The sequence below is a fragment of the Gemmatimonadales bacterium genome (assembly GCA_019637315.1).
Lineage (GTDB): Bacteria > Gemmatimonadota > Gemmatimonadetes > Gemmatimonadales > GWC2-71-9 > SHZU01.
In genome coordinates, this window is record JAHBVU010000001.1 from 172,612 (window position 1) to 287,954 (window position 115,343).

The 115,343-nt window shown below is 65.6% G+C and carries 93 protein-coding genes and 1 riboswitch (2 of these 94 only partly in view); of the genes, 51 read left to right on the forward strand and 42 right to left on the reverse strand.

Annotated elements, in window-relative coordinates; all coding sequences use genetic code 11:
* Positions 1 to 2,018, forward strand: partial view of an ATP-dependent helicase HrpB gene (gene hrpB / locus KF785_00770; protein MBX3145272.1) — the 3' portion only. It extends 484 nt beyond the left edge of the window; 2,018 of the gene's 2,502 nt are visible here — the last part of the coding sequence; the start codon falls outside the window, past its left edge; it ends in the stop codon at positions 2,016 to 2,018.
* Positions 2,019 to 2,021: 3 nt separating this feature from the next.
* On the opposite strand, the gene KF785_00775 is transcribed toward hrpB, so the two are convergent.
* Both KF785_00775 and KF785_00780 read right to left on the reverse strand, forming a co-directional pair.
* Complete coding sequence (locus tag KF785_00775) at positions 2,022 to 4,151, reverse strand: enoyl-CoA hydratase/isomerase family protein (GenBank protein ID MBX3145273.1); 2,130 nt, start codon at positions 4,149 to 4,151, stop codon at positions 2,022 to 2,024.
* A gap of 3 nt (positions 4,152 to 4,154) precedes the next feature.
* A complete protein-coding gene (locus KF785_00780; protein ID MBX3145274.1) occupies positions 4,155 to 5,360 on the reverse strand; it encodes an acetyl-CoA C-acetyltransferase in 1,206 nt (401 codons plus the stop codon).
* A gap of 143 nt (positions 5,361 to 5,503) precedes the next feature.
* Between KF785_00780 and KF785_00785 the strand changes: the two genes are divergently transcribed.
* A complete protein-coding gene (locus KF785_00785) occupies positions 5,504 to 6,202 on the forward strand; it encodes a DJ-1/PfpI family protein (protein MBX3145275.1) in 699 nt (232 codons plus the stop codon).
* 8 nt (positions 6,203 to 6,210) lie between these two features.
* On the opposite strand, the gene KF785_00790 is transcribed toward KF785_00785, so the two are convergent.
* The 3 genes from KF785_00790 to KF785_00800 all read right to left on the reverse strand — a co-directional run bounded on the left by KF785_00790 (position 6,211) and on the right by KF785_00800 (position 8,200).
* Positions 6,211 to 6,549, reverse strand: a complete 339-nt coding sequence (locus KF785_00790) for a DUF393 domain-containing protein (GenBank protein MBX3145276.1) — start codon at positions 6,547 to 6,549, stop codon at positions 6,211 to 6,213.
* Between the two features lie 52 nt (positions 6,550 to 6,601).
* Entirely contained in the window at positions 6,602 to 7,018 is a 417-nt protein-coding gene (locus KF785_00795; protein ID MBX3145277.1) for a hypothetical protein, read from the reverse strand.
* 186 nt (positions 7,019 to 7,204) lie between these two features.
* A complete protein-coding gene (locus KF785_00800) occupies positions 7,205 to 8,200 on the reverse strand; it encodes an aldo/keto reductase (protein MBX3145278.1) in 996 nt (331 codons plus the stop codon).
* Positions 8,201 to 8,339: 139 nt separating this feature from the next.
* On the opposite strand from KF785_00800, the gene KF785_00805 reads away from it, so the two are divergent.
* The 5 genes from KF785_00805 to KF785_00825 all read left to right on the forward strand — a co-directional run bounded on the left by KF785_00805 (position 8,340) and on the right by KF785_00825 (position 14,873).
* On the forward strand, positions 8,340 to 9,119 hold the full coding sequence (locus tag KF785_00805) for a DUF481 domain-containing protein (protein MBX3145279.1): 780 nt from the start codon (positions 8,340 to 8,342) through the stop codon (positions 9,117 to 9,119).
* A gap of 62 nt (positions 9,120 to 9,181) precedes the next feature.
* Positions 9,182 to 9,628 (forward strand): nuclear transport factor 2 family protein, encoded by a 447-nt coding sequence (locus KF785_00810; protein ID MBX3145280.1) that lies wholly within the window; start codon positions 9,182 to 9,184, stop codon positions 9,626 to 9,628.
* Positions 9,629 to 9,677: 49 nt separating this feature from the next.
* Positions 9,678 to 10,154, forward strand: a complete 477-nt coding sequence (locus KF785_00815) for a hypothetical protein (protein ID MBX3145281.1) — start codon at positions 9,678 to 9,680, stop codon at positions 10,152 to 10,154.
* Between the two features lie 175 nt (positions 10,155 to 10,329).
* The gene (locus KF785_00820) at positions 10,330 to 13,365 is read left to right on the forward strand and encodes a hypothetical protein (GenBank protein MBX3145282.1); all 3,036 of its coding nucleotides are present in this window, start codon (positions 10,330 to 10,332) and stop codon (positions 13,363 to 13,365) included.
* Positions 13,362 to 14,873 (forward strand): hypothetical protein, encoded by a 1,512-nt coding sequence (locus KF785_00825; protein ID MBX3145283.1) that lies wholly within the window; start codon positions 13,362 to 13,364, stop codon positions 14,871 to 14,873. The genes KF785_00820 and KF785_00825 overlap by 4 nt, the downstream gene beginning before the upstream one ends.
* Before the next feature lie 63 nt (positions 14,874 to 14,936).
* Here the strand turns inward: KF785_00825 and KF785_00830 are convergent, their stop codons facing one another.
* Positions 14,937 to 16,442: a serine hydrolase gene (locus tag KF785_00830; GenBank protein ID MBX3145284.1), complete on the reverse strand. Its 1,506-nt coding sequence runs from the start codon at positions 16,440 to 16,442 to the stop codon at positions 14,937 to 14,939.
* A 159-nt stretch (positions 16,443 to 16,601) separates the two neighbouring features.
* Here KF785_00830 and KF785_00835 point away from each other — a divergent pair, with 159 nt between their 5' ends.
* Both KF785_00835 and KF785_00840 read left to right on the forward strand, forming a co-directional pair.
* Entirely contained in the window at positions 16,602 to 18,281 is a 1,680-nt protein-coding gene (locus KF785_00835) for a M1 family metallopeptidase (GenBank protein MBX3145285.1), read from the forward strand.
* A gap of 156 nt (positions 18,282 to 18,437) precedes the next feature.
* Complete coding sequence (locus KF785_00840) at positions 18,438 to 20,657, forward strand: TonB-dependent receptor (protein MBX3145286.1); 2,220 nt, start codon at positions 18,438 to 18,440, stop codon at positions 20,655 to 20,657.
* A gap of 1 nt (position 20,658) precedes the next feature.
* Here KF785_00840 and KF785_00845 read toward each other — a convergent pair whose 3' ends face one another.
* The gene (locus KF785_00845) at positions 20,659 to 22,650 is read right to left on the reverse strand and encodes a protein kinase (protein MBX3145287.1); all 1,992 of its coding nucleotides are present in this window, start codon (positions 22,648 to 22,650) and stop codon (positions 20,659 to 20,661) included.
* Between the two features lie 89 nt (positions 22,651 to 22,739).
* A complete protein-coding gene (locus KF785_00850; GenBank protein ID MBX3145288.1) occupies positions 22,740 to 24,764 on the reverse strand; it encodes an SEL1-like repeat protein in 2,025 nt (674 codons plus the stop codon).
* Between the two features lie 187 nt (positions 24,765 to 24,951).
* On the opposite strand from KF785_00850, the gene KF785_00855 reads away from it, so the two are divergent.
* The 5 genes from KF785_00855 (at position 24,952) to KF785_00875 (ending at position 31,613) form a co-directional block, all read left to right on the forward strand.
* Positions 24,952 to 26,910, forward strand: coding sequence for an ABC transporter permease (locus tag KF785_00855; GenBank protein ID MBX3145289.1), 1,959 nt, complete (start codon positions 24,952 to 24,954; stop codon positions 26,908 to 26,910).
* Entirely contained in the window at positions 26,819 to 27,568 is a 750-nt protein-coding gene (locus tag KF785_00860) for an FtsX-like permease family protein (protein ID MBX3145290.1), read from the forward strand. Before KF785_00855 ends, KF785_00860 begins: the two co-directional genes overlap by 92 nt.
* A 235-nt stretch (positions 27,569 to 27,803) precedes the next feature.
* Positions 27,804 to 28,370, forward strand: a complete 567-nt coding sequence (gene efp / locus KF785_00865) for an elongation factor P (GenBank protein ID MBX3145291.1) — start codon at positions 27,804 to 27,806, stop codon at positions 28,368 to 28,370.
* 205 nt (positions 28,371 to 28,575) lie between these two features.
* The gene (locus tag KF785_00870) at positions 28,576 to 28,920 is read left to right on the forward strand and encodes a PadR family transcriptional regulator (GenBank protein ID MBX3145292.1); all 345 of its coding nucleotides are present in this window, start codon (positions 28,576 to 28,578) and stop codon (positions 28,918 to 28,920) included.
* 8 nt (positions 28,921 to 28,928) lie between these two features.
* Positions 28,929 to 31,613, forward strand: a complete 2,685-nt coding sequence (locus KF785_00875) for an ABC transporter permease (GenBank protein MBX3145293.1) — start codon at positions 28,929 to 28,931, stop codon at positions 31,611 to 31,613.
* A 5-nt stretch (positions 31,614 to 31,618) separates the two neighbouring features.
* On the opposite strand, the gene KF785_00880 is transcribed toward KF785_00875, so the two are convergent.
* Positions 31,619 to 32,098 carry a hypothetical protein gene (locus KF785_00880; protein ID MBX3145294.1) on the reverse strand — a complete coding sequence of 160 codons (480 nt, stop codon included), beginning with the start codon at positions 32,096 to 32,098 and terminating at the stop codon, positions 31,619 to 31,621.
* Between the two features lie 127 nt (positions 32,099 to 32,225).
* On the opposite strand from KF785_00880, the gene KF785_00885 reads away from it, so the two are divergent.
* The gene (locus KF785_00885; protein ID MBX3145295.1) at positions 32,226 to 33,323 is read left to right on the forward strand and encodes a hypothetical protein; all 1,098 of its coding nucleotides are present in this window, start codon (positions 32,226 to 32,228) and stop codon (positions 33,321 to 33,323) included.
* A gap of 91 nt (positions 33,324 to 33,414) precedes the next feature.
* Here KF785_00885 and lepB read toward each other — a convergent pair whose 3' ends face one another.
* Together lepB and KF785_00895 are read right to left on the reverse strand one after the other, a co-directional pair.
* A complete protein-coding gene (gene lepB / locus KF785_00890) occupies positions 33,415 to 34,137 on the reverse strand; it encodes a signal peptidase I (GenBank protein MBX3145296.1) in 723 nt (240 codons plus the stop codon).
* A gap of 24 nt (positions 34,138 to 34,161) precedes the next feature.
* Entirely contained in the window at positions 34,162 to 35,310 is a 1,149-nt protein-coding gene (locus KF785_00895) for a DUF1624 domain-containing protein (protein MBX3145297.1), read from the reverse strand.
* 236 nt (positions 35,311 to 35,546) lie between these two features.
* Between KF785_00895 and KF785_00900 the strand changes: the two genes are divergently transcribed.
* Together KF785_00900 and KF785_00905 are read left to right on the forward strand one after the other, a co-directional pair.
* Positions 35,547 to 35,885 (forward strand): hypothetical protein, encoded by a 339-nt coding sequence (locus KF785_00900; protein ID MBX3145298.1) that lies wholly within the window; start codon positions 35,547 to 35,549, stop codon positions 35,883 to 35,885.
* A 463-nt stretch (positions 35,886 to 36,348) separates the two neighbouring features.
* A complete protein-coding gene (locus KF785_00905; protein MBX3145299.1) occupies positions 36,349 to 37,527 on the forward strand; it encodes a hypothetical protein in 1,179 nt (392 codons plus the stop codon).
* Positions 37,528 to 37,727: 200 nt separating this feature from the next.
* Here the strand turns inward: KF785_00905 and ahcY are convergent, their stop codons facing one another.
* The 5 genes from ahcY to KF785_00930 all read right to left on the reverse strand — a co-directional run bounded on the left by ahcY (position 37,728) and on the right by KF785_00930 (position 46,293).
* On the reverse strand, positions 37,728 to 39,218 hold the full coding sequence (gene ahcY, locus KF785_00910; GenBank protein ID MBX3145300.1) for an adenosylhomocysteinase: 1,491 nt from the start codon (positions 39,216 to 39,218) through the stop codon (positions 37,728 to 37,730).
* On the reverse strand, positions 39,215 to 40,165 hold the full coding sequence (locus tag KF785_00915; protein MBX3145301.1) for a metalloregulator ArsR/SmtB family transcription factor: 951 nt from the start codon (positions 40,163 to 40,165) through the stop codon (positions 39,215 to 39,217). The genes ahcY and KF785_00915 overlap by 4 nt, the downstream gene beginning before the upstream one ends.
* Before the next feature lie 111 nt (positions 40,166 to 40,276).
* Positions 40,277 to 41,533, reverse strand: coding sequence for a RagB/SusD family nutrient uptake outer membrane protein (locus KF785_00920; protein MBX3145302.1), 1,257 nt, complete (start codon positions 41,531 to 41,533; stop codon positions 40,277 to 40,279).
* Positions 41,534 to 41,551: 18 nt separating this feature from the next.
* On the reverse strand, positions 41,552 to 44,488 hold the full coding sequence (locus KF785_00925) for a SusC/RagA family TonB-linked outer membrane protein (GenBank protein MBX3145303.1): 2,937 nt from the start codon (positions 44,486 to 44,488) through the stop codon (positions 41,552 to 41,554).
* A gap of 404 nt (positions 44,489 to 44,892) precedes the next feature.
* Positions 44,893 to 46,293 carry an amidase gene (locus tag KF785_00930; GenBank protein ID MBX3145304.1) on the reverse strand — a complete coding sequence of 467 codons (1,401 nt, stop codon included), beginning with the start codon at positions 46,291 to 46,293 and terminating at the stop codon, positions 44,893 to 44,895.
* A gap of 132 nt (positions 46,294 to 46,425) precedes the next feature.
* Between KF785_00930 and KF785_00935 the strand changes: the two genes are divergently transcribed.
* Positions 46,426 to 46,959, forward strand: a complete 534-nt coding sequence (locus KF785_00935) for a hypothetical protein (protein ID MBX3145305.1) — start codon at positions 46,426 to 46,428, stop codon at positions 46,957 to 46,959.
* 3 nt (positions 46,960 to 46,962) lie between these two features.
* Here the strand turns inward: KF785_00935 and KF785_00940 are convergent, their stop codons facing one another.
* From KF785_00940 to KF785_00955, 4 genes are all read right to left on the reverse strand, one after another.
* Positions 46,963 to 48,030, reverse strand: coding sequence for an ABC transporter permease (locus KF785_00940; GenBank protein ID MBX3145306.1), 1,068 nt, complete (start codon positions 48,028 to 48,030; stop codon positions 46,963 to 46,965).
* Positions 48,023 to 48,967 (reverse strand): ABC transporter ATP-binding protein, encoded by a 945-nt coding sequence (locus KF785_00945; GenBank protein MBX3145307.1) that lies wholly within the window; start codon positions 48,965 to 48,967, stop codon positions 48,023 to 48,025. Before KF785_00945 ends, KF785_00940 begins: the two co-directional genes overlap by 8 nt.
* An 81-nt stretch (positions 48,968 to 49,048) precedes the next feature.
* Positions 49,049 to 49,354, reverse strand: a complete 306-nt coding sequence (locus KF785_00950) for a hypothetical protein (GenBank protein MBX3145308.1) — start codon at positions 49,352 to 49,354, stop codon at positions 49,049 to 49,051.
* Positions 49,351 to 49,947, reverse strand: a complete 597-nt coding sequence (locus KF785_00955) for a PadR family transcriptional regulator (GenBank protein ID MBX3145309.1) — start codon at positions 49,945 to 49,947, stop codon at positions 49,351 to 49,353. The genes KF785_00950 and KF785_00955 overlap by 4 nt, the downstream gene beginning before the upstream one ends.
* Before the next feature lie 207 nt (positions 49,948 to 50,154).
* Here KF785_00955 and KF785_00960 point away from each other — a divergent pair, with 207 nt between their 5' ends.
* The 5 genes from KF785_00960 (at position 50,155) to KF785_00980 (ending at position 56,993) form a co-directional block, all read left to right on the forward strand.
* Complete coding sequence (locus tag KF785_00960; protein MBX3145310.1) at positions 50,155 to 51,111, forward strand: ABC transporter ATP-binding protein; 957 nt, start codon at positions 50,155 to 50,157, stop codon at positions 51,109 to 51,111.
* Positions 51,111 to 51,896 (forward strand): ABC transporter permease subunit, encoded by a 786-nt coding sequence (locus KF785_00965; protein MBX3145311.1) that lies wholly within the window; start codon positions 51,111 to 51,113, stop codon positions 51,894 to 51,896. Before KF785_00960 ends, KF785_00965 begins: the two co-directional genes overlap by 1 nt.
* 85 nt (positions 51,897 to 51,981) lie before the next feature.
* Positions 51,982 to 52,812: an N-acyl homoserine lactonase family protein gene (locus KF785_00970; protein MBX3145312.1), complete on the forward strand. Its 831-nt coding sequence runs from the start codon at positions 51,982 to 51,984 to the stop codon at positions 52,810 to 52,812.
* Positions 52,813 to 53,037: 225 nt separating this feature from the next.
* Complete coding sequence (locus KF785_00975; protein ID MBX3145313.1) at positions 53,038 to 54,897, forward strand: CocE/NonD family hydrolase; 1,860 nt, start codon at positions 53,038 to 53,040, stop codon at positions 54,895 to 54,897.
* An 83-nt stretch (positions 54,898 to 54,980) separates the two neighbouring features.
* Positions 54,981 to 56,993 carry a S9 family peptidase gene (locus tag KF785_00980; GenBank protein MBX3145314.1) on the forward strand — a complete coding sequence of 671 codons (2,013 nt, stop codon included), beginning with the start codon at positions 54,981 to 54,983 and terminating at the stop codon, positions 56,991 to 56,993.
* Between the two features lie 168 nt (positions 56,994 to 57,161).
* Here the strand turns inward: KF785_00980 and KF785_00985 are convergent, their stop codons facing one another.
* From KF785_00985 to KF785_01000, 4 genes are all read right to left on the reverse strand, one after another.
* Complete coding sequence (locus KF785_00985; GenBank protein ID MBX3145315.1) at positions 57,162 to 60,185, reverse strand: transglycosylase domain-containing protein; 3,024 nt, start codon at positions 60,183 to 60,185, stop codon at positions 57,162 to 57,164.
* Positions 60,186 to 60,338: 153 nt separating this feature from the next.
* Positions 60,339 to 61,706: a hypothetical protein gene (locus KF785_00990; GenBank protein MBX3145316.1), complete on the reverse strand. Its 1,368-nt coding sequence runs from the start codon at positions 61,704 to 61,706 to the stop codon at positions 60,339 to 60,341.
* A gap of 29 nt (positions 61,707 to 61,735) precedes the next feature.
* Positions 61,736 to 63,370: a D-aminoacylase gene (locus KF785_00995; protein MBX3145317.1), complete on the reverse strand. Its 1,635-nt coding sequence runs from the start codon at positions 63,368 to 63,370 to the stop codon at positions 61,736 to 61,738.
* The gene (locus KF785_01000) at positions 63,361 to 64,341 is read right to left on the reverse strand and encodes a pyridoxal-phosphate dependent enzyme (protein MBX3145318.1); all 981 of its coding nucleotides are present in this window, start codon (positions 64,339 to 64,341) and stop codon (positions 63,361 to 63,363) included. Before KF785_01000 ends, KF785_00995 begins: the two co-directional genes overlap by 10 nt.
* A 375-nt stretch (positions 64,342 to 64,716) precedes the next feature.
* Between KF785_01000 and KF785_01005 the strand changes: the two genes are divergently transcribed.
* Together KF785_01005 and KF785_01010 are read left to right on the forward strand one after the other, a co-directional pair.
* Positions 64,717 to 65,694 (forward strand): NADPH:quinone reductase, encoded by a 978-nt coding sequence (locus tag KF785_01005; GenBank protein ID MBX3145319.1) that lies wholly within the window; start codon positions 64,717 to 64,719, stop codon positions 65,692 to 65,694.
* A 299-nt stretch (positions 65,695 to 65,993) separates the two neighbouring features.
* Positions 65,994 to 67,154, forward strand: a complete 1,161-nt coding sequence (locus tag KF785_01010; protein ID MBX3145320.1) for a P1 family peptidase — start codon at positions 65,994 to 65,996, stop codon at positions 67,152 to 67,154.
* Here the strand turns inward: KF785_01010 and crcB are convergent.
* The 12 genes from crcB to KF785_01070 form a co-directional block, all read right to left on the reverse strand.
* Positions 67,133 to 67,516 carry a fluoride efflux transporter CrcB gene (crcB, locus tag KF785_01015; GenBank protein MBX3145321.1) on the reverse strand — a complete coding sequence of 128 codons (384 nt, stop codon included), beginning with the start codon at positions 67,514 to 67,516 and terminating at the stop codon, positions 67,133 to 67,135. The two genes, KF785_01010 and crcB, sit on opposite strands and share 22 nt — an antisense overlap.
* A 40-nt stretch (positions 67,517 to 67,556) precedes the next feature.
* The gene (locus KF785_01020) at positions 67,557 to 68,033 is read right to left on the reverse strand and encodes a hypothetical protein (GenBank protein ID MBX3145322.1); all 477 of its coding nucleotides are present in this window, start codon (positions 68,031 to 68,033) and stop codon (positions 67,557 to 67,559) included.
* 75 nt (positions 68,034 to 68,108) lie between these two features.
* Positions 68,109 to 68,870: a gamma-glutamyl-gamma-aminobutyrate hydrolase family protein gene (locus KF785_01025; GenBank protein ID MBX3145323.1), complete on the reverse strand. Its 762-nt coding sequence runs from the start codon at positions 68,868 to 68,870 to the stop codon at positions 68,109 to 68,111.
* Between the two features lie 66 nt (positions 68,871 to 68,936).
* A complete protein-coding gene (locus KF785_01030; protein MBX3145324.1) occupies positions 68,937 to 70,046 on the reverse strand; it encodes a carboxylate-amine ligase in 1,110 nt (369 codons plus the stop codon).
* Between the two features lie 22 nt (positions 70,047 to 70,068).
* On the reverse strand, positions 70,069 to 71,418 hold the full coding sequence (locus KF785_01035; protein ID MBX3145325.1) for a hypothetical protein: 1,350 nt from the start codon (positions 71,416 to 71,418) through the stop codon (positions 70,069 to 70,071).
* On the reverse strand, positions 71,415 to 72,371 hold the full coding sequence (locus KF785_01040; protein MBX3145326.1) for a hypothetical protein: 957 nt from the start codon (positions 72,369 to 72,371) through the stop codon (positions 71,415 to 71,417). The genes KF785_01035 and KF785_01040 overlap by 4 nt, the downstream gene beginning before the upstream one ends.
* A gap of 110 nt (positions 72,372 to 72,481) precedes the next feature.
* Entirely contained in the window at positions 72,482 to 73,297 is an 816-nt protein-coding gene (locus tag KF785_01045; GenBank protein MBX3145327.1) for an alpha/beta hydrolase, read from the reverse strand.
* Positions 73,298 to 73,351: 54 nt separating this feature from the next.
* Positions 73,352 to 74,545 carry an exo-alpha-sialidase gene (locus KF785_01050; GenBank protein ID MBX3145328.1) on the reverse strand — a complete coding sequence of 398 codons (1,194 nt, stop codon included), beginning with the start codon at positions 74,543 to 74,545 and terminating at the stop codon, positions 73,352 to 73,354.
* Positions 74,546 to 74,784: 239 nt separating this feature from the next.
* Positions 74,785 to 75,141: a DMT family protein gene (locus KF785_01055; GenBank protein MBX3145329.1), complete on the reverse strand. Its 357-nt coding sequence runs from the start codon at positions 75,139 to 75,141 to the stop codon at positions 74,785 to 74,787.
* A 21-nt stretch (positions 75,142 to 75,162) separates the two neighbouring features.
* Entirely contained in the window at positions 75,163 to 76,158 is a 996-nt protein-coding gene (locus KF785_01060) for a nitronate monooxygenase (protein ID MBX3145330.1), read from the reverse strand.
* A gap of 66 nt (positions 76,159 to 76,224) precedes the next feature.
* A complete protein-coding gene (locus KF785_01065) occupies positions 76,225 to 78,540 on the reverse strand; it encodes a TonB-dependent receptor (protein ID MBX3145331.1) in 2,316 nt (771 codons plus the stop codon).
* On the reverse strand, positions 78,537 to 79,013 hold the full coding sequence (locus KF785_01070) for a DUF4442 domain-containing protein (protein ID MBX3145332.1): 477 nt from the start codon (positions 79,011 to 79,013) through the stop codon (positions 78,537 to 78,539). The genes KF785_01065 and KF785_01070 overlap by 4 nt, the downstream gene beginning before the upstream one ends.
* A 77-nt stretch (positions 79,014 to 79,090) precedes the next feature.
* Positions 79,091 to 79,188: riboswitch (TPP riboswitch) on the forward strand.
* 37 nt (positions 79,189 to 79,225) lie between these two features.
* Between KF785_01070 and thiC the strand changes: the two genes are divergently transcribed.
* The 4 genes from thiC to KF785_01090 are packed head-to-tail and all read left to right on the forward strand — an operon-like array spanning position 79,226 to position 85,494.
* Positions 79,226 to 80,902: a phosphomethylpyrimidine synthase ThiC gene (thiC, locus tag KF785_01075; GenBank protein ID MBX3145333.1), complete on the forward strand. Its 1,677-nt coding sequence runs from the start codon at positions 79,226 to 79,228 to the stop codon at positions 80,900 to 80,902.
* Positions 80,903 to 80,950: 48 nt separating this feature from the next.
* A complete protein-coding gene (locus KF785_01080) occupies positions 80,951 to 83,257 on the forward strand; it encodes a response regulator (protein MBX3145334.1) in 2,307 nt (768 codons plus the stop codon).
* A gap of 37 nt (positions 83,258 to 83,294) precedes the next feature.
* Positions 83,295 to 84,047: a sulfite exporter TauE/SafE family protein gene (locus KF785_01085; protein MBX3145335.1), complete on the forward strand. Its 753-nt coding sequence runs from the start codon at positions 83,295 to 83,297 to the stop codon at positions 84,045 to 84,047.
* A 7-nt stretch (positions 84,048 to 84,054) separates the two neighbouring features.
* The gene (locus KF785_01090; protein ID MBX3145336.1) at positions 84,055 to 85,494 is read left to right on the forward strand and encodes an MBL fold metallo-hydrolase; all 1,440 of its coding nucleotides are present in this window, start codon (positions 84,055 to 84,057) and stop codon (positions 85,492 to 85,494) included.
* 42 nt (positions 85,495 to 85,536) lie between these two features.
* Here the strand turns inward: KF785_01090 and folP are convergent, their stop codons facing one another.
* The 4 genes from folP to KF785_01110 all read right to left on the reverse strand — a co-directional run bounded on the left by folP (position 85,537) and on the right by KF785_01110 (position 88,778).
* Entirely contained in the window at positions 85,537 to 86,925 is a 1,389-nt protein-coding gene (gene folP, locus KF785_01095) for a dihydropteroate synthase (protein ID MBX3145337.1), read from the reverse strand.
* Positions 86,922 to 87,293: a dihydroneopterin aldolase gene (gene folB, locus KF785_01100; protein MBX3145338.1), complete on the reverse strand. Its 372-nt coding sequence runs from the start codon at positions 87,291 to 87,293 to the stop codon at positions 86,922 to 86,924. The genes folP and folB overlap by 4 nt, the downstream gene beginning before the upstream one ends.
* 66 nt (positions 87,294 to 87,359) lie before the next feature.
* Positions 87,360 to 88,175, reverse strand: a complete 816-nt coding sequence (locus KF785_01105; protein MBX3145339.1) for a cyclase family protein — start codon at positions 88,173 to 88,175, stop codon at positions 87,360 to 87,362.
* Between the two features lie 99 nt (positions 88,176 to 88,274).
* Positions 88,275 to 88,778, reverse strand: a complete 504-nt coding sequence (locus tag KF785_01110) for a PaaI family thioesterase (GenBank protein MBX3145340.1) — start codon at positions 88,776 to 88,778, stop codon at positions 88,275 to 88,277.
* Positions 88,779 to 88,945: 167 nt separating this feature from the next.
* Here KF785_01110 and KF785_01115 point away from each other — a divergent pair, with 167 nt between their 5' ends.
* From KF785_01115 to KF785_01140, 6 genes are all read left to right on the forward strand, one after another.
* Complete coding sequence (locus KF785_01115) at positions 88,946 to 89,380, forward strand: Hsp20/alpha crystallin family protein (protein MBX3145341.1); 435 nt, start codon at positions 88,946 to 88,948, stop codon at positions 89,378 to 89,380.
* Between the two features lie 157 nt (positions 89,381 to 89,537).
* Positions 89,538 to 90,686: an aminotransferase class I/II-fold pyridoxal phosphate-dependent enzyme gene (locus KF785_01120; GenBank protein ID MBX3145342.1), complete on the forward strand. Its 1,149-nt coding sequence runs from the start codon at positions 89,538 to 89,540 to the stop codon at positions 90,684 to 90,686.
* Between the two features lie 164 nt (positions 90,687 to 90,850).
* Complete coding sequence (locus KF785_01125) at positions 90,851 to 91,708, forward strand: S-methyl-5'-thioadenosine phosphorylase (protein ID MBX3145343.1); 858 nt, start codon at positions 90,851 to 90,853, stop codon at positions 91,706 to 91,708.
* Positions 91,705 to 92,235, forward strand: coding sequence for an adenine phosphoribosyltransferase (locus KF785_01130; GenBank protein ID MBX3145344.1), 531 nt, complete (start codon positions 91,705 to 91,707; stop codon positions 92,233 to 92,235). The genes KF785_01125 and KF785_01130 overlap by 4 nt, the downstream gene beginning before the upstream one ends.
* Positions 92,235 to 93,275 carry an S-methyl-5-thioribose-1-phosphate isomerase gene (mtnA, locus tag KF785_01135; GenBank protein MBX3145345.1) on the forward strand — a complete coding sequence of 347 codons (1,041 nt, stop codon included), beginning with the start codon at positions 92,235 to 92,237 and terminating at the stop codon, positions 93,273 to 93,275. Before KF785_01130 ends, mtnA begins: the two co-directional genes overlap by 1 nt.
* Complete coding sequence (locus KF785_01140; protein ID MBX3145346.1) at positions 93,272 to 93,931, forward strand: class II aldolase/adducin family protein; 660 nt, start codon at positions 93,272 to 93,274, stop codon at positions 93,929 to 93,931. The genes mtnA and KF785_01140 overlap by 4 nt, the downstream gene beginning before the upstream one ends.
* 3 nt (positions 93,932 to 93,934) lie before the next feature.
* Here KF785_01140 and KF785_01145 read toward each other — a convergent pair whose 3' ends face one another.
* Complete coding sequence (locus tag KF785_01145) at positions 93,935 to 94,822, reverse strand: M55 family metallopeptidase (GenBank protein ID MBX3145347.1); 888 nt, start codon at positions 94,820 to 94,822, stop codon at positions 93,935 to 93,937.
* A gap of 126 nt (positions 94,823 to 94,948) precedes the next feature.
* Between KF785_01145 and KF785_01150 the strand changes: the two genes are divergently transcribed.
* Together KF785_01150 and KF785_01155 are read left to right on the forward strand one after the other, a co-directional pair.
* Entirely contained in the window at positions 94,949 to 96,469 is a 1,521-nt protein-coding gene (locus KF785_01150) for an amidohydrolase family protein (GenBank protein MBX3145348.1), read from the forward strand.
* The gene (locus tag KF785_01155) at positions 96,466 to 97,443 is read left to right on the forward strand and encodes a threonine/serine dehydratase (protein MBX3145349.1); all 978 of its coding nucleotides are present in this window, start codon (positions 96,466 to 96,468) and stop codon (positions 97,441 to 97,443) included. Before KF785_01150 ends, KF785_01155 begins: the two co-directional genes overlap by 4 nt.
* 7 nt (positions 97,444 to 97,450) lie before the next feature.
* Here the strand turns inward: KF785_01155 and KF785_01160 are convergent, their stop codons facing one another.
* On the reverse strand, positions 97,451 to 97,804 hold the full coding sequence (locus KF785_01160; protein MBX3145350.1) for a hypothetical protein: 354 nt from the start codon (positions 97,802 to 97,804) through the stop codon (positions 97,451 to 97,453).
* A gap of 105 nt (positions 97,805 to 97,909) precedes the next feature.
* On the opposite strand from KF785_01160, the gene KF785_01165 reads away from it, so the two are divergent.
* The 14 genes from KF785_01165 to KF785_01230 all read left to right on the forward strand — a co-directional run.
* Entirely contained in the window at positions 97,910 to 98,902 is a 993-nt protein-coding gene (locus KF785_01165) for a pyridoxal-phosphate dependent enzyme (protein ID MBX3145351.1), read from the forward strand.
* 40 nt (positions 98,903 to 98,942) lie between these two features.
* The gene (locus tag KF785_01170) at positions 98,943 to 99,116 is read left to right on the forward strand and encodes a hypothetical protein (protein ID MBX3145352.1); all 174 of its coding nucleotides are present in this window, start codon (positions 98,943 to 98,945) and stop codon (positions 99,114 to 99,116) included.
* Complete coding sequence (locus KF785_01175) at positions 99,116 to 99,877, forward strand: methyltransferase domain-containing protein (GenBank protein MBX3145353.1); 762 nt, start codon at positions 99,116 to 99,118, stop codon at positions 99,875 to 99,877. The genes KF785_01170 and KF785_01175 overlap by 1 nt, the downstream gene beginning before the upstream one ends.
* A 74-nt stretch (positions 99,878 to 99,951) precedes the next feature.
* On the forward strand, positions 99,952 to 101,307 hold the full coding sequence (locus KF785_01180; protein ID MBX3145354.1) for an amidohydrolase family protein: 1,356 nt from the start codon (positions 99,952 to 99,954) through the stop codon (positions 101,305 to 101,307).
* A gap of 196 nt (positions 101,308 to 101,503) precedes the next feature.
* The gene (locus tag KF785_01185) at positions 101,504 to 101,989 is read left to right on the forward strand and encodes a DinB family protein (protein MBX3145355.1); all 486 of its coding nucleotides are present in this window, start codon (positions 101,504 to 101,506) and stop codon (positions 101,987 to 101,989) included.
* A gap of 30 nt (positions 101,990 to 102,019) precedes the next feature.
* Positions 102,020 to 103,411: a beta-lactamase family protein gene (locus KF785_01190; protein ID MBX3145356.1), complete on the forward strand. Its 1,392-nt coding sequence runs from the start codon at positions 102,020 to 102,022 to the stop codon at positions 103,409 to 103,411.
* Positions 103,412 to 103,598: 187 nt separating this feature from the next.
* Complete coding sequence (locus KF785_01195; GenBank protein MBX3145357.1) at positions 103,599 to 105,890, forward strand: hypothetical protein; 2,292 nt, start codon at positions 103,599 to 103,601, stop codon at positions 105,888 to 105,890.
* Entirely contained in the window at positions 105,887 to 106,849 is a 963-nt protein-coding gene (locus tag KF785_01200) for a hypothetical protein (protein MBX3145358.1), read from the forward strand. The genes KF785_01195 and KF785_01200 overlap by 4 nt, the downstream gene beginning before the upstream one ends.
* Positions 106,846 to 109,326, forward strand: a complete 2,481-nt coding sequence (locus KF785_01205; GenBank protein MBX3145359.1) for a tetratricopeptide repeat protein — start codon at positions 106,846 to 106,848, stop codon at positions 109,324 to 109,326. Before KF785_01200 ends, KF785_01205 begins: the two co-directional genes overlap by 4 nt.
* A complete protein-coding gene (locus KF785_01210) occupies positions 109,323 to 110,102 on the forward strand; it encodes a DUF4159 domain-containing protein (GenBank protein ID MBX3145360.1) in 780 nt (259 codons plus the stop codon). The genes KF785_01205 and KF785_01210 overlap by 4 nt, the downstream gene beginning before the upstream one ends.
* A gap of 33 nt (positions 110,103 to 110,135) precedes the next feature.
* Entirely contained in the window at positions 110,136 to 111,149 is a 1,014-nt protein-coding gene (locus tag KF785_01215; protein MBX3145361.1) for a MoxR family ATPase, read from the forward strand.
* On the forward strand, positions 111,149 to 112,045 hold the full coding sequence (locus tag KF785_01220) for a DUF58 domain-containing protein (GenBank protein ID MBX3145362.1): 897 nt from the start codon (positions 111,149 to 111,151) through the stop codon (positions 112,043 to 112,045). Before KF785_01215 ends, KF785_01220 begins: the two co-directional genes overlap by 1 nt.
* A gap of 2 nt (positions 112,046 to 112,047) precedes the next feature.
* Positions 112,048 to 114,090 (forward strand): BatA domain-containing protein, encoded by a 2,043-nt coding sequence (locus tag KF785_01225; GenBank protein MBX3145363.1) that lies wholly within the window; start codon positions 112,048 to 112,050, stop codon positions 114,088 to 114,090.
* Positions 114,087 to 115,343, forward strand: the beginning of a protein-coding gene (locus tag KF785_01230) for a hypothetical protein (GenBank protein MBX3145364.1). 2,136 nt of this gene lie beyond the right edge of the window; only the first 1,257 of its 3,393 coding nucleotides appear in the window; the start codon lies at positions 114,087 to 114,089; the stop codon falls past the right edge of the window. Before KF785_01225 ends, KF785_01230 begins: the two co-directional genes overlap by 4 nt.

Here is a 115,343-nt window from a genome sequence, read left to right on the forward strand (position 1 = left end):
ACTCGGCGGCCGTGTCACGTCTGCTGGGCAACGCGCCGGTGCTCGATGCGCCCGGACGTGTCTTCCCGGTCGAGACTCGCTACCGACCCGCGCGTCCCGACAGTCGATTCGAGGCGCACGTTGCCGGGGTCGTTCGGGAAGCACTGGCGGAGGAAACTGGGGACATCCTCGTCTTCCTGCCGGGCATCGGTGAGATCCGCCGCGTCGAGACCCTGCTCCAGTCCGACAGCTCCGTCCTTGCCGGGCGGGTTGCCCTGCTGCCGCTTCACGGCTCCTTGTCAGCTGCGGAACAGGATGCCGCCCTGCGCTCCGGTGCGACCCGTCGCGTCATCCTGGCGACCAGTATCGCGGAGACGAGCCTCACGGTGCCGGGTGTTCGGGTGGTGATCGATGGCGGTCGGATTCGGGTGCCGCGATTCTCCCCGCGCACTGGCATGAGCCGACTCGAGACCGTGCCGGTTACCCGCGACTCGGCGGATCAGCGACGCGGGCGCGCAGGGCGAACCGAGCCTGGCGTCTGCTATCGGCTCTGGTCGCCGGTCGAGGAACTGAGCTTTGCGGCGCATCGGACGCCGGAGATTCTCTCAGCGGACCTGGCGCCCCTCGCACTCGACCTGGCCGCCGCCGGCGTGATCGACGCAGCTGACCTGTCGTGGCTGGATGCTCCGCCGCCGGCTGCTCTGGCCCAGGCGCGCGCACTGCTCGTGCTGCTCGACGCGATCGACGCCGAGCACCGGATCACGCCGATGGGACGGGCCATGGCGTCGATGGCGGTACATCCGCGGCTCGGGCGAATGATCATCGCGGCACAGGACGCCGGGGCGTCGGAACACGCCCTGGCCATCGAGCTTGCTGCGCTGCTGTCGGACCGGGACCCGGTGCGTCGGACCGACCCGCGAGAGTTGCCAGACGTAGACCTGCGCCTGCGGGTCGATGCGGTGTCGTCGGGGAAGACCCCTGCCGGCATCGAGGTCGACCCTGGTGCGCGGTCCCGCTTGCAGAGCGATATCCGCGAGTGGCGGCGGCGTGCCGGCCTTGGGCGTGAGGTCCGGTCCGACTCGGAGGGGGTCGGTCGGCTCCTGGCAGCTGCGTATCCGGATCGCGTGGCGCAGCGACGGGCAGGCCAGGCAGGACGGTTCCTGCTCCGCAACGGCCGTGGCGCTGCCATACCGCCCGATCAGCCGCTGGCCCGGGCGGACTACATCGTCGCGGCGGATCTCGACGACACTGGTGCCGAGAGCCGGGTCCTGCTTGCCGCGCCTCTCGACCGAAGCCTGGTCGACGAGCTGGTCGACCCCCATGGGGGGCGCCAGACTGCCGTTCATTGGGATTCAACCCGGCGGACGATGCGGCTATTCGAGCGTCTGCGGCTGGGCGAAATCGTCGTGGCCGAGCGACAGCTGACCGACCCCGATCTGGAGCGGATTCGTGAAGGGGTGCTGTCTCTGGTCGGATCCGAAGGTCTCAGCGTGCTGCGCTGGTCAGACCCGGCCCTTCGCCTGCGGCAACGACTGGCGACCCTGCATCACGCCGATGCCGCCGGGTGGCCGGATGTGACCGACGCTGCGCTGCTCGGGTCGGTCGACCGGTGGCTGTCGCCAGCCATCGTTTCAGGCGCCATCGATACGATCGATCTGGTCACGGCCATGCGCAGCTTGCTGAGCCACGAGCAGCAACGCCAGCTCGACCGCCTCGCGCCAGAGTACTATGAGGTACCGACTGGCTCCCGGATTCGGATCGACTACAGCGACCCAGCAGCACCGGTGTTGCCCGTCCGACTGCAGGAGATGTTCGGCGAGCAGGTGACACCGCGGATCGCCAACGGCGCCATTGCGCTCACCGTCCACCTGCTTTCGCCTGCGGGGCGACCGATTCAGGTCACCCGCGATCTTGCCGGCTTCTGGCGTACCAGCTACTTCGATGTGCGAAAGGAGATGCGAGGTCGCTATCCCCGGCACGAGTGGCCCGAGAATCCGCTCGACGCGACGCCGACCCGCCGCGCCAAGCGAAAGTCCTGAGGCTCAGGCGGGGTAGAGCGAGCGACCGTCCCGCGCCAGGTCGCGGAGCAGCGTCGGCGGTCGGAAACGTTCGCCGTACTGATCGGCCAGTGCGTCGCATTCATCGGCCAGGCGTCGGGTGCCGATGAGGTCGATGTACGATGCGATGCCACCGTGAAAGGGGCAGAAGCCCCAACCGAGTATCGATCCGACGTCGGCGTCCTGCGGCCGCGTGACGATGCCTTCTTCCATACAGCGGAGCGTTTCGACAGCCTGGATGTGCAGCAAGCGCCGCCTGACGTGCTCGAGCGGTGGTTGGATTGCGGCCTTGGGGTAGTGGGTGTCGAGCAGCGGCCAGAGCGTGGCTTCACGCTCCCGGTAGTCGTAGAACCCTGCTTTGGATTTCTGCCCGTATCGTCCCTGCTGCACCATGAAGGCAATGATCCGGTCGGCCGGATGCTGTACGTAGCTTGCGCCGAGGTCGGCTTCAGTCTGCTGGCGGATCTTGTCGGATAGATCGAGGTTGACCATGTCGGCCACCGTCAGGGGCCCCATCGGCATGCCGGCCAGGCGTCCGGCGTGATCGATCAGTGCCGCGCCGACGCCCTCGCCCAGCATGGCCACACCTTCTGCTAGGTAGGTGCCGAAGACTCGGCTGGTGAAGAAACCACGCCCGTCACGCACCACGATCGGTGTTTTGCCGATGGCCTGGACGAAGTCGAGCGCCTTTGCCAGCGTGGCGTCGGACGTCTGCGCGCCGAGAATGACCTCGACCAGCGCCATCTTCTCGACCGGGCTGAAGAAGTGGAGGCCGATGAACTGCTCCGGTCGGACGCGGGCTGCGGCCAGACCTGACACCGGCAGCGTCGAGGTGTTGGTCGCCATGATCGTATCGGCGCCCACAACGGCTTCGGCGCGACGAGTCACGTCGGCCTTGAGGTCGCGCTGCTCGAAGACGGCTTCGATCACCAGCGACGACCCTGCCAGGTCGGCAAAGTCGGCGGTCGGGCGGATCCGGCCGAGTGCCGCAGCCGCCCCCGCATCGGTGAGCCGGCCCTTCTTGACGCCGTCGGCCAGAATGGCGCCGACGCGCTCCTTGCCCCGATCGGCGCCAGCGCGGTCGACATCGAGCAGAACGACGTCGATGCCGTTGACGGCGGCGGCGTGCGCGATGCCGTGCCCCATCAGCCCGGCGCCGAGAATGCCGACCTGGCGGTAGGTGGCCTTCGGGACGCCGCCGGGTCGATGCTCGAGACGTCGGGCGCTGCCCATGCTGAAGAACAGGGTGCGCACCATGTTGCGGGTCGACGGGTGAAACACCAGTTCCACGAACCCGCGAGCTTCGACCTTGAGACCCTGGTCGATCGGCAGCTGCAGGCCGTGGTAGACCGCGTAGGCCGCGAGGCGCGGGGCGGGGTAGTTACCCCAGGTTTCCCGTGTGATCATCGCGTTGGTGCCGACGAAGGTCTCGAGCCCGGCCGGGGAATGCACCTCACCGCCGGGAATCCGATAGCCCTTATTGTCCCACGGCTGGATCGGCTCGGTGCTCCGCACCAGCTCTCGGGCCCGCTCGAGCAAGCTGTCCCGTGGCACCACTTCACCAACCAGGCCAAGCTCCTGAGCCCGGTTGGGCGGTACTGTCTTACCTTGTGTGATCAGGCCGAGCGCCTCGCGGGCGCCGATCAGGCGGGGCAGTCGCTGCGTGCCGCCGCCACCCGGAAGCAAACCAAGCGACACTTCGGGCAGGCCGATCCGAATCGTCGGATCATCGGCCACGATGCGGGCGTGGCAGGCGAGCGCGAGTTCGAACCCGCCGCCTAACGCCGTTCCGTTGAGCGCAGCGACGACGGGCTTGCCCCCGGTTTCGAGGGTCCGGGTGAGCTGCTGCAGGCTCCGGACCCGTTCCAGAAACTCGGCGCGCGTCATGCCCGCTGCGGCCAGCAGCATCCGGAGGTCGGCACCCACCAGAAATTCCGGCTTGCCGGATGTCAGGATGATGCCGGTGACCGCAGCATCGCCCACCAGGCTGCCGATTGCGCTGCTCAGCTCGGCAAGTGACTCATCGGAGAGCACGTTAGGCGCCTTGCCCGGCGAGGCGAACGTCAGGGTGGCAATACCGTCGGCTTCGATCCTGGTCGTCAGGTGGGTCGTCATGGTTCAGATCCGCTCGATCACAGTGGCTACCGACATGCCGCCGGCGATGCAAAGGGTCGCGACGCCCAGGGTCCCGTCACGCCGCTCCAGTTCGTCGAGCAGTGTGCCGAGTATGATGGCTCCCGTGGCACCGAGTGGATGACCCATCGCGATGGCGCCGCCGTTGACGTTCACATTCTCGGGCGTCAGCTCCATCTCATCGAGGAAGTAGAGCACCACCGAGGCGAACGCCTCGTTGATTTCCCAGAGATCGATGTCTCCCGCCGTCAGCCCCGCCTTCTCGAGCGCGATGCGGCACCCGGCGGCGGGCGCGGTCAGCATGATGGTCGGGTCCGCAGCGACCGCCGCGGTCGAGCGGATCCGGGCCCGCGGGCGAATCCCGGCTCGGGATGCGCCTTCGCGGCTGCCGAGCAGCACCGCAGCGGCACCGTCGACGATTCCGCTCGAGTTGCCGGCATGGTGGAAGTACTGCAAACGTTCGATTTCCGGATAGCGATGCAGCACGACCCGGTCGAACCCAGCCATCGCGCCCAGCTTGGCGAAGGACGGCTGCAGCGCGGCGAGACTCTCCACCGTCGTGTCGGGGCGGAGGTGCTCGTCCCGATCCAGGATGACCAGCCCGTTCCGGTCGACCACGGGCACCACGCCCCGGTCAAAGCGCCCCTCGTCCCAGGCCTGCTTGGCGCGTCGCTGAGACAGCACGGCGTACTCGTCGAGTTGCGACCGGGTGTATCCCGCGCGGGTGGCAATCAGGTCGGCTGAGATACCCTGGGGAACGAAGTGAAAGTCGGCGGCAAGCAGCGGGTCTGTTCCGGGTGCAAACCCGGACGAGAGCATGGGAATCCGCGACATATGCTCGACCCCGCCACCGATCCCGAGATCGATCAGGCCCCCCATCAGCTTGGCGGCAATCAGATTCACAGCCTCGAGGCCGGAGCCGCAGTACCGGTTGATCACCGTTGCGGGCACCCGCTCGTCGTAACCGGCGGCCAGCACGGCCCAGCGCCCGACCCCGGCCTCGTCCTTGATCGCGTCGACGCAGCCGAGGATGACGTCTTCGACCTGCCCCGTATTGAGGCCGTGCCGGTCTTTGAGGGCGCGGAGCGGGGTTGCGGCCAGCTCGATCGGAGCCACCTCGTGCAGCGCTCCGTCCGGCTTGCCCCGCCCGCGAGGAGTGCGGAGGGCATCGAGAAGGTATGCGTCAGCCATGGACCTGCGCCTCTCAGGGTGCGACGGAAACGAAAGGACGAGCCAGCAATAATACAACGATCGTTGTGTTCGTGTGGGCGTTGTCCGGCCCCGGCGCGACCCGTACTTTCCACCCCACCTGTGTGATTCCTGATGAGGTAGTCATGTCGTCTTTGCAGTTTGGGATGGTGCTCTTTCCCGATCTTACTCACCTGGATCTGGCCGGGCCATTCGAGGTGTTCGGCCGGGTACCCGGCGCGACGGTGCGAGCCGTGGCAGCCTCGCGGGAGCCGGTAAGGAGTGATACCGGGCTGCTCTGGCTGCCGGATCTGACGTTCGACGAGGCACCGGCCTTCGATGTCATCTGCGTGCCTGGCGGGCCAGGGGTCAATCCGGCCATGGAAGATGCCGCGCTGCTCGAGTGGCTCGGCCGGCAGGCGGCGGGTGCGCGCTTCGTTACTTCGGTCTGCACCGGCGCGCTGGTACTCGGCGCGGCCGGTCTCCTGCGCGGCTATCGCGCGACCACGCATTGGATGTCGCATGGGTTGCTGCGGCATTTCGGCGCCGAGCCGGTTGCGGCACGGGTCGTGATCGATCGCAACCGGATCACGGGAGGCGGGGTCACGGCGGGCATCGACTTCGGTCTGACGGTGGCTGCGGAGCTTGTGGGTGAGGCGGCAGCCCGGCAGATCCAGCTGATGCTCGAGTATGATCCTGCGCCGCCGTTCGATGCGGGCTCCCCGGCGCGTGCGGATCAGACGACCGTGGCGGCGGTTCGTGCGGGTGCCGCGCCGTACCTCGATCGGCGGCTGGCCATCGTGACCCGCGCAGCTGCCCGGCTCGGCTTGCCCCCGGTTGCCTGAGCGGCCGGTTATAGAAAGCGGTGTCTGGCGTCGGCAGGCGGCAAAGGACAGCTCTCGTAGCGCCCGAAGATACGATAGCGCCAGTGAGCTACGACGTCGTAGAGGGAGTCACGAATTTCGCGTGGCACCAGATACCCGATCAGCAGCAGGGTCCAAACGCTGCCCAGATAGCGAAAGATCCGGAGCACTGCGGTTGACCGGGCGGTGATCCGGTCAGCCTCGACCAGGATGATCGAGGCAGGGGAGGCCAACTCGGGGCGGGCAGCAAGCAGGGCCTGCCCGTAGCTGCTGGTCAGGGCCGCGAAGCGGAGCGGCCCGTCGCGATCGACCCGGAGCAGGAACCGCACCCATCCATTGCAGAGGGCGCAGTGCCCGTCGTAGAGGAGGACCGGCCCCGGTTCAGACGAGGCCGGCTTCGCGGAGCTCCTCCTCGAAGTCGGGGGCCGGCACTTGGGGCCTGCGGAAGAACCACCACTGCTCCGAGGGCTCGTAGCCATTCTCCCTCGCGTGACGCTCGCCCCAGATCGGCGGACATTCCACCGTCAGGTCTTTGAACCGCTGGTCCAGCTTTGCGAGCTTGGGCTCGGCTGCGGCGCGATCGTCGTTGGCGGCGAACTCCAGTGCTCCCTGCAACACGTCGCGGAGTTCCATGTCGTTCTGGTAGTCGCCGAAGGTGAGGTCATAGCCCTCCTCCACCGCGTCGACGAGACTGGCCCAGTGGGAAAGCAGGCCGTCGAGGCCTCCTTTCACGACGCTGGCTGAGCAGCCTCGGCGTCGGAGATACTGGCGGATGCGATCAGGTTGTTGAGTCATCATTCCTACCCGCGTCGAACTTGGCGCCGGAAGTATGCCCCGCCGTCGATCGGCTGGAAAAAGGTCCGTATCAGGTCATCGGCCGCCGCTGGCCGCGGCGGCAGGCGCGGGGTTGGCCCGCACCCGACCGCGATAGAATGTCAGCATCGCGGTCAATGGTCAACCGTCAACCGCCCGGTTCGGCAAAAATCAGCGCCGCCGTCCCTCGTACCACCCTCGGATTGGCCGAGGGGTGTAGGGTGCTTCGAGGGCGGCAACCTCCTCGTCGGTCAGGCGGAGTGCCACCCCCCGCACCGCCGACTCCAGATGCTCCAGCTTGGTGGCGCCGATGATCGGCGCCGTCACCCCCGGGCGGGAGGCCAGCCACGCGAGCGCGGTCTCCGCCGGGCTCACCCCGCGCGCCGCGGCCACTCGCGCGTTGGCGTCGAGAATGGCGCCGTCATCGGGATGGTCGTAGAGCTGGCCGATCTGCCCCTTGTCCGTTGCGCCGCGGCTGGTCGTGCTCAGGTCGCGGGAACTCCGGGCCAGCAGGCCGCGCGCCAGGGGAGACCAGGGAATCACCCCAAGCCCCTGATCGAGACAGAGCGGAATCATTTCCCGCTCCTCCTCGCGATACAGCAGGTTGTAGTGATTCTGCATCGACACGAACCGGGCCATCCCAAGCCGGTCGGCAGTTCCGAGTGCCTTCATCAGCTTCCAGGCGTAGGTCGTGCTGGCCCCGACGTAGCGGACCTTACCCTGCTGAACCAGCAGGTCGAGCGCCGCGATCGTTTCCTCGATCGGTGTTTCGGGGTCGAAGCGGTGGACCTGGTAGAGGTCGATGGCTTCGACGCCGAGTCGCCTGAGGCTGGCCTCGCAGGCCTGCACGATATGCTTGCGCGAGAGCCCCACCATGTTGGGCCCGCCAGGACGCATCTCGAAGAACACCTTGGTCGCAATCACGACCTCATCGAGCCGGGCGTAATCACGGAGTAGGCGGCCAGTAACCTCCTCGCTCTGCCCGAGCGAGTACATGTCGGCCGTATCGAAGAAGTTGATGCCGAGTTCGATGGCGCGCCGAAAGAACGGACGGGCGGCCTCCTCGTCCAGGACCCAGGAGCGCCAGCGGGGGTCGCCGTAGCTCATGCAACCGAGACAGACGCGGGAAACTACGAGGCCACTGGTGCCGAGACGGGTGTATTCCATCCACAGGAAATAGCCTGGGGAGCCGCCCCCGACAAGGCAGTCTCGGGCGCAAGGGGGCGCCACGGCCGCGTTGCGCGGGAAGGGGAGCCGGGTTTTTTTCTGGCGTTGCAGTCTCCAACAACGAGGAAGGGCAGGATCGATGTCGCAAATCCGAACAGTCGCAGCCACCGTGTTGCTGGGCGTCGTGGCGGTGGCTCCGCTTCTCGCGCAGGAGCAGCCGGTCAAGACCCGTTCCTTCTCGGCCGACTTCGGGTTTGTCAGCGCGGCTGGCAATACCAACGTCAAGACGCTGAACTTCGGCGACCGTCTGGTGCTCAACACTGCAGACAAGAAGCTGATCTTCACCCAGACGTTCAACGCCGTGCGGAGCGAGGCTGATGGCAACCGCACCGCGGAAAACTATCGCACCCAGGTAAGGTTGGACCGGGGATTGGGACACCGCTTCTACCTGTTTCTGCTCGGCGGCTGGGAACGGAACGTACCGGCCGGCGTGGCGAGGCGGTTTGAAGAAACGCTCGGTCTCGCGTACCGAGCCATCGAGACCGAGCAGGATCAGCTGAACATCGAAATCGGTCTTTCCTTTTTTCAGCAACGCAACCTTGAGGCGACGCAGGGACAGAGTCTCGACGACACCTACACCGCGGGTCGGGCGGCCGCGTCCTACAAGCGCGTCATCAGGGCCCCGGCCTTCGTGTCGCAGCACGTCGAGTTCATTCCCAACTTCGACGATCACAACGACTTTCGGATCAACACCGAGACTGCCTTGGTCGCACCGCTATCTACGGCCATCGGCGTGAAGCTTGGTTACGTGATTCGCTACGACAACGTTCCGGGCTTGCTGCCGGATCCGAATCCGACCCTGGAGCGGCTGCGCAAGACCGACCGCTTCCTGACGGCGGGCCTCACCATCTCGTACTGATAGGTGCCGAGCATGCCCATCCCGCGTCCGAGGACCGCTCTCAGCGGTTGCCGAGGCCAGGCGTGATGATTGCAGCTGCCATCGTGTCTCTTGCCTTGTTTGGCGGAGCCGGGCCGGCGGAGGGTCGGCCGATGCCGCAGGACTCGGTCATCGCAGCCGTCTCGGCTGCTTTGCAGTCGCAGTGGCGGGCGCAGGTCACGCGGGATACGGCGACCCTTCGCAACCTTTTGGGCGAGGACCTCGTCTATATCCACTCGAACGCGCTGGTGGAGGACAAGGCCGGGTTTCTCCGCACGGTTGCGACCGGAACCATCGTCTATCATGACATCTCACCCCTCGAAATGACGCATAGGGTCATAGGGGCGGTCGTGGTTGGGAATGGCCGAGTTCGGGTTCGGGTCGGGCTGGGGGGGCAGGACCTCGTGCTGGAATTGCTGGTGACGACCGTTCATGCCCGTCGGGACGGTCGGTGGGTGCTGGTGGCCTGGCAGTCGACCAGGGTCCAGTAGGCGGCATGCTGGTGTATCTTTAGCTTTCGTCCATCATTCAGGAGATCGTATGCGGAAACTGGTTGCGGCGGCTGGCGTGGTGATTGCGGCGTTTGCCTTTGCGCCGCGCGCGGAGGCTCAGGCCTTCGGCGCGAATCTGTCGTGGGGCGACGACAGCGACTTCGGCCTCGGTGCCCGTGTCGCGTTCCCGATCGGTGGGAGCGTTGGCCAGAAGGGGATCCGAGGTCTGGCCACGTTCGACTACTTCTTTCCCGAGGGCTATAATTTCTGGGAGATCACTGGCAACGGCGTCTATGACATCGCCAGTTCGGGATCAGCCAGCCCGTATGTTGGCGGGGGTCTGACGTTTGCCCGTTTCTCGCCTGAGACTGGGCCCGGTGGTAGTTCCGAGATCGGGCTGAATCTTTTAGGCGGTGCACGCTTTGCCCCCATGGGCAACGTCCAGCCGTTCGTCGAGGCGCGGTTCCAGATCCGCGACGGCAGCCAGTTCGTGCTCTCCGGCGGCGTGTACTTCGGCAAGCTGTAATCGATCAGAGCGGATCGATCACGGGCGGGCGGCTTCTGTCGCCCGCTTTGTCGTTCCGGGGGCGATGGTTGCGCAGCTTCCGTTGCCCTGGTCGCCCCGGGCTGCTTGACGCCGTTTCGGCAGCCTCGTAGCTTGGCCAATCCGCGACGTCTCTTCCCCAGCGATGGATGGCAGGGTGACCGCTGACCCCGCACCGACGTGGTACGTCATCAGCGGCGACTGGCAGGCGCTGACCGGCGATCGGCTGGAGCGCTGCAAGGCGGCAATTCGGAACCGACTGCCCAGTCTCTCGGTCCAGATCGACGCTGAAGCCGTTGTCGCGCACGCCCTCGAGCTCCCGTTCTACGATCGGATCGTCGACGGTGTGGTTCAACGCATCGAACTCTGCCAGATCGATCTTCCCCTGTTCGAGCGGGAGGGCCGCTGGCTCCGTCGCTGGCTGCTCGTTCTGTGGGATGGCGCTGACGATGCGCTCGCGATCGATGGCTCTTCCAGGGTGATCCACGATCTCAATGAGCGAATCGGCCTCGACTTCGGTGCGGAGGGGACCGACGAACACGCTGCCGCATTGCAGTTCTACGTCCGGTTTTTCTGCGCTGTGATTGCGGGCGATGAGGGCACCTTTCCGATCATCGAACACCCTGAGGATCTGGGCTGGGATCGGGCCAATCGGGACGTCCCGATGGTCGGTGAGGCCACCCACGATGCCAGTGCGCCGGGCCTGAGTGGTACGCTGGCGCGCCTGACGCTGGAGGCCGATTCCGCTGTCGACGAGCCGGGTCAGATCTATCGAAGCCCGCCGGTACAATCGATCGACTCGATAGTGATGTGCTACGGTGACGCCATCTTCAGGGTCCAGGTCGCACTTCGGCTCGACGACCGCAGGGAAGGCGCCCGCTGGTACAGCGGACGGGTTGAAATGACGGGCGATAGCGGTCCGATCGCGCTGAGTCGATCTCCCCGGCCGCTGCTGATTCGGACGTGGTCCGCCGGCTTCGCAAGTCTGGCTGCATGGGACGGCCGCCACGAATCGGTCTCGCTTGCGTCGGACGATTTTGCCGCGCTGCTTCGTCACCCCCGGCTCGGTGCGGCGCAGCGGGGCAGACGCGATGCGACGCCAGCCGCTCCCGGATTGCCGCCCGAGCCTGGAACGGAAGCAGCGCTCTGGTCGCTCATCTTGCGGTACTGGGGTGTTCCCGATGAACCACCGATCCAGGTCAACGGCGACGTCATTCTCGGCGACGCGGTGCCCGGTTCCAGTGATCGGCTCGAGCTGGACGTCCCGGTCGTCGTCAACGGGGACGTTGTCTTCCCGGCAGGTGTCGAGTTCTCGCATCCGATCCGCTTTGCCCAGTGGCAGGTCGACGGTCGACTGCGCGCCAGGGGCGCCAGGTTTGCTGCGCAGGTCGAGCTGGCCGACTTTACCATCCACAATCGCCTGCCCAAAGCCGCCGGGACCGACGGCGCCCCGCGCGATCCGTTTGCGCAGGCCCCGATCCAGTACCACGAAACGGCTGTCGATCTGGACGAGGTTCGGGTTGCCGGTGCGCTGGACCTGCGTCGACTGACCGCGGTAGGTGAGCTGTCGATCCGCGGGGGTCGGCTCGACGGGGACATGCTGTTCGACGAGCTGCTGCTGAAGCCGCGAGTCGTCCCGCACGATCGGCCGATTCTGAACGCCGAACGCCTCAATGTCGCGGGCTCGGCGCGATGCCGACGCCTTTGTGCCACCGGTCTCGTGGTGTTCGACAATATTCGGGTCGAAGGCACGCTCGACCTGAGTGGAACCGTGATCCACGGGATTGGGCACCCTGGGTCCGGGCTCCGGATCGATCGTGCCAGGATTGCTGGCGACCTCCTGATCAACGAACGGGGCTGGAGCCGCGATCTCGATGGCACCATGGCGACGCTCGTCTCGGGCGACATCAGCATCGGATCGACCGAGATCGGCGGCAACATCGACCTGACCGCCACCTGCGTGCTGGGTTCGCTCAACCTGCCATCGAGCCAGATCGGCGGTCGGATTGCCATCGGCATGGCTGGCCTGGCGTCTCAGAGCAACGAGGCACCCGTCCATCTGCTGGCCAGCTACGTCGCGGAGTCGGTCGATCTCGATCACGTGCAGGTCGGCGAGATGATCTACTTCGACGGCGTCGTGGTCGATGGCTTCCTCGGCATGTCAGGGCTGCGCACCAGCGGGATCAGGGTTGCCAGCGGTGCCGGCCCGGGATTGGTCGTGCGGGGGCAGGACAGTCATGGCCGCAGCATCCGCCTGTTCGGAGCCTCGGTTGGGGCGTTCGAGGTCGAAGCGCTCCAGCTGGGTGGGTCCTGCTGGATGGTGGGCCTGACGGCAGGGCCGCGGTTTCGGCTGTTGCCGGCGACACGGCCTGCCGGCGGCTACGATACGGAGCAGGCCATTCGCGAGCAGGCGATCCGGGTCCGCAGCTACGACGCTGGAACCCCCTGGCGGGCGGTTCACGATCGCTATATCGCGGACGCCGTGGCCATTGCCGCCGCGGCCGACCGGGAATCGCACCCAAGCGTCATAGCGGCCAGTATGTCGAGTCTGATGGTCTATGAATCCCGTTGCGGCGGAAACTTCGAGCTCTGGGGCCTCACCCTCGATACCCCGGCTGCGACCGGTCCCGGCCGTCGGGCGCTCCACATCCGCAACACCACGATCGACGGAACCCTGTCGCTCCACGATCCTAACGGAACCTCACTCGCTCCAGACGATGATGGCGACACCTCGCCGATCGGACTCATCGCAGGCGGCGTCCTGGTCGAGGGCGGTCGAGTCGGCGGCACTACCGATTTTTCCACTGCTCGCGTCGTCGGGGACATCGAGCTGCGCAACATCGAGCTGCACGGTGGCCTGCAGGCGGTCGACGCCATTCTGGTGCCAAACGATGAGACCAGCGGCGGGTGCTTGTCGGTCGTCAACATCCGGAGCGCAGCCGACATCCTGTTGAGCGGTACCATGGCTCGCCAGTGTCTGGTGCGCAACTCCCGGATCGAGGGCGACCTCGAAATCTCGCACCGCACCGTGCTTGCCACCCCCCCGCCCCGAGCACAGTTCGCTTCATTGGAAGCGACCGGCAACATGATCGAAGGCCGTATTCTGCTTCAGCACCTCGAGGTGGCAGGTCCGATCGACCTGTCGGATACCCGCGCGGTACGCGGGCTCACCATCGGAGCGGAGTCCTCATGACTCGCGACGATCGGAGCGTCTCGGCGGAGCACCTCAATCTGACCCGCTTCCGGACCGATTCGGACGTGCATCTGGGCGGACTGACCCTCGGACCGGAGCGGGACAACACGACAGACTCCAGCGGTACCGACGCCGTCGCCGCTCGACCGTCGCTCCTGGCGCGGATCGCAACCCGACTGGGCGCCAGTTGGCAACGGTTCCGGCGCGACGTCTTCCGGCCGGCCGCAGCGTCAGACCGCGTGGCTCCAGGATCGCTGGTGGCCCGGCACGCCGAGATCGGCGGCGAGCTCCGCTTGCCGCGCGAGGCCATCGGTTCCGCCGACCTGGCCTTCCTGACTGCCGACAAGCTCGATATCTGCGGCAGCGCGTTCCCGCCGCCCTCCGGGTCCGACGCGGATGACGGGGTTGCGCTCCGGCTCAGCAGCAGTCGGCTCGATTCGGTCGAGCTGCGCGCCCCCCTGCCTCATCGGGTCGACCTGCAGAACTCAGCCGCCCGGCATTGGGAAATCCTGGCTGAGGTCCAGAGCGGTGAAAGTACGGTTGCTGCGGACGCTCACGGTCGCTACCTCGAGCTGCTCGATCGATCGTCGCCCTTTGCGCGCGATGCGTATGCTCGACTCGAGCAGGACTTCCGCGCAGTCGGTCAGCATCACATCGCAGACAAGATTCTGACCCGGATGGGGTGGCGCTCCTGGCGGCTCGCCAACCTGCGCGGCGCCTGGGAAACGCCCTCCGCCCGACTGCTCACGACCGGATTGGGCGTCGGCGTCGTGGTCGGGTTGCTGAGCTGGGTAGCCGGGCCGGTCACCGGTGTCTGGCTTCCCGGCTGGCTGCGGATGGCGGCGCTGCTGGTCGTGATCGCGATCGGGATTGCCGGGCTCTTTCTCTATGCGCCTCGACGGGCCGTGCAGTTCTGGTTCGGGATCGTGGTGTTGTGGCCGTTTCAGGTTCTCTACGGCTTCGGGGTCCGCTGGTGGCTTCCGCTGGCGCTGTCGGCGCTGACACTCGCTACCATCACGATGCCGATGATGAGTGATTGCCGCAACCTGATCGTGCCCGGCGCAGATCGTTCCTGGGTTGCTGAGCAGTCGGAGGCGCGGTCGATCGGTGATTGGCTGGGGCGAACAGCAGGGCTTGGTCCGGTTTGGCACAACCGCTGCGTCCTGTCCTACCAGCGCGACGACCAGACCGGCGCTGTGCCCTGGTCGTTGGCGGATGCGTTCTGGCTCGGTATCCGGTACCACATCCCCATCGTGCCGCTGGATGCCTTCTTCGACGGTGAACGACAGGAGGAGGCCAGACCCTCGCCAGATCGGTTGCTGTTGTGGGATCGCTCGACCAACCTCGTTGGCGAGGGCCAAAGCAGCCATGCGGACGGCGTGGTACTGCGCCTCTTCGGCAGCGCAGGGACCTACGCCAGAACCATCTACCTGCTCAGCTGGATGGTGGTACCCTTCTCGTTGATCTTTGCGGCGGGACGGATCCAGCGGAAGTATCGACTCCAGTAGGTTGAATGGTTCCGCGTCAGGGTCGGTGCGCAGACCGGGCGCACCGACCCTGGTGCGTTGGAGCTAGCGGGCCCGGCCGAACCGGCGGCCGCCCAACTGTACGGCGTCGACCCGACCCGAAGCACCGATGGCAAAGTTCACCGTCTGCTCGCCCCGCCACTCGAGATCCGGCTTGGCGCGGAACGTGTCGAGGTGCCAGTGGGAGAGCACGGACCGAAGCTGCGTACCTTGCCTCAACACCAGCGCGCCGTTCTCCAGCGTGATGTCGAGCTGCCCCGCCAGCGAATCGCGATAGACCCCAGTATAGGCGTCGAGGACGAGCGAGGGCTTGGTGCCCTGGAGCCGCTGCCGCTCGAACCGTGCCCGGGCACTGTCACCCTGGGCGCTGATGCCGTTGTAGAGCGTCAGCATCTCGGTGCTCCAGTCACGGAGCGGGTTGCCGACCCAGGTGTCGACCGCCCGATAGAGCAGCGGGTGCCGCACTTCGACATGATCGAGGTTGCCAAGAACGAAGACGCCCATGTTGGCCTCGCGAACCAGGCCGACGATCGCAATCATCCCATCGATGCTCCCGGTGTGGAGCTGGAGCGGACGGCCCTGGTAGTCGGTCTGGAACCAGCCAAGCCCGTAGGTAATCCAATTCGGCTTGGTCAGCGCGGCAGTCGGGTAGAAGCTGTTCGGACGGATGATGGTCTGCGGCGCAAAAAGCTCGGCCCAGGTTGCCGGTTTGAGCAGTCGCTTGCCGTCCACCTTGGCGCTATCGAGCACGAAGGTCATCCACTTCGTCATATCATCGATGCTGCCCCAGACCGATCCCGCGGCCGCAACAGCGTCGACGGCGGCATTGTCGATGACTCGAACGGTGCCGTTGACCCGATCGTGCGGGCTCGCCACGTTGGGGCGTCCCTTCGTGCCCGCGAGGGTTGCGACCGTGTTGGTCATGCCGAGCGGCTGGAAGATCCTGGTTTCGACGAATCGCTCCCAGGACATGCCGCTCGCGGCCGCAACCACGGCGCCTGCCGCACCATAGGCCACGTTCTGGTAGATGTACCCCGAGCGCATCGAGTAGGCGATCGGAATGAAGCGGGCCCGGTGCAGGATATCCTGCAGGGTCGCATCGGTCCGGTACCAGGTCACATCGCCGTTGCCGAGACCGGCGCGATGCGTCAGCAGATCGCGCACGGTGATTTCCCTCGTGATGTAAGGATCACTCAGCTCGAAGCCGGGAAGATGTTTGATGACCGGATCGTCCCAGGCGACCTTGCCCTCGTCGACCAGCATGCCTAACGCCAGGGCCGTCATGGCCTTGGTGGTCGAGCCGATGGCAAACATGGTGTTGGCGTCGACCGGCTCCGGCTTGCCGAGTTCGCGAACACCAAAGCCTTTGGCGTAGACGGTTCGGCCATCCTTGACGACGGCAACGGCCAGGCCGACAGCATTCCAGTCCTTGACGGCCTTGGCAACGTAGGCGTCGAAGCCGACAACCCGCGGATCGGGTCGTTGAGCCAGCAGCGTGGACGGCAGCGCCGCGATGAACGCGAGTGTGAGCAGGCGAGCGATCAGAGTCATGGGCCCAGGGGGTGATTGAGAGGAAGCCTGAAATCTATACCGGGTGGGCGGGAGCGATGCGATCGTGAACCCGGCCGGCTACCTTAACCGGATGGTCAGCCTGTTGGAGAAGACCTGACGATGCATTGGGAATCCAGTCCGGCCGCGGGTTGTCGGCGAATGCCGTTTCTCACCGTTCTGCTGCTGTCCTCTCTCGCCTGGACCGGACGCCTCGATGCGCAACTTGCGCCGAGGCCGGACCCGAAGCGCTGGTCGTCCGGTGGGGCGCTGACGGCGGAGCAGGCAGCCTACGATGTCCAGTTCTATCAGCTGCACTTTGCGGTCGACCCCGCCGACTCGTCGGTTGCCGGCGATGCGACCGTCCACGCCCGCGTGCTCGCGCCCCTCGACTGGATTGTTCTGGATCTCGATTCCGCCTGGAGGGTGCGCGCTGTCAGCGATCGCGATGGCAGCCCGCTCCTCTTCGAACACCGTGAGCTGACCCTCTGGATCCGCCCCGCCGCCCCGCTGACCTCCGGAAACCAGTTTGCCCTGCGGATCCGCTACGACGGTCGGCCCCGGATCGCGCCGCGCCCACCCTGGATCGGCGGGTTCCAATGGGCCCGTACGCCGAGCGGCGCGCCGTGGATTGCAACGACTGCAGTCAACGAAGGCGCCGATCTCTTCTGGCCGGTCAAAGATCATCCGTCCGACAAGGCGGATTCCATCGCCATCAGCATCACGGTGCCCGACGGCCTGGTGGCCGCATCGAACGGTCGATCCCGGGGCTCTCGGAACAACGGCGACGGCACCGTGACCTGGCAGTGGTTCGTCTCGACCCCGATCAGCAACTACAATGTCGCCCTCAACATCGCCCCGTATCGAACCCTCGAACGGCGCTATCCGAGCATCGCCGGCGATACCATTCCAGTGACCTATTGGGTTCTGCCCGAGAACCTCGCCAAAGGCGACGTTCTGATCGATGAGATGCTCGAGCACCTTCGTTTCTATGAGTCACTGCTTGGTCCGTATCCGTTCCGGGCCGACAAGTATGGCGTGGTGGAGACGCCCCACTTGGGCATGGAGCATCAGACCATCATCGCCTACGGCAACGAGTACCGAACCAATGCCTACGGCTACGACGAGCTGCACCAGCACGAACTGGCCCACGAATGGTTCGGCAACCTGACGACCGCAAGTGACTGGAGCGACTACTGGTTGCACGAGAGCTTCGGTACCTACATGCAGCCGCTCTACACCGAACGGCTGCGGGGTCCCGCAGCCTATCGCGAGGTAATCCTGGGTCAGTGGCGTGCGGCAAAGAACCAGCGTGCCATTGCCGAGCCCGGGCCACTTACCGCGGCGGAGGTGTATTTCAACCCGCCCGACTACCTGAGCGGCGATGGCGACATCTACGGCAAGGGCTCGGTGGTGCTGCACAGCCTGCGCTACCTGCTGGGCGATGCGACCTTTTTTCCGATGCTCCGGCGATGGGTCTACCCTACCGATTCCCTCGAACGCATCACCGATGGCCGCCAGGTCCGGTTCGTCACCACCGATCAGCTGGTAGCCTTCGTCTCGACCACCGCTGGCAGGGACCTGAGCTGGTTTTTCGATGTCTATGTTCGAGGGCCGGCCTTGCCACGTCTCGTCGAGACCCGTACCGACAGCACCCTGACACTTCGCTGGGTCACCGCGTCGGAACGGGTCTTCCCGATGCCGGTCGATATCGAAGTCGACGGGGTGCGGCGCCGGTATCCCTTCGAGGGTGGCGTCGAAGTGCTGCGAGTACGCCGGAGTGCCCAGGTGCGGATCGACCCCGACTACTGGGTCTTTCGGCAGCTGCCCGACGCCCCCTGAGGACACCAGGCCCGACAACTTTCGGCACCGAAGGCCGATAATGGGTCAGCTCGGACGCAGTCGCCTGGCTCGCACGACGATTGCAGACACGGCGGGGCATCCACGCCCGGCCGTCGGGGTTCGGGGCAATACCATGGTCCATTAGGTTTCCCGACAGTGCGTAACGACTCCCCGCGCAGGATCACTCACCGCTCGATCCGCGCCGCCGGTCCCCTCCTGGCGGCGCTCGTCGTGGCCGGTGGTATCGGTCAGGCCTCGCCGCTCGCGGCGCAGGATACCGGCACCCTCTACGTCACGGTCCGGCAGCCCGATTCCAGCGCGCTGGTGGGCGCCTTCGTACGATCGGATCGGATCGGCAGCGCAGCCAACGACTCGGGTATCGCTCGGCTCGAGCTGCCCGCCCGCCTGGTCTCGGTTACCGTTTCCCACCCTGGATTCGAGTCGCGGGCCTTCGAGATCACCATTATCAAAGACGTGGCTCAGCGCTACGAGCTGATCCTGGCGCGCCGCTCAGTCGCGCCCGGCACCGCAGTGGTTCAGACGCCGCGAACCAACCGCCGCCTCGCCGAGGAGCCGATGCCAGTCGTGGTCGTGGGCGAGGCAGAGATGGCCGTACGGCAACTGGCGCACCCGGTCGATCTGCGCGAACTCTTTGCAGGACAGGGGCCGATTCGCGCCGAAGGCATCGGAGGGGTGCTCGACGCGGTGCGGTTCCGCTCGGCCGGCCTGCGAGGACAATACACCGGCATCATGATCGACGGCATGCCCTTGCTCGGCAGCCACCCCGATGCCTTTGCCCTGGCGCAGCTTTCGCCGTTCGAGTTTGGCCAGGCCGAATGGATTCGGGGCTCGACCACCGCGCTCCACGGGCCGATCGGTTCCGGAGGTGTTGTTAACCTGATTTCCCGGGCGCCGGAACGGGACGGGGTCCGGGCTGCGGCGAGCCAGTCGTCTGAAAAGGGCGGCGGGCTGATGTTCTGGGGATCCCGCCGCTTCAGTGCCGACCTGGGCGGCACCCTGTTCAGCGAGTTCCACCAGCAACGTCTAGTGGATTCCGACGATGACGGCTGGGGGGAGTTTCCCCGTGCCATTCGCATCGCGATCCGCCCCAGGCTGCACTACGAAGCACCCAACGGCGACGGCTTTACCCTCGCCGCCGGTGCCATGTCCGAAGAACGGACCGGCGGATTCCTGCTCGGCGCCACCCCGCGCGACCCCTACCGCCAGGAGCGACGGACCCAGCGGTTCGACGCGGCCATGACCGGCCAGCGCCTGCTTGGCAATTCCGGGGTGCTTCGGCTCAAGCTGGCCGGCGCGTTCCGCGCGATCTCACACCGGTATGATGAGGTCCGCGAGCGAGACCGCCGCGCCACGGTATTCGGTGAGGTGCACTACCAGGGAACCTTCGGATCGACCGTGCTGCTCGCCGGCGTCGGGTACCAGCGCGACGGCCTGCGTCATCGCGACTTTCCTGCGTTCGACTACACCCATAGCCTGCCCAACGGGTTCGTGTCGGTTACCCACCACCTGGGCACGAGATTGACCGCCGCCGCCGCCGGTCGCTGTGATCAGCACAGCGTGCATGGCTTGCAGTGCATGCCGCGGGTCGATCTCCTGGGTCGGCCGGCAGACTCGATCGAGGTTCGCGCCTATACCGGTCTCGGCTACTCGGCGCCGAGCACCCTGGCCGACGAAGCCGAGTTGCTGGGCGCGCGAACCATGGTGCAGGTCAACGCACGCGCCGAGCGGTTGACGACTGCCGGGGGCGACCTCCGCTGGCACCGGAACGGTTTGGAGCTCACCGGCGCGATCGGATTCACCCGCGTATCCGATCCTGTCCGTGTGGTTCCCGCCGCGCCAACCGATCCGACGAGTCCCTTCCGATTGCTCAACGTGGACGAGCCGACTCGCATCACGGCTGTCGACCTGGCCGGGACCTATCGCCGCGGCGGCATGGTCTACGGTGCGTTCTACGGCCTTCGAAGTGGTAGCGAAGGTATCCCGGGCTCACCAGGCACGCGTCGGACGGCGAGCTACATGCCGCGGCACACTGCAGGTGCGCATATCGGCTGGCGGGCACCGGCAACCGTCGGTGTCGCGGTCGATGTTCATGCCCGCTATCTGGGCAGCCAGTTCCTTACTGACAATCCTTTCCGAACCGAGGCGCCCGGCTTCGGTCTCATCAGTGCATTGGTGTCGCAGCGATCGGGACGTGCCCGTCTGTTCCTGAGCGCCGAGAATCTGCTCGACGTCAAGCTTGCCAACTATGAGCCCGTCGTGATCCAACCACCCGAGCGGGGCGAACGCCTGAACAACGTGCCGTGGGTCCCCCTGCGCGGCCGGGTCCTGAACCTGGGGGCGATGGTCGAATGGTAACTCAGCTGCGGCGGTCGAGCTCACGCCGGGCTTCGGCGTGACCGGCCTCCGCCGCCAGGCGGAGCCAGCGTAGCCCTTCACTGTCCGATCGCGGCACTCCTCGGCCGCGGAAGTAGAACTGCGCCATCTGGTACTGGGCACCCGCGTGCCCGCGGTCTGCTGCACGGCGGTACCAGGTCGCGGCATCGGCTTCGCTGCGTGCGACGCCCTGGCCCTGCAGGTACATCTCGCCCAGTCGGATCAGGCTCGGCACGTCGCCAGCCTCACCGGCACGCCGGGACCAGCTGGCCGCTGCCTCGAAGCTTCGTGCAGTGCCGATCCCTTGGTAGAGTCGAGCGGCGATCAGGGGGAAAGCGGGCTCGTAGCCGCTGTTGGCGGCCGCAAGGTACATGGCAGTGGCGTGAGAAGGGTCAGTTCGCTCGCTGCGCCGAGCCACCAGGAACTGGGCCTGCGCATCGCCGCCGAGGGCGGCCTGCTCATAGAATGCCGCCGCGCGGCCCTCGTCTGCTGCAACCCCCCCGCGACCCTGCGCCAGTATCTCCGCTGCCAGCCGTGCTGCTCGTGCGTTGCCGCCCTCGGCCTCCTCGATGCATTGCGCCGCTGCCCGTTCCCAATCGCGGCGGTCGACCAGCGCAACACAACTGAGCACTGGCACGGGCGGCGGCGCCGGCGTAGCCGGCGCAGTATCGGCCCGGGTGGCTGGTGGGGTCACAGCGATCCGAGAGCCGGTGTCCGATCGCGCCGGGGCGACGGGCGGGGGCACCACCGGCTGCGCAGGGAGGTCGGTAGCCGCGCGCGGGTCTGCGGGAGGAGGCTCTGCTGCCGGCGCAGGGATGCGAACCGTGTCGACCGTGACCTGCGCCGGCAGCGGCAAGGCAGGCGGGCGCCGGATCTGCGCGGCAATCAGAACGGTCGCGGCCGCGACAGCGGCGGTCCCGATCCAGGGCGCCCACCGTCGAAAATCAGAGCGTGGCGGAGCCGCCCGCAACGACGCGGGGTTCCGATAGCTCGGGTCCTGCAGGGCTTGCGCAAACGCCTTGACGTTTTCGAACCGGTCGCGGGGATTCTTCTGCATCGCGCGATGCAGGGCATCGGCGATATGGACAGGCAGGTTGTCGACCAGGCCATCGAGCGCGGCCGGTTGATCCAGCAGCTGCTTGGTCATGATGGCCCGCGCCGTCTCGCCTTCGAACGGCGCTCGGCCGGAGAGCATCTGGTAGGCAACCACAGCCAGCGAGTACTGATCACTGCGCTGATCGATGGCCGGCTCACCAGTTGCCTGCTCCGGACTCATGTACTGCGGCGTTCCGACGATGACCCCGGTGCCGGTCAGCTCTTTGTCGCCGGAATCGACGGCCTTGGCAATGCCAAAATCCATCAGGCGGACGTGCCGGTCCGGTCCCTCCAGCATGATGTTTTCGGGCTTGATGTCGCGGTGGACGATGCCGGCATCATGCGCAGCCGCCAGCGCATTGGCCGCTTCGAGCACGATGCGCTGAACCTCGTCGAGCGAGAGGCGTCCCTGCCGAACCAGCAGGGCCTTCAGGCTCTCGCCCCGAACCAGGGGCATCAGGATGTAGCAGACGCCGTCGCTTTCGCCGACGTCGAAGACCGGCACGATGGCGGGATGCTGAAGCGCAGCGACCGCGAGCGCTTCCCGGCGGAACCGAGCCAGGAGCGAGGGCGTCACGATCAGATCGGGCCGCAGGACCTTGATGGCGAGTTCGCGCTGCAGCTTGCGGTCGTAGACCGAAAAGACCTCGGCGTAGCCGCCCCGCCCGATCAGCCGGCCGAGGTCGAACTGGGGGCCCAGGGCCTGCTGCAGCCGTTCGGGCGCGGATTCGTAGCTGGCGTCGGTTCGGGGCGGTCCGTCCTCGCCAATGATCTGGGTGTGAGTGGGCGACCCGCATTGCGCGCAATAGGCGGCATCGAGGGGCAGCCGGCTGTCACAGGTGGGACACGCGCGGGTGGCGACGGACGGATCTTGAGCCATGATGAGCCCGGGGAATCTCACGCCCCGGGTCGCGACGGGTCAAGGACAGCAGGCTCGGGGTAGTGGGTCACGTCGACCCACAACCAGGCTCAGGGGCGCTGGCGCTTTTCCAGCTCCTTGGTCGCTTCCGGATGCCCATGGCGGGCAGCCCGCTCGAGCCACTGGACGCCCACCGCCTCATCCCTGGCCAGGCCGCCCCGGCCGCGGATGTACATCATCCCCAGCTCGTACTCGGCGCCAGGGTGCTCCTGCTCGGCCGCGCGGCTGAACCAGACCGCGGCGTCCTGATCGCTGCGGGACACACCGCGGCCGCGCAGATACATCTGGCCGAGATTGAACTGGGCGGCGCGATTTCCGGCCTCGGCCGATCGCCGGTACCAGAACGACGCCTCTTGCTCGTTGCGCCGGGTGCCGAGACCCTGCTCGAAACGCTCGGCCAGGACAGGCCAGGCCTCGGCTACGTTGGCATCCGCGGCGCGGCGGAGCAAAGCGGTGGCCTCGAGGTCGTTTTGCGTCACGCCGACGCCGTTGGCGTACATCACCCCGAGCCGGAATGCCGACGATGCATCGCCGGCGGCCAGGGCCGCGCGGTACCAGACCGCAGCCAGCGAGTCCGACTGCGCCACCCCGACCCCGCGGGTGTACATCGACGCCAGCCGCCGGCTGGCCGCCGCGTTGCCGCCCTCCGCCTCGGCGGCGCAAGCCTTCGCTGCATCGGACCACCGCTCAGCGGTGTAGGCCGACTGGCAGGTCACCGGCGCCGGCGCTGCTGGCGCCGGGGCGGCGGTGGTTGCGGCAGGGCGGTCGGATGTTGTCGTGGTTCCGGGCCGCGGTCCCGCCGCCGCGTTCACCGTCTGCGGAGCAGTCGAGTCGACGGCAGCAGCGGTCGGCAGCGCGGCCGCTGAGTCGGCTGCGGCTGTGCTGTCCGCTGCCGCGAGAGTAGCGGCGCTTTGCGACTGCCAGTATGCCAGCCCACTCGCGACGATGGCCACGGCGGCGACGCCCGCAACCGGAATCCAACGCCGCCGCGTTGGAGCGGCTGGGGCAGCCGGCGTGATCCGGGACTGCTCGACCGAAGGCGCCGACGCAATCGAATCCAGCGTGCTGGCGCCGAGTGGCCAGGCATCCGGCCCGGCAATGGCCTCGGCAAAGGCGGCCATCGAAGGGAAGCGGTCCTTGGGTTCCTTGGACAGTGCCCGGTCGATCGCGAACGCCACTGCTGCGGGTACGTCGGGCACCATGTCCCGCAAACTCTTCGGGACGCCCACCATCTGCTGAAACAGAACCGCACGGGTCGAATCGCCGTCGAACGGCAGGGATCCCGTGATCATCTGATAGCCGACCACCGCGAGCGAGTACTGGTCGCTCCGATGATCCAGGTGCGGTTCGCCCGCCGCTTGCTCGGGGCTCATGTAGTGCGGCGTACCCACCAGCATGCCGGTGCTGGTGAGCCCTGGCGTGCCGTCGCTCGTATCGATGGCCTTGGCAATGCCGAAGTCCATCAGCTGGGCACGGCGGCCCTTGCCCTCGAGCATGATGTTCTCGGGCTTGATGTCGCGATGGACCACGCCGGCATCGTGGGCGGCATCGAGCGCATCGGCGGCTTCGAGCAGGATCCGGCAGGCCTCCCGAACCGGGCGAGGTCCTTCCCGCGCCAGCAGGCCCCGGAGGCTTTCGCCCTGGATGTATGGCATCATCAGGTACGCGATGCCGTCGGCTTCCCCGACGTCGTAGATCGGCACGATGTGCGGGTGCCGGAGGGCGGCCACCGTCTCGGCCTCGCGCCGGAACCGCTGCAGCAGCTGGTCCGAGATGACCAGGTCGGGGCGGAGGGCCTTGAGGGCCAGGTCTCGTTTGAGCCGACGGTCGTGGACGATGTAGACCTCGGCAAACCCGCCTCGACCAATCAGCCGGCCCAGGTCATAGTTGCTGCCGAGTGCCCGCTGCAGGCGCGACTTGTCCGGCGAGGTAATCCGATCGCCGGTGAGGGCTCGAATTTCCCCGGTGGCTTTGTCGATCGCTTGCGGGGTGGCAGCCCCGCACATCAGGCAGAAAGCAGCGTCGATCGGAAGCGGGTGCGCGCAGGAGGGGCACGCCTTGGTGACTGTCGACACCCCTCAAGTTTCCCCTCAAATCTCGAGATAGGCAAGGGACGGGACCGGATTTGCTGCTCCGGTCGGACCGACATATCGGGAAAAGACCTCGCTCCTATTGTCAATCTATAGGTCGACGGGGTATTCTCTCCCTATTGCGTGGCAATAGGTCGCCGGTTCGAACCGGTCGGACGAGAGGCGGTTGGGTGTGATGGGCCTTCTGAGGAAGCTGGGCGCCCTCATCGCGCGGCGTCGGTACGAGGCCGAGCTCGATGAGGAGTGGAGCTACCATGTCGAACGCGAGGCGGAACGGTACCGCGATGCTGGCCTGGATCCCGCAGCAGCGCACACGGCGGCCCGCCGTTCGCTTGGCAACCTGACGCTGGCCCGCGAGTCGATCCGTTCGACCTGGGGCTGGCCGCGGCTCGACGAACTCCGCCAGGACCTGCTTTTTGCCCTGCGAAGCTTCCGACGTGAGCCTGCGCTCGTGGCCACCGTCGTGCTGACCATCGGGCTCGGGGTCGGGCTCAACACCGCCTTTTTCACCATCTTCAACGCCTACGTGCTGCGGCCGTTTCCGGTCTCCGACCCCGCTTCGCTCTATCAGGTGCGCTGGCACACCCGGGATCAGGCAGGCTACAGCTTCAGCTGGCAACAATACCTCGATCTTGCGCAGCAGACCGTGGCGCGGGAGCAGTTGGGGTATCGCTATCTGGTCACGCGAGTCGACGGTCAGACCACGCGTGTCATGATGACGACGGGAAACTACTTCGGCATGCTGGGCGTCGGGGCTGCACTCGGTCGCGTGTTGAGCCCGGCCGACGCTGAAGCCGGCGGGACTTCGGTCGGGGTGCTGAGCCACGACACCTGGCGTCAGCGATTCGGAGCGGACCCCGGGATCATCGGTCGCACCGTTCTGGTGCGCGGCCAGCCGGTGGAGATCGTCGGCGTGGCTCGTGCCGGGTTCGACGGAATCGACGACAATTCGCCGGACCTGTGGATCCCGATCACGATGGTGGCGCGACTCGAACCGGGTCTGGCGCCGTTCGGTGTTGGCGACGCTGAACTGGTGCAGGTCATTCTGCGCTTCCGCCCCGGTATCGCGGCCGAAACGGGCCGCGCCGCGCTGAGCGACTGGCTCGCGCGCGACACCGAGTCGCGACCCGAGCCGCAACGGGTCATTGCCGCGGCAGTCGTGTCGAAGGAAACGGCGCAGCCGCTGACGCCATCGGTGCTGCTCGCGGTCGTGCCGGTGTTCCTGGCATTCGGGCTCGTCCTGCTGGCGGCTTGCGCCAATGTTGCCAGCGCGATGATTGCACGTGGCATTGCCCGCCGCGACGAGATCGGAGTCCGTCTCGCCCTTGGTGCAGGGAGGGCCCGGGTGGTGCGGCAACTGTTGACCGAGAGCCTGCTGCTGGCTCTGCCAGCTGCGCTCGCAGGAATCATGATTTCCCGCCTGGTGCTGGCCGGGGTGACCTGGTTCATTGCCGCGACGGTGCCCGACGCCTTCAAATCATTCATCGAACTCGCGCCCGTCGATCCCGATTACCGGGTTCTCCTCTTTGCCGCCGTCAGTGCGGTGCTCTGTGCACTCGGCTTCGGACTGATTCCCGCGCTGCAGGCTACCCGTCCCGGTGCGGTGCGCTCCCCGGTCGGGATGGTTTCGTCCTCGGGCGGACGACCCTCGCGCCTTCGCCAGGGATTGCTTGTTGCGCAGATTGCGATTGCGACCCTGCTGCTGGTCGTCACCGGGGTTCTGCTCGGCGCCACCCAGCGGATTCCGGCGCGCGACATCGGCATCGATCCGTCGGGGGTTGTCGTGATCGATCTCGATGATCGGTTCCGAGCGGCTGGACTGCTGCGGCTTCGCGACGACCCCGCCGTTCGCGCCATGGCAGCAACCGATCGGGTTCCGCTCGAATCGTCGTTCCTTCGCGTCGGGCTGACCGGATCCGATCAAGCGATCGTCGCGGCGGGTGCGGCCCGCGTGTCCGGCGGGTTCTTCGAGGTGCTGTCGCATCGGATCCTGGCGGGTCGCACGTTTCTCGACGACGAGTCCCGGAACGACGTTTCCGGTGGTGATCGTCAACGAGTCGGCTGCGCGCGCTCTCTGGGGTACCAGCAATGTGCTCGATCGAACGCTCCGGATCGTTGGCCGCGACGGTGATGGGGCTGGCGGTGCCGGGCAGCCGGAACTGCGGGTCATCGGCGTCGTGCGTGATGCCGTCACCGGTTGGATCGGGGACCCCCCCGGCCAGGCGGCAATCTACCGACCGCTCGATCTCGAACGCGCCGGGCGACTCCTGATCAAGGTCGATGGGCCGGCCGGTCCCGCCGCGACGGCCTGGGAGAGGACGCTTGCCGCCATCGACCAGGCGGCACCGGCGTGGGTCCACGGGCTGGAAGAGTCGGTTGCTGTGTCGCTTTGGCCGCTCCGTGCCGCCTACTGGGTCGGGGCGATGATCGGCCTGGTGGCGCTGGCGCTGACCCTGAGCGGAGTCTACGGGGTGCTGGCGTTTACCGTCGCGGTCCGGACCCGGGAGCTCGGCGTTCGCGCTGCCCTCGGTGCCAGCCGGCGAGACGTGGTAGGGTTGATCGTCGCTGAGAGCGTTACCCTCGGTGCGGTTGGTGTGACGCTCGGGGTGCTGGTTGCCGTGGCAATTGCCCGATTCACTGCCTCCCACGTGGAAGGCATCGAGGTGTTGGAGCCCCTGGCCTACCTGGGTGGGGCCGCCGCAGTGCTCCTAGCCTGCCTGGCCGGCGCCATCCTGCCCTCCCGGCGAGCAGCCGGGGTCGAGCCGCTCACCGCGCTCCGGGCCGAGTAGTGGCTGGTCTAATCTGTTGCATCGCAAAGAATTAGTGGTTCGCTCGTGCGGCCAGCTACGGCGGTGTCGACGAGATCCGAGGCTCCCGAAAAGCTGCCGGGTTGGGGTGGTACCGGTCTGTTAGACCCAGAGCCCCTGGTTGGTCAACCTCAATGGAAGGGATATATTTGAGGGCTGTACCATTTGGGACCCTGCGGATGCGGGGTATCGTTACGCTCATCAGGCGGTTCGGGTCATGGCAATTGTGGCAAGCAGCATGCGGCGCGGCATGGCAATCATGCACAACGGCGAGCCCTGTCGGGTTCTCGACTTTCACCACCACACGCCGGGCAACCTTCGCGCGTTGGTACAGGCCAAGTTGCGCCGTATCAAAACCGGAGTCCAGTTCGAGCATCGCTTCCGCGCCACTGACAGCCTCGAGCTGGCCCAGCTCTCGACCCAGGAACTCGATTTCCTCTACAAGAGCGGCTCGACCTATCACTTCATGAACGCCGAAACCTTCGACCAGCTGGAAGTCGAAGAAGACGATCTCGGCGACAGTGCCAAGTGGATGACCGACGGGATGCGGATCATCGCCGAGTTTTACGAAGGCCGCCCGATCGGGGTGCAGCTGCCGAACTCCCTCGTGTTCGAAGTCGTGGAAACGGCTCCGGTCATGAAGACGGCAACCAAGAACGCCTCGAGTAAGCCTGCCGTGCTCAACAACGGCACCACGGTCAACGTGCCCGAGTTCATTCAGATCGGCGAGCGGATCCGGGTCAATCCCGAGTCCGGCGAGTATCTGGACCGCGCCAAAGACTGATCGGTCGCTTCGATCGAGTCCGAGGGCCGGCATCGCAACGCGCGGTGCCGGCCTCGCTGCTTCTCGGGGTTCGGTGCCGCAGGATGCAGCTTCTGGGCGGCCGCTCGTGTCTAACACCCTAGACGACTCCGAGCGCCGGAGTCAGTCGCAATTGCGCGCCGCCGCTCAACGGGCATATACTATGTCCGTCTAGGTAACAGGTCGCATGCCCGCCGCTTCGCCCACCGAGTACCTGCAGGGAACCCTCGAGGTTCTCGTTCTCAAAACCCTGTCCTGGGGACCGCGTCACGGCTACGGCATTGCCCAGTGGCTCGAGGAGCGGACCGGTCAGGCGCTGGTGATCGAGGAGGGGTCGCTCTACCCCGCGCTCTATCGGATGGAGCGGAAGGGTTGGATCGAGGCGGAGTGGGGCACCTCGGAGCTCGGTCGGAAGGCCAAGTTCTACGCCCTGACTCCCGGTGGACGCGCCCGGCTCCGGGCCGATGCGGCGGCGTGGCGGGCCTTCAGCTCGGCGGTTGCCAAGGTGCTTGGCCCTCCGGAATCGGCCTGAGGCCGATCATGGCCCGGTTTCAGTTCGGGCGCCGGCTGCGGTCGCTCGGGTGGCGGCCTCCGGTGGAGGACGAGGTCGAAGACGAGATGGCCTTTCACCTCGCCATGCGCGTCCGCGACCTGATGGACCGCGGGATGTCGGAACCAGAAGCTCGACAGGAGGCGCTGCGCCGCCTCGGCGATCCGGCCGAGTTACGGCGGCGCCTGACTCGCCTGGGCAAGGCACGGGATGATTCGATGCAGCGTACCGAATGGTGGGACGGTCTCGTTCAGGATATCCGGCAGGCGATTCGATCGCTGCGCAAACAGCCTGGCTTCACCGCGGCGGCGGCCCTGACGCTGGCGGTGGGTGTCGGCGCCACCACAGCCATCTTCAGCGTGCTCTATTCCGTTGTGCTCCGGCCCCTCCCGATTCCGGAGCCTGATCGGGTGGTATGGATCTCCCGGACCTGGGAGGGGCGTCCCGGGGGCACGCTCTCGGTCGGCAACTATCACGACCTGCTGGCTGGGCAGAACACGCTCTCGTCCTATACCGCCGGCTACTCCAGCCCGTCCATTCTCGGATCCGGTGAGCAACCCGAGTCCTTGCGCGGCGCTCGGGTTACTTCATCGTTCTTTACCGTACTCGGGGTTGCGCCCGCACTGGGACGGGTCTTTACAGCCGCGGAGGACGAGCCCGGAGCAGGCTCGGTCGTGGTGCTTAGCCACCGACTCTGGACCCGGCGTTTTGGGGCGGACCCTGCCGTGGTCGGTCAGAGCGTGCTCCTCAATGCCGTGCCGCACACCGTGCTTGGCGTGATGCCAGCGCGCTTCGACTTCTTCGAGAACTGGGACGAACTCTGGACCCCGGCCGGATTCACCCAGCAGCAGGCGGCCGACTATGACGGCAGCTACCTGTTCCACGTCTACGGGCGGCTCAGACCGGGCGCCACCGCGGAGGGAACCCTCGCCGCCATGGCGCCGACAGTCGCGCGGCTTCGGGAACAGTACCCCGACTTCAACTCGTCCCTCGAGATTCACGTCGAGCCGCTGATGCGGGCCGTGCTGAACAACGCGGTGGCCGATCGAATCTGGGTGCTGTTCGGCGCCGTGGGCCTGGTGCTGCTGATCGGCTGCGTCAACGTGGCCAATCTGCTGCTGGCGCGCGGGGTTGGCCGAGCCCGGGAGCTGGCGGTTCGTGCCGCGCTCGGTGCCGGGCGCGGACGGATCGTCCGCCAACTCGTGACCGAGAATCTCGTGCTGGCGGCGCTTGCCGGGCTGCTCGGCCTTGGCGTGGCGCACCTCGGCATCAAGCTGATCCTGGCCGGCGCGCCTCCGAACCTGGCCCGGCTGAACCAGGCAGGCCTCGACCTTGCGACCGCCTCCTTCGCCATGGCGGTGGCATTCGGCAGCGTGCTCGTGTTTGGGGTACTGCCGGCTGCGCGGGTTGCGGCGCAGGGCATTGCAGCCGCGCTGCGCGACGGGTCCCGTGCGGTCGCCGCCGGCGGTGAATGGCTCCGACGCGGCCTGGTAGCTACCGAAGTCGGCCTGGCCCTGGTGCTCCTGGTCGGTGCGGGGCTTCTGATTCGCACGGCCATTCATCTCAGTCGGGTCGATCCGGGCTTCGACGCTGGGCCGGTACTGTCGGGGCGAATCAGTCTGCCGCGCGTCGGCTATGAGAGTTGGGAGCGTGTTACCCAGACCTACACCAGAATCGGGGAGGAACTGGCCCAGGCGCCGGGCATCGCAGCCGCCGCGCTGGTTTCGCAGGTACCGATGGGCCCGGGCGGCAACACCAACGGCCTGATACCCGAAGGGCGTCCGATCGAAGGGCGGAGCGCCATCATGGCGCGCCTCCGGCTGGTGACGCCAAGCTACTTCGATGTGATGCGGATCCCGCTCCGTTCCGGGCGCGCCTTTACCGACGACGACCGGACCGGGACCGCCCGGGTAATGATCGTGAGCGAAGGGTTCGCGCGGGAGGCGTGGCCCGATCAGGATCCGATCGGGAAGCGCGTGACCTGTTGTGAAGCCGGCCCCGACGGCGGGCCGATGTGGAAGGAGGTCATTGGTGTTGCCGGTGACGTTCGCACCAATGGTCCGGCCGAACGGGGCGAGCTGGAGTACTACCTGCCCATCACCCAAACCCCTGCCACGGCCTGGGAGTGGCTGGGGCGAACCATGACGTTCGTGGTGCGCGGCCAGCAGGCCCCCTCTGCCCTGGGCGCCTCGGTGCGCAGCGCCGTTGCGGCGGTCGACCCGGCACTCCCTGTCTTTCAGATTGCCACGATGAGCGAGCGACTGGCCCGTACCGGCGCCGAGGCCCGATTCAATACTCGGTTGCTCAGCATACTCGGCGTGCTCGGGCTGGGACTTGCGATCGGTGGGATCTACAGCGTAATCGCATTCTTCGTCAATCGTCGAACTCGGGAGCTGGGTGTCCGGATGGCGCTCGGCGCCTCCGCCACCGACATCAGGCGACTGGTGCTGCGCCAGGGACTCGGCCCCGTCGTCGTGGGGATCGGAGTGGGGATGATCGCGTCGATCGGGCTGACCCGGTTGCTCGCAGGGCAGCTTCGAGGGGTGAGCCCGACCGATCCGATCACGCTGGTCGGGGTCACCCTGCTGCTGCTGCTCGTGGCCGCTGCCGCAACATTGCTTCCGGCTCGGCGCGCAACCAGAATCGATGCCACCGTCGCGATGCGCGAGGAGTAGCGCCGCTACTTCCGACGGACCGACCAGGTGCCTGCCGCCCGCCGTCCCGAGTGGACCAGGTACGACGTAAAGGTCCCCCGCAGCTCGTTGCCCTGAATAATGCCGTCGAACGCCGTTCGGACCTCCTCACCAGTGTCCGGATCAGGATAAGGATCGATCCAGCCCGTAATCTCGTTGCCCTCACATCGTACGAAGCTGACGCGAAGCACTCGTGGGCCGGGTCGATCGATCCGAGTATTCGGAGTCAGTTGCGGACCCCGATCGTAATCCGCTGGCATCATGACCACGTCGCCCCAGGCGGTGTCGGCGCCGGCCGACAGGGTAAACATGATGGAGCCGTCGCGACCGGTGTCGGGGCTGCGATACTCACCGACCCAATGCCCAACCAGCGGCTCGACCGATCCCTGAACCGGGATCGGCATTCCGGGCCCCGCACATCCCGCCGCCAGCAGCGCTCCCAGGCCAAATACCCATGCTCGTGCCATCGTCACCTCGCTCCGGAGTCCGCGTCGATCTTAGGCCGGTCATCATGAAGAGGGTGTGAAATCCGGGCGAAAAAGCGGGTTCTCTCCTGACTCTGGTCGGAGCGGGGCCGCGAGGTTAGCATGAGGCATGCTGGTTTTGCTCCTGGCGCTGCAGATCGCAGCCCCGCGGCCCGCCGTACCTGCGCGTGACTCGATTCCGTTTGCCCGGACGATTGCGGAGATATCCGAGTCGGGTGGGTACTTCGATACCGACAACCTGATCTCGAACGAGTCTTCCTACCTGCACATCGCCGGTGTGCTGCGGAGCGAGGCGCCCAAGGGCGGCGCCTATATCGGCGTCGGTCCGGATCAGAACTACTCTTACATTGCCGCGGTGCGCCCGTCGATTGCGTTCATCGTCGATCTGCGGCGTGACAACCAGCTTCTCCATCTGCTGTACAAAGCGTTGTTCGAGACGTCGCGCAATCGGCTGGATTTTCTCTGTCTCCTGTTCGGGCGGACTCCGCCGCCCGATCTCAATGCCTGGAATGCGCGTTCGCTGACCGAGTTACTCGATGCCGTCGGCAAGCTGCCGGCCGACACGGCGCGGCATCGCCGGACCCACGCGGCGTTGCTCGAACGGATTCGTGGCTATGGTGTGCCGCTTGCTGCGGTCGACGTGACCACCCTGCGTCGCTTTCATGACGAATTCGTCCGCTCTGGGCTGGAGCTTCGGTTTGCGACCTATGGGCGTGGCCCTCGCTCGTACTACCCGACCATCCGTCAGCTCTACCTCGAGAAGGATCTGGCCGGACGGGAGGCGAGTTACCTCGCGCGTGAGGACGACTTCCGATTCGTACAGACCTTGCAGCGCCGCGGGCTGGTGCTGCCGATCGTCGGCGACTTCGGGGGTACCCATGCCTTCCGCGAGATCGGCAAGTTGCTCGACAGTCGCGGTCTGACGATGTCGCTGTTCTATACCTCGAATGTCGAGTACTACCTGTTCCGCCAGCAGACGTTCCGGCGGTACGTCGACAACGTTCGGGCCCTGCCGTGGGATCCCAAGGGCCTGATTGCGCGGAGCTACTTTGGCGGCGTGATGGGGCAGTCGCACCCGCAGGCCCGTCCCGGCTACGCCAGTGTGCAGTTGCTGCAGACCGCGGCGAGTTTTCGGGAGCGGACTATGCAGCCGGAACGGGTTTCGTACTGGCAGCTGGTCACTGAGGACGCGCTGCCCGTCAAATGAGCGCGTGCTGGCGGACCGCCCTGCTGCTTCGGGCGGCAGCTCGAGGATCGCCACGCCCGCCTAGCGCGGGGACTGGCCCATCGTCGTCGGCTCAGCGAGGGATCGTGAAGATCCGGCCCCACCGCACGTTGGAAATGATCGGTAGCGGCTTGTAGGTGTCGGGATTGTAGCTGTAATACACGATGATCGGTGAACCCTCGACGTTCGCTTGCGGCAGGAAACCCCAGTAGCGTCCATCGTACGACTCGCTCCGGTTGTCTCCCATCACGAAGTAGGTCTCCGCCGGCACCACGATCGGGCCCCAGTCGTTGGGTGTGGGGTTGTAGGCAGCCGTGTCTCCGCCGGCCAGATAGCGCACCTGCCAGCGCCGGATCTGCGCGTCTCCCGCCGGATCCGACGGCATCAGACGAGGGCCCGCGGGAACCCACGGCTCCTCGATGGTCGTGCCATTTCGGGTCAGGACTCCATTCTGCATGGCCAGCGTGTCGCCGGCCATGCCGACGACGCGTTTGACGACAGTGAGGTCCGGGGTTTCGACCGACTCGAAGACCACGATACTGCCCAGCTTGGGCTTCCGCATGGCGGGCAGCCGGGCACGGGTCAGCGGAATCCTGGGTCCGTAGAGCAGCTTGTTGACGAAGAGAACATCGCCAACGAGGAGCGTGTTCTCCATGCTCGACGAGGTGATCCGGAAGGCCTTGAACAGGAATGAACTGACCACGAACCAGACGGTCAGCGCAATCACGATGGTCTTGGCCCAGCTCAGGAGCCAGCCGCCAACGCCGGACGGCGCCGGCTTCGCGTCCTTGGTCATGTCAGGTTCCTTCCCTGCCGGCCGTCAGATCTTGAGAATCCAGCCTCGGCGCTCCATGCCGAGCAGGATCAGGTACCAGACCAGGACGAAGCTGAGCGCGTAGGCGAGTGACGCCGCATGGGGAGGAAGCCATGCCTCGAATGTAGTCTGGTAGATCGCTCGTTGAAGCGGGACCGACTCGCCGTGCAATGGGACACGAATCAGCCCGCCCATCAGCTTGGCCATCAGCCCGGATCCGGCAAACGCCACCATTGGATTGAGGCCGTAGGTCACCAGCGGCCGGGCCCAGCGCTGCTGGCCGCAGACATCGACGACCCAGCTGACGGTGGCGAGGGTCAGCGCTGCCAGCCCGGCCGACAGAAGGACGTAGGAACTGGTCCAGAGGCTCTTGTTGATCGGGAAGACCCAGCCCCAGACAGCCCCGCCGCCGGCCGCGATGGCCCCGCCCGCAAACAGCCCGTTGAGCCGCTCGGCCAGCGGCAGCTCGCGCTGCATCCAGCGGCCGGTCAGCACGCCGAGCAGGGTGGTACCGATGGCCGGGAAGGTCGAGAGGATGCCTTCCGGATCCCAGGTGCGGGACTGCGACCAGAGGTGCCCGTCGAGCAGGGCCCGGTCGAGCCAGGCGGCAAGGGTTGCCTCGGGCGGGTCGAGGGTTGGCGGTCCGACCCCGGGTACCGGCACCAGGGTCATGGCCGCCCAGTAGCCAAGCAGGAGGGCCACCGCCGTCAGGGCTACGCTGCGATCTGGGCGGCGCCATGCGAGCAGCGCAGCCGCTGCGTAGCAGATCCCGATGCGCTGCAGCACCCCGGGAACTCGCAGCGTCTCGAAGCGTTCCAGGGGAAAGAAGGGAAACGCCGCCAGGCCCAGACCGATCAGCACGATCAGAGCGCTGCGCCGCAGCACCTGTCGCCGGATGGCGCCGTCGGTCGCGCCGGTCGACGCGCGCCGACCGAGCGAGAGTTCGGTGGTAATGCCGACGATGAAGAGGAAGAAGGGAAAGACGAGGTCGGTCGGGGTCCAGCCGTGCCAGACCGCGTGGCGCAGCGGCGGGTAAATCGCCGCCCAGGTGCCGGGATTGTTGACCAGCAGCATGCCCGCGACGGTGGCGCCGCGCACGATGTCGAGCGAAAGCCACCGACCGTTTTCCGTCCGACGGCCTGCGATCAGGGTCATCGATCGGCTACCTCTGATGCAGCGAGACGCCCACCTGCAGGACTGGTAATGATAACGGGCACCCAGCCGGCCCTGGAGGCTGTGCCTCGGCCACTAACCTCGTCCTGGCCCTGCGTGGTCCGAAGGTTGCCAGACAGCGTGTTGCTGGTTCACGTAAGGGCATCCGCCGGACGTGATGTCGTCCCTGTACCGAGCGGCGCCAAAGTCACCAGAATCGCGCAGAGGGGGAGTGCTCGATGAACAGATCCGTGTCAGTGGGGGTCCTTGCCGTGCTGGCGCTGGCGGCGTGCGGCGATTCGGGGCCGAGTGCCCCGTCGGAGCCGAACACGGTGCTGGTCACCTCGAATCAGTTCACGCCCGCGCAGCTGACTACCACGCCGGGCAGTACCGTGACCTGGCTTTGGCAGAGCGGGGAGCATGACCTGACCTTCGAGGACGGGATCGGGAACGTCGGGGTCCGGAGCAGCGGCAGCAGTACTCGGAACTTCGGAGCTGCCGGGACGTTCCGGTATCGCTGTGTAATCCATTCGTCGAGCTACACGGTTGGCATGGTTGGGTCAGTCCAAGTCCAGTAGGTTAGCCCCCGTAACGGCGGGATGGGCGGGATGTCGACCGTGTCTGCTATGTCCGCTGCGGTGTCCTGACCGTCAATAGGCCCCTGCTCGCCGCCTCTTGCGCAAGCGCGCGCGGGGGGGCTAACATGGGTTAGCAAACTCAAGCAAGCCGATACCACCTGCGAATTCATGGAGCCATTCATCTACTAGCTTCGCAATCCAACCCTACGATCGGTGCGGAGGAGTCCATGTTGAGTCGTGTACTGGTTCTGGCCTCTGTTCTCCTGTTGGGTGGTTTCGTGTTCGACACGTCGAAGACGGCCTCAGCCTCCACCGGGAGATCCTGTGATGGATGCACGAACAGCAGCTGCAGCGGTCTCTGCAGTTGTGCCATGCATCACATGCTCACATGCACCAACTACATCGGTTTTGAGTATGAAGACAGAAACTGCTCGTCGTCCGGTTGATCGGCGTCGTGCTAAGCATGCCCTGGTGCCGAGTTGGGGTGATCTGGTGTGCCACCACTCTCGCGTCTGCTCCGCTCTGGGCACAGCAGCGGCCCCGCGAGGATTTTCGGTGGCCGGTCGTACCGGGTGGTGAATCCCTCCCTACTCTGGTCCTGACTGCGCCACCACGATTCAGCGTCGGGTCGGTTGCTGGGCCAGAGCACACGCTGTTCAACGGCGTTTCCGGCGCGGTAATGCAGGCAGGCGGTGGCATCGCGGTGGGCGATGCGGGCAACAACCGAATCGTATTCTTCGATTCGACGGGGCGGCTCCAGCAATCGGTCGGTCGGTTGGGTGACGGGCCGGGCGAGTTCAGGCAGCAGCGCTGGCTTGGCAGATGTGCCAATGGAAACCTCGCGGTCCACGACGGAGTGCACGCACGGCTGAGCTATTTCTCCCCTGAGGGAAGGCCTCTCCAATCGGATGCCCTTCCGGTCGGGGCGAATTTCGACCGGATGCTGTGGTGCGCAGGGAGCGGTGGTCGGATGGTGATGATCTTCGACCGTCTCCGGGATCCGGTCAAGCGCGGCGAGTACATTCGGGCGCCGGTGTCGGTGGTTCGAATCGACGGACCGGCCATCGATACATCCCTGGTCGGCGCACAGGAGCGTTACATCGGTAATCGGGTGCGCGCCGGCTCGACGGTTCCCCTTGGCGAAGATGCGGGTTCAGCAGCGGCTGCGGGTCGGCTCTATGTGTGCGAAACGCTGACCGCTCGCTGCTCCGTGTTCGATACCACAGCAGTACGCCTCAGAAACTTCGTAGTCCCGAACCAAGGCCTCACACGACGCGTCACAAACGCCGACTGGCAGCTCGCGCTCGAACGTCATCTCGATGGGGAGCCAACCGCCAGTTCTCGAAAGATTGCGCGGCAGGTCCTCAAGGAAGTCCGACCTCGAAGGCAGTTCCCCCGGATCGACCGGGTCGTCGGCGACGACGATGGCAACCTCTGGGTGCGCACGTTCGATAATTTCCGCAGCTCGATCGCGACCTGGGTTGTGGTCAATGAGCACGGAACCCCGATCGGCTTGGCCGCCACAGACCGTCGTCTCCACGTTCTGCGAGCGGGTCGCGACTACCTGATCGGCGTGCGATACGACCAGGACGGCGTCGAGCACATTGAGATGCATCGCTTCCGTCCTTTCCTTCGGCGGTAACACATTTGTGACTCAGACCCGCAGGCGGACGACACCCCTGCGCATGCTCGCTCCCTGGTGTGACGCGATGGATGGGATCGGTCGTCGTGGAACCGAGCAGCTCGGTCAGAGCCGTTCAGTGACTCCGACCGAGCTGATGCGGTTAATGAAATCATGCACGACGTGAGAGGCCAGCTACAGCTCCAGCATCCGCGGTGCGATCAGTAGCGATAGTGATCCGGCTTGTACGGCCCCGCCACATCGACGCCGATGTACTTGGCCTGCTCGGCAGAGAGCGTTGTCAGTCGGACACCCAGCTTGTCGAGATGCAGCCGCGCCACCTTCTCGTCGAGCTTCTTCGGCAGCACGTACACTTTCTTCTCATACTTGGCGGCGTGCTGGTGTAGCTCGATCTGCGCCATGACCTGATTGGTAAAGCTGGCCGACATCACGAAGCTCGGATGCCCGGTGGCGCAACCGAGGTTCATCAGGCGCCCTTCGGCCAGGATCATGACGCTGTGGCCGTCGGGGAAGACCCACTCGTCGTACTGCGGCTTGATGTTGATTCGCTTGATGCCCTTGATCCGCTTGAGCCCGGCCATATCGATTTCGTTGTCGAAGTGGCCGATGTTGCCGACGATGGCCTTGTCCTTCATGCCCGCCATGTGCTCGGCGGTGATGATGTTGAAGTTGCCCGTCGCGGTAATGAAGATGTCGGCTGTGCCGAGCACGTCCTCGAGCGTGACGATCTGATAACCCTCCATGGCCGCCTGTAGCGCACAGATGGGATCGATCTCCGTTATGACCACGCGGGCACCCTGGCCGCGGAGCGCCTGGGCGCATCCCTTGCCGACCTCGCCGTAGCCGCAGACCACCGCGAGCTTGCCCGAGAGCATCACGTCGGTGGCGCGGTTGAGGCCGTCGAGCACCGAGTGACGGCAACCGTAGATGTTGTCGAACTTGGACTTGGTGACCGAGTCGTTGACGTTGATGGCCGGGAAGAGCAGCGTGCCCGCCTTCATCATCTCATAGAGGCGATGCACCCCGGTCGTGGTCTCTTCCGAGACGCCGCGGATGTCCGCCGCAACTTTGCTCCAGCGCCCGGGATTCTTCACCGCCTCGGCGCGCAGGAGGTCGAGGATGACGCCCCACTCCTCCGGATCGGCGGCCTCGTCGAAGGCCGGGATAGTGCCAGCCTTCTCGAACTCGGCGCCCTTATGGATCAAGAGCGTGGCGTCACCGCCGTCGTCGAGCAGCAGGTTCGGGCCGGCACCGTCAGGCCACATCAAGGCCCGCTCGGTGCACCACCAGTACTCTTCCAGGGTCTCGCCCTTCCAGGCAAAGACCGGGGTACCGCGGGGGTTCTCGACCGTCCCGTCCTTCCCGACGACGACGCCAGCTGCGGCGTGATCCTGAGTCGAGAAGATGTTGCAGGAGACCCAGCGTACGTCCGCGCCGAGGTCGGTCAGGGTCTCGATCAGCACGGCCGTCTGGATCGTCATGTGGAGCGAACCCATGATCCGCGCGCCGGCCAGCGGCTTCTGGCCGCGATACTCCTCGCGAATCGCCATCAGGCCGGGCATTTCCTGCTCAGCCAGGCGAATTTCCTTGCGGCCGAACTCGGCCTGACTGAGGTCGGCCACCTTGAACGGTTCGCGGCCCGCTGCCTTGGCAGCGTCGAACGGATGCAGATCCAGCGATGCGGTCGTCACGATGTTCTCCCCTCGATGAGCTTCTCGGCCGTTGCCACGAAGAGCAGCGGGCCTTTGGTGGTTGCGTCTGGTGGTAGTGAACGGTAGGTCGTATGGCCGAACCCGGCTGCATGGAACCAGTTTCGGATCAGCTCGGCATCGAAGCCGAGCCATTGGTGACCCATGGTGTCGCGGTAAGCCGCCTGTTCGTGCGGCATCATGTCGACCACGACCAGTTTGCCGCAGCTGCGAAGGATGCGGTACGCTTCCCGGGTAGCGCGAGCCGGCTCGGGCAGATGGTGCAGCACCAGCGACATCACCGCGAGATCGGCCGATTCGGACTCGAGTGGCAGCGCTTCCAGGGTGCCGAGTCGGCAGTCGACGTTGGCGAGATCGCGACAGCGCTCGGCAGCCACCTGCAGCATCGCATCAGACTCGTCGATAGCGACGACCCGTTGCACCAGCGGCGCCAGCCCGGCGGTCAGCTGGCCGCTGCCGCACCCCAGGTCCGCAACAGTCCAGCCTGGATCGAGCAGGCCGCCGAGACAGAGCCACTCGGCGTTCGGGCCGTACAGCTCGGCCCGGAGCCGGTCCCAGTCGCCGGCGCTGCTCGAAAAGAAGGCTTGGCTTCGGACCCGCCGGTCGGCGAGGATCGTGGCCAGGCGGGCGGCGTCGCGGATGGCGGGTGGAGTGCCGGCCAGCTGGCCACGTACCACGGACCAGAGCTGGCGAGCTCCGTCGTCCAAGTTGGGCACGGCCAGGCGGTACCAATTGCTCGTTCCGTCGGCCCGACTGGTAATCCAGCCCTCGTCGGCCAGCAGCTTCAAATGCCGGCTGACGGTTGACTGCGGCAGCTGCAGTATCGTTCTAAGTTCATTGACGACAAGATCTTGCCGTTCCAGTGCCAGGAGAATACGGCACCGGATCGGGTCTGATAAGGCGGCGAGTCGATCAAAGACGGCTGTCATCCGTATATCCGGATGATACGTTATATGATCGTTGTCGCCATGTCAAGAAAAAAAGCGGGGGAGCCTTTCGACTCCCCCGCCTTTTTTGTCCCTGATCGAACTCGAACCCGTTCAGACCTGTCCGAGGTTCGGGTTATTGTCCCGCTCTGTCTGCGGAATCGGGAAGCAGGTCTGGTTGCCGACCGGTGCAAAGCCCGGCTTCCAGTAGGTTGCGCCCGGAACCGGGACGTTGCGGACGGCCGCCCCGTTCCGACGGAAGTCGCCGAGTCGCTTGCCTTCGAGGTAGAACTCGAGGGCGCGCTGGTCTTCGAACTCCGCCAGAACCGCCGCGTCGCCGGTATCACCGCTGTATGCCGGCTGGCCGTTGGCGGCGCGTCGGGCCTGGATCAGGGTGAGCATGGCCGACGTGCCCTGAGCCTCAGCCGCGATGTAATTGGCTTCGAGCTTGGAGGCCAACCGGAACGGCGATGCGAATCCCGTGTACTTGTTCTGAATCGCGTACGGGATGCCCCGCTGAGTTGCGTACGCTGCGTCCTGTGGAAGCAGGTTGGACGGCGCGATGCGCCAGGGCAGCCGCGGGTCATCAACCCGGTATGCCGGCGGCACCGCGTTCGACCCTCGATCGGCGATGAACTGCCAGATTCGATTGCCGAGGCGGTTGCGCTGTGCCAGATCGTCGAAGTTCGCAATGTTGAACACGAAATCCGCAGGCACGGCGTTGGCATCTGTGAGCGCCGCAGGCTTCTGGCCCGCTTGGAGGCGGGCACGTGCACGTCCCACCAGTGCGGCTCGGGCAATCGACAGGCCTTCCGCGTTGTTCAAAGCGGTGCCCTGCGTGTTTGCGGCCGTGAAGTGCACGACTGCCGAGTCGAGCAGCTGTGCAGTCGAGAGCTCGGACCCGCTAACGACAACGGCGCTGCAGAACTGTTCCGCCAAGTGGAGGAAGCTCCATCCCAGCGTATGGTGCGACCGAATGTACGCGATGTTCGACCCGGCGTTCGGCAAGGTGAGGCCGAGCACGAGGTAGGCCTGAGAGATTCCCTGATGGAGCGGGAACCAGACGTCATCGCGGTGGCTCGTGTTGTTCGGGTCGACGGCACGGCGTCCGAACTCATTCCGCGTCGGGAATGTCTCCGACACGTCGGATTCGCCAGTGAACCAGCCGGAATACATGACGAGCCAGCCGAAGGAAGAATTAAAGGACTGCTGGGCCGATCCGGCCAGGATCGGCGCATCTTCCACCGGGTCGGTCGACTTGACGTCGATGACCGTGGGGTTGAGCACCTGAAGCCACTCGTTGCACCCGCCCAAGCCGAAGCCAAGCGCGGCAAGGGCGAGCGTGCGGGAGATCGATTTAAAGCGAGTCATATCGAGATCATCTCCCCGTTAAAACTGCATGTTGACACGAACCACGACACGACGCGGCTGCGGCAGCGTCAGGAAGTCGGTTCGCGTGAAAGCGTTGAGGCCCGTCGCGATGATGTTGGAAATCACCTCGGGGTCGAATCCGCTGTAGTCGGTCCAGGTCTTCAGGTTCTGTCCAGCCACGGTGATGCTGGCACCCGATGCCCGCAGGGCTGACGCCAGGCTGGTCGGCAGGGTGTATGTCACCGACACTTCACGCAGCTTGACGAAATCGCCCTTCTCGACGAAGCCGTCACGCACTTCATTGACGGTGGCGGTTGCCGGGAACCCGGGCTTGACCCCTTCACGGACGAAGGCCGGCTGACCGGCGGCATCGTTGCCGTAGCGGCGGAGCCGCTCGAGCCGCGGCAGCTTGTTCGGGTCGAGCCGGTTGTCGCTGCGGATCAACTGCGTCTCGCGGAAGAAGTTGGTGTTGTTGTAGATGTAGAAATCGCCCTTGCCGTCGAGCGAGGCGTAGAACCGCAGGTTGCGGAACAGCGTCAGATTGGTCGAGAGGTTGCCCTCGTACGCCGGGTTCAGGTTCCCGATGACCTCCCAATCGTCCGAGACCGTGACCACACCGGTCTGCTCATTGATGTTGCGGATCCGGTGCCCGACGAATACACCGGGCTGCTCACCTTCCATGAACCGGTTGAGCGTCCCGAATGGCGCTACCCCGCCCATGTCGGTGATCTTGCTGTCGAGCGTCGAGAAGCCGAACCGGAAGTCCCAGCTCAGGTTGGATGTCGAGATCGGCTGAGCCGTGAACGCCACCTCGAGGCCCTTGTTCTGCAACGCACCGATGTTGACGAACGGGTTCTGGGTGAAGCCCAGCGATCCTGGCAACGGACGGGTCAGGAGCAGGTCGTTCGACGTCTTGACGTAGTACGTCATCTCGAGCCCGACCCGGTCGTTGAGGAACCCGGCGTCAAATCCGAACTCGTACTCCTCGACCCGCTCGGCCTTGAGGCTGTCGTTTCCGGGGTTCTGCAGCACGGCACCCGGCTGAACGGCAGTACCCAGGATGAACGGCGACGGAGCGAGCGTGGTCAGCGAGGCGCCCGGTGTCGGCGAGCGACCCGACACACCGTAGGCTGCGCGGAGCCGCAGGGTGTTGATCAACCCCATGTTCCACCAGGGCTCCTGCGAAATCACATACGACACGCCCGCCTTCGGCAGGAAGAACCACTCAGAGGTATTGCCGAATGAGGAGTTGGCGTCGGCCCGGCCGCCGACGCTGACGGTCAGGCGGTCGTTCAACGTGGTCTGCCACTGACCGAAGAAACCGATCGACTTGGTCCGAGTGTAGTTCTGACCGGCCGATCGACTCGAGGCGGAACCGACCGTATTGTTGCTGTTGATGGTGAGGCCCAGGCCGCTGCCGGTAATCTGGTCGAAACGCCGATCGGTCATCTGCATACCGACCGACAGGTTGTGGGCCAGGCTCGCGCCGGTGTTGAGGCGAATATCACTCAGGTAATCAACGGTGTACCGTTCTTCGCCGGTTCGACCCTCATCGATCGCTCCGGTGTTGGCCGTGCCCTGATACGAGCCAAGCGAATTCTTGGGGAAGAAGCTGCGGATATCGTCCTTGATCCAGTCCGCCCCGACCGTAAACCGGTTGCTCCACCAGGAGGTCGGTACGAAATTGGCCTGGAACGACGCGATCGATCGGTGGGTCTGCAGCTGGTTCTCGATCGCAGCAATCGCAGCTACCTGACGAGCAAAGCCGAACCATCCGTCTTCGCTGCCGTTGGGGCCGGCCACATCGTTGCGAGTCAGCGGCGTGCCCAGCAAGCTACCGCCCAGCCAGCCGTAGACGTTGTTGTCGTTCTGCGGCATGTCGATGTTGGCGCGGTTGAGACCAAAGCTGGCATTGAGGGTCAGCTTGGACGAGGGCGTCCAGTTGAGGTTCGCGCGCCCGCTCCGACGATCGAACTTGTTACTGAGCGTGGTGCCTCGCTCTGTCTCATAGCCAGCGTGCAGGAAGTACCCGAAATTGGTGCCGTTGCCGCCCGAGCCGCTCCACGAAACGCCCTTGGTGTCGCCGGTCCGGAGCGCACCGGTCCGCACCAGCGGATTGTCGCTGACGAGGGTACCGACCGCCTGACCTCGGCAGAGCGGATTGGCGCTCGTAGGTGCGGCGGTGGCCGTGGTGCAGAGAGCGTAATTGCTCGGCGGGGTAAAGTTGGCGTCGATCGAATGGTACTCGAAGCCCACATCCTGGGTGAACCGGTTGGTGCCGATCCGGCCCCGCCTGGTGATGATCTGAACGACCCCGGCAGCCGCGTCCGCGCCGTACAAAGCTGTTGCGGCGGGACCCTTCACGACTTCGATCGATTCGATCTCCTTCGGATCCATTGCGCTCAAGCGTGAACTCGCCTGTCCACCCGATCCGTACTGAGACGGGTTGGTGTTCGCAACCAGGATTCCGTCGATCACGATCAGCGGCTCGTTGGAAAGCGAAAGCGAGGCCGAGCCGCGGATCCGGATCTGGGAAGCCGCACCGGACGTACCCGAGCCCGAGCTGACCTGCACCCCTGGAACACGCGACTGCAGGATTTCAGCGAAGGTCCGGATCGGCGCCGTGCGGGCGATGTCTCCGACCGAGATCTCGGCCACCGATGCCGCCTGGGCGCTCCGCCGGGCGTCGCCGGCCGTGCCCGAGACGATCACTTCATCGAGCGTGACGACCGAGGCGCTCAGCGTGAAGTTTGCGGTGGCGGTGCCACCGGCCGTCAGGGTGACCGTCTGTTCGCCGCCCCGGTAGCCGATCCGGCGGACCGTCAGGGTGACCTGGCCGACGGGCACATTGACCAGGCGATAGTTGCCGCGCGGGTCCGAGGTGGTCTGAAGAACCGACCCGGCAACGCTAATCCGCGCGTCGGACAGTGGCTGCCCCGTCGCCTGGTCAGTCACAGTTCCGGTAACCGTCCCCGAATTCTGTTGACCGACGAGTGGCGGTGCGACCGCCGCCAGAGCGATCAACGCTCCGACCCAACGTAGTTTTCCCCTCATTTGTCCAATCCCTTGTGCTGAAGGTGACCCACCCCCCGCCGGTGACGACAAGCCGCCACACGAGGTCAGTACGCCTTGCGGCGCAAGCCTGTCCATGCGGGTTCTGGAATCCCGACTACCAGAGTCGCGATTCCTAACGGCTCCGCGTTTCGAAGCCGAAAACTCAATTGTCGGTTTTAGACGTGTGAGAGCCAACGTCCGCGGGCTGCTGGTCCCGTCGGACCACCCGCTTGACGACTTAAGCTAACACTCGAAGGCAAGGCCGGGAAGATCCCGGATGGGATAACTCATTGTATACAAATTGATTACCTGGCCTGGACGCCTGCCAGGGCCGGCCAGGCCGTGTGCCAATCTGTGACTCGCTGGTACGCCGCGCCGATGCCAAGCACCGTCGCATCTCGGCCCCAGCCGCCGATGAGCTGCAAGCCGATCGGCAACCCGGCTCGTGTCATGCCGCAGGGCAGCGCCAGAGCGGGAACCCCTGTCAGATTCTGTGGTGCGTTGTAGCGGCAGAAGCCTTCCGCCAACGGAACTCGTGAGCGTCCAAGCTTCAATGTTGCATTAGAAAGACGCGGTGCCTCGACCGGCAGCACGGCACCAATCATGGCATCGACCTCCTGAAACGCACTGTGGTACGCCGAGATCAGTTCGAGTCGGACAGCTTCGGCTTGAACGAGCTGGAGGCCGCTGATCCGATAACCACCTTTCAGGCGCGCGAGAAGGTTAGGTCCGTAGCCTTTGGGGTTCTTCCGGATCATCGCATCGTGATAGCTGATTGCCTCGGCAAGCACGATGACCCGAGAGGCTTCGAGCGCCGGTTCGAGCTCCGGAATGTCGACGGCGACGAGACGGGCGCCGAGCTTTTCGAGTTCCCGGAGCGAAGCCTCGATAGCCCGCGCGACTTCACCATCGAGATCCCGCAGCAGGAACTCCGAGACGCCGATGCGCGGCTTGCTGGGCGCTCGATCGACCGCCCGGAGAACCTCCGCGAGCCGCACTCGCCCGCCCGCCATCACACCGAACATCAGAGCGGCATCCTCGACCGACCGGGCAATCGGCCCGACGTGATCGAGAGAAGCCGCCAGCGGAAATACCCCGTCCGACGGCACCGCGCCATAGGTCGGCTTGAACCCGACCACGCCGCAGCACGCTGCCGGAATCCGAATCGAGCCACGGGTGTCGGTCCCGACCGAGCCCAGCCCCATCCCGACCGCGACGGCTACGGCCGACCCACCGCTCGACCCGCCCGCAATCCGGGCTGGGTTCCAGGGGTTCCGAGCCGGCCCGAAATGTTCGTTGACCGTGGTGACACCGAGTGCCACCTCATGCAGATTGGCCTTGCCGATGATCGCAGCCCCCGCTCGACGCAACCGCGCCACGACCGGAGCATCGACCGCCGCCGGCAGTCCGCCAGGCACGATTTGCGAGCCGAGCGTCGTGACGGCATCGCGGGTCAGGATCAGATCTTTGATCGAGAGCGGAATACCGGCCAGCGGACCCACGGTGCGCCGCGCCATGACGGCCCGCTCGACCCGCCGGGCTGAGGCAAGCGCCGAATCGACCGACAGACTGAGCAACGCGTTGAGCCTGGGGTTGGTTGCTCCGACCTGGGTCAGCGCGGCCTCGACCAGTTCGACTGGGGAAACCTGCCGGCGGGACACGGCTCGGGCGGCGGCCCGCAGCCCAAGCTGCATCAGATTGGTCATGGCGTGTGTATCATAGGTCAGGGAGGCGAATAGTAATCCTGCATGCCGGGCCGTAGGGGGAGGCGCGGCCCCTCCTGTCATATTTCCGGCAGGGCGCGGCGGCCCCCTGGTCTCATCTCGTGGAGTGAAACGATGCGGAAGGTCTGGACGATCAGTTTGGCGCTGGGACTGGCAGCCGGTATGGCGTCGCAGTTGGCCGGGCAGGATGGCCCGCGCGACCGACGGCGCGACGAACCGAAGCAAAGGGACGTCAAGCTCAAGGTGCGCCTCGACCAGAAGCTCAAGTTCATGGCCGGCTGTTGGGAAGGCACCATGGGGCGGGATCAGATTGTCGAGGAGATCTGGACCAACCCGTCCGAGAACCTGATGACGTCGACCACCCGATACATCACCAAGGGGCGGGCCGTTTCACACGAGTTCAGCCGGATCGTGTCGACCGACACCTCGGTGACCTTCTCGGCGTCGACCGAAGGCAAGCCGTTCGATTCCTACGAGATGGTCCAGCTGGTCGACGACTACGTCGTCTTCGAGAACAAGGCCAAGTCCTTTCCGCAGCGTATCATCTACCGCAAGGCAGCGGATGGCAGCCTGATTCCTCGCAACGAGGGCGAGGGCCAGACCAGCGTCGAGGTTCGCTTCACCAGGGTGAAGTGCCCCGGCACCTGAGCCCTACTGCCATCGAAAGATCTTGAGGGCCAGTGCCAGCGTAACAACCAGCCACGCCGCCAGCACCGTCAGTTCGCCACCCAGGGATGCCAGGCTGACGCCTTCGAGCATGGTGGCCCGTAAGGCGTTGTTCGCCGCAGTGAGCGGCAGCAGCTTGATGAACGGCTGCATCGCGTCGGGAAAGTTGGCCGACGAAAAGAAGACGCCCGATAGTACCCACATCGGCAGCATGGTCAGATTCATCAGCCCCGAGGCGGCCTCGATGGTTTTGGGGCGGGCGGCAACCAGCAGCCCCATTCCGCTGAAGGCCATCGAGCCCAGCAGGGCAACCGCAGCCAGCGTTACGACCGACCCCCGGAACGGTACGCCGAACACCAGCATGCCCATGCCGACCAGAAAGCCGACTTCGACCGCCAGCAGCGACAGCCGGCTCAACACGAAGGCGCCGAGATAGTGGAGTCGGCGCATGGGCGTGGCGACGAAGCGCTTGAGCAGCTTCTTGCGGCGCTGATCGACCACGGTAAATCCGATGCCCCACATGCTGCTGGCCATCAGGTTCATACCCAGCAAGCCAGGAATCAGGAAGTCGATGTACCGAGAGCCCGGTTCGCGCACCAGTGCGTCGGTCGTGACGACCGGATCGGCTCGACCGGCGGCCCGTTGCAGGGCGTCGTCGGCCAGCCGGCGGGCCGAGGCGCCTTCTGCCCGGGTATCGTCGAAGCGGTACTCGACCGTGCCGGACGCCTGGGGTACGACGACCAGGGCCACCTTGCCGGTTCGCAGTTCGCGGGCTGCGGCACTGTCGTCCGCGAAGGTGCGCAGGTCGATCAGCGGACTCTGCCTGAGCCCCTCGACGGTGGCGGCAGCTTCCGGCCGCGCGATCACGCCGATCTTGACGACCTCGGGCGGGCGGCTTCGGAACGCGATCCCCAGCGCCCCCGCCATGATGAGCGGGAAGATGAAGGTCCAGAAGACGGCTTCGGGTTCCCGGTAGAACTCGCGATAGCGCGCCAGCGTGAGTTGAACCAGCGCGCGGTCACGCCAGCGGCGGGGTGGGGAGCCGTCAGCCATCGCGCAGGTGCCTTCCAGTCAGGTGAACGAACACGTCCTCCAGCGTCGCACTGTGGGTGGCGAGGTCGGTCAAGGTGGCGCCACGCGCCTCGAGCAGAGCCAGCAGGGCGGGCACTGCCTCGTGAATCAGCGTGACATCGAGCTGGCGGCGCCCGTCCGTTGCCCGCACCGCGGTGACGCCGGGAAGGTCCGTCAGCTCAGCATCGGTGGGCATGGTGGCGGCGTCGGCCAGTCCGAACTCGACCACGTGCTCCGTGCCCAGCAATCCGATCAGTTCCCGCGGCGTGCCTAACGCAATGATTCGCCCGTGATCGACGATGCCGACCCTGTCGCAGAGCTGCTCGGCCTCGTCCATGTAGTGGGTCGTGATGATGATCGTCCGACCTTCGGCCTTGAATTGCTCGATCAGGCTCCAGAGCTGGCGACGGGACTGCGGGTCAAGGCCGGTGGTCGGCTCGTCGAGAAAGAAGAGTTCGGGGTCGCCGACCAGGGCGCAGGCGATGGCGAGGCGCTGTTTCTGACCGCCCGACAGACCGCCGACCCGCGCGTTTCGCTTCTCCCCAAGCTGGACGGCGGCAATGACGTCGTCGACCGGCCGCCGCTTGGGATAAAGACTGTGAAACAGCTCCAGCGTCTCTTCGACCGTCAGCTTCTCGGCCAGCTGGGTTTCCTGCAGCGAGATTCCGATTGCGGCGCGGATGGCGCGGGGCTGCTCGTGGTGGGTCATGCCCAGCACGCGCACTTCGCCCTCGTCAGGTTGAGTCAAACCTTCGCAGATCTCGATCGTGGTCGTCTTGCCCGCGCCGTTAGGCCCGAGCAGGCCGAAGCACTCGCCTCGGGGCACGACGAGATCGAGGCCTGCGACTGCAACGACGTCGCGATATCGTTTGACGAGGCCGCGAATCATCAACGCGGGCCCGGTATTCGAAGACACCATGCGCAACTGTGCCGGTCAAAACGGGGTTGAACGGTAATCGAGAGGCCGGGTGCGGGCCATCGCAGCTGCCCGGCCTCGTGACTATTGGAGTGGTAGAGCCTGGCGGTCTGGCGCAGCTGGCCGATGTTGGGCCAGCAGGCGTTCGGTGAAGTCGAGCCGATTCTCGAGCTCGGCCACCCGAGTGCTCAATAGATCGACATCGGCCAGACGCTCTTCGAGGTCCTGCCGAAGCGTCGCGATCTCACGACGCGACCGATCGAGCGCCGAGTTGGCGAGACCGAGTTCTCGCTTGGTGCCGCGCCCGCCGCCTCGGACGGCCGGGAGCACGACGAATGCGACAAAGACCATCAGCCAGAACCAAGGGATTCCCGAAAAGTCGATACTCATCGCCCGCCTCCGGTCGAGGTACGCTCCCATTCCGCTTCAATATCGTGTCCAGCCTGGTTCAGGATCTCGACGATCCGCTGGACCGACGGATGATCCGGGCCGAGTCGCCAGGCGCGCTTGTAGGTCAGGGTGGCGAGCTTCGCGAACGCCTGGTTGAGGTCGGCCATGTTTCCGCCGGCGAAATCGCGAACGGTATCACGGACCCGGTCGAAAATATCCTCGAGGACTCCGTGGTTGTCGTCCAGGAATCGCTCACCCTCGGGCGTGATATGGTAGACCTTCTTGCCATCCGCCTCGACTGCGCGAACATACCCCTGGTCTTCCAGGAGCTGGAGCGTGGGGTACACCGTGCCGGCGGATGGGGTGTAGCAGCCGGCCAGGCGCTCTTCCAGCGCCTTGATGATCTCGTAGCCATGTCGGGGTTTTTCCCGGATCAGCCGGAGGATCACGAATTTGACCTCGCCCGATTCGAAGATCTGGCGGCGTCGGCGTCCTTTGGATCCGCCAGTACCGAATCGGAACTCGAACTGACCCGGATCGAACGAGAACCCGAACAGGTTACCTAAACCCCAGTCATCATTGTGCTTGGACATAGCATGCCCCCCTTCGTAACACCGCGGCGTATCGAGAACCTGTCTATCGTACGACATATCGTACGATAGGGTTTCTTCGTTGTCAAGATATATCGTCCGACATGTCTGTGTTCCACGTCGAAACTTGGGCGCAGCCCCTGCGTACTAGAGCGAAACACGTCACCACACTGTTGCTGGTCGACTCTCCGACACACGAGGGAGGCGCGCGTGCGGCTGCGGGAAGATGATCTGGTCATCAAGACCAGTGGGCTCAAGAAGTCCTTCAAGAAGGTCAACGTGCTGCAGGGGCTCGATCTCGAGGTCCGGCGTAACTCGATCTTTGGCTTTCTGGGCCCGAATGGCGCCGGAAAGACGACCACGATCAAGCTGCTGCTCGGTCTTGCCCGTCCGACCGACGGCAGCGCAACCTTATTCGGCTTCGACAGTCAGCGCGATACCCTCGAGGTGCGTCGGCGGATCGGCTACCTGGCCCAGGACCCCCGCTTCTACGACTACATGACAGCGCGGGAGACACTTCGGTTTACGGCGCGCTTCTTCTTCCAGCCCGCCGGCCTGGAGCGACACATCGATGAGACGCTCGAACTGGTGGGTCTGGCCGACAAGGCGGATCGACCGATTCGGGGCTTTTCGGGCGGCGAGCGTCAGCGGCTCGGCATCGCGCAGGCGCAGATCAGCAAGCCGGAGCTGCTGATCCTCGATGAGCCAGCGGCGTCGCTCGATCCGATGGGTCGGCGCGACGTGCTCGAAGTGATGGGGCGCCTGCGCGAGCATACCACGATCTTTTACTCGACCCACATCCTCGAAGATGTCCAGCGCATCAGCGACACCGCAGCGATTCTCCACCACGGGCAGCTGCTGGCGCACGCCTCGATGGGCGAACTGCTGTCCGATCAAACGGGAGGCACCTATCTCATCGATTTGGTCGGCGACACCGCCGCCACCCGCAGAACAGTGGCCGGCCTGTCCTGGGTGACGAGCCTCGAGGAAACCACCGGACCTGACGGAACCCACTGGCAGGTGTCGACCGACGATACGTCTGCCGCCGAGCTGCTCTTGCTGCGCACCATCCTGGCCGATGACGCGATCCGGGTGCGCAGCTTTGGGCGCCGCCGTCACCGGCTGGAGGATGTCTTCGTGACGATGATCGAAGGAGGAGCGGTCTGATGAGTCTCGTGTCGACGGCGTCATCCGGATGGTCGACGGGTTTCGGCAACCTGCTCGGCAAGGAACTTGGCGGCTGGTGGGGCACCCGACGCTGGCTGATTCACCTGATTCTCTGGCTCGTTGCAGTTTCCGGGTTCGTCCTGGCGGGAACGCTGGCGCAGTATCGGACCTCGACCAATCCGGCCGGTGATGTCGAAGAACTGATCCAGATGTTCTTTCAGCTGGGCGGTTTCTTCGGGCTGATCGGCGCTGTGCTGGTGACTCAGAACGTGGTCGTTGGCGAGCGCGAATCCGGGACTGCGGCATGGGTGCTCACCAAGCCGACCACGCGCTCGGCCTTCATCCTGTCCAAGTTTGTCGCGCTGGCCCCCACCTTCCTGCTGCTGTCCCTGGTGATTCCCGCGGTCGCCTCTTTCATCATGCTGAAGGCGTTCTGGGGTGTCGCGCCGGCCCCGGCGCATTTCGCCGAAGCGGTTGGAATTCTGGCACTGCATCAGGCGTTCTACATTGCTCTGACGCTGCTGCTGGGCGTGCTGCTCCGGTCTCGTGCGGCGGTTGGTGGCGTTGCGCTTGGCTTCTGGATCTCAGGCGCCATTCTTCCCAACACCAAGTACTTCGCTCCGCTGACTCCGTTCCTCCCCTGGCCGCTCACCGACGCCGCCACCAGCATTGCGCTGTGGAAACCGTTGCCCTTTCAGCTGTGGGTACCGATGCTCTCCACGGCAATCCTGATCGTGCTGTTCCTAGGGGTGGCGCTCTGGGCCTTCGAGCGCGAGGAACTCTGAGGCGTATACCGTGGGGGCAGGCCGCTCGTTGATGGACGGCCTGTCCCTGCTGGTCCGAGTGACGATCCCGCCATATCCTTCCGCTGTGAAATCTCACCTCGCCCTACTCGGTATCGCCGCGGCCCTGGCAACCGGATGTGGTGCCGCCGCACCAACCCCCGTGTACGACGTCTACGCCGTCAAGTACGCCGAGCTTCACGGTTTTCCGCTGCGCGGGCTGGTGCTTGGTGCGGACAGCGCTGCCCGCGTCGACCTCGCCATGATGGTGTGGGTGCTTCGGGGGCAGGGTCGGGTCATCCTGGTGGATGCCGGGTTTCATCGCGACGAGTTCATCTCGAGCTGGTCGCCGGTTGCCTATAGCCGCCCTTCCGAGGCGCTCGCCCCGCTCGGCATTGCGCCGGAGGACGTCACCGATTTGATCGTGACACACCTGCACTGGGATCACGCCGATGGCATCGATCTCTTTCCGCGGGCGCGGGTCTGGGTGCAGCAAGACGAGTATGATCACTACCGTGATCCGGCGAACCTGCTCCGGACTGGCGTGTTCGCATCGACGATCGCGGTGCTCGAGGCGGTCGCTGCGGAGGGCCGGCTGCGTCTTGCGGCCGGCGATTCGGTCGAGCCAGCGCCGGGCGTACTGGTATACACCGGTGGTCGTCACACCCGGGAGTCGCAGTATGTCAGCGTTCAGACTGCTTCGGGTACCGCAGTGATTGCGTCCGACAATCTCTATCTGTATCACAACCTCGATCAGCGCCGTCCGATCGCCGCGACGTGGGATACCGTGTCCAACCTGGCGGCCCACGAGCGGATGCGGCGGCTCGCCGGAGCGCCTCGATTGATCGTGCCTGGCCATGACCCGGCCGTATTCGATCGCTTTACTCCGGTGGTTCCCGGCATCGTACGGATTGAGTAGCGGCAGGCGGATCCGGACTCCGTTACCTGACGGTGACTCGCCCGCCATTCGAATGTGATGCTTGGGGTCGATCTTCCTTTCAGCAGAGAGACATAACGACCCCCCGATCCGGAGCGCCTGGCCAGATCGGGGGCGTCGGCGTTTCGGGTCTTACTACTTGCCAAGACGAAGTCAGGGTCGGAGATTCGAGCGTTCCGCATTTTCCTGCCATCAAGTGAGACCCCTGTGAAGTCGGATTCTCGTGCTCGTTCAGCCCGCGTCCTGGTGGCGCTGGCCGTGGTTGTGCTCGTCGCGATCGGTTCTCTCCCGGCGCAGGTCCGATCTGATTACTCCAAGCGGACCCAAATGGTCCGAATGCGTGACGGAGTGTCGCTCTACACGGAAATCTGGACCCCCGTGTCGCGGTCCGGTCCGCTGCCGCTCCTCATAGAACGGACGCCCTACAACGCGGCGAACATCGGTCCCCGGATGTCGAACCGGTATCAGTTGCTGGCCGACGAGGGCTACATCTTCGTGTTCCAGGATGTTCGCGGGAAGTATCAGTCCGAGGGCACTTTCATGATCATCCGGCCGCCGCGGGATACCACTCGCGGCGAAATGGTCGATGAGACGACGGACGCCAACGACACGATCGACTGGCTGCTGGCCAATGTCGAAGGACATAACGGTCGGGTCGGCATGGTCGGGATTTCCTACGGTGGCTGGCTCACCATGATGGCCCTGATCGATCCCCATCCGGCTCTCAAAGCAACGTCGCCGCAGGCATCCCCGGACGACATGTTCCAGGGTGATGATTTCCGTCACAACGGGGCCTTTCGCTTGAGCTACGGATTTGAGTATGTGGCCAATCTCGAGGCCGGACGGGTCAGCGAGCCGTTCCGCTTCGACCGGGCCGATACGTTCGAGTGGTTTCTGCGCTTGGGCGGCCTCGCCAACGTCGACGCCAAACACTTCCACAAAAAGCGTCCGACCTGGACCGACTTTGCCTCCCACCCGAACTTCGACGAGTACTGGCAGCGTCGGAAGGTGAGCCCTGTGTTTGCCAACAAGCCGGTGACGGTGCCGACTCTCACGGTCGCCGGCTGGTGGGATCAGGAGGACTTCTACGGGCCGCTGACGATCTATGACGCCCTGGAAAAGAACGACTCCAAAGGCATCAATTATCTCGTGGTTGGCCCGTGGAATCATGGTGGCTGGGCACGAGGAGATGGCAACAGCCTGGGGCCGATCCAGTTCGGCTCGAACACGTCCGTGCTGTTCCGTGAGCGGATCGAGGCCCCGTGGTTTGCCTACTGGCTCAAGGACAAGGGCACGCTCGATCTGCCCGAGGCACTGACGTTCAGACCGGGGTCGAATACCTGGCAACGCCATGACGCCTGGCCACCAGTCAGCAACGTGACACCGAAGTCGCTCTACTTTCATGCCGACGGCCGGCTCAGCTTCGAGAAGCCAACCGCAGCTGCCGGTTTCGACAGCTACGTATCTGACCCGGCGCGGCCGGTTCCCTACCGCCAGCGGCCGATTCACCCACTCTACGGCGGCGCCGTGCCGTCGACCTGGTCGATCTGGCTGGTCGACGATCAGCGGCATGCCCATCTTCGCCCCGACGTGCTGAGCTACGAAACCGAGACTCTCACCGAGGATGTCACGGTCTCGGGTCGGGTGCTCGCGCGCCTCTTTGCCTCGACCACGGGCACCGACGCCGACTGGGTCGTGAAGCTGATCGATGTGTATCCGGAATCGTTTCCCGCCGATCCGAAGATGGCGGGCTATCAGCTGATGGTGGCAAACGATGTCTTCCGGGCCCGCTTCAGGAACAGTTTCGAGAAGCCGGTCCCCGTCGTTCCCAATCAGGTCACGCCCTACGCCATCAGTCTCCTGGCCGCTGACTACACCTTCAAAGCCGGTCACAAGATCATGGTGCAGGTCCAGAGCACCTGGTTTCCGCTGATCGATCGCAATCCGCAGAAGTTCGTGCCGAACATCTTTGAAGCGCGTGACGCAGACTATATCAAGGCAACCAAGCGCATCTACCGATCGGCAACCCAGCCGAGCCGGGTCGATGTCTCGGTGGTGACTCGCTAGCGTACCAAGCCGGGCGGAGAATCCACTCCGCTCGGCGTCCGAATCCGGCCCCTTCGCCTCGATCACATTGCAGGACAGTCACTATGCAATCCAGTCTCTGGCTCCTTCTGCTCGCCCCATCGTTGGTTCTGGCCCAGGCGCCGACCCAGGCCGGTCAGAGTTCCGGCCCCCGACGGCTGGTGCCGACCGACATCTACCGAATCAAAGATGTCGGTGCGCCGAAGCTCTCTCCGGACGGGCAGTGGGTAGCGTACACGCTGTCGACCCCGGACTCGGTCAAAGACCGCGCCAATACCGACATCCATATGGTGAGTTGGGATGGCAGCCGCCGAGTTCAACTGACGTCGTCTCCGGATGGGGAGTCGAGTCCCGAGTGGAGCCCGGACAACCGTTACCTGAGCTTTCTCAGTTCGCGCGGCGCCGAGAATCGCGGTGCACAGCTCTGGCTGATGGATCGGCTCGGCGGGGAGGGCGTCAAAGTCACCGACATTCGGGGCGGCATCGAGAGCTATGTCTGGGCCCCGGATGGCGGGCGGTTGGTCTTCGTGATCAAGGACCCCGACCCCGATTCCACGAAGGCGGATGAGCAGAAGCCGCCCAAGGCGATCGAGATCGATCGCTGGGACTTCAAACGGGACTACATCGGCTACCTCGATCGCCGGCGGACGCATCTGTATCTCTTCGATCTCGCGACTCGGCGGCTGACCCAGCTCACGTCGGGCGACTATGACGACGCCGGGCCCGCTTGGTCGCCTGACGGGCGGAACATCGCCTTCACCTCCAAGCGGGCACCAGGCAGCGAGCGGACCGACAACTGGGATCTGTACGTCATCGAGGCGCGTGAGGGGGCGGAGCCGCGCCAGCTGACCACGACGCCGACCAACGATGGCCGTGCCGCGAGCTACAGTCCCGACGGCAGGTGGATCGCCTTCCTGCAGCGGGGTGATCCAAAGTACTGGGCCTACAACAACCCGCGGGTGGCTGTGATTCCGTCGACTGGCGGTCCGATCCGGGTCCTGACCGAGGCGCTCGACCGGAACGCGTCAGAGCCGACCTGGTCGCACGACGGGAAGCACATCTATTTCCGGTTCGATGACGACCGCAAGACGGTCTTGGCCAGAGTCAGTCCGACGACGGGCGCAATCGAGCGGGTCAGCGACGCCGAACAGAGAGTATCCGCCCTCAGCGTCGCGGGCGACCGAGTGGCCCTGAGCGTCACGACAGACACCAGGCCCGCAGAAGTCGTGGCGCTGGAGCGGGGCGCCCTGCGCCGACTCACAGCGCACAATGATTCGCTCATGAATGTGATCGATCTCGGCCGCGCCGAGCGGTTCAGCTCGACCAGCAAGGATGGCACCGTTGTCGGGAGCATGCTGTATCTCCCGCCCGACTACCGGGCAGGACAACGGTACCCGCTTGCCCTGCACATCCACGGCGGACCGTTCGGGCAGGATGGCCACGGCTTCGATTTCACTCGCCGCGTCATGGCGGCTCGCGGGTATGCGGTCCTGGCCGTCAACTATCGAGGCAGTTCGGGACGCGGCGAGGGGTTCAGCACTGCCATTTTTGCCGACTGGGGCAACAAAGAGGTCGTCGACCTGCTTGGTGCGGTCGATCAGGCCGTTGCCAGCGGGATTGCCGATCCGGAACGCCTGGTGCTCGGCGGATGGAGTTACGGCGGCATTCTCACCAACTACACGATCGCGACCGATACGCGCTTCAAGGCGGGTGTGAGCGGCGCCGGCAGCTCATTGCAGCTGTCGATGTACGGCACCGACCAATACGTCTATCAGTATGAGCAGGAGTTGGGACAGCCCTGGAAAAATATCGAGCCGTGGCTCAAGGTGAGTTATCCGTTTCTCAAAGCCGATCGGATCGTGACGCCGACGATGTTCATGGGCGGCGAGCGCGACTTCAACGTCCCGATCATCGGATCAGAGCAGATGTATCAGGCGCTCATGAGCAACAACGTCGAGAGCCGCCTGATCGTCTGGCCCGGGATGTTCCACGGCCCCCGCACGCCCGGACAGCGGATCGACATCATCAATCGATATCTCGGATGGTGGGAACGGTACGTCAAGCCTGCTGTGCCCTAGGGCGGGGGAGGGGGAGGTGGTGGGTCGATCGGGGGGCGCGCTGCGCTGGGGTCGCGCGTGCCCGGGTACGATGGTCGCACGGCGGGGGCGCCGACCACGCGCGACGCGCGCCCCCCGATCGACCCACCACCTCCCCCTCCCAGCGACCAATCACGCTCCCAGAAACAATCACGGAGAAGCGGACTCTGGCGTGGCGGCGAGTTCTGTGAGGGCGGGCCCGAGCATCTGGAAGATCTGGGCCGGAAGCGAGCTGGTGAAGCTGAAATCATCGGCTTCCGCACCAAGCACGAAGGCCGTCAGCACGCCGTAGAAGCGATCGCCCACGAAGAAGACCAGGGTCGAGGTCCGGTTGAGGGCCCGGTCCTCGACGACGCGGCCCCCCTGTCCGAAGACCCGGAAGCGGTTGTTGCCTGTGCCGGTCTTGGCGCCGATCGGGAGCGGCTTGCCGTCGGGCCCCTTGACGGTTCCGTACGCTCGGCGGCCGGTACCGCGCTCCACCACATCGATCATGGTTCGCCGAACCACTGCAGCGAGGTCGGCAGACAGCAATCGCTCGCCCTGCGACGGCGGTCGTCGCAACACGGTCGCGAACGGCGTACTGTCAGCCAGGCGGAGCTCGCTGATCCGCGTCGATGCCTGGCCGACACCATCGTTCAGCACAATGCCGATCAGTTCCGCGAGCTGATCGGGTCGGTCTGCCGAGCTGCCGATGGCGGTCGCATAAGAGGGGACCAGGGAGGCAAACGGGTAACCCAGCCGTCTCCAGCGGGCGTGCACCTCGAAAAACGCCTCGATCTCCAGGATCGATCGGATCCGCTGATCCTGTGCCTGAGTCCTTCGGGTCGAGAAGAGCCACTGATACACATCCTGGCGCACCGTGCGGCTCGAGTCCATCATCTCAGCGCGAGTGGCGCCGGGGTGGGAGAGCTTGAACTCGACGAGCCAAAGCTCGAGCGGATGGATGCCGGCCAGGAAGCCACGATCCACCAATGAGAAGCTGGCGGGGTTGGCGCGATCGAAGATCTCGCGGATGTGCGCCGGGGATAGCCGCATCTGCTCGCCGAGTGTGGCTTGGAGGAACCGGGTAAAGGCCGAGGCATCCTCGTCGGGTGCAACGACCCGGAAGATCCACGCCAGGCGCTGAGCTGAAAGGGACCGATCGCGGACCAGCGTGGCGAGCGCCGAGTCGCGCGTGGTCCAGGCGTGCTTGCGCAGAAACTGATCGAGGAACTGTCGCCCTTCCCGGTCCGCAAAGCGCGCCAGGTACTCCTGGCGGCGCGGATCGGATCGATCACTCAGGACGCCGGGCGCAGGGTGCCCGGGCAGCCGGTGCATGTGATACTGGACGATGTCGCGCATCATCCGGATGAACGGCAGATTGATCGAGTGCCGGAAGGCCTCGCGGACGGTCACCGTCTGCTGGTCGAAGGTCGTCTCGAAGTTGCGAAAGGTGTGCACGCCGCCGCCGGTCATGAAACGCTCGCGCGGGCTGGCCGAGTAGCGCCGTTCCATGGCGGCTTCGAGCAACTCGGCCACCGTCAGCTTCGGTCTGGCGGCAAGGGTCTGGCGGACCCAGACGGTGAGCGGATCGTCCCGGCGAAGCGAGGCTGACTGCGCCGAGTCGGAGCTGTAGTCCGCGTGCAGCGACTCGATGGTTTCGAGATAGGTAATTAGCGTGCGCAGCTTGGCGGTCGAGCCCAGCTCGAGTTTGGCGCCTTCGATGGGGCTGAAGGGGCCGTCGACATTGTCGACCTGAATCCGCACTGCGTTGCCGTTGGGTGTTCGCTCGTAGAGCAGAAAGGCGTAGTGCACCTTGGCAGGGTCGCCTCGCTGCAGCAGACGGTATCCCGAGAGTCCTGCAGCCGCGATGTAGGCGCTGTCCTGGAGCTTGAGCAGCATGTCGGTGACAGCTGCCTGGGCCGGGCCGTCGAAGGTGGTTCGGGCGGTGGCATCGTACCGATCGAGCTGATAGAACGCCGGAATCCGACCTGTCGTCAGCAGCTCCGTGCGCACCGCGTTGACTGCCTTGCGCTCGATGAACGAGGCGGTCGGCCGTTCCGGCGCCCGGAGATTCGGGCGCGATGCGGCTTCGCGGGCGGCGTCGCGCAGCGCGGGGGAGATGACGCCTTCGCGGGCCAGCAGGTTGAGATATCGATCTGCGCGTCGCTCCAGCGCTTCGATGCCGCCGTTGTCGGTCAGGAAGTACGAGGGGCGCTGCACCGCCATGATCAGGTTCAGTACCTGACGGTAGGCGCGTCCGTGTCGAGCCGGGTGCGGTGACACGGTCGAATCGGCCGCTTCGCGCAGGTAGCGGTTGACGTCGTCGAAGTTTGCTCCGAACCAGGCCCAGAGTCCGTCGCCGAGACCGGTGACCTCACCGTAGCCGGCAATTCCGGCGAGCGGCATCGAATTGAGGTAGCTGGTGACGATTTCCTGGCGGGCACCCATGGTGTTGGTGCCGTCCAGGTAGGCCCGGTACGAGGCCGACTCCATCTGCCGCAGCTTGTCGGTCGGTGACAGGGTCCGACCTTCCGGAGCATGGCGGAACTTCTCGAGTTGCGTGGCAAGCGTGCTTGCGCCTGCCACCGAGCCGTCACGTCCGAATCGTCGACCGCCAAGCCCGGCTGCCGCGCGGATCAGTCGCTGCCAGTCGACGGCAGGATTGCGCAGCGGCGTGGTCGAATCGAGCAGAGTCCGATTTTCAACAAAGAGCAGTGTTTGCCAGACCAGGTCGGGAATCGAGTCGAAGGCCGGGTAGCCGCGATCCGGGTACCGGCCGTCGAACATGACCAGACCGCTTCGATCGAGTATCCGAAGCCCGGCCCGGTCCTTCGCATGGTAGATCGGTGAAAGGCCACGATCCATCAGGGAGGCAAACCGCTCCGAGACTCGTGCCTGACTGTCCACCGCAAAGCCGGAGGCCACAAAGGCATCGGTCAGCTCCGGAATTTTGCTGTAGCCGTAGCGCAAGTCGTAGGGACCTTGCCCGGGAAACCGGATCGACGGGCTCGGGCCCTGGTCCATCGCAAAGCCAAGGTCGCGGCTGCGTTCTGCGAAGAACCGGGACTGGAAGTAGGAGGTCCGAAACTCGAGAGCAGCCGCGATGCCGCCAAGCAGTACCACCACTGCTGCGATAGCAACGGTGTACCAGAGCCATCGCCGGCGGGCCGGCTTGGTGCGTGTGGCGTTCATGCGGCGACGGGTTCTCGAGTGCGCACGTGAGCGATTCGCGGAACCTAACAGCGAAGCGACAGAGCTAGAAGGGTGCCGGAATGAAAGAGCGGCTCCGCCAGGTATGCTGACGAAACCGCCGATTCGGTCGCCCCGTGTAACGATGAGTGGCTGCTACCCCGCGAAGGGTGTATCGGGTTGCGGGAATCGCCAGCGTTCGCCGCGCTCCAGGGCGTCGAGCGGGAGGAAGAAGGTGCCGACGCCCGCTGCGCCCTGCATGAATCCGGTTTGCGCGACCAGGTTGTCAGGTTGTGTTCGATTCTCGGCCTGAATCCAGTACAATCCGGCCTCCTCGGTTCTGCCGGCACGGCGCATCGTATCGTCGACCAGCCGCTTCATGAATGTGTTGGCCGTATCGGTGCGATGGTACCGGATCAGGTCGATGCAGTACTGCGCGACGCCGATGTGCCCGCAACATTGACTGATGTTGTTCCAGTATCCTGTCGTGAGGCCTTCCGGGATGCCGGAGATCATGACGCCCTTGGTCAGCGCATCGATCCAACCCGTCCATCGCCGGTCGGGAGCAATCTGATTGAGCTGATAGAAGAGCCGCGCCGTTCCTCCCGGGCCATGGCACCAACTCAGGTAATAGCGATCCTGTCCGCCGTCCTCGTTGTGAAAGATCAGAGCCGCGCCATCCCGGCGGGTGGCAATCGCATCGAGGTAACGAACGCCCTCGAGGGCCGCGTCCAGAAAGGCGCGCTCGCCGGTCTGACGGTAGAGGGTGGCAAGGAAGTAGGCCACGCCCGAGGTGCCGTGCGAGAAGTTGGGCATGTTGACGCGGCGCGAGTCGCTCATGTGCCACATCCGGCCCCCTGCCGCGGGGACGCCTGCTGCAATCAGGCGATGGCCGGCTTTGGCTGCGAGCGCCATCAGCGATGGATCGTTCCAGCTTCGGCCGGCCTCGATCAGAAACAGTCCGGTGCCCGCTCCGCCGCCGACGATATCGTGGACGTCAGACCACTCGACGCCGCCCTCCGCCTGACGGGCGGTCCGGGCCAGCAGGGATGCAGCTTGCCGCGCATGAGCGCCGTAGCGTTCACCTCCGCCTGCGCGGGCCACCGTATCGAAGGTGTAGCCCAACCCGGCCAGTCCAAGATACAGGCCGGCGCCAACGTCCTCTGGACTCGTACTCATACGCCGCGCCAGGTAATCGGCACCGCCGCGGGCGCGGTCGAGCCACCGGCTGTCGCCCGAGGCGGCATACAGCGCGGCGTAGAACGCCACCACACCGGGCATTCCGTTATAGAAGCCGAGACTGACCGACTCCGGTTTGAGCGGATCGGCCGGCCAGGCCAATCCATGCTCGGTGGTCTGGGTGCTGCGATCGATCCAGCGGGCGCACTGGACCGCGAGATCGAGATACGGGCGCGTCGAACCTCCGCGTCCGCGGCGTATCTCGGCCACCGCACGGGCAGGAAGACCGAGAGCCGCCGCGGCCAGCGCAGCATGGGAGAGAAACGCACGACGATCGAACAGCATCGGACTATCCTCGCTTCGTCGCAAGCTGGTCAGGGGCGATAACCGGGGCCACGCAGCACCCGACCCGGTGTGGCTCCAGTGAACTTGCCCTGCTCGAACACGACTTGGCCGTTGACGATGACCTGACCGATCCCTTCCGACGGCAGCATCGGCTCCGCAAAGGTGGCGCGATCCCGAATCGTGTCCGGGTTGAACACCACGATATCGGCGGCCAGGCCTGGCGCCAGCCGGCCGCGGTCGTAGGCCATCACCTGGTTCGCAGCAACCGCCGTCATCTTCTGGATGGCGCTTTCCAGAGACAGTGCACCGAGCTCACGGACGTAGCGCGCAATCACGCGGGGAAAGGCCCCATGGCCTCTCGGATGAGTCGAGTGCCCGGCGGCCGCCGGGCCGGCGTCGGTGTCGAACGAAGTAAACTCCTCCTGCATGGCCTTGATCTTATTGGCTTCCGACATGCTCTGCGGCATGGCGGCGGCGTTGCTCTTGGCCAGTTCGAAGAAGACGGTCCAGGGGTCCTTGTTGACAGCGCGGGCAATCGCAGCAAGCGACTGACCGTTGTAGGCCTCATAGGCGGGCAAGTTCATCCGCGACACGATGATCCGGTCCCAGTCTCTTCCGGCGTGGGCATACCAGTTCTCCCAGCCGCCGAGCGACTCCATCTCGCGACGGATTTCCGCCTGAACCGCGGGGTCGTCGAGCTTCTTGAGCAGTGCCGCCTGTCCTTCGGCCGCATGCCGCGGATGGATCAGCGCCCGGATGCCGAGGCCGTTGTTGATGTAGGGATAGACGTCGACCGCCACATGCTGCCCGCTGGCGCGCGCCGCTCGGATCCGCGCCAGGGCCAGGTCCATCTTGCCCCAGTTGGCCTGGCCGGCGGTTTTGAGGTGGTAGATATGGACCGGGGTCCCGGCGGCCTGGCCGATGCGCAGTGCCTCTTCGATCGCTTCGAGCAGCTGATCGCCCTCGTTCCGCATGTGGGTGAAGTAACGTCCGCCGTAGTCACCGGCAACCTTGGTCAGTTCGGCGATTTCCTGTTCCGACGCGTAGATCGCCGGCGGGTAGATCAGCGAAGTCGAAACGCCGATAGCGCCCGCCTCCATGGCTTCGCGCACCATGCCCCGCATCCGGTCGAGCTCGGGCTGGGTCGCCTGCCGGTCGACGTCGCCGATCACGATCCGACGGATCTGGGTGTGGCCGACCGTCTGGACCATGTTGATCGGCATGCCGGCCTGCTCGAGCCGGGTAAAGAACTGTCGCATAGTCTGCCAGCCGCGCGTCCTCGCCGCCTCATCGCTGAGCGGGGCATCGCTGGCGCCCTCACCAGCATTGATGGTGGTGATTCCCTGCGAGAGCAGATTGAAGGCCGAGCCGGCATCCTGGATGAACGGCGCGGCGGTCTGGCCCATCATATCGATGAAGCCTGGCGTGACCACCTGGCCCGTCGCGTCGATGGCCCGGCGCCCCTCGCTCGGTGCAATCCGGCCAATCGCGGCGATCTTGCCGTCCTTGACCGCCAGGTCGCCCCAGTACCAAGGTGCACCGGTGCCGTCGATAATCCGGCCCCCGTGGATCACGATGTCGTAGCGAGGATTTTGCGCAGCGAGCGAAGTTGCCACGACGGCTGCCAGCAGCGCGGTTGGCGCGAGACGTCGAATCAATTCCATTGCAGTCCCCGGATCTGGTCGAGATTGAGGTTTCCGCCGCTCAGCACACACGCCACGCGGGAGCCGGCTGGCAGCTTGACGAGTCCTTGCAGTACCGCACCAACCGAGGCTGCGGCAGCGGCTTCCGGCACCACCTTGCAGCGCTCCATCAGCCAAATCATCGCCTCGAAGATCTGACGGTCTGGCAGTGTGACGATCTCATCGACGAAGCGCTGACAGACGGAGAAGGTGTGAACGCCAACCCGCTTGACGCGCAGGCCGTCGATGACCGTGCGACAGTCGATGGTAACGAGTTCACCGGCTTCGAGGCTCTTCTGCATGGCTGGTCCGTCCGACGATTCGACGCCGATGACCCGGACGTTCGGATTGTGGCTCTTGACGGCCATGGCCACGCCCGAGATCAGTCCGCCGCCGCCGATCGGCACGACGATCGCATCGAGCTCGGGCCAGTCGGTCACGACCTCGAGGCCGAGTGTGCCCTGACCGGCGATCAGCTCAGGGTCGTCGAAGGGGCTGATGTACGTCAGGCCGTCCCGTTCCACCAGCTCGAGCGCCTTCTCGTTGGCTTCATCCCAGATCTTGCCGTGCAGCACCACCTCGGCGCCATACCCTTTGGTGGCCGCGATCTTGGCCGGCGTGGCATTCTCGGCCATGCAGACCACCGCCCGGATGCCGTGGACCTGCGCAGCAAGAGCAACACCCTGCGCGTGGTTGCCGGCCGACGAGCAGACCACGCCACGGCGCTTCTGCTCGTCGGTCAGAAACGTGAACTTGTTGAGCGGGCCCCGGATCTTGTACGCGCCGACCCGTTGAAACATCTCGGCCTTGAGTCGGATGTCGTAGCCCGACAGCTCGGAGAGCTGGCGCGAGCCGAGCAGGGGGGTGTGGTAGATGTGAGATGCGATCCGTGCCCGGGCCGCCTTGAAGTCGTCGAGGGTCAGGGTCAGGCGTGACTGGTCGGTGGAAGACATCGTCGGGACTGTGGCTCCGAATGGAATGGTGCAGGCGAGCGATTGAATCGCTGAGCCTATCAATCTGATGTGACAGGCAACAGGAGGCTACCCTTGGCGCGGCTGATCTGGACGGAATCAGGGCCTCTTGACGCGGCGTCAGCCGGTGACCCGCGCCCCGGGCCGCGAGGGTGGCGCGGTGACGAGTCCGGCCGCGCGCCGATCGCTCGTCGCGCGAACCGTCGGGCTGCCGAGACGTGTTGTGACCCGGGTTTGCGCCGCCTCGGTGCGTCCCCTACTATCCCGGGCGTCCCAATCAGCGAAGTGCCGACTGGTCGGGCCCGTGGGCCGATCGGATGGGTCAGTCGCCGATCTATCTCTGCCTGGAGGTTGCAAATGCGCGCGATTCAGGTCCACGAGTTCGGGGATCCGTCCGTGCTCAAGCTGGTCGATGTGCCGACGCCGGTGCCGGGTCCGGGGCAGGTCCTGGTCGCCGTCCAGGCGGTTGGCGTCAATCCCGCCGAGACCTACATGCGGAGCGGGCGGTATGCGCTGCTGCCGACGCTGCCCTATATCCCCGGGTCGGACGGCGCCGGCATCATCCGGCAGGTCGGCCCCGGAGTGACCGGCTGGCAGGAGAACGACCGGGTCTTCTTTCACGGCACCGCGGCAGGGCGATCCTTCGGCGCCTATGCGGAGCTTGCTGTCTGCGGTACGCACCAGGTCTTCCGTCTTCCGGCCAACGTCGGGTTCTCCGAGGGTGCGGCCGTTCCGATTCCGTACGCCACGGCATATCAGGCCCTCGTCCGCAAGGCCGCTGCGCAGCCTGGAGAGATTGTCCTGGTGCATGGCGCCAGCGGTGGAGTCGGCATTGCCGCGGTGCAGCTGGCCCGGTGGAAGCAGTTGCGGGTCATCGGTACGGCCGGCACGTCCGAAGGCCTCGAGCTGGTGCGCGCCAACGGTGCTCACCTGGCGGTGAGCCACAAGGGGGCGCTCTATCTCGACCAGGTGCGCGAAGCTGCCAATCAGGGCCGCGGCCCGGATGTCATTCTCGAGATGCTCGCCAATGTCAACCTGGATCAGGATCTCGACGTGCTCGCCCCCAAGGGGCGTATCGTCGTGATCGGCAGCCGCGGCCGGGTCGAGATCGATCCCCGCAAGATCATGTCCAAGGATGCGGCAGTGCTCGGCGTGCTGCTCTGGAATGACTCGCCGGAGGTGCTGGCGCCTGTTTTCGACGACCTGATTCGCGGACTCGAACAGGGGAGCCTGGTGCCCGTCGTCGGTCGGGAAATTCCCCTGGCGGAGGCCGCCCGTGCCCACGACGCCGTGATGGAGCCAGGGGCCTACGGCAAGATCGTACTGGTCCCGTAGCAAACGGCGACGCGCCGGACCGGGGGATCCGACGCGTCGCCAGGGGAAGAGGGCTCGGCCCTGGGGGGACAGGAGCGAACCCGGGAAGACGAGCGTCGGGTCAACGAACCGCCGCTCACCCCTCTCCAGGGCAAGCGATGTGCCGATTGCCACGGCTCAGTCTCCGTGGCCTCAAGTCTTTGTCTGTCAGTATTTTATGGTGCTGAGTCGTGCTGGTCCCCCAGTTGGGCCGGCCGGTACTGTCGCTGTGCTCCCGCGATGGTGTGGCTCAGATTCGACGCCGGATCGAAGGGAATGTCATGATCAAACGCTGGGTAATCGCGGCCCTGTTTGCCGGGGTCGCCGCGGGAGAACTGTCGGGACAGGCTGCGAGACCCCGGGCCCGCGAACTCGGGGTGGCGCCGGGCATCTTTGCCCCGGGCGCGCTCAATGCCATCACCGACGTGGGTGGCGTGCGGGTCGGCCAGGTCACCGTGCTCGAGGGCGACTCGGTGCGCACCGGTGTGACGGCGGTTCTGCCGCACCAAGGCAATGTTTTTCTCGATCGGGTGCCTGCCGCCATCGCGGTCGGCAACGGCTACGGCAAGCTGCTCGGCGTGACCCAGGTCGAGGAGCTGGGCGAGATCGAAACCCCGATTCTGCTCACCTGTACCCTCTGCGTCTGGAAAGCGGCCGACGCGATGGTCGCGTGGCTGCTCGAGCAGCCCGGCATGGAAGCGGTCGGGTCCATCAATGCCCTGGTGGGCGAAACCAACGATGGCGGCCTCAATGCGATCCGGCTTCGGCCGATCACTGCGGCGCAGGTACGGACGGCGATCACCTCTGCGCGGGGCGGGCCGGTCGAGGAAGGCGCCGTCGGAGCAGGCGCCGGAACGGTTGCCTTTGGATGGAAGGGCGGCATTGGAACCTCGTCCCGCCGTTTGCCGGCGTCACTCGGCGGTTGGACTGTGGGTGTGCTGGTGCAGAGCAACTATGGCGGCGTCTTCCAGGTCATGGGAGTGCCGGTGGGTCGTGAGCTCGGGCAGTACGCCTACCGGCGGAACGTCGAGGAGGGTTCGGGCGACGGATCGATCATGATCGTGGTGGCGACCGACGCGCCCGTCGACGATCGCAGCCTGCGACGTATCGCCAGCCGCGCATTGCTCGGATTGGGGAATACGGGCAGCTCGATGAGCAACGGCTCCGGCGACTACGTGATTGCCTTCTCCACCCATCCGTCGGTTCGCCGCGGCCATCCCGATCGGGCCTCGCGGCGTGATTCAGTCGAGACCGGACGGCGTCTCTTGACCAATCCTGAAATGTCGCCGATCTTCGCGGCAACCGTCGAGGCCACCGAGGAGGCGATCTACAACTCGCTCTTCAAGGCAACGACGGTCACGACCCGTCGCGGGACTGTCGAGGCGCTGCCGATCGATCGAGTACGCGAGCTCCTGACGCGCTACGGCGCCGCCAGGCGCTGAGAGCCTCCCAGCGCAAAGCCGGCCGCCGTGGCAGCTACGCAGAGAACGACGCTGGTTAGCGCATAGGCCACTGCAGTGCCCCACGAGCCAGTGCGCAGCAGTTCGAATGTCTCGGCGCTGAAAGCGGAAAAGGTGGTGAACCCGCCGCAGATGCCAACCACGAGAAAGGTGCGGAGTTCGGCGCTCATGGCCGGTGCCATCAAGGCGTGGCGCAGGAGGGCGCCGATCAGCAGGGACCCCGCCACATTGACGACCAACGTACCGTACGGCAACGACCCACCCCCCAATCGCTGCACCCCGGTCGCGACCAGGTAGCGGGCCAAGCCGCCCAGGCCGCTGCCGAGCAGGATGTAGATCCACATACCGGGAAGTGTAACCGCGGCCGAGCGCCGGGGTAGCGCCTCAGAGCCGGAAGGCTTGCGGTGGCGGTCCAGCCAGGATCTGGTGGATGGCGGCAATGACGGTGTCGTCGTCGCTCAACAGGACCAGTTCAGCGCCTCGCGGCGTCGACCGGACGGTGCACCGAAGAGCCCCACGATTGCCGGCGAGAATCTGGACTGCGGCCCCATCGTTCGGAATGAAGCGAACGTTGCGATAGTCGCCCCGCCGGATGGCTGCCGCGCTTTCGATCAGGTGGACCCGCAGTCCCTCGAGGCCGGCAGAGTCCGGCCGCTGCAGCGTCAGGGCGATCCGTCCGCCGCTCTCATTCTGGCTGTACTCGACGACGGGGACAAACCCCGAAGTCGATGCCGCGGCAACGGTTTGGGCCGAGGCCGGGCGCGCCGTCTGGAGCAAGAGCAGGGCGGCCACAATGCCAGACCAGCCGCTGATGCCGGAGCGGATTGGGGGTACGGGATGGGACTGCTGCTGCTTCGTCATCGGGGCAACACCTCTTGGCCGCAAGGCTGCAGCGCAAGAGGGGTGCCATTGGGGCCCTGGCGGGGGTGGGGTCTGTCAGCGACCGGCGAAGGCGCGGGAGGCGGCGATCAGTTCGTCGAACAGCCGGACCGTCCTGGGGTCCCGGGTCTCCAGGGTTTCGGGGTGCCACTGGACCCCGACCACGAATGCCGGGTCGTCGAGCTCGACGGCCTCCACCGTACCGTCCGGAGCCCGGGCCGTCACGACGAGCCCCTTGCCGAGCCGATCGACCCCCTGGTGGTGCATGCTGTTGACCGCAATCGAGGGCGCTTCGAAAATGCCCGCCAACCGCGTCCCGGGCGCCAGCGTCACGTCGTGGGCCAGATGGTCACGTGCGAACCCGGCGGTCGGGAAGTAGTCGTGCTTGATGGACTCGGGCACCAGCGCCTCGAGGTCCTGAAAGAGCGACCCTCCCTGCGCGACGTTGATGATCTGATGGCCCCGACAAAGTCCCAGAACCGGCTTGCCGTCGGCAATGGCCCAGCGGGTCAGGGTCAGCTCGACGGCGTCGCGGGCGGGGTCGATGTTGCCCAGCTTGGGATGCGGGGCTTCTCCATAGCTGGCCGGATCGATGTCGACGCCCCCGGCAATCAGCAGGCCGTCGAGTCGCTGGTAGATGCAGCGCAACGTATCCAAGTCGTCGTGCAGCAGCGGGACCATCCAGGGCACCGCGCCGGACTCGGTTGCTGCGTAGTAGTAGCGCTGGTTCATGACCCAGGAGGACGGCAAACCCTCGGGTATGCCGTCGATGGCGTGCAGCGTCTGGGTCGGGATGCCGATGGTCGGTCGGTAGCTCATGGCGACAAGATAATCCAATCGTGATGCCCGCCGGACGTGGTGCCGTCCAGCGGGTCTATCCCGAGCTTACGGGACCACGCCCTCGGCCGTTTCGCGAATCAGATGGTCCACGACGGCATTGATGCCGCCGCCGGCATCGAACACCGCCAGCTGCCGGTCGGCGCTGGTACCCTCGTCGAGAATCCGGTAGGCATACTCGACTTCCTTACGACTGCCCAGCTCGTCGATCACGTCTCCGATGAACCATTCGATCAGTTCACGAATCAGCTCACGGGCAGGCAGCTCCTTACCCTTGCCGAAGTCGATCATTTTGCCATCGAGACCGTAGCGGCAGGCCCGCCACTTGTTCTCCTCGATGAACGCTGCAGGATACTGACGCCAGCTGAGGTTGTCGCGGCGTAGCTTCCACACTTTGGCGACGATGGCCTGGAAAATGGCCGCGACGCAAACCGCCTCCTCGACTCGGGTGCAGACATCGCAGATCCGCATCTCGAGCGTGGGGTAGCTCCAGCTCGGCCGCACGTCCCACCAGAGCTTCGACGCGTTCGGAATGCTGCCGGTGCCGACCAGCGTGTTGACCACGGACTCGAACTCACCCCACGAGGTCAGACTGCGGGGAATCCCGGTCCTCGGAAAGCTGCGGAAGATGATGCTCCGGTATGATTTGAGGCCGGTGCGTCGGCCCAACCAAAAGGGTGAACTGGTCGAGAGACACAACAAGTGCGGCATCATGTAGCGCGCCGCATTCATGGCCTCGATCCGAAACTCGGGGTCCTCGATCCCGACGTGAACATGGGTTCCGAAGACCAGCAGGCGCTGCGCGAGCTCCTGGAGGTCCTGCTTGACACCCATGTACCGGTCCATTGGCGTGATTTCCTGGTCGAGCCAGTTCGAGAAGGGATGACTCCCGGCGGCAGCCACCTTGAGCCCCCGCCGAGCAGCAAGGTCGATCACCATCCGCCGCAGCCGGATCAGCTCCTGCTTGGCCTCGGCCGGAGTGTGGCAAACCTTGGTGCCGACCTCGACCATCGACTGGTGAAGTTCCGGCTTGATCTCACCGAGGATGACCGATTCTTCGGTCAGGATCTCGGTGATGTACGAGCGGAGCTCTCGCGTCTCGGGGTCGATGATCTGGTATTCCTCTTCGATGCCGACGGTCAGGCTGGGCGCTTTCATACGTCGATTGCTCGGCAGAGGTTCAGCTGCGTGGGTCGACGACGAAGGTGGGCACGGTCGAGCCGCCCCCTGCCGTGACGTTGACGAGGGATGCAGACGAAATGCGGGACAGGCAACCGTCGACCACGGCGCCATCGAAGCAATACGGAGCGGTGTCGGTGATCCGGTCGGCGTACACGACGCTGCCGTCGACGTAGGTCGGGTACGGCTCGGATGGCAGCTCGATGCGCTGCTGCACGATGTAGGGGTGCTCGAGCGCCCGCTGGATGGTGGCCTGCCACACCTCGGGCGTTGCCTCCCAGCCCAGCATCACGCCGGCCCCGCCATAGTCGTCGTTCGGCTTGAGCACCAACTCATCCTTGCGGGCGGCAATGTGCGGCACCAGGTCGACCGTCTTACCCTCATGTCGCGTGGTGCGTTCCTCGACCATCCGGGTCCACGGCACGTGCGTCGCGATCGCCTCTTGCTGAGCAGCTGTGAAGAGGTGCCCGTTGCGCTCGTCGGACAGCACCGCCAGGCTGGCCTTCTTGTGGAGGATCTTGCAGCGAAACGGGTTGACCATGCAGACCGCGCGGTCGCGCACCGCCCGGACGATCGGGTGCTCGAGGCCGCCTCGCTCGACCAGTTCGGTGATCAGGATCCGCTTGTAGATCAGGTCGATCGCGACGCCGTCGACATACAGCCGCCCGTCCCGATACTCGCAGTGTCGCGGATCGCCGATGATGCAGGTGTAGCCCAATGACGAGAAATAGTCCTGAAAGAGCAGAAACTCGCTCATCGTCGGAACCTCGCTCCAGTCGAGAATCCCGATGGTCGGCTTGGCCCAGTTGCCGGCGTACTGCTGGTAGGCGTCGAGCAGCGAGTGGAGCGTGTTGGGGCGGGCCGGCAACGGCGTCAGCGCAAACCGGTGTCGGAAGCTCCGCACGACGGGCAGCGCCAGGAACAGCTTCGTCAGCGCGTCGTTGTATGCCGGGCCGGCCGGGCATTCGCCGTTGTACTCGGTAACCCGGAGCACACCGTCCCCGGGTGAGAAGAAGGCATCGAGCCGGGTGAGCGGCGTGGCATTGATGCCTGGGTCCTCGAGCGCCAGGGTTCGCTCCCACGGCTCCAGGCGGAACTGATCGAGCACGCGGGGGTCGACGATGGCGGCATCGAGCGCGGTTTGCAGCGCGCCAAGCAGGATGGGAACTCGTGATGTTATCACGGCATGCTGGGCCCGGCTCAAGAAACGCGGCCGAATCACGCTGCAGAGTGCCCGGTCTCCGAAGAAGAGACCCCGCTTGCGCAGTTCCTCGCGCAGCCACTCCCCCGACTCGGCGGCGAGTCCTGGCGTCAGCGCGTCATGCCACGCCGCGATGGCCGCTCCGGTCATCGCGGGCCGGGACGGACCGGGCGTCCTTGCAGAAACTGCTCCCAGCTTGGCCGCCCTGGCGGGCTCGGCGTCTTGGCGAGCCGAATGGTCAGGTCCGCCATGGCGCTCACGACCCACTCGAAGTGCTTCGGCGTGAGGGAGTAGATGTCCATGTCCGGCGCCGGGTTCATGAAGTCGATGGCGTAGGGAATCCCATCCCGGAGGGCCCATTCCATCGAGTTCATGTCATAGCCGAGCGCGCGAACCAGCCGGAGTGAGTCGGCCACGACACGATCGTGCACCGGCTGCGTCAGGAAATCGAGCTCCTGGTGATACTTGCGCTCCTTGGGGTCGTACTTGATCGGGTAGATCACTTCCTGACCGATAGCCAGGCATCGCACGAACTCGTCCCATTCGATGAACTCCTGCACGATCATGGTCAACAGGCCCGAGCGATCGTAGTGGTACAGCAATTCTTCCAAGCTGCGACAGACGTAGACATCCCGCCACCCGCCGCCGTGGGCATCCTTGAGCACGCAGGGCAGCCCGACGTAATCGACGATGGCGTGCCAATCGAGAGGGAAGGCCAGGTTACGCAGGCTCTCGGTGTGCACGATCCCGGGCACATACTCCTTGTTCGGCAGCACGACCGTCTTCGGGCTGGCGAGGCCGAGCGATGTTGCCAGGCTGGCGCCGAAGAACTTGTCGTCGGCGGTCCACATGAACGGATTGTTGATGACGGTGACGCCTTGGAGCACAGCGTACTTGAGAAAGGTCCGGTAGAACGGCACTTCGTGTGAAATCCGGTCGATGATGACCTGGTAGGGCACCGGGCCGTCCATTCGAGGGGCATCGAGCGTGACGAACTCGGCCACCACGCCCTGGTCCCGATTGTTGACTTCCTCGATGAAGGCCGGTGGCCAGCTCCATTCACGACCGACGATCAGGCCGATTTTCTTGACGTCAGACGCCATAACGTAGTGTTTCCCGTTGAGCGAGAGCAGGTTGACGCGAATGTACGCTGTGTTCAGTCGGTCGGTAAGACAGGCGTTCTGCCGGACGCATAACCGGTTGCTACCGTAGGCTACTCGCTCTCGAGCAGGAACGACAGGGCTTGGCGCACCCGGATGCCCCAAGTGGCCTCGTTGTGCCGGCCGGCCGCGTCCTCGACGTAGGCAAACTCGGTCTCCGACATCGACCCGCGCTCTGAAATCAGATCCCGCAGCCGACGGACGTCGGCAATGGCCGACTCCGGCTCGTTGAGACCGATGTCGAGATACAGGCGACCGACGGCCAGGTTCGCATTCTCCTCGACATAGCGAAAAATCGCCCGGTTGGCAAACCAGAGCGACGGGCTCAGCACCGCACCACCCCCAAACACGTCGGCGTACCGGTAAAGCGCGTACAGGCTGATCAGGCCGCCCATCGATGACCCGGCAATGAAGGTCTCCGGGCGCGCCGGCCGGGTGCGGAAGCAGCGGTCGACCATCGGTTTGACCGTCTCGGCAATGAAGGCGAGGTACCGGTCGCCGGCGCCGCCGCCTCGGCCGGGGTGCTGAAACGGGCTGTACTCGTCGAGCCGATGCTTGCCCGTGTTGGCAATCCCGATCACGATGGCCTCGGTCCCTTCCCGGCTCAGCTCGGCAAGGGTCTGGCTGAGTCGCCAGTCGCCGGCGTAGCTGGTGGCCGGGTCGAACAGGTTCTGGCCGTCCTGCATGTAGACGACCGGGTACGACCGATCGGGCTCCTGGTGATAGGACAGCGGCAGCGCGGCAACCACGTCACGGTAGTTTCGCAGCCCGGGGCTCAGCACCTGACGGCGAATCACGAGGGGAACCCCCTCCGGCTCCTCGGTCGAATAGGGTTCCCAGGGCGTGCTGTCGATCGTGGACAGTGTCATGGCGGTATGCTGGCGGTCGCCTGATGCGGAGCAGTCGGCGGAGCCGGTCCTCGTCTACCGGGAAAGGGCGGCACGGACCACACGCACGCGACTTTCGGCCGGGGAGGGGCCGGGGTCGGCCCAGGTCAGATAGAGGTTGTCGCCCGCCAATGCCGTACGGGCAAATCCGGCGCGGCGACCGCGATCGGTCGTCGCTAGGCTGGACGAGGGCTCGACCCGGCCGCTGGCGTCGACGCGACGCAGGCGCCAGGTGGCAAGGCTGTCGCCGTCTTCGAGCCAGACGGCCACCGCGCGGGCCGGCGCGGTGAGCTGCAAGTAAACCCGGCCGAGTGGCTTGCCGTCGTCGAGGGTGAGGGGCGGGCCGAAGCTGGCCCCGCCATCGCCTGAAAAGGCAAGTCGGACCCGGGGCGTCTCGTTGGCACCGGTGTACCAGGCGACCGCCACGCCCTCACGGTCCGCAGCAATCGAGGGCCCGTTGACAGGACAGGCACGGATGACCCATCCATCGTCCGCGACGGAGATCGGTGCGGACCAGGCGCCGTTGACCTCGCGGACCACCGCGATGTCGCGAACCTCGGTCTCGGATCGATCGCGATACGCAACGACGAGACCACCGGCTGCCCGGGCCATCGTGACCTGACAGCATTCGCAGGTCCGCGGGTCGAGCACCTGCTCGTTGATGGGGAGTCCTGCTGCGGTGAAGGTCGCATGCCGAACCGTCATGGACCCGCCGGAATCGACCATCCTGCCGCCGTCGAGCCAGGCGACGGCCACTCCGCCGGCCGAGTCCGGGACCATGGCGACAAAGCCGTGCTCGGTCGGGCTGAGATCCTGGTGCGCGACTACCGGGGTCGACCAGGTCTGTCCGCGATTCTCCGATCGGGTCAGCATGACGTGATAGGCGTAGGCCGAATTGCCGGCCTTTTCGAGCCAGTGGACGACCCAGGCGCCGGTGCTGGTTTCGACCGCCGAGGGAAAGTCGGCCCAATTGACAAAGAATGGTCGATGCGAAGCAACCGTGAGTGGCTGCGACCAACTCTCCTGGTCGCGGCGGGCAATCTGCAGGGCAAAGGCGGTGTCGCCGCGGGGCTCGAACCAGGTCAGCAGCAGCCCGCCGTCAGCGGTCGGCGCCAGGAAGGGTGTTCGGCTGCCTGGCGGTCCGGTCCAATCGTCCACCGGTGTGAGGTTGGACGCCGCCGGAGCGCAGGCAGCAACGGCGGCGGCAAGCAGGACCGTGAGGGAACGCATCCTGGAAATATGGTCCGGGCCGCCTCGGGCCGCTACACGGTCGATGTCGGCCGGCCCGCTGATCATCCCAGGGCGATAACGGAAGGGGCCACCCCTGAGGTGACGAGGGACAACACCTCGCCACGTGCTGCATCGAACCCCGTCGCGCGCGGATCCCGAGTCGGATCGGCGCCATACTCGCCAGCGATGGGGGGGACACAGCACTGTACTGGCCGAAGACGGGCGGGGTCAGAGCTTGGTCAGCTGCCGCCGTTGCGGAAGACGAAGTACGCCGCTGCCACGAGGCAGAGCGCGGCCCACAAGTAATCGAGTTTGAGCGGCTCCCGCATGTAGAAGATCGCAAACGGCACGAACACGCCGAGGGTGATGACCTCCTGGAGGATCTTGAGCTGGCCAAGGTTCATCGCGGTGTAGCCGATCCGGTTGGCCGGCACCTGGAGCAGGTACTCGAGCAACGCGATGCCCCAACTCACGAGGGCGGCGATATACCAGGGCCGCTGGTTCATGTTCCGGAGATGTGCGTACCAGGCGAACGTCATGAAGACGTTCGAGAGGATCAGCAGGCCGGTGGCCCGTGCGATCACAGGGATATTCATAGATGGTTGAGATGGTTGGTGTCAGCCGTGTTCCGCGGAACGGGCAAAATCCGCAAAGATGTCGGCTACGGGCTGGATCCGGTCGATGGTGGCGACACTTTGGCCCGCCTGCCAGACGGCGCGGGCGGGATCGTCGGCGCGGGCCTCGCCGGCAATCGAGGTCTTCTTGAGCTGGTAGAACCCGCGCAGGCCGTACCAGGCGCGGATCCATTTTTTGGTCCGTCGACCCCGGAACAGTCGGCGCGCAATCGGGCCGATCCTGGTGCCGATCCGCTCGATATAGGGGGTGCGGATGACCGCGACCGGGACTCCGCTCAGTCGCTCGGTGTGAACGATGTCGTCTTCCCGGGCGGCGACGATCGCTGCCTTGTAGGCATCGCTTGCCGTGCACTCGGGCGTCGCAATCAGGCGCGTGCCGAGCTGGACGCCGGCGTATCCTATCCGGAGCGCGGCGGCGAACTCGGCCCCGGAACCGATGCCCCCGGCGCAGACCACCGGCAACCCGAGATCCTGCAACTCAGCCAGCAGTGCTTCGGGTGAGCGCTCGCCCGAGTGACCCCCGGCCCGCCGGTTGACGGCAATCAAACCGTGCACCCCGCCGTCACGCCCCTTGAGCGCCCACTTTCGCTCGGTCACATCGTGATAGACGACGCCGCCGAACGGGGTCACCGCATCGACCACCCAGCGCGGATTGCCGAGCGACGTGACGAAGAACCGGATGCCTTCTTCCAGGGCGACGTTGACCCAGGTCACCATCCGCTGATGATAGGCCCGGGACGACGCCTCGATCAGCGCGTTCAGACCAAACGGCTTCGTCGTGAGCTCACGAATGGTGCGGAGCCCCGCCCGATACTCATGTCGATGAACGTAGGTCAGGGAAATCGGTTGCACGATCCCGATGCCACCGGCCTCGGACACGGCAGCAACCAGTTCGACGTTGCTGCAGGGATACATGGCGCCGCCTATGATGGGCAGTGCAATCCCGGCATGCTGAGTCAGCGGTGTCTGGAGAGTCATGGACCGACGAAAGCTACCGGGGTCGGCCGCCGAAGGGATGGCCCCCCCGGGTCCGCTGCCGCGCGCTCAGTCGTGGTCGGCGGCCCGGCGGAGGGCAATCCGGACGCCGCCGTTGACCGTCCGACCTTCGAGCAGGCTCCAGACGTCGGTCGTCCATCGCCCGCCCTCGCCCCGGCTCGGAAGCACCAGCGGGTGCACCCGGGTTTGCCGTACATCGGCCAGGTTCTCGCCATCGACGAAGACGCGAACCGATCCGAACTGCCGCTCGGCGAGCAACCCGACCACGAGATAGGGACGACTCTCGCGGCGATACGGGTTCTGGTCGAGGGCCTGTCGCCCGGTATAGTACAGTTCCAGGCCAACCCGGCTTTTCCCTTCCTCCTCGACGCTGGTCACCAGCCCGACTGCGTGCCGTGGTGTGAGGGGGGTGGCTCGGCGGAGGCACCCGTTGCTGCCGGGGCCGCACTCGGTGCTCCGCAGATGGGTATAGGTGGCCGTGATGCGAAGGGCTCGGCCGCCATGGTGGTCCGGTGTCCCGCCAGCGTGCTCGTCCTCGTCCTCGTCCTCGCCGTCGAGCCGGTGAACCAGTCGGACCAGGACCTCGCTGCCCCACACCCGGGTTGGCTCACTCGCGTTGACGAGCTGCAGCCGCCGGGCGCCGCCGGGCGCGATACCGGGCGCCTCCTCGACCTGGACGGGGTGGCGCACCTGCGAGGCGAACAAGGTTCCGTTCAACTCGAACCTGCCCAGCGCGGTGGCGACCGGCCCTCCGATATCCAGAGAGAGATTGCGAGCGCGTTCGGCCACGAGACCGCTGGGCAGGAGCAGTGGCGTCAGACCGGTGACCTCGGTCGTCTCGGTGAAGGGTGTTGGAGCAAACGCGCCGGTTCCACCCGAGAGCCGAGCGGTCCAGCCGGCCCAGCCAGCATGGTCGGTCGGTCGGCGGAGCAGCAGCGAGATCCGCGGATTGAGGAAGGTTCCGTACACGCTGTGCTGATCGACCCGACCGCTCGCCGAGAGCGCCGTCCACGGTGCCGGATCCAGATCGACCTGGGCAAACAGCGCAGGGGCGCTATGGGTGTAATCGAACGTGGGAAGACTGCTGGCGCGGTAGGCGTCGCGTTGGAAGGCTGCTCCAGCGACATAGGTGACCGGCCCTCGCGGGACCGCGACCGCTGCCTCCGCAAAGACGGTGCGATGCCGGTCGTCTTCCCCGATCGTTCCGAAGCGATGGGCGTGTCGCTGCTCCATCGCCGATCCACGGACCGACACGATGGCGCCTTCCAGGATGCCGTCCGTCACGATCCATCGGGCCAGGCCGCCGAGATCAAACCGATAGGTCCGTAGCGACTCCAGAAAGGCTTGTCCGTCAGGGGCAGTGCGCCCCGGCAGGGTGCCGCCCTCTCGCTGCTCGGCAGTCAGTCCCGCCGTCACGAACGCCGTCCGCCCTCGGCCATCGGCGTAGTAGAAGCGAGGCCGGACTACGGCACGTCGGTAGCCGGGCATATCCGTCCAGCCGTCGCCGTCGAGGTCGTTGCGCACCTGTCCGTGCCCGCCCGCAAGCAGCGAGTAGCCCCATTGTGACGAGAGCGGCGCGGTCCCATAGAACACCGCGTCCGAGCCCTCGCGGGAGGTGCCGTTGAGGATCACGGTTGCCTCCGGGTCGGAACCGGGACGGCGCGACACCAGGTTCACCACGCCGCCCAGCGCTGCGCTGCCGTAGAGGGCGGAGGCCGAGCCTTTGATGATCTCGACGCGACCCAGGTCGACGGGCGGGATCTGCAGCAGACCGAGCCCGCCCGCCTGGCCGCCATACAGAGGCAGCCCGTCGGCCAGCAGCAGCGAGTAGCGTCCCGCCAACCCCTGAATCCGGACGTTGGCTCCGCCTAACGATGGTGAGGTGGTTTGCACCCGAAGCCCGGCGGTCTCATTCAGCATCATCGCGATATCGCCCGGCGTCATCGCGATCTTCTCGCCGATCTCTTCACCGTCGATAACCTCGACCCGAAGCGGGGTGTCCTCGACTCGCCGCTCGCTGCGCGTGGCGCTTACCACGATCTCCTCGAGCTGGGCCTCGAGTGCCTCGAGCCGGATGGTGAGCGTGGTGTCCTGACCGGGCCGCAATACGACGTGCGAGCTGTCCGCCCGGTAGCCGATTCGGGAGACGATCACCGTATGGCGCCCGGCCATCAGTCTGAGCAGCGCCAGACCGTCGTGATCGGTCTGGCGGACCAGGCGACCGCTCCTGACCAGGGCGGCCTCGACCGGGTTTCCATCGTGCTCGACCTGGATCCGCGCGGTTGCCAGTGAGTCACCAGCCTGTCCGGACAACAGCGCTGGCATCGCCGCAGCGAGCACCAGAGCGAGTCGGGCAGCGATCACGATCGTCGCTTCGACAAGCGCCAGACCGTGTGGACCCGGCAGACCTCTGTGCCACTGGCGTCGGTGATCGACGTTTCGACGCGGAAATCGACTGGCTCCGTACTAACCGCCGGGACAGTCACCCGCGCCTCGGCTACGAGCGCACCGCGGGCCTTCTTGAGATAGACCGCCCCGATCTCCGTGACGATTCCGCGGATCGAGTCCGGCAGCGCCATCGTCATCGCCAGCCCGCTCGTCATCTCGCCGAGGTTGACGAGTGCGACGGCGTGAATCGAATCGAGATGATTGCGGACGCGCCGCCGGTCCCGGAGCGTGACCCGGCAGTAGCCTGGTTCCAGGGTCCGGATCGTTGCGCCGACCGACCCCGAGTAGGGCACGAACCGCCCGAAGATGCGGCTGAACAGCCACGGTCCGCCGGGCAGCGGAGCAAGCCGCCGCCAGAGGTTGCCGAGAGTGCCTGAAATGGAGGACATGGCGAAAGATAGGCCGGTACCGCGGAGCCGCGTCACCCGTTGTCTGGGTTTTCACACGAGGCGACGCTATCCTTCAGGTGATCCGCCAGGGGTATCCCGCACGCCGCGGGATTGAGAGAGTCCCTTGGAACCTGACCCGGTTGAGACCGGCGTAGGGAGGCGGCGAGGGGGTGGTCCCGCGTCGTCCTGCCCGGTCCGATGAGGAGATCGCCATGGCCACGCCCACCGTTACCGAACCCCTGTCCACCGACTACGGCACTGCTTTTCCCAATTCCCGTCGCGTCTTCCTCGAAGGCACGCGCGGTATCCGGGTACCGGTACGCGAAATCGGCCTCTCCGGCGGTGAACCCCCGATCCGGGTGTACGATCCGAGCGGGCCGCACGGCCTGCCGGTCGAAACCGGGTTGCCGCCGATTCGTCAGCCGTGGATCCTCGATCGGGCGGTCGCCGAGGTCGCCGGACGCGATCAGGCGTTAGGCATCCCGATGCCGGCAGGGTTGACTCGCAGGATCCTGCGCGGCAACGGTCCGGTGACCCAGCTACACTATGCTCGCCGGAACGAGATCACGCCCGAAATGGAGTTCGTGGCACTCCGCGAGGGCATGACACCCGAGTTCGTCCGCAGCGAGGTGGCGCGGGGGCGGGCCATCATTCCCGCCAACATCAATCATCCCGAACTCGAGCCGATGGTGATCGGCCGGGCCTTCCACGTCAAGATCAACGCCAATATCGGCAACTCGGCGGTCAAGAGTTCCATCGCGGACGAGGTCGAGAAGCTCCGCTGGGCCACTCTGTGGGGTGCTGACACGGTCATGGATCTCTCGACCGGCAAGGACATTCACGAGACTCGGCAGTGGATCATCCGGAACTCGGCTGTGCCGATCGGTACCGTGCCCATCTATCAGGCGCTGGAAAAAGTCGGCGGCGTCCCCGAGGATCTGACTTGGGAGATCTATCGCGACACGCTGATCGAACAGGCGGAGCAGGGGGTCGACTACTTCACGGTCCATGCCGGCGTGCTGCTTCGCTATGTACCGCTCACGGCCAACCGGGTAACCGGGATCGTCAGTCGTGGCGGCTCGATCATGGCGAAGTGGTGCCTGGCACACCACAAAGAAAACTTTCTCTACACTCGTTTTGCCGAAATCTGCGAGATCATGGCGGCGTACGACGTCTCCTTCTCGTTGGGCGACGGGCTCCGGCCGGGCAGCATTGCCGACGCCAACGACGCGGCCCAGTTCGCCGAACTCGAGACGCAGGGGGAGCTGAACCGAATTGCCTGGCAGCACGACGTACAGGTCATGAACGAAGGCCCCGGACACGTACCCATGCATCTCATCAAGGAGAACATGGAGAAGCAGCTGGAATGGTGTCAGGAGGCCCCGTTCTACACCTTGGGACCGCTCACCACCGACATTGCGCCCGGCTACGACCATATCACGAGCGCCATCGGTGCTGCGATGATCGGATGGTTCGGTACGGCCATGCTCTGCTATGTCACACCGAAGGAGCACCTTGGCCTTCCCAATCGCGACGACGTCAAGGCTGGCGTGATTGCCTATAAGATTGCTGCGCATGCGGCGGATCTTGCCAAGGGACACCCCCGGGCCCGCGAATGGGATGATGCGCTGTCCAAGGCGCGCTTCGAGTTCCGCTGGGAGGATCAGTTCAACCTGGCCCTCGACCCTGTCACTGCCCGTGCTTTTCATGACGAAACGCTGCCAGCGCAGGGAGCGAAGGTGGCCCACTTCTGCTCCATGTGCGGACCGAAGTTCTGCTCCATGAAAATCACCCAGGATGTGCGCGCCGAGGCCAAGCGGCAGGCGGAACTCGATCGCAAGGCGGCGGAGTTCCGCGGGGCGGGTGGGGAGATCTACCTCCCGTCGTAACCGGCCGCCGCACTTGAGGCGCGGCCGAGGGGGACTAGTTTCCGGTCAATGGATGCTCTCCTCGCCCCCGCTGGCATCCGCCTCATCGGCGTGCTCGTTCAGACCGTCGCCGTCGTCCTCGTCGGCGTGCTGCTCATGGGGTTGCAGCGGAGAGTCGGGGGTCGGGCCTATCTGCTCTGGTGGCGCCGAGCGCTGGTTTCGTTGTGGATCGCCCTCGTGGCCATGGGCCTCCGGTACGGCTTGGAGTTTGGCGTGTCGGAGGGCCGTGATTCCCTGTTTGCCGCGGTCGGCTTCTTGCTGACGGCCGTTCATCACGTTGCCAAGTTGCTGTTCGTCGGGTGGGTCATGGTCGGTGTATTCGTCCTGGCCCGCGAAAGTTCCGCAACCCGGCTCGAACGGTTCGCGATTCCAACGGTTGCGGCCGCGGTCGGTGTTACCGTGGCCGCCCTCAGCAGTCACTTCCAGCCCTTTGTGGCGGCGCAGGCAATCGTGGCAGTTCCGCTGGCGGGACTTGCCATCTGGCGCTTGCTCGGTATCAAGGAGTCGCAGCGCGGGCTCGGGGCCAGCACGCTCTTGCTCGCACTTGCGTTCATGGCTTTCTCCTACAGCATCTACTGGGCTGGCGTTCTGGCGGCGGACAGTTCCGCAGTCGGGATGGGGGGGTGGCTCGGCGTGACCCTTTCCTACAGCGCTTTTGTCGATGCTGCGCAGGTGGCGACGCTTGGGGTCGGTATGTCATTGACTCTGGCTGAGGACGGCCATCGCCAAGAGAAAGCCCTGGAGCAGGAGCGTATTTCGGATGCCACGTCGGAGCAGGAACGGATCACCGAGGTTCTGCGGGCGGCGCATGATGGGATCGTCACCCTGAGGGCTGATCAAACGATCGACCTGATGAACCGTGCTGCCGAGTCGATTCTCGGGGTTGACGCAACCCGAGTTCGTGGCCAGCCGTTCGATCAGTTTCTGAAGGCGGAGGCGGACCGGCCTTCGCTCTGGCAGCAGATGGCGGTTCGGACCCGTCGGTCCGAGGCGAACCCCGATGTGGCGGTGCGGCACGAGTGCGTGGGCTGGCGCGCCAACGGCGAGGAGTTTCCGCTCGAGGTGGCCGCCTCCACCTTCGGCGAGGGCCCCGCCCGCGGCTGGGTGCTGGTGCTGCGCGACCTGACCGAGCAGATCCGGGCCCGACACGAGTATCACCGGATGCAGGACGAACTGGCCCAAGCCGCCCGTCTCGAGGCGGTGGGGCGGATGGTGTCCGGCGTGGCTCACGAGCTCAACAATCCGCTGACGGCAATCATTGCGTTCTCGCAGGACCTCATGGCGACGGCCGTCTCGGAGGAGGACCGGGAGGCCGTCACGACCATCAATCAGCAGGCCGAGCGGTGTCGGGTCATCGTGAGCGACCTGCTCGTCTTCGCGCGCAGCAGGCGGGAAGAGCGCCGGCGGATCTATCCCGCTGACCTGGTGGGTCGCGTGACCCGGGTCTTCGATCGAGAGGCAACGGCTCGGCAGATTGAACTCGATGTCGCGATTGCCCCGGACCTGCCCTCGATCGAGGTGGACGTGACCGGGATCGAACAGGTGCTGACGAATCTGCTGACCAATGCGTTGCAGGTCTCACCCGCCGGCGATACTGTCGGCCTCGGGGTGTTTGCCCGCGACAGCCGCGTGGTCTTTCAGGTGGACGATGCCGGACCAGGAATCGATCCGGAGATCATGCCGCGCCTCTTCGAGCCGTTCTTCACGACAAAACCCGAGGGTCACGGAACCGGGCTGGGTCTTTCCGTGTCGCACGCGATCGTCGACCAGCACGGCGGAACCATCACCGCCGAGAACCGGTTGACGGGCGGCGCTCGCTTCTCGGTCGAGCTTCCGATCGTCGACCGCCGGATGCCGCCGCTGCTGCTGACTGCGCAGGAAACCGAGATCCAGCATGCACTGGCTGCCGAGCAGCCGGGTCGGGTGCTGATCGTCGACGACGAGGCCTCGATTCGGAGCGCCATGCGACGCGCCTTCGAACGACGGGGCTGGCTGGTGGATGACGCCGCCGACGGAGCGGAGGCCTGGCTTCGGATCGAGGTCGGCGGGCGCGCAGTCGAGTACGATGCGATCGTGACCGACCTTCGGATGCCGGGTGTCTCGGGGATGGACCTGTACGACAAGCTCCGCCTCGTTTATCCGGAGCTTGCTGCGCGGACGATCGTCATCACGGGGGATACCACGTCGTCAGGGGTGGTTGAGTTTCTCGAGCGCCTCGAAGCACCGGTCTTGCAGAAGCCGTTCGACCTTCGTCGACTCATCGATCTCGTCGGGAGGGGCCGGCAGGAACGCCGGCGCGAATCGGACCTCGACTGAGGCGCGCTGAGGCGGTTTCGACTAGACTACGGGCGCAATGACACTGCTGGGTGGTGTGCTCGCTGGGCTGATCGGCGTTGTCCTGGGTATACTCGGGGCAGGCGGCGCCATTCTGACCGTGCCGGTTCTCGTATACGTCCTGGGGTACAGCATCAAGGCCGCAGTGCCGATGAGTCTGCTGATTGTCGGTGTCGCCAGCGCCGTTGGCCTGGTGGCTTATCAGCGAGGCCGCGCCGTCAGCTGGGATGCCGTTGCCGCTTTCGCGCCCTCGGCCATGGTCGGGGCGTTCGGTGGCGGCGTCGCCGCCGCGTTCGTCTCATCGCGGATGCAGTTGGTTGTGTTCGGGGCCTTGCTCCTCAGTGCGTCGGTGGCCATGCTTGCCTGGCCGGCACCTTCGGCTGTCGAGACCGAGCTGGTCGGGCCGCGGCGATCATGGTGGCTGATTGCCGTGCTCGGCGCCGCGGTGGGCTTCCTGACGGGTCTCGTCGGTGTTGGCGGCGGCTTTCTGTACGTGCCGGTGCTGACCTTGATGGGCGGCCTGGCAATGCGTCGCGCGGTCGGAACCAGCCTCGCCCTCATCGTCGTGAGCTGTACTGTCGGACTCTTGACGCATCTTCGCCACGCGGCGCTCGATTTGGGCGCCGCGTCTCTTTTCATGGTTCCCATGGCTCTCGGTGCGCTGATCGGTACGCGCCTGGCGCCATCGATGTCACAGGTGACGCTGCGGCGGGCCTTCGCGGGAGTGCTCGTGGTCATTGGTGTCACCGTTCTGTTCACTGCCGGCAGGTAGGTATCTCATGTTCTTTCGACGGATTGCCAACGACCATCTCTTCCAGTCAGGGTACCTGATCGGATGCCAGGCCAACGGGACGGCCCTGGTGGTCGACCCGACGCGTGTCATCGAACCCTATCTGGCGGTTGCGCGCCAGGAGGGTCTCGAGATCGTCGCGGTTGCGGACACCCACATCCACGCCGATTACGTCTCCGGTATCCGGGAACTGGCAGCCGCCACGGGTGCCCGGATGTACCTCACGGGAGCCGGGCCAGCCGACTGGCAGTACGCCTTTCGCGGTGAAAGCAATGTGACCGTGATCGGAGACGGTGACACCATCACGATCGGGAACATCCGGGTGGTTGCGAAACACACACCCGGCCACACACCCGAGCACCTGAGCTTCCTGGTGACCGACGGCGCGGCGGCCGACGCCCCGATGGGCATCCTCACCGGCGACTTCGTCTTCGTCGGCGATGTTGGTCGCCCTGACCTGCTGGAGCGCGCCGCGCATGTGGCCGGAACCGCTGAAGCAGGTGCGCACCAGTTGTTTCAGAGCTTGCAGTGGTTCAAGACGCTGCCGGATCACCTCCAGGTCTGGCCTGGCCACGGAGCAGGCTCTGCCTGTGGCAAGGGACTGGGAGCGGTACCACAGAGCACGGTTGGGTACGAGCGCCGCTATAACTGGGCGCTCGGTACGGATGATGAGGCGCTGTTCGTTCGCCAGGTGCTCGCGGGTCAGCCTGAACCGCCCGGCTATTTCGGGCGGATGAAGGTGATCAATCGTGACGGCCCGCCGGTGCTGGGAAGACTGCCCGAGCCACGCATCGTCACGGCTGCTGACCTTGCGAGCGAGGTTGCGGCCGGAAAGGGCGTGGTCGTGGATACCCGTCCTGCCGCGGTGTACGCCGCCGGACACATCCCGGGGTCGCTCAACCTGCCCCTCAACAAGAGCTTCACCTCCTACGCAGGATCGGTGCTGTCCTACGACCGGCCCCTCTATTTCATCCTGGCTGAGGCCGGCCCCGAGTCGGTCCAGGCTCTGGTCGAGTCGCTCGTCGTCATCGGCTTCGAGCAGCTGGTCGGTGCGGCAGGGACCGCAGCGGTGTCCGAGTGGGCGGCAGAGCAAGGTGCGCTGGCGACGGCTTCACTGCAGGACATCCAAAGCCTGCAAGGGGAGCAGAGTGGTGAGTCAGTGGTTCTCGATGTTCGGAATCGCCCGGAATGGGACGCGGGGCACCTCCCCGGTGCCCGCCTGATCCCCCTCCCCGAGTTGACGGCGCGACTGGGCGAGTTGCCGAAGGATGTGCCGATTCGGGTACACTGCCAGTCGGGCGCCCGGTCGGCGGTGGCCGCCAGCGTGCTGCGTGCCAGCGGTTTTGCCGATGTCACGGATCTGAGCGGCGGCTTTCTGGCGTGGATGGCCCGCGGAGGAGCGGTCGAACGCGGTCGAGGCAACGCCTAGCCATCCGAATAGCAGGCGGCGGGCGGTAGCTCGGCGCGCTGCTCAGCCAGCGGTCGGGTGCCACACCGCGGGCGGCCCGACCAGCGCAGCGGTTGCGAGGGCCCGCGCCAGGTCACGCACGCCATGGACCCGAAGGTAGTCGACGCCCCACCCCGCGAGACTCTGACCGAGCGCGATCGTCTCGACTTCCCGATCAGCGGGATCCCAGCAAGGGGCGCCCTCCCGTTCGGCAAACAGGGTTTTCAGGAACGACTTGCGCGAGTGGCCGACGAGGAGGCGGACGCCCAGCTGGCGCAGTTCACCGATGCGCGAGAGAATCTGTACCGTCTGCTGCGCCGTCTTGCCGAATCCGATGCCAGGGTCGATGATGATCCGGTGGAGCGGAATCCCGGCCTGTACCAGGGCTTCGATCCGGGCGTCCGCCCAGCGGCAGATCGACGAGACCGGATCCGTAGCTGCCGGGAGCACCAGGTCCGACCGGGGTGGCACCGACAGGCTGTGCATCACCACGACGTCGCCCTCGAAGCCCTGAACCGCACCAACCATTCCAGGGTTGCCGAATCCACCGACATCGTTGATCCAGTCGACCCCGGCCTCGACCGCCCGCCGCGCCGTCGCCGGGTGGCGAGTGTCGACGGAGAGGAGCGGTCCCGTTCCCCGGCTCCAACGACTCCGCAGGCCGGTAAGAACGGGCTCGAGGCGGCGCCATTCCCCTTCGGCGTCTGCCGGTGCGGCACCGGGCCGGGTCGACTCGGCGCCGAGGTCGATGACCGACGCCCCGTCGGCGACCAGACCCGCCGCATGACGCATCGCCGCTGAGGGATCGAGCCAGCGCCCGCCATCAGCGAACGAATCGGGTGTGATGTTGACTATGCCGACCAGTTCGGTCAGACGTTGTGCTACTCGTCGGGTCCGAAACGGCACGGCCTCTGGATCCGCACGCCAGGGGCGGGCCAACTCGGCTGCAGATACTTGAGCGCCGCCGGGTTCCGCAGCGAACCTCCAACTGGGAACGAGGTCCGCCATGGGAAGCAGTACGAATGGCCGCCGCACTGCCTCGCGATGGGGCAGGCTGAGCCGCGGTAGCTCGAGACTGACACCCTCCATGGCGAGCAGATCGAGGTCGATCCGCCGGGGCGACCAGCGCGGTCCGTTGCCTCGGCCGAGTTGCAGCTCGAGCTGCTTGAGCCAGTCGAGCAGCTCGAGAGGCGCCGTGCTCGTAGTACCGAGGACCGCGAGATTGAGGTAGGGAATGTTCCAGTCCGGCGGCGCATCGTCTGGCAGGAGCGCGTCGGATTCGTAGATCGGCGAGATGCCAAGCAATCGGAATCGATCACCGCTGGGCTGGCCCAGGGCGCGGATGGCTCTCCGGAGGTGGCTGATCCGATCGGGCACGTTCGAGCCCAACCCCAGCAGGACCCGGCGTGTCATCGCACGATCGTGCGACGGAGCGTCACCGATGCACCACCCTCGACCGCGCGGATCGGCGGCCGTTCCTTCGTCACGGTGATGGTCAGGCTGCTGCCGCCGGGCAGCAGATCGTCGAGCGCCTCGTCGACCGCTCCAGCCAGCCGCTCGATCAGCTTGAATGGTCGCTCGCTGACCAGCTGCTCGATCCGATCACAGACGGCGCCGTAGTCGACCGTGTCCGCCAGGGCATCGCTGCGAACGGCAGGGGGTACGGCGGGGAGTTCGATGCTCACGTCGAAGCGGATCGTCTGAGGCGTAGCGCGCTCGGCGTCGGTCCAGCCGATCGAAACCGGCAGGCGGAGCCCCTGAACAGCAATCGTGAAAGCCATGGCGGCTCTAAGATAGCGCAGCAGTGCCTACGACCACCCAAGGCGCGCAGGTGGTGGGAAGGCGGCTCAGGGGCCGGCGCGCGGTACCAGCCCGATGACCCGAACCGGGCCTCCCGAGCCCTTGGCGATCTTCATCGGGAGCGCGATGACCGTCGCGCCGATCGGGGGGAGTGCGTCGAGGCCGGTCAGGTTCTCGAGCGCGATTCCGTTCTTCGCGCTCAGGATCCGGTGGACCAGGAAGTCCGCCGAAGGGCCGTAGTCGATCGAGGGTGAGTCGATCCCGAGCCCCGTGACCTGGCGGTCTTCGATCAGGAGCTTGGCCGCATCCACTCCGAATCCCGGAAAGTGAAGCCTCGATGCATCGCCGGCGGTCGTGTCGCCGAAGTACGCCATCCGGTTGCCCCAATGGCGGTCCCACCCGGTCTTGAGCAGAACGAAGGCACCAGCGGGAATCCGGCCGTGCTGCTGCTCGAAGGCGGTGACCTCGTCGACCGACAGCCGCGCATCGCGGTCCTCGGCCGCTCGTGCCGACAGATCGATTACGATGGCCTTGCTGACCAGTTGCTCGAGCGGAATCTGATCCGCTGTGCGTCCCCCTTCGTGGAAGTGGATCGGCGCGTCGAGATGAGTGCCGCCATGCTCAGGGGCCGCGAAGGCGTAGGATGAGTAGAACCAGCCTCCCGGTGTCGGTCCGTAGGCCAACTCATCGAGGCGAAAGCCCGAGGGCGAGGTCGGCCAGTACAACGTCTCGGGCGTGAACGCGTGCGTCAGGTCGACCAGTTGGTAACGCGACAAATCGAAGCCTGAGTCGGATGCCGGCGGAGCGCAGCCGGCAAGCGCGGCGACGGAGAGCAGCAGGGCGGTCGGGCGTATCGTTGCCATGTCGTGATCCCGCGCGTGGAGCGCGTCGCGGTGGATGGAGGCTGGAATCGGTCGGTGATAATCCCTGTATGTACTGCAGTCGCCGCGCTGGCGGAAGACTCAGTCGAGGAATTTTGGCGCCGGGATATCCAGGCCTTTACCCGGGAGCACCATCAGGGTCGAAGCTCCCCTCGCCAGTAGCCGCCCGTCGTGGGATCTGATTGTCGCCTCCGAGTAGGAAACCGTCCGTCCGCCCCGGATCAGCGTGCCCTCCGCAATCAGCCGGCCCGGTCGTCCCGGCTCGAGGTAGTTGAGCTTGAGGTCGACGTTGACGAGCCCTGCGTCTTCCGGAATCGGTGCGAACGCCGCCCAGAACGTGGCGGTATCGACCAGAGTCGCGATGACCCCCCCGTGGACAATTCCGAACGGCTGCAGGTGCTGAGTTCCGGCCTCCAGTTCGACTCGGCACCGATCCAGCTCGATCTCAACCAGCTGCATCGAGATGTGATGCGGGAATGGCGCGGCCCGAACTCGTTCATACAGGCTCGCAAGATAGGCCGGGTTGAGGCGACGCATGCCGGGAAGAATAATGAACCCGGCAACGGACTCGAACGGGCCTGCCATCGGAACGCCTCCAAGTGCCACATTGACAGGTTCAGGTACAGCTTCTTGGGTCATATCCGCCAGTTTGGCTGGGTTTGGGCGGCATGCGGACTGCGTTTTCAGCTGGCAGTCGTGCAGCCGCGTGGCTCACGGTTCCAGAACAACTGTATTTGAAGGAGAGTGGCCGAATGTTGGTTCGATGGATGGAGCGTCCGACCGAGTCTCGGCGCGCGTGGCGTGAGGTGAATCGTTTGTTCGATGAGACCTTCGGCTTGGCGAACGGAGCTGCCGCACCGAACGGTGGCGGGTGGCTTCCGGCGGTCGACGTGACCGAGGATGAGCAGGCCTATCGAGTGGCGCTCGAGCTGCCCGGCGTGAAGGCGTCGGACGTCAAGGTCGAAGTCGACGGCAACCGTTTGACCGTCAGTGGCGAGAAGAAGCTCGAGGTCGACACCGCGACCCGATCCGAGCGGCGCTATGGCAGTTTCAGTCGAGTCTTTACCCTGCCTGAAACGGTCGACGTCGGCTCCATCGGCGCACGATCGCAGGATGGCGTGCTGACCATCACGCTGCCCAAGGTCGAGAAGGCCAAGCCGCGGCAGATTGCTGTGACCGCGAGCTAAGACCCCCCGAGGCTTCTGCCTCACCACCGCCGTCGTGCGCACCCGGGCAGGGTGATGCGCGGCGGCGGTTTGGCGTCGGCGTCGGGCTGCACTGGACGCCGCTCCGGCCGCTGGCGATCTTGTTTCGAGCATCCCTCTGACCAGCGCGAGGTTCTCCATGTCGACGTCCCGTCGTCAGTTCCTTCGGCGTGTTTCCGCCGGCGTGGCCGCCATGCCGTTCGTGTCGAGCCGAGGACTGGAGGCCGCCTGGGCTGATCCGGGTCGGATTCGGATCGAGAACCCCGCCGATCTGATTTCCCTCGACAGCAACGAGAATCCGACTGGGCCATCGCCCCGAGCCATGTCGGTCATTCGCGACATCGTTGCCGAGGGCAACAGGTACCCCTATGAGCTGGTCACCGCGCTGAACGAAAAGGCTGCGGCATTTCACGGGGTGACGACCAAGGAGATTCTGTTGGGGTGCGGGTCGACCGAACACCTGCGGATGATTGTCGACGCCTTTGCAACCCGCGGCTCCGGGCTGGTCGCGGCGACCCCGACCTATGAGGCGCCGCTCCGCATCGCCACTCGGCGGGGCATTCCGGTGGCGGCGCCGCCGCTCACAGCGGAGCTCCGCCTCGATCTGGACGCGATGCTGAGCGCGGCTGGCGGAGCAGGTCTCGTCTATCTCTGCAACCCGAACAATCCGACCGGAACCATCCGCAGCAAGAGCGATGTCGAGGGCTTTATTCGCGCCGTCTGGACCAGGTCGCCCAAGGCGACGGTTGTCGTCGACGAGGCGTACTTCGAGTACGTCGATGATCCTGCGTACGGCACCGCGATTCCCCTGGCGCTGGCCGATCCGCGTGTCGTCGTGCTCCGGACCATGAGCAAGGTGTACGGCATGGCGGGACTGCGAATCGGCTACGCGGTGGGGCATGCCGATGCGATGGCGACTCTTGCTGTGCACAGCCTTGGCCTCAACATCAACACCATTGGTGCTGCCGGGGCCGTCGCTAGTCTCGCTGATCAGGATCACGTCCGGAAGGAACGGAAGCGCAACAATGACCTGCGCGCCTCCACCCAGGCGTTCTTTGAACGAGCCGGCTATCAGGTTGCCGCGTCACAGACCAACTTCCTGCTGGTCGACGTGCGTCAGCCGATTGCCGACTTTCGAAAGGCTTGCCAGGATCGCGGGGTGCTGATCGGCCGACGGTTTGCTCCGCTCGAGACGCATGCGCGCATCACGATCGGAACCAAGGACGAGATGAAAACGGCACTGAAGGTCTTTGCCGAGGTGCTCGGCCTCAGTGCCCAGGCGGGGTAACCCGCCACGACAACAGGATCAGCTGCAGCAGCAGATACAGGGCAACGAGAGGCATCAGGGCCTGGAGGAGCGGCGCACGCCGTTGTGAACGGTAACGCATCTCGACAAGGTATCGTCGAAGAGACGCGGAGTCCATCCGGGCGAGATTCGACCAGGGAGACGGCGTGATTGGCATCATTGGCGGTAGCGGGCTGTACCGAATCGACGGCCTGGAAGACCCGGTCTGGCGGAAGGTATCGACCGCGTGGGGCGAGCCCTCCGACGACGTTCTGACTGGTCGCCTCGACGGGCACGAGCTGGTCTTTCTTCCCCGGCACGGTCGCGGCCACAGCATCCCGCCGACCGATCTCAACTTCCGCGCCAACATTGCCGCGCTCAAGGAACTGGGTGCCACCGATGTGATCTCGCTGAGCGCCGTCGGGTCGCTCCGCGAGGACTTACCACCAGGCACCTTCGTGATCATCGATCAGTTCGTCGACCGCACCTTTGCGCGCGTCAAAAGCTTCTTCGGCAGCGGACTGGTGGGCCACGTCTCGATGGCCGACCCGGTGTGCTCCCGCATCGGCGATGCGCTCGAGGCGGCGGCCCGGTTGCTCGACCTTCCAGTCAGGCGTGGGGGAACCTACCTCGTGATGGAGGGCCCGCAGTTCTCAACCAGGGCCGAGTCCGAGCTGTACCGCTCCTGGGGCATGAGTGTGATCGGGATGACCAACATGCCGGAAGCGAAGCTGGCCCGCGAGGCCGAGCTCTGCTACGCGACCGTGGCCATGGTGACCGATTATGACTGCTGGCATCCCGATCACGCGGATGTGACAGTCGACCAGGTCGTTCGCGTCGTTCAGGAGAACGCCGACGCAGCGCGCCGCCTGGTGCGGAGTGCCATCCCTCACCTGGCCGCGCGTCCGAATCCCTGCCCGAGTCGCTGTGACCGTGCGCTCGATCACGCCATTATGACCGCGTCGGAGGCGCGGGATCCAGAGGTCCTCAAGTGGATGCGCAGTGTCGCCGGGCGGGTCCTGTGACCGACCTGCGCCAGTTGATTCGTTCGATACCCGATCACCCGAAGCCGGGCATCCTGTTCCGCGACATTACCACCTTGTTGGCCGACGCCGCGGGCTTCCGAGAAACCATCCGCCGTCTGGCCGCCAGGTACGAGGGGCAGGGCATCAGCAAGGTAGCGGCCATCGAAGCGCGCGGATTCATTCCCGGGGGCGGGCTTGCCGAGCGGATCGGCGCCGGTTTCGTTCCGCTCCGCAAGCAGGGGAAGCTGCCATCGGATTCCGTGGGCTACGACTACCAGCTCGAGTACGGCACCGACCGGATTGAAATCCATCGGGATGCCATCGTGCCGGGCGAACGCATCGTGATGGTGGACGACCTGATTGCAACCGGCGGCACCGCCCTGGCCGGTCTCCATTTGCTGCGTTCACTCGGTGCGCAGGTCGTCGAAGCCTGCTTCATTATCGACTTGCCCGAGCTCGGTGGCCGCCGTCGTCTCGAAGAGGCCGGATGCCCGGCCTTCTGTCTGATGGAGTTCGAGGGGCACTGATGCGAGTGGCGGGGCAATGGCACCGTACCATCGGTCTCTCGGCCGACGGCTGGTCGGTTTCACTGATCGATCAGACGGTCCTGCCCGGTCGCTTTCAGATCATCCGGGTCACCGATGCCGAGCAGATGGCGGAGGCAATCCGGACCATGCGGGTGCGTGGCGCACCGCTGATCGGAGTCGCGGCAGCGTTCGGCATGGCCCTGGCCATGCGGCACGATCCGTCCGATGCCGGGCTTGAGCGCACCTATCGGATCCTCGATGCCACGCGACCAACAGCCGTCAATCTCCGCTGGGCGCTCGATCGGGTTGCCACGGTCCTTCGCCCGGTTCCAGCGGCCGACCGCGAGGCGCGTGCCTATCAGGTTGCCGAGCAACTGGCCGACGCCGATGTAGCTGCCTGCCAGCAGCTCGGCTTACACGGATCCGGCTTGCTCCGATCGGCCTGGGAGGCCATCGGTCGGGCTCGACCCGTCGCGGTCATGACGCACTGTAATGCTGGCTGGCTCGCCACGGTCGATTGGGGCACTGCACTGGCACCGGTGTATCATGCGCACGATGCCGGCGTGCCGCTGCATGTCTGGGTCTCGGAGACTCGTCCCCGCAACCAGGGGCTGCTGACGGCGTGGGAACTGGATCAGCACGGCGTGCCCTACACCGTCGTCGCCGACAACGCCGCCGGACACCTGATGCGGCAGGGACGGGTCGATCTCTGTCTGGTTGGCACCGACCGCGTGGCGCGGAACGGCGACGTGGCCAACAAGGTCGGTACCTACCTGAAGGCGTTGGCCGCCTCTGACACGGGCGTGCCCTTTTACGTCGCAGTACCCTCGGCCAGCATCGATTGGTCGTCACCGACCGGCGACGATATCCCCATCGAGGAACGCCCGGGCCTGGAGCTCGGTCATGGCGCGGTGCCGGTGCTGAACCCGGCGTTCGATGTCACGCCGGCGCGACTCGTTACTGGCCTCCTGACTGAGCGTGGCGTGACCGAGGCCTCGGCTGCCGGACTGGACCGGCTCTTTCCGGAGCAAGGGCAATGATTTACCGGGCGGAGCGCGACCAGGTGCTCGAGGCGGCTCGCCGGTGCGTTACCCAGGGCCTGACACACGGCACTTCGGGGAACGTCAGCCTTCGACTCGCCACAGGCTTTGCCGTGACGCCGAGTGGCCTCGACTACGCCGAGGCGGGGCGGGAAGACATCGTGGTGCTCGACGACTCGGGCATCCCGCTTGCTGGGGAGCGACGGGTGCCATCGAGTGAGTGGCCGATGCACGCCAGAATCTATCAGACCCGCGTCGAGGTTCGGGCCATCGTACACGGGCACAGCCCCGCCGCTACCGCGCTCGCATGCCTGGGGCGGGACGTTCCACCGATCCACTACATGATTGCGATTGCCGGAGGTGATTCGATTCGCTGCGCCCCCTACCGCCCGTTCGGAACCGACGACCTCGCCCGCGTCGCGGTCGAGGCGTTGACCGATCGAAAGGCGTGCCTGCTGGCCCACCATGGGTTTCTGGCCGTCGGCGAATCGTTGCAAGAAGCCTTATCGGTTGCTGCGGAAACCGAGTTTCTTGCGGATTTGTACCTCAGATTGCTCCCGCTGGGCGATCCACCTCTCCTGTCGCGTGAGGCCATTGCTGATGCGCTCGCGCGATTTGCCGGTTACGGTCAACCTCGCCACCTGCCGAGTTCCTGAGCGTCAGTCGCGCGCCAACATCATGATGAGCCGCGACACTCGATACGCTACGATGGCGTCCGGCGCCCGGTAGCGAACCCGAACGCCGTTGACACGTTCCATCCCGGGGACGAACATCGCGGCATCGGCGTGGCTCGCCATGGCCAACTCGACTTCGAGAACGATCGGTGTCGTGTGGGAGACCGGTGCAATCGTCCTTCGACGGCTCAAGCCCGTCCTGACACCAGCGGCAATCCGTTCCCGCGCAGTGACGGGATTCATGGTTTTGGCGGCCATGAAGCCGAGACCTTCTTTCACGGCCAGCGCCTCGACCCCGGGAAAGAACTCGCGGGCGACCTCAGCGAACGCCTGATCACCTGAGACGAAGACGACCGGGACCCGGTGATGACCCGCCACCATCCCTGCGGTTCCGTACTCGCCGACTTCGGTGCCGTTGATCAGGATGTGCCGGAGTGCGTGCGAGTAGGTATGGCCCATCACGGCATTGGTTTGCGCAGCATGGCCGTGATATCCGATCAAGATCACGGCGTCGTAGCTGCCGTCGAGACCCTCGATCATGCCGAGCGGCTTGGAACGGCCGGTGATCAGCTGCGCACGGGAGTCGAGCTGATCGGCCCGAAGGTTGGTATGCGATCCATGGGCGTCGTTGACGACCACCTCGGTTGCGCCGGCCTCGAAAGCGGCAGCGATCGCCGCATTGACCTCGCCGAGCATCAGCGGGCGAGCCCATTCGTAGTCGGATCCGCCAGCCTGAGCAGCGGTAACGACGCCCGCCACCCCTTCCATGTCGGCGCTGATGTACACTTTGAGCTTCGACTGGGCCGTGACACCGGCCATCGGAAGGTGCAGTACGGCCAGCAGGCCGACGAAGGCGCGGATTGAACCCGTCATGAGATAGCTCGATCGAGTGGGAGGCCGGAAACTAGAGCCAGGTGCTGGATGTTGCCAGACGCAGGGCCTTGCCAATCGTGGCATCGTAGCAGCATCATTGCTTCCCCCATCCCGCCGACAGACTGCATGCGTCATCTCATCCCATTCGCCGCCCTGCTGGGGGTCGCCTGTGGCGGCGCCTCTGATTCGCCTTCCGGTACGACGATCACCAACGTTCGCATCGTGGACGGCACCGGGGCACCGAGCCGACTCGGTGCGGTTCGTATCGTCGGCGACACCATCGTCGCCGTAGGTGATATCGCGCCGGAATCCGGCGACTCGGTCGTCGATGGGGGTGGTCTCACCCTGGCACCAGGGTTTATCGATACCCACAGTCACCACGACCGCGGCCTCTTGAGCACCCCAGAAGCGGTCGGCGCGGTCAGTCAGGGCATCACCACGATCATCGCCGGCCAGGATGGCGGCCATCCGATGCCGCTGTCGCGCGCGATCGACACGACGGTGCGGGTCCGACCAAGCATCAACGTCGCTTTCTACGCAGGGCACAACTCGATTCGGTCCGCTGTGATGGGCAGCGATTTCAAACGCCCCGCGACCTCAGCCGAAGTCGATTCGATGGCCGCGATCCTCACCCGTGAGCTGGAGGCGGGCGCCCTCGGCCTGGCAACCGGTCTCGAGTACGATCCCGGGATCAACTCGGATCGTGCCGAGGTCATTGCACTGGCCAAAGTCGCAGCGGCGGCAGGGGGCCGTTACATCAGTCACATCCGCAGCGAGGACCGTTGGTTCTGGGAGGCGATCGACGAGATTATCGCGGTTGGTCGGGAAGCAGGACTGCCGGTTCAGATCAGCCACGTGAAGCTCGCGATGACGCCGCTCTGGGGGAAAGCAGACAGTCTGATCCGGATCCTCGACGCCGCACGGGCCAGCGGCATCGATATCACGGCCGACATCTATCCATACCCCTACTGGCAGTCGACCCTGCAGGTACTCTTCCCGGCCCGGAATTTCGATGATCGACGCGAGGCCGAGCGGGTGCTGCGAGAAATTGCCCCGGCCGAAGGACTGTTGATCGGCGACTTCGCCGCGAACCCGGAGTATGCCGGCAAGACAGTCGCGGAGATTGCCGTGGTCCGCAATGAAGCCCCCGCGGTCACGCTGCTGGCGCTGATCAAGGAGTCGATTGCCTGGGAGCAGGCCAATCCGGGTCGCGGCGGTGAGAGCGTGGTGGGTACCAGCATGTCGGAGCCCGATATTGCTGCGCTGATGGCCTGGGCGCACACCAACTTCTGCTCGGACGGGTCGCTGTCTGGTGCGCATCCCCGCGGCTTCGGCAGCTACACTCGCGTGCTCGGGCGCTATGTTCGGGAACAGAAGGTACTGACGCTCGAGACTGCGATTCGCAAGATGACCAGTCTGGCCGCCCAGCATGTTGGCCTGACTCGGCGCGGGACGATTGCCCCGGGCTACTTTGCCGATCTCGTTCTCTTCGATCCTGGTACGGTCATCGACAATGCGACGCCGGCCAGTCCGCATCTGATCTCGACCGGCATCGAGCGAGTCTGGGTCAACGGGCAGACGGTCTGGGCGGCCGGTGCGGTAACTGCACATCGACCGGGGCGGGTCCTGCTCCGCCAGGCCCAATGAGCCTCGTTGCCAGGATCGAAGCCGCCGATCGTCGGATTCGTCCCCATGCACGGGAAACGCCGCTGCTGTGGTCGCCGGCCCTGTCGGATCGGGCAGGTACCGGGATCCATCTCAAGCTCGAGAATCTTCAGCACACCGGGTCGTTCAAGCTGCGGGGTGCCCTGAATCGGATGCTGACTCTTAGCGATGCCGAGCGGTCACGTGGCATTGTCACGGCATCGACGGGGAACCACGGTGCGGCGTGCGCCTACGCCGGACGGATGAGCGGCGTTGCGCCACTCGTCTTCGTGCCGACGGGTGCGGCGCCGAGCAAGGTGGCACGGATCGAACGGCTGGGCGGGCAGGTGCGCTATCACGGGGTTGATTCCGGCGAGACCGAGCGCGAGGCCCGCCGGCAAGCCGAGCTGAGCGGCCAGTACTTCCTCTCGCCGTACAATGACGAAGAGGTCATGGCCGGGCAGGGAACCGTTGCGGCCGAGCTGCTGCGCCAGCTGCCGGACCTCGGCGCGGTCGTGGTCGCCGTTGGCGGCGGCGGCTTGATCGGCGGCATCGCGACTCTGCTCAAGCAAGTCCGGCCCGATACCCTCGTGATCGGCTGCTCGCCGCGCAACTCGGCCGTCATGGCCGCGTCCGTGGAAGCCGGGCGAGTGCTGGACCTGCCGTGCGAACCGACCTTGTCCGATGGCACGGCCGGTGGCGTCGAGGCCGATACGGTCACCTTCGAGCCATGTCGGCGCTATGTCGATCGCTACGATCTGGTGCGTGAAGACGAGATTCGCGACGCGATGCGACTCGTCTACGAGTCGGAAGGGCTGATTATCGAAGGAGCCGCCGGAGTGGCTGTTGCCTCGGCGTTGCGCCTGGCGTCCGATCTGGGCGGGCGAGATGTGGCGGTGGTCGTCTGCGGCGGCAACATCGGGCGAGCGGTATGGAGCGAGGCGCTGGAGACGGGATCGCTCCCGTCTCCCGCTTGATACGCAGCTACCGTGGAGGAATTCGCAGCGTGACCTCGTCTCCAGGTGAGACGGTAATCTCGTCCGAAACCGGGGTCCGGTTGCTGCCCACCGGGTCGGCTAGAAAGCGCAGTGGGGTCAGCGTCTTCACGAGATGCGACGGCAACCTGAAGCGCGTCTGGGTGTTCCCGGTTGCCAGGCCGAGCCGAATCCGGCGTCCGCCTTCGATCACGAAGATCGTCATGTCCGCAAATCCCTGGTTGTCGACCAGCACCGTCGTCGGCGCGTTGGGGTCGATACCGGTCGTCGGGCGATTGCTGCTGCAGCCCAGCAGAACCGAGGTTGCGAGTGCCAGCAGTCCGAGCGTCATCGTGCGTGTCATTTCTCTTCTCCTTGCAGTGGTCCGGTTGAATCGACTCCCCCGTCCCCGTTTCGTGACACTGCGTCTGACAGACCACCCTGACCGAGATTCTACCACCAGGATCGCATGACCGATTTACCGCCAACATTGCCGGCCATCGATGCCGCCGCCGCCCGCCTGGCTCCCTTCGTCCGCCAAACTCCGGTCTGGGAGTGGCGGGACGACCTGCTGGAGGGGCCAGGGTCCGTGGTACTCAAGCTGGAACTGTTTCAGTACTCTGGCTCCTTCAAGGTGCGTGGCGCCTTGATGAACATGCTCGCGCTTTCACCCGATCAGGTCAAGCGGGGCGTCACGGCCGTCAGCGCCGGCAATCACGCCGCTGCGGTTTCGTACGCAGCGCGAACCTTGGGGACTACCGCCAAGGTGGTGATGCCTCGGACCGCCAGCCCTGCGCGGGTAGCCTTGAGCCAGCGCTTGGGGGCCGAGGTCGTGCTGGTGGACGATGTGGCTGAGGCATTTGCTCGGGTCAAGGCCATCGAAACGAGCGAAGGACGCGCCTTTATCCACCCCTTCGAGGGGCTCGGCACGGCCACCGGCACGGCGACCGTCGGGCTCGAGTTCTGTCGCCAGGTCGACGATTTGGATGCCGTCGTCGTTCCGGTTGGCGGCGGCGGATTGATTGCCGGCATTGCGGCTGCCGTCAAGCAGTTCAAGCCGGGGTGTCTCGTCTTTGGTGTCGAGCCCGAGGGCAACGACGTCATCAAGCGAAGCATCGCCTCGGGGCAGCCCGAGCAGGCCATCCGTCCCAGCACGATCGCGGACAGCTTGAGCCCGCCGTTTGCGATGCCATACAGCCTCGGGCTGATCCGCCGATTCGTCGATGAGATCGTTCTCGTCAGCGACGACGCGCTGACCGAGGCGATGTATCTCCTGTTCGACCGACAGAAGCTCGCGGTCGAACCGGCCGGCGCGGCGACGACAGCAGCTTTGCTGGGTCCGCTGCGGGCGCAGTTACGCGGCCTGCGGGTCGGCCTGATTGTGTGCGGCGCCAACATCGATCCGGCACGGTTCAGCGAATACCTTGCTCGTGGTGAGGCTGGCTGGAAGGCGAGGACGTGATTCGTCCCGGCCAAAGCTGTGGCGGTACGGGCGGGCTGCCATGATGGCGATGCTGCTCTATGCCGCTATTCTCGGAGGCTTGTCGATTCTCTTTCTCGGAGCGATCAGTGCGCTTCGAGATGCCTTCCGTCAACGGGCGCGGCTGCGAGGGTTTCTGGCGGCAATCGCGGTGGCCTTATTGTCGCTTGCTGGCATGTTCGCGATGCTGATCTGATGCCGTCTCCTCGTCCGTTTCAGGATCACTTCTCGGCCGGGTCGTCCGACTACGCAGCTTTCCGGCCGCGCTATCCGGAGACCCTGTTTCGCTGGGTGGCCAGTCAGTCCCCCGGGCGCGACCTGGCATGGGATTGTGCCACCGGCAACGGGCAGGCCGCCGTCGGCCTGGCGCCGTTGTACACCCGCGTCGTGGCAACCGACGCGAGCAGTGCCCAGCTGGCCATGGCGGAACCCCGCGCCAACATCGACTACCGTTGCGCCTCGGCCGAAGCGTCGGGGCTGGCGGACCTGTCGGTCGATGTCGTAACCGTGGCGCAGGCGCTCCACTGGTTCGATCGCCCGGCGTTCTTCGCCGAGGTGATCCGGGTCGCGAAACCGGGCGCTCTGCTGGCGGTGTGGACCTACAATCTCATCCGCGGAGGCGGCGCCCTCGACCACGTCGTCGACCGGCTCTATGGCGACGTGCTTGGCCGTTACTGGCCAGCCGACCGCGCTCTGGTGGAAACCGGGTATCGCGACGTTGCAATACCCTTTGCCGAGCTGACGACGCCCCCCTTCGAGATGAGCGCTCAGTGGACGCTGGCACAGTTGAAGGGGTACCTGCGGACCTGGTCGTCTGCTGTGCGGTACCAGGCCCAGCACGGCGTCGATCCGCTGCTGTCGGTTGCTGACGAGTTGGCAGCCGCCTGGGGCGACCCCTCCCAAGTGCGTGATCTTCGCTGGCCCTTGGCGGTGCGGGCGGCTCGGGTCGAGCGCTGATTGGAAACACGACCTCCTGATCGTGCGTAGATTGAGGAGAGGTACGCTTCGAATTGCACTCAGGAGATCATGCCATGCTAGCACTGTTGACCGTTCTCGCGGCGGCCGTCGTCGGGAACGACCCGGCCCCGCAGCAGCCAACCTACGCCATCGTCAACGTTTCGGTCGTTCCGATGGATCGGGAACGAGTCCTGGCCGGTCAGACGGTGGTGGTTCGCGGTGACCGGATCGTTGCCATGGGCCCAACGGCGTCGACCGAAGTCCCGGCTGGCGCGGTCCGGATCGAGGGCAGGGGCAAATATCTGATGCCGGGGTTGGCCGAGATGCACGGCCACATTCCCCCAGGTCAGGTGGTGCCCGACTCGACCATCGAGCGGATTCTCGCGCTCTTTGCCCTGAACGGCGTAACCACGGTTCGAGGGATGCTGGGTGATCCGCGGCACCTCCCCATTCGCGACAGGGCGGCGCGCGGCGAGATCCTCAGCCCGACGATTTATACGTCCGGGCCGTCGCTCAACAGCAACTCCGTCAAGACAGGCCAGGACGCGATCGACTCTGTCACCAAGTACGCCAAGGCCGGTTACGACCTGCTCAAGATTCACCCGGGGATCAAGCGTGGAGTGTTCGACACGCTGGCGGCCACTGCCAAGGCCGTCGGAATCCGCTTTGCGGGTCACGTGCCGCTCGATGTCGGGATCGAACGCGCCATCGAACTCGGGTACTGGACGGTCGACCACTTCGATGGCTACATCGAAGGTCTGGTGCCTTCATCCGGACCGCTGACACCGCAGGAAACGGGGTTCTTCGGCCTGGGCCTGGTTGACCGGGTCGACGAAAGCCGCCTGGCCCAGCTTGCTGCGAAGACCAAGGCCCAGGGGGTCTGGATGGTGCCGACCGAAACCCTGATGCGGTATGTCACGGGGGGGTACACCATCGAGGAGCTGCGGAACTGGCCTGAAATGAAATACTGGTCCAAGGCAGGGCTGGAGGCCTGGGCCAAACAGACGGCAGGTTTCAAGGGCGCCAATGAACCTCCCAAGGCAACCCGCGATCGGTATATTGCCTTGCGCCGGAAAATCATCTCCACTTTCCACAAAGCGGGTGTCGGCTTTCTGCTTGGTTCGGATGCGCCCCAGATCTGGAACGTTCCCGGCTTTTCGATCTTCCGGGAGCTCGAGTATCTCGTCGATGCAGGGTTGACACCGTATCAGGCGCTCGAGAGCGGCACCCGCAACGTTGCCGTGCACTTCGGCACCGAGGCGGAGCGAGGCACCGTGGCTGCAGGCAAGCGGGCCGATTTGATCCTGCTCGATGGCAACCCGCTTTCCGCCATCAGCAATGTTCGGAAGCAGGCCGGCGTGATGGTCGGCGGCCGCTGGCTGCCGCGATCGGAAATTGCGCAGCGACTGAGGGCCCTGGAAGCTCAGTAGCCGTCAGCCGGTTGGCCTGATACCGGCTTGGCGGACGCCGAGCCGGTGCCTGTGCCACACTCCCCCGCGCCGAACGGGGTGTGGGTGGATCCGCGACTGCCAACCGTGTACCCTGGCAATTGCATCCCGGAATGGATACCATTGCGGTCTGGGTCGAAACCTCGACCAATGGTTTCCCGTATCAAGCCGATAGCCCATGGTCGACCAGCTGGTTCCGACAGCGGAGCTGTTTGCACTCCATACCAGGCTCTTCATCAATACGATCGCCGATCTCGATGACGGTGCCGCCGTGGTCCGCCCCAACGGTCGGACCAACAGCATTGCGTTCATCGGCGGGCACCTGGTCGAGACGCGTGCCTGGATGGCCCGTTTGTTGGGGCTCGACGTCCCGGCGCCGTTCGGTGGCGAGTTGGAGCACGAGACCGGTATCGACAAGATCCTCGCGCTCCCGTCTGTCACTGCCATTCGGGAACAATGGGAAGATGTCAGTCGGTTGATTCTGGCGAGGCTCGATGATGTCACGGCCGACGAGCTGGCGGCCCCGTCGGGACAGCGCTTCCCGGTCGTCTCCGGCAGCATGCTCGGCGCGCTGACCTTTCTGATGCATCATGAGGCGTATCATATCGGGCAGCTTGGCTATTTGCGGAAATTTGTCGGCTACCCGCCGATGTCGTATCGATAGGATCATCTTCAGCGGAAAGGCAAACCTCGGATGGGTTTCATCAGGGTGGTGGCACTCGGTTTCCTGGCGGGTGCGACAGCATGTGCTGGCAGTGGCAACGGTGGGAGTGGTGGTGCCCGGGGTAGTGCGCATGCTGCCCTGGTGGCCCGGATCGACTCGATCATCGAGGGGCCGATCAAGTCTGGCAAGGTGGTCGGCGCATCCGTGGCGGTGGTGAAGGGCCGAGACACGATCGTCGCCAAGGCGTACGGATTGGCCAACCTCGAGCTCAACGTGCCGACGCCGCCCAACGCGATCTACGAAATTGGCTCGGTCACCAAGCAGTTTACCGGCGCGGCTATCCTGCAGCTGGTCGAGCAAGGCAAGCTCAGCCTCGATGACGACATCAAGAAGTATCTGCCGACGTATAACACGCAGGGGCGCAAGATCGTCGTTCGGCAGCTGCTCGACCACACGTCCGGCATCAAAGGGTACACCGAGATTCCGGAGTTCCGGCAGTTCGGGGCTTACCGCCTGTCGCCGGATACGCTGGTCAATCTCTTCGCCAAGAAGCCCTTCGACTTCGAGCCCGGTGAAGAGGAGATCTACAACAACTCCGGGTTCTACCTGGCCGGCCTGATCATCGAGAAGGTGAGCGGTCAGTCCTACGAGGACTATGTCCAGAAGAATCTCTTCGATCGGGCCGGGATGACTCACTCGCACTATTGCAGCGAGTCCAAGGTCTACCAGAACAAGGTTTCCGGTTACGACAGTGACTCGGCCGGCCCGGTGCTCAAGGGGCCGCTGAGCCATATCTGGCCCTATGCCGCCGGCTCGCTTTGCGCGTCGGCGCTGGACCTGGTACGCTGGAACGAAGCGCTCCACCGCGAAGGGAAGATTCTCGGGCCGGCGGCCTATCAGGCGTTCATCACGCCGAGCAAGCTGAACGACGGTACTACGATCCGCTACGCCATGGGGATTGCAACTTACGACCGTCTGGGGCGTCGGGCACTCCATCACGGGGGTGGGATCAACGGGTTCCTGTCACAGAACAGCTACTTTCCGGATGACTCTCTGAGCGTTGTCGTCCTGTTCAATACTGCGGGGCCGGGCAGTCCGGACGCTGCGGCGCAAGCGATCGCGGAGGCGGTGCTGGGTACGCCGCCGTCGGCGGCTAAGGCCATTGACGGCGATGTGAGCCGCTTTGCCGGGACCTATGCGGGCCGCGGTCGCGGCCGCCCGATGGAACTCACGGTCGCGGTCGACGGCGGCAACGTGACAGTTCGGTTCCCCGGCGCCGATTCCGCCGAAACGCTGACCTATCTCGGCGACAACGTGTTCCTGCGGGATGAGACCCGCCTGATCTTCCAGGATCAGGGTGGCAAGATCGCCAAGGTCCGGCTCGATGCCGGGTATGCCAACAACGTCCTGACGCGGAAGTAGTCACAGACGGACGCAGCCGGCCGGGCCTCAGTCTTCTGGGGTCCGGCCGGTCGTGTTTCGCACCCCCGGGTCGACCGGCCGGATCGGAAACTTTACCAGGAGGCCAGGCGTCGATTATAGATAGATATGTCGGTCGACCTCCCGACCTCTCCCGGGTCGGTGAGCGGAGCGCCGCGAGGATCATTCGGTGGCCTGGTCCCCTCTGTCGGTGCCCGAGCTGCTCGTCAAATACCCTGCTCGGGTCTTCGAGCAGGGGATCCTGGTGTGGCAGCATGCCGGGTGGCTCCGGATCCTGGCTCCTGTCACGCTGTTGTTGATTGCTTTCACGATTGCGGGGTACCTCAAGGCCGGGCGGGTTGGTCGGCTCGATCGGATCATCCTGGCCACGGTGCGCAGCCTGGGGCTGCTTCTGGTGGCGCTCTGCTTGCTTCGTCCTGCCCTGCTGGTGTCGACCTCGCTTCCTCAGCAGAACATTCTCGGTATCGTCCTCGACGATTCGAAGAGCATGCAGATTCGGGATGTCGACGCCGGGACCAGACTCGAGCTGGTCCGGCAGCTCTTTGGCGACACCGAAGGTTCGCTGGTGCCGAGGCTTGCGGAGCGGTTCGCACTCCGGTTCTACCGCTTTTCCGAGACGCTCGAACGAATCGATGGCCCCTCCGCGCTGCGGGGCACCGGCAGTCGGACCGACCTGGCGACGGCACTCGGTGATGCCCGCCGGGACTTCGCCGGAGCGCCGCTAGCCGGGCTGATCGTTGCGACGGATGGCGCCGACAACGCCGGACAGGCCATCAGTGATGCCCTGCTTGGCTTGCAGGCCGCGAAGATACCGGTCTACACCGTGGGTGTCGGGTCCGAGCGCTTCGCGCGCGATGTTGCCATTGACCGGATCGAGTTGCCGCACTCAACCCTCAAGGGTGCCGTGCTGGTGGGCTCCGTCTCGCTTCGCGCTCGCGGCGTGGCGGGAACGACGCTGGCGCTGGTGGTCGAGGACGGCAACAAGATCGTCGCCAATCAGGAGGTCGTGGTTCCCCGGGGGGCTGACGTTCTGACGGTGCCGATCCGCGTGCCGCCGCTCGAGGCGGGGGTGCGTGATATCCGTGTCTCGGTGCGTCCCGTCGACGGGGAAGTCCTGGCCCAGAACAACAGTCAGAACGCCAGGGTTGAAGTCCGCGATCGGCGAGAGAAGATTCTCTATGTCGAAGGCGGCATTCGCCCCGAATTTGCCTTCCTTCGCCGTGCGGCACAGAGCGACAGCAATTTGCAGGTGGTCGGCTTGCAGCGTACCGCCAAGGACAAGTACCTCCGGCTCGGTGTCGATGACAGTCTCGAGCTCATCAGCGGGTTCCCGACGACCCGGGCCGAGCTGTTCCGCTATCGAGCGCTGATCCTGGGGAGCATCGAGGCTGCCTCGTTCACTGCCGACCAGCTGCGCATGATCGGCGAGTACGTCAGCGATCGCGGTGGCAGCCTGCTGGCGCTTGGTGGGCGTGCTGCGCTGGGCGAAGGGGCGTTCGAAGGCACTGCTCTGGCGGATGCCCTTCCCGTGACCTTCGTGAACCGAACAGCCGATTCGGCTGAGATCCCGATCGAGTTGCAGGTTCGACCGACCCCGGCCGGCTTCAGTAACGCGGCGCTCCTGCTGGCCGAGGACCCCGATGCGAATCGGACCCGGTGGGATTCGCTGCCTGCGCTGACCAGTGTGAATCGGACCACGGGTCTCAAGCCGGGTGCAACGGCGCTGCTCGACGGTCGGTCCGCCAACGGCGAAACCGTTCCGGTGCTGGCCTGGCATCGGTATGGTCGTGGGCGTGCCTTGGCCTTTCCGATTCAGGACAGCTGGCTCTGGCAGATGCACGCCTCGATTCCGGTCGAGGATCAGACCCATGAAACACTCTGGCGGCAGCTGCTGCGCTGGATGCTGGAGGAGGTTCCCGACCGGACCGACCTCGCGATTGCTCCGAACTATCCTGCTCCTGGTGAGCGGACGACCATCCAGCTCGAGTTGACTGACTCTGCCTTCCGTCGTGTCAACGACGCCCAGGTGGAGGTTGAGGTCGTCGGGCCCGATGGCACGACCCGGCAGGTTCCGCTGGAGTGGACCCTGGGACGGGATGGCCAGTACGCCGGCACCTTCGTTCCGACCGAGGAGGGGGAACATCTCCTGAGCGGTCAGGCCGTCATCGGCAGCGACACGGTTCGTCTGACGCCGACTTCACTCGGCGTGGCAGATCGCGGCGCGGATTTCGTCAATGCAGAGATGCGCAGCGTGCTGCTGCAGCGGGTGGCGCGTGAGACGGGCGGACGGTTCTACACGCAAGCGACCGTCGCCTCGCTTCCGGATGACGTGGTATTTACCGAGAGCGGTGTCACGATACGTGAGGCCTTGGATCTCTGGGACATGCCGATCGTGCTGATCGGGCTGCTGGGTCTGCTCGGCTTCGAATGGGTTTACCGCCGGTATCGGGGGCTGATATGACGCAACTGATGCTGGCCCTGCTGCTCGGAACGGTTCAGCCCTCAGGCGAGGTGACCCAGCTCCTGGTGGTGACCGGCTTATCGGGTGAGCCGTCGTATGCCGCCATGCTGACCTCGCTCGGCCGCAGCATGGTTGCCGCAGCCAGGGAGCGGTGGGGCCTGGCCGATTCCAACATCATCTACCTGGCGGAACAGCATGCCCCCGCAGCCGGCACGACGGGCCGCTCCGATCGAGATGGCGTGATCGCGGCCGTATCCCGGCTGGCCGCTTCTGGCGGTGGGAACGGTGTCGTTGTCGTGCTGCTCGCCGGGCATGGCAGTGAGCAAGCCGGGGTCGCGCAGCTCAACTTGCCCGGACCGGACCTCACGGCACCGGATCTGGCGCTCGCGCTCCAGGCCTTTGGGCGCCGACGCGTGGTGGTCGTCAACGCGGCCAGTGCCAGTGGGGGGTTCCTCGGGCCGCTGGCGTCGCCTTCGCGAATCGTCATCACGGCAACGAAAACGGGCACCGAGCGCAACGCGACCCGGTTCGGCGAGTTCTTCGTCAAAGCGCTGACCAGTGACGAGGCGGACGCCGACAAGAACGGCCGGATTTCGCTGGCCGAAGCATACAGGTATGCCCGCCAGGAGGTGATCCGGTCGTACCAGTCGGCCCGCAGGTTGCTGACCGAGCATTCCCAGATCGACGACAATGGCAGCGGCACCGGCAGCGCCGAGCTTGCCGGCGCCGGTGGACGAGCTGCTGCGATCAGCGTGCCCCTCAAGGTCGAAGAACAGAGTACCGATCCGCGGGTAGCTCAGCTGCTGGCAGAGCGACGGCGGCTCGAGGCCGCCATCGCCGAGTTGCGCGGTCGAAAGGCGGCAACGGACTCGGTGGCATACGAACGAGAGCTCGAGCGGCTGGTCGTCGCCCTGGCGGAGACGAATCAGAGGATCCGTGCCGTACGGGGGTCCCCATGATGGCGGTGCGTGGTCTTCGAATCGTCACCGGCATGATCGTGCTGGCGCTGGCCGTCACGACCTGCGCCGGCGACCGGAATCCGGCTCAGCGCTCCCCGCGCTGGCTGCTCGACCGAGGCGACGCCGAGGCGGCGATACAGCAGGCGGCTGGTACGCCGGGGGGGCAGCTGTGGATGGCAGAGGCGATGGCGCTCCGAGGGCGCCTGGTCGAGGCAGACCGGCACTTTGCCGAGGTCGCCGCGGCGGGCGGACCGAATGCAGCCCTGGCCGCGGCGCGGCGCGCAGAGGTGACGGCCCGGCGTGGCGACCGCAAAGAAGCGCTGCGCCAAGCCGATCGCCTTGCCACCACCCTCGAGCGCCGACCGGATCTGATGCCGGCCGACTGGTTGGCGCTGGGGCTGGCGTATCAGTTGCTGGGCAGCGAGCAGCCTGCGCAGTTCCGCGATGCCCTGACGGCGTTCGATCGCGCCATTGCGGCCGACTCGACACTGCTCGAAGCGCAGCTCAGACTTGGAGATCTCTTCCTCGACAAGTACAACGTTCCGGATGCGCGACGCAGCTACCAGCAGGTGCTGACTCGCGACCCGGACAACCCCCGTGCGCAGCTTGGCCTGGCGTTGGCCGGGCAGCTGGACGGCAGCCCGGGGAGCGGTGCGATGTTCGAAGGGGCGGTGCGGAGTGGCCCTGGCCTTGCCCTCACTCATGCTGCGCTTGCTCGCCTCGATCTCGATGCGGAATCGTTCGACTCTGCCCTAGTCCGTGCCGATCGCGCCATTGCGCTCGATTCTGCCGAGCAGCTCGGCTGGGCCGTGCGGGCCGCTGTCCAACTCGTTCGCGACGACTCCGCCGGGTTTGCCGCAACGGAGGCGCGGTTGCGGTCACGCCAGGCCGCGCCGTCCGACTTCTATGCGCAGGCGGGTGAGGCCCTCGCGCGGCAGCGTCGCTATCGTGAGGCGGCCGACCTGGCGCGAAGGGGAGTGGCGCTCGACCCCGATCACCCGGCCGCGCTGACTACCCTCGGTACCAACGAGCTCCGGCTCGGCAGGATAGATACAGCCAGAGTGCACCTCGAGCGCGCGTTCCGCCGCGATCCGTATCACCTGTGGAACAAGAACACGCTGGATCTGCTGGACCGACTCGCAAACTTTCGCACGATTGGCTCGAATCGGATCCAGATCGTTGCACCTCCGGACGAGGCGGACCTGCTGGCGCTGTACCTCGTACCGCTGCTCGAGGCGGGGTATGACTCGCTCGCTGCGCGGTATCGCTACCACCCGCCCACGCCGATTCGTCTCGAGCTGTACGGCAGTCACGCCGACTTCTCGGTGCGCACGGTCGGGATCGCCGGGCTCGGGGCGCTCGGGGTGAGTTTCGGCTCGGTGCTGGCCATGGATGCCCCTTCTGCACGCGACCCGGGCGACTTCAACTGGGCCTCGACCGCGTGGCATGAACTGGCGCACGCCTTTACCCTCGGAGCCACCGACCATCGGGTGCCCCGATGGTTGTCGGAAGGACTCTCTGTTCTGGAAGAGCGACGTGCCCGACCCGGCTGGGGAGCGCAGGCCAGCCCCGCGTACCTGGCGGCGCTGAAAGGCGGCCGGTTACGATCGGTGGGCACGCTGAATGATGGCTTCGTCCGGCCGCGGTACCCGGCTGAGATCGGGCTCTCGTACTATCACGCCTCGCTGTTGTGCGAGTACTTGGAGGCAACCTACGGGTTCGATGCCATTCTCGGTTTGCTCGACGGCTATCGGCGTGGCGTACCGACGGACGACGCGATTCGCGGGGCCACCGGAGTCTCGGTCGCGGAGGTCGACTCGCGCTTCAACGACTGGCTGGCACAACGGTTTGCAACACCACTCAAGAGTGTCGCAGCGGTGCGCGATTCGGTCGCTGTTCCGGGAGAACTCGAGGCGCTGGTGGCGAGCGGCATCCGCCTTCGCGCCGCGGGTCAGCTCGACGAGGCTGTTTCCACCCTGGAGCGGGCCGATCGCATCTTTCCGGATATGGGTGTGGAGGATGGTCCCGCTTGGCATCTCGCCGAGATCCACCGCATGCGTGGCGACACCGCGCGTGCCATTGAGTACTTGAGTCGGGTAACCCGGTTCAACGACAGCCACTATGAGGCCAATCGTCGCGAGGCTGAGTTACGGGCTGGCCGAGGCGATGCGGCGGGGGCCCTTGCCGCACTCGAACGGGCTATTTACATCCACCCGTACGACCAGGCCCTTCACAGGCAAGCGGCTGAGCTCGCCGCTGCAGCCAAGGATCATGCGCGCGAGGTCCGGCAGCGGCGGGCTGTGGTTGCCCTGATGCCGACGGATCGGGCGGGCGCGTACTACGCCCTCGCCCTCGCCTATCGCAACGCGGGTGACAACGTCTCGGCGCGTCGCGAGGTACTCCGAGCCCTCGAAGAGGCGCCGTCATACGAACCGGCGCAGCAGCTCCTGCTCGAGCTGCGAGGTGGGGCGCGATGAGGCGAGTCTTACGCTGGCTCACCGGATTGGCCGCCGCGGCGCTGATCCTGGCCACGGCGGAAGCTCAGCGGCGGCGGGGAGGGGAGAGTGGTGCGTCGGAGTATCCGCCGAACGTGCCGTACGACGGCCGCTTCACCTTCGTGCGAATCCAGTACCAGCCTCGGGGTGGAGTCGGCGACTTCGGCTTCGGTCGAGGGGATCCGCGGTGGAATCACGACTATCCCCGTGCCGAGCGTCATTTCACCAGGATTCTTGCCGAACTGACGACGGTGCGACCGCGGGTCGATGCGTCAAACATCATGACGCTCGATGATCCGGACCTGTTCAAGTTCCCGGTCGCCTATCTCTGTGAACCCGGCTTCTGGGTGCCAAACGATGCCGAGGTAGCGGCGCTCGGCGCGTACATCGCTAAAGGCGGGTTCTTGATCGTTGACGACTTTGCCGGGCGGCAGATCATCAACCTGCAGGAACAGCTTCGACGGGTGCTTCCCGAGGCCCGGATGCAGCCGATCCCGGTCGAGCATCCGGTCTTTGACTCGTTTTACCGGATTCGATCGTTCGATCAATATGTCCACCCCTACCAGCAAGTCCAGACTGAGTTCCTTGGCATCTTCGAGGACAACGATCCCACCAAGCGCCTGATGGTGGCGATCAACTACAATGGTGACATCGCGGAGTACTGGGAGTACTCCGATACCGAGTGGTTCTCGGTCGACTTGTCGAACGAAGCGTACAAGCTCGGCATCAACTACATCGTCTATGCGCTCACCCGCTGATCGAGGTCCCGCGTGACTCTGACAACACCAACTATCGGATCGGATTCGGACGATCGCATCGTCGCGGATCGATTGCATGCCGCGGCGGGCCGGATCAGGACCGAGCTCGCCAAGCGAATCATCGGACAGGAGCCGGTCGTCGAGCAGTGCCTGATTGCGCTGCTGTCGGGCGGGAACTGCCTGCTGGTTGGCGTTCCCGGTCTGGCCAAGACCCTGCTGGTGCAGACGCTGGCTGAAGTGCTGGATCTGTCCTTTCAGCGGATTCAGTTCACGCCCGACCTGATGCCATCGGATGTGACGGGAACAGACGTGATCCAGGACGACCCCGCTACCGGGCAGCGTCGACTCGTCTTCATGCGAGGACCCGTCTTTGCCAACGTCGTGCTGGCCGACGAGATCAACCGAACGCCGCCGAAAACTCAGGCGGCCCTGCTCGAGGCCATGCAGGAGCGGCGGGTGACTGTTCAGGGCAAGACCTATCCGCTCGATCCACCCTTTCACGTCTTCGCAACTCAGAACCCCATCGAGCTCGAGGGAACCTATCCGCTGCCTGAGGCACAGCTCGATCGATTCCTCTTCGAGGTCGTGCTCGATCACCTGTCCGAGGCCGACGAGATCCGGGTCGCCCGACTGACCACCGGAGTCCAGGGCGGATCGCTCGATCGAGTCGTTTCGGGTGCGGATCTCGTCCGGTTCCAGCACCTGGTTCGTCGCGTTCCGGTTGCCGATCCGGTCGTCGACTACGCCGTACGTCTCGTGCGGATGAGTCGACCGGCCGATCCGGATGCGCCGGCCTTCGTTCGGCAGTGGGTTTCCTACGGAGCGAGTGTGCGTGCCGCACAGGCCCTGCTGCTCGGTGCGAAGTCGAAGGCCCTGCTCGACGGCCGCGCCCACGTCGGGTTCGAGGACATTCGTTTCCTGGCGCGTCCGGTGCTTCGGCATCGTCTCCTGCTCAACTTCCAGGCCCGGGCCGAGCGGGTCACGACAGACAGTGTCATCGAGCAACTCGTCGCGGCGGTGCCGGCACCGCGATCCGGGATGGCCTGATGACAGTGTTGCCCGGCCTGCTCGATCCCGTCGTGCTGGCTCGCATCGGCGATCTCTCGCTGATTGCGCGGACCGTGGTCGACGGGTTCATGCATGGCTTGCACCGGGCGCCGCGGCTGGGTCATTCGACCGAGTTTGCCGAGCATCGGTCGTATCAGCCGGGCGACGACCTCAGGCGGCTCGACTGGCGAGTCTATGGTCGGACCGATCGGTACTACATCAAAGAGTATGAGGCAGACACGAACGTGTCGGTCTTGCTCGCGCTCGATCTGTCGAAGTCGATGGCGTTTGGTTCTGCCGGCGTGACCAAGCTCGACTACGCCAGGATGCTGGTGGCTGCGCTGGCGTGGTTCTCGCAGCGCCAGGGCGACCGGATCGGCCTCGTGCTGTACACCGACCGGGTTGTCCGCTACGTGCCGCCCTCGACGCGCCATCTCTGGCTGGTCCTGCATGAGCTGGCGAACGCGTCACCCGCAGGGTCCGGCAGCGGCATCGAGGCCAACCCGGCCATCAACGAACTGCTCGGTCGTGGAGGCATTACGGTCTTCGTGTCCGACTGGTACGCGCCGCCCGAGGCCGTTACCGGTGCGCTTGGCGGCGTCCGTGTACGTGGGCACGACGTGATTGCCATTCATGTCATGGACCCCGCGGAACAAAGTTTTCCGTACAGCGAGGCCGCCAGCTTCGAAGATCTGGAGTCGGGCGAGCGCATCTCGCTTTCTCCCGAACGTCTGCGCCCCGCCTACCGGGCGGCCTATGACGAGCACCTGGCCCAGCTGCAGACGCTGCTGACCCGATCGAGCGTCGACTATGCGCGGGTAGCAACCTCGGAACCGCTCGATCGCGCGTTGTACCGCTACTTGCATCAGCGTGAAGCGCTGGGACGGGTTCGCTGATCGTGGGACTCGGCTGGCTGGTGCCGGCGCTGCTGGCAGGGTTGGCAGCCATCCTGGTGCCTGTGCTGGTGCACCTGCGCCAGCGCGAACGGCGCGATCCGATCGCGTTTCCGTCGCTGATGTTCCTGCGCCAGGTCCCCAGCCGCACGGCGGAGCGGCGCCGGATCACGCACCCGCTGCTATTGCTGCTCCGCGCCCTGGCGGTTGCGGCTCTGGTGGCCGCGTTTGCCCGGCCGTTCTGGCGCCAGGCCGATCCGAGCCCGGCAGCAGGCAAGGTGGCTCGGACCCTGATCGTGGCGGTGGATCGCTCCCTCAGTATGGGATATCGCGGCGTCTGGGAGCGGGCCCAGGACTCGATCGGTGCTGTGCTAAGTACGCTCGGTTCGGGCGACCAGGCCGCGCTGATTGCCTTCGACGACGCGGCGGAAGTGCTCGCTCGACCGAGTGCAGACCTGGCCGGCCTTCGCGGTCTGGTCGTCTCGTTGACGCCCGGTTCAGGCAGGAGTCGGATTGGTCCCGCGATTCGGGTAGCGCGTGACCTGGCAGCCGAAGCGCGAGGCTCCGCCATCGAAGTCGTGGTCGTGTCCGATCTGCAGCGGCACGCGCTGGCGGGCCTCGAATCGGTGGAGCGTATTCCCGGAGCGGCCATGCGATTCATCTCGGTCGCAGAGTCGGATCCCGTCAACGCACGAGTCGTACAAGTCGAGGTCGATCGCCGCACCGAGGGCCGTCGGACCCGACTGACCGTCAGTGCCCCGATCGCGTCGAAGGGAGCCGCTGGGCGCAGCACCCGGGCCACCCTGCTCGTCAACGGTCGGGAGCTGGCGTCCACCCAGGTGACGTTGAGCGCGTCCGGCATGACGACCGCCAGCTTCGATCCGGTCTGGATTGCCGAGGGTGATGGCATCGCAGCGGTAGCGCTGGAACCCGACGCCCTCGCGGCCGACGATACGCTCCGGTTCTCGCTGACCGCCGCGGCCGGCGTGCCCGTCCTGCTGCTCGTCCCGCCAGGTACGCCTGCAGAGGAGGCCGTCTTCCTCGAGCGCGCCTTGATGATCAATCGCTCGCCGGCGCTGGCCATTACGGTGCGACGGAGCGCTACGCCCTCGGCTGCAGACCTTGGCCAGAGCCAAGTGGTGGTCGTGGTCGACGGTGGTGGTGTGTCGCCGGCGGGAATGGCGGCACTGCGCGGCTTCACCGAACGCGGCGGCGGCGTGGTCCTTGGTGCTGGCAGGTCCGCATTTCGGGGAGATGCTGGCTGGCTCCCGGCAACGATCGGCGGTACGATCGACCGCATGAACGACCGGGGCGGCCGTCTCGGCCAGCTCGACGGCGATCATCCAGTCTTCGAGCCCTTCAAAGAGGCGCTGTCCCGAGACTTCGGCGCGGCGCGGTTCTTTCGCTATCGCGACCTTACGGCCGACTCGTCCGCTCAAGTCGTGGCCCGCTTCGACGACGGCAGGCCCGCTCTGATCGACGGCAGCTCCGGAGCCGGTCGCGTGGTGGTCTCGGCTCTGGCCGTGGGCACTCTCTGGTCTGACTTCGCGCTTCAACCTGTATTTCTCCCGCTGATGCAGCAGCTCGTATCCCATGTCGGACAACTTCGGGAAGAGAAGCGGTGGTATACAGCCGGCGAAGCGGCTGCGATTCCCCAGGACACTCGGGCGCTCACACTGATCGACCCCTCCGGCGGAAGCCAGCGAATCGCGGCGGACAGTAACCGAACGGTCATCCTGCCCGCGATCGGCTTCTATCAGTTGCGGAGCGATCTCGCCGCCGTGCCGGTAGCTCAGCTGGCGGTGAACCCGGCGCCGGAGGAATCGGAGCTGACCTCCGTGACGCCAGCCGATGCCCTGGCTCAATTGCGGGCTCCAACGGACTCGGCCGCGGCGCCGACGGTTGCGCCGCTTACGGCCGTCGAGCAGGAGCGGCGCCAGTCCTGGTGGAGCATTCTCCTCATCCTGGCGTTTCTGGCGCTCGGAGCCGAAACTCTATACACGGTTCGCGCGGCTCGGCGCGTCCGGGAGACGGGAGGTGGTGCATGACCGACCGAGACCACATTCACACAGCCCTCGATGGCATCCGGGCTCGCTGGCGCCGTCGCCTGGCGTTGGAGTCGCTAGTCGTGCTGGCCGTCGTGATCGCATTGCTCGTCGTTGCCGTCGGCCTGGCTTGGGGGTCGATTCGCGAGCACGAGACCACAGTTCGGACGGCGCGCTGGCTGGCTGGATTGGTCGTGGCAGTCACGGCGCTGCTCCTGATGCGACGCTGGTCGAGGCGTCGTCCTTCATCGGCTCAGGTCGCCTTGTACGTCGAGGAGCGCTCGCCCGCTCTTCGGGCCGCCCTGCTCAGCTCTGTTACGGTTGAGACTGATCCGAATGCTTCGCCGGGGTTGGCGGAACGGGTCTTTGCGGCTGCCCGACGCGGCTTGGCATCGATCGACGACGGCCGCCACCTGGAACGCGATCAAGTGCGGCGGGCGGCGGGCCGTTTCGGTGGAGTGATTCTGGCGTCGGCCGCCCTGCTGGCTTTTGGCCCGACCGGTTTTCGCGACGCGACCCTGAGCTTGCTCAACCCCTGGCGACCGATACCGCGGGCGCCGGTATTCTCGGTTGATGTTCTTCCCGGCAACGCCGAGGTGCCGAGAGGCGGAGCCGTCGACGTAGCGGCTCAGTTGGGCGGCTTCACCAGCCCGGCAGCCGAACTGGTGTTTCGGATCGACTCCACCGGGGAATGGGAGCGCCTTCCCATGACGCAGGACACGGTGCTCGGTCGGTTCACGTCGCGCCTGTTCGATGTCGACGGGCCGGTCGACTACTTCGTAGAGTCTGAAGGGGTCCGCTCGTCGGCGTTCCGCCTCACCGTCGTTGACCTTCCTGCAGTGCGCAGCGTCTCGGCCACCATCGATCCTCCCGGGTACACCGGCCTTCCGGTCGAGTCGGTCGAAGCGGTTGGTGACCTTGCCGTGCTGACTGGCAGCGTCGTGCGGCTCAGTGCGCAGCCGACCCGATCGGCGCGGGCCGCATTCCTGGTGGTTGAGGGTCGTCCGCCCGAGGCAATGGCGATTGGTTCCGACGGCGCCTGGAACGGGACGGTGCGGGTCGGGGCAGACCTCTTCTGGCGAATCGACCTGGTGGCCGATGACGGGCGTCGGATCACAGGGCTGCAATACGCCATCGACGCACTGGACGATACACCGCCGACGGTTCGGTTTGCCGCGCCGGGTCGGGACACCAAGCCGACCTCGATCGAAGAGGTTACCGCCCAGGTCGAAGCATTCGACGATTTCGGCGTTCGC

Coding starts and splice junctions, on each gene's coding strand:
- KF785_01115 (MBX3145341.1), top strand. CDS start 88,946: ATGTTGGTTCGATGGATGGAGCGTCCGACCGAGTCTCGGCGCGCGTGG.
- KF785_00900 (MBX3145298.1), top strand. CDS start 35,547: ATGAACAGATCCGTGTCAGTGGGGGTCCTTGCCGTGCTGGCGCTGGCG.
- KF785_00785 (MBX3145275.1), top strand. CDS start 5,504: ATGTCGTCTTTGCAGTTTGGGATGGTGCTCTTTCCCGATCTTACTCAC.
- KF785_01040 (MBX3145326.1), bottom strand. CDS start 72,371: ATGGCGTCTGACGTCAAGAAAATCGGCCTGATCGTCGGTCGTGAATGG.
- KF785_01070 (MBX3145332.1), bottom strand. CDS start 79,013: ATGTCCTCCATTTCAGGCACTCTCGGCAACCTCTGGCGGCGGCTTGCT.
- KF785_01060 (MBX3145330.1), bottom strand. CDS start 76,158: ATGACTCTCCAGACACCGCTGACTCAGCATGCCGGGATTGCACTGCCC.
- KF785_01010 (MBX3145320.1), top strand. CDS start 65,994: ATGATCAAACGCTGGGTAATCGCGGCCCTGTTTGCCGGGGTCGCCGCG.
- efp (MBX3145291.1), top strand. CDS start 27,804: ATGGCAATTGTGGCAAGCAGCATGCGGCGCGGCATGGCAATCATGCAC.
- KF785_00950 (MBX3145308.1), bottom strand. CDS start 49,354: ATGAGTATCGACTTTTCGGGAATCCCTTGGTTCTGGCTGATGGTCTTT.
- KF785_01180 (MBX3145354.1), top strand. CDS start 99,952: ATGCTAGCACTGTTGACCGTTCTCGCGGCGGCCGTCGTCGGGAACGAC.
- mtnA (MBX3145345.1), top strand. CDS start 92,235: ATGCGAGTGGCGGGGCAATGGCACCGTACCATCGGTCTCTCGGCCGAC.
- KF785_00935 (MBX3145305.1), top strand. CDS start 46,426: ATGCGGAAGGTCTGGACGATCAGTTTGGCGCTGGGACTGGCAGCCGGT.
- KF785_01105 (MBX3145339.1), bottom strand. CDS start 88,175: ATGGCAACGATACGCCCGACCGCCCTGCTGCTCTCCGTCGCCGCGCTT.
- KF785_00885 (MBX3145295.1), top strand. CDS start 32,226: ATGCTGGTTTTGCTCCTGGCGCTGCAGATCGCAGCCCCGCGGCCCGCC.
- KF785_00880 (MBX3145294.1), bottom strand. CDS start 32,098: ATGGCACGAGCATGGGTATTTGGCCTGGGAGCGCTGCTGGCGGCGGGA.
- KF785_00895 (MBX3145297.1), bottom strand. CDS start 35,310: ATGACCCTGATCGCAGGCCGTCGGACGGAAAACGGTCGGTGGCTTTCG.
- KF785_00830 (MBX3145284.1), bottom strand. CDS start 16,442: ATGACTCTGATCGCTCGCCTGCTCACACTCGCGTTCATCGCGGCGCTG.
- KF785_00905 (MBX3145299.1), top strand. CDS start 36,349: ATGCCCTGGTGCCGAGTTGGGGTGATCTGGTGTGCCACCACTCTCGCG.
- KF785_01160 (MBX3145350.1), bottom strand. CDS start 97,804: ATGACACGCACGATGACGCTCGGACTGCTGGCACTCGCAACCTCGGTT.
- KF785_00775 (MBX3145273.1), bottom strand. CDS start 4,151: ATGACGACCCACCTGACGACCAGGATCGAAGCCGACGGTATTGCCACC.
- KF785_01055 (MBX3145329.1), bottom strand. CDS start 75,141: ATGAATATCCCTGTGATCGCACGGGCCACCGGCCTGCTGATCCTCTCG.
- KF785_01190 (MBX3145356.1), top strand. CDS start 102,020: ATGGGTTTCATCAGGGTGGTGGCACTCGGTTTCCTGGCGGGTGCGACA.
- KF785_01165 (MBX3145351.1), top strand. CDS start 97,910: ATGACCGATTTACCGCCAACATTGCCGGCCATCGATGCCGCCGCCGCC.
- KF785_00915 (MBX3145301.1), bottom strand. CDS start 40,165: ATGACAGCCGTCTTTGATCGACTCGCCGCCTTATCAGACCCGATCCGG.
- KF785_01020 (MBX3145322.1), bottom strand. CDS start 68,033: ATGACGAAGCAGCAGCAGTCCCATCCCGTACCCCCAATCCGCTCCGGC.
- KF785_00990 (MBX3145316.1), bottom strand. CDS start 61,706: ATGCTGTTCGATCGTCGTGCGTTTCTCTCCCATGCTGCGCTGGCCGCG.
- KF785_01080 (MBX3145334.1), top strand. CDS start 80,951: ATGGATGCTCTCCTCGCCCCCGCTGGCATCCGCCTCATCGGCGTGCTC.
- KF785_01140 (MBX3145346.1), top strand. CDS start 93,272: ATGATTTACCGGGCGGAGCGCGACCAGGTGCTCGAGGCGGCTCGCCGG.
- KF785_01085 (MBX3145335.1), top strand. CDS start 83,295: ATGACACTGCTGGGTGGTGTGCTCGCTGGGCTGATCGGCGTTGTCCTG.
- KF785_00815 (MBX3145281.1), top strand. CDS start 9,678: ATGCGGAAACTGGTTGCGGCGGCTGGCGTGGTGATTGCGGCGTTTGCC.
- KF785_00835 (MBX3145285.1), top strand. CDS start 16,602: ATGCCGTTTCTCACCGTTCTGCTGCTGTCCTCTCTCGCCTGGACCGGA.
- KF785_00980 (MBX3145314.1), top strand. CDS start 54,981: ATGCAATCCAGTCTCTGGCTCCTTCTGCTCGCCCCATCGTTGGTTCTG.
- KF785_00780 (MBX3145274.1), bottom strand. CDS start 5,360: ATGGCTGACGCATACCTTCTCGATGCCCTCCGCACTCCTCGCGGGCGG.
- KF785_00945 (MBX3145307.1), bottom strand. CDS start 48,967: ATGGTGTCTTCGAATACCGGGCCCGCGTTGATGATTCGCGGCCTCGTC.
- KF785_01150 (MBX3145348.1), top strand. CDS start 94,949: ATGCGTCATCTCATCCCATTCGCCGCCCTGCTGGGGGTCGCCTGTGGC.
- KF785_00870 (MBX3145292.1), top strand. CDS start 28,576: ATGCCCGCCGCTTCGCCCACCGAGTACCTGCAGGGAACCCTCGAGGTT.
- KF785_00845 (MBX3145287.1), bottom strand. CDS start 22,650: ATGGCTCAAGATCCGTCCGTCGCCACCCGCGCGTGTCCCACCTGTGAC.
- KF785_00920 (MBX3145302.1), bottom strand. CDS start 41,533: ATGACTCGCTTTAAATCGATCTCCCGCACGCTCGCCCTTGCCGCGCTT.
- KF785_01035 (MBX3145325.1), bottom strand. CDS start 71,418: ATGACCGGAGCGGCCATCGCGGCGTGGCATGACGCGCTGACGCCAGGA.
- thiC (MBX3145333.1), top strand. CDS start 79,226: ATGGCCACGCCCACCGTTACCGAACCCCTGTCCACCGACTACGGCACT.
- KF785_01110 (MBX3145340.1), bottom strand. CDS start 88,778: ATGGCAGGCCCGTTCGAGTCCGTTGCCGGGTTCATTATTCTTCCCGGC.
- KF785_01005 (MBX3145319.1), top strand. CDS start 64,717: ATGCGCGCGATTCAGGTCCACGAGTTCGGGGATCCGTCCGTGCTCAAG.
- KF785_01170 (MBX3145352.1), top strand. CDS start 98,943: ATGATGGCGATGCTGCTCTATGCCGCTATTCTCGGAGGCTTGTCGATT.
- KF785_01030 (MBX3145324.1), bottom strand. CDS start 70,046: ATGAAAGCGCCCAGCCTGACCGTCGGCATCGAAGAGGAATACCAGATC.
- KF785_01205 (MBX3145359.1), top strand. CDS start 106,846: ATGATGGCGGTGCGTGGTCTTCGAATCGTCACCGGCATGATCGTGCTG.
- folP (MBX3145337.1), bottom strand. CDS start 86,925: ATGACACGCCGGGTCCTGCTGGGGTTGGGCTCGAACGTGCCCGATCGG.
- KF785_00825 (MBX3145283.1), top strand. CDS start 13,362: ATGACTCGCGACGATCGGAGCGTCTCGGCGGAGCACCTCAATCTGACC.
- KF785_00800 (MBX3145278.1), bottom strand. CDS start 8,200: ATGGAATACACCCGTCTCGGCACCAGTGGCCTCGTAGTTTCCCGCGTC.
- KF785_00940 (MBX3145306.1), bottom strand. CDS start 48,030: ATGGCTGACGGCTCCCCACCCCGCCGCTGGCGTGACCGCGCGCTGGTT.
- KF785_01090 (MBX3145336.1), top strand. CDS start 84,055: ATGTTCTTTCGACGGATTGCCAACGACCATCTCTTCCAGTCAGGGTAC.
- KF785_01045 (MBX3145327.1), bottom strand. CDS start 73,297: ATGACACTGTCCACGATCGACAGCACGCCCTGGGAACCCTATTCGACC.
- KF785_01050 (MBX3145328.1), bottom strand. CDS start 74,545: ATGCGTTCCCTCACGGTCCTGCTTGCCGCCGCCGTTGCTGCCTGCGCT.
- KF785_00795 (MBX3145277.1), bottom strand. CDS start 7,018: ATGATGACTCAACAACCTGATCGCATCCGCCAGTATCTCCGACGCCGA.
- KF785_00965 (MBX3145311.1), top strand. CDS start 51,111: ATGAGTCTCGTGTCGACGGCGTCATCCGGATGGTCGACGGGTTTCGGC.
- KF785_01000 (MBX3145318.1), bottom strand. CDS start 64,341: ATGTCTTCCACCGACCAGTCACGCCTGACCCTGACCCTCGACGACTTC.
- lepB (MBX3145296.1), bottom strand. CDS start 34,137: ATGACCAAGGACGCGAAGCCGGCGCCGTCCGGCGTTGGCGGCTGGCTC.
- KF785_01145 (MBX3145347.1), bottom strand. CDS start 94,822: ATGACGGGTTCAATCCGCGCCTTCGTCGGCCTGCTGGCCGTACTGCAC.
- KF785_01120 (MBX3145342.1), top strand. CDS start 89,538: ATGTCGACGTCCCGTCGTCAGTTCCTTCGGCGTGTTTCCGCCGGCGTG.
- KF785_00875 (MBX3145293.1), top strand. CDS start 28,929: ATGGCCCGGTTTCAGTTCGGGCGCCGGCTGCGGTCGCTCGGGTGGCGG.
- KF785_00955 (MBX3145309.1), bottom strand. CDS start 49,947: ATGTCCAAGCACAATGATGACTGGGGTTTAGGTAACCTGTTCGGGTTC.
- KF785_01155 (MBX3145349.1), top strand. CDS start 96,466: ATGAGCCTCGTTGCCAGGATCGAAGCCGCCGATCGTCGGATTCGTCCC.
- KF785_00985 (MBX3145315.1), bottom strand. CDS start 60,185: ATGAACGCCACACGCACCAAGCCGGCCCGCCGGCGATGGCTCTGGTAC.
- KF785_00930 (MBX3145304.1), bottom strand. CDS start 46,293: ATGACCAATCTGATGCAGCTTGGGCTGCGGGCCGCCGCCCGAGCCGTG.
- KF785_01185 (MBX3145355.1), top strand. CDS start 101,504: ATGGTCGACCAGCTGGTTCCGACAGCGGAGCTGTTTGCACTCCATACC.
- crcB (MBX3145321.1), bottom strand. CDS start 67,516: ATGTGGATCTACATCCTGCTCGGCAGCGGCCTGGGCGGCTTGGCCCGC.
- KF785_00995 (MBX3145317.1), bottom strand. CDS start 63,370: ATGGAATTGATTCGACGTCTCGCGCCAACCGCGCTGCTGGCAGCCGTC.
- KF785_01175 (MBX3145353.1), top strand. CDS start 99,116: ATGCCGTCTCCTCGTCCGTTTCAGGATCACTTCTCGGCCGGGTCGTCC.
- KF785_01210 (MBX3145360.1), top strand. CDS start 109,323: ATGAGGCGAGTCTTACGCTGGCTCACCGGATTGGCCGCCGCGGCGCTG.
- KF785_01200 (MBX3145358.1), top strand. CDS start 105,887: ATGACGCAACTGATGCTGGCCCTGCTGCTCGGAACGGTTCAGCCCTCA.
- KF785_01025 (MBX3145323.1), bottom strand. CDS start 68,870: ATGAGCTACCGACCGACCATCGGCATCCCGACCCAGACGCTGCACGCC.
- folB (MBX3145338.1), bottom strand. CDS start 87,293: ATGGCTTTCACGATTGCTGTTCAGGGGCTCCGCCTGCCGGTTTCGATC.
- KF785_01220 (MBX3145362.1), top strand. CDS start 111,149: ATGACAGTGTTGCCCGGCCTGCTCGATCCCGTCGTGCTGGCTCGCATC.
- KF785_00805 (MBX3145279.1), top strand. CDS start 8,340: ATGTCGCAAATCCGAACAGTCGCAGCCACCGTGTTGCTGGGCGTCGTG.